The organism is Xanthomonas sp. NCPPB 2586 (assembly GCF_041475775.2).
GTDB classification, from domain to species: Bacteria; Pseudomonadota; Gammaproteobacteria; order Xanthomonadales; family Xanthomonadaceae; genus Xanthomonas; species Xanthomonas campestris.
Map to the genome: position 1 here is coordinate 4,248,702 of NZ_CM192981.1, position 112,444 is coordinate 4,361,145.

General features: G+C 65.8%; 106 protein-coding genes, 4 other RNA genes and 2 pseudogenes. 47 read left to right on the forward strand and 65 right to left on the reverse strand.

Translation table 11 applies throughout. From position 1 onward, the window contains the following. Positions 1-48: 48 nt before the first annotated feature. The 4 genes from ACCQ09_RS18615 to ACCQ09_RS18630 all read left to right on the forward strand — a co-directional run bounded on the left by ACCQ09_RS18615 (position 49) and on the right by ACCQ09_RS18630 (position 4,741). The gene (locus ACCQ09_RS18615) at positions 49-1,269 is read left to right on the forward strand and encodes an ABC transporter permease (RefSeq protein WP_116670399.1); all 1,221 of its coding nucleotides are present in this window, start codon (positions 49-51) and stop codon (positions 1,267-1,269) included. Positions 1,270-1,388: 119 nt separating this feature from the next. Then, entirely contained in the window at positions 1,389-1,859 is a 471-nt protein-coding gene (locus ACCQ09_RS18620; protein WP_012439309.1) for a PDZ domain-containing protein, read from the forward strand. Between the two features lie 181 nt (positions 1,860-2,040). After that, complete coding sequence (locus ACCQ09_RS18625; protein ID WP_050911727.1) at positions 2,041-3,384, forward strand: sigma-54-dependent transcriptional regulator; 1,344 nt, start codon at positions 2,041-2,043, stop codon at positions 3,382-3,384. 4 nt (positions 3,385-3,388) lie between these two features. Continuing rightward, positions 3,389-4,741, forward strand: coding sequence for a sensor histidine kinase (locus ACCQ09_RS18630; RefSeq protein WP_115003859.1), 1,353 nt, complete (start codon positions 3,389-3,391; stop codon positions 4,739-4,741). Positions 4,742-4,745: 4 nt separating this feature from the next. Here the strand turns inward: ACCQ09_RS18630 and ACCQ09_RS18635 are convergent. The 3 genes from ACCQ09_RS18635 to glmU all read right to left on the reverse strand — a co-directional run bounded on the left by ACCQ09_RS18635 (position 4,746) and on the right by glmU (position 7,428). Beyond that, positions 4,746-4,820: non-coding RNA, sX9 sRNA (locus tag ACCQ09_RS18635), on the reverse strand. 175 nt (positions 4,821-4,995) lie between these two features. Further along, positions 4,996-5,967 (reverse strand): right-handed parallel beta-helix repeat-containing protein, encoded by a 972-nt coding sequence (locus tag ACCQ09_RS18640; protein WP_228428428.1) that lies wholly within the window; start codon positions 5,965-5,967, stop codon positions 4,996-4,998. 96 nt (positions 5,968-6,063) lie between these two features. Beyond that, positions 6,064-7,428: a bifunctional UDP-N-acetylglucosamine diphosphorylase/glucosamine-1-phosphate N-acetyltransferase GlmU gene (gene glmU, locus ACCQ09_RS18645; protein ID WP_040941852.1), complete on the reverse strand. Its 1,365-nt coding sequence runs from the start codon at positions 7,426-7,428 to the stop codon at positions 6,064-6,066. 147 nt (positions 7,429-7,575) lie between these two features. On the opposite strand from glmU, the gene ACCQ09_RS18650 reads away from it, so the two are divergent. After that, positions 7,576-7,959 (forward strand): GtrA family protein, encoded by a 384-nt coding sequence (locus ACCQ09_RS18650; RefSeq protein WP_040941853.1) that lies wholly within the window; start codon positions 7,576-7,578, stop codon positions 7,957-7,959. Between the two features lie 459 nt (positions 7,960-8,418). On the opposite strand, the gene ACCQ09_RS18655 is transcribed toward ACCQ09_RS18650, so the two are convergent. The 10 genes from ACCQ09_RS18655 to ACCQ09_RS18700 form a co-directional block, all read right to left on the reverse strand. Beyond that, a complete protein-coding gene (locus tag ACCQ09_RS18655; RefSeq protein ID WP_040942392.1) occupies positions 8,419-8,988 on the reverse strand; it encodes a chorismate mutase in 570 nt (189 codons plus the stop codon). 184 nt (positions 8,989-9,172) lie between these two features. Next, entirely contained in the window at positions 9,173-9,595 is a 423-nt protein-coding gene (locus ACCQ09_RS18660) for a F0F1 ATP synthase subunit epsilon (protein ID WP_011035802.1), read from the reverse strand. Between the two features lie 166 nt (positions 9,596-9,761). After that, positions 9,762-11,168 (reverse strand): F0F1 ATP synthase subunit beta, encoded by a 1,407-nt coding sequence (gene atpD / locus ACCQ09_RS18665; RefSeq protein ID WP_012439316.1) that lies wholly within the window; start codon positions 11,166-11,168, stop codon positions 9,762-9,764. A 122-nt stretch (positions 11,169-11,290) separates the two neighbouring features. After that, positions 11,291-12,154 (reverse strand): F0F1 ATP synthase subunit gamma, encoded by an 864-nt coding sequence (gene atpG, locus ACCQ09_RS18670; RefSeq protein WP_011035800.1) that lies wholly within the window; start codon positions 12,152-12,154, stop codon positions 11,291-11,293. Positions 12,155-12,266: 112 nt separating this feature from the next. After that, positions 12,267-13,814: a F0F1 ATP synthase subunit alpha gene (atpA, locus tag ACCQ09_RS18675; protein ID WP_011035799.1), complete on the reverse strand. Its 1,548-nt coding sequence runs from the start codon at positions 13,812-13,814 to the stop codon at positions 12,267-12,269. A 47-nt stretch (positions 13,815-13,861) separates the two neighbouring features. Next, the gene (locus ACCQ09_RS18680) at positions 13,862-14,389 is read right to left on the reverse strand and encodes a F0F1 ATP synthase subunit delta (RefSeq protein ID WP_011035798.1); all 528 of its coding nucleotides are present in this window, start codon (positions 14,387-14,389) and stop codon (positions 13,862-13,864) included. Positions 14,390-14,392: 3 nt separating this feature from the next. Further along, on the reverse strand, positions 14,393-14,863 hold the full coding sequence (locus tag ACCQ09_RS18685; RefSeq protein WP_011035797.1) for a F0F1 ATP synthase subunit B: 471 nt from the start codon (positions 14,861-14,863) through the stop codon (positions 14,393-14,395). Between the two features lie 112 nt (positions 14,864-14,975). Then, positions 14,976-15,278, reverse strand: a complete 303-nt coding sequence (gene atpE / locus ACCQ09_RS18690; RefSeq protein ID WP_002814105.1) for a F0F1 ATP synthase subunit C — start codon at positions 15,276-15,278, stop codon at positions 14,976-14,978. Between the two features lie 73 nt (positions 15,279-15,351). Beyond that, on the reverse strand, positions 15,352-16,152 hold the full coding sequence (gene atpB, locus ACCQ09_RS18695) for a F0F1 ATP synthase subunit A (RefSeq protein WP_011035796.1): 801 nt from the start codon (positions 16,150-16,152) through the stop codon (positions 15,352-15,354). 25 nt (positions 16,153-16,177) lie between these two features. Next, entirely contained in the window at positions 16,178-16,543 is a 366-nt protein-coding gene (locus ACCQ09_RS18700; protein WP_011035795.1) for a hypothetical protein, read from the reverse strand. A 516-nt stretch (positions 16,544-17,059) separates the two neighbouring features. Between ACCQ09_RS18700 and ACCQ09_RS18705 the strand changes: the two genes are divergently transcribed. Then, positions 17,060-17,872 (forward strand): hypothetical protein, encoded by an 813-nt coding sequence (locus tag ACCQ09_RS18705; RefSeq protein WP_012439318.1) that lies wholly within the window; start codon positions 17,060-17,062, stop codon positions 17,870-17,872. Positions 17,873-18,266: 394 nt separating this feature from the next. On the opposite strand, the gene ACCQ09_RS18710 is transcribed toward ACCQ09_RS18705, so the two are convergent. From ACCQ09_RS18710 to ACCQ09_RS18735, 6 genes are all read right to left on the reverse strand, one after another. Then, complete coding sequence (locus tag ACCQ09_RS18710) at positions 18,267-19,529, reverse strand: Xaa-Pro dipeptidase (RefSeq protein WP_080640163.1); 1,263 nt, start codon at positions 19,527-19,529, stop codon at positions 18,267-18,269. 371 nt (positions 19,530-19,900) lie between these two features. Continuing rightward, positions 19,901-21,748, reverse strand: coding sequence for a dihydrolipoyl dehydrogenase (gene lpdA, locus ACCQ09_RS18715; RefSeq protein ID WP_040941855.1), 1,848 nt, complete (start codon positions 21,746-21,748; stop codon positions 19,901-19,903). A 16-nt stretch (positions 21,749-21,764) separates the two neighbouring features. Then, on the reverse strand, positions 21,765-22,412 hold the full coding sequence (locus ACCQ09_RS18720) for a hypothetical protein (RefSeq protein WP_014506509.1): 648 nt from the start codon (positions 22,410-22,412) through the stop codon (positions 21,765-21,767). Then, positions 22,409-24,175: a dihydrolipoyllysine-residue acetyltransferase gene (gene aceF / locus ACCQ09_RS18725; RefSeq protein ID WP_040941856.1), complete on the reverse strand. Its 1,767-nt coding sequence runs from the start codon at positions 24,173-24,175 to the stop codon at positions 22,409-22,411. Before aceF ends, ACCQ09_RS18720 begins: the two co-directional genes overlap by 4 nt. A gap of 126 nt (positions 24,176-24,301) precedes the next feature. Beyond that, positions 24,302-25,060 (reverse strand): YggN family protein, encoded by a 759-nt coding sequence (locus ACCQ09_RS18730; protein WP_040941857.1) that lies wholly within the window; start codon positions 25,058-25,060, stop codon positions 24,302-24,304. A 158-nt stretch (positions 25,061-25,218) separates the two neighbouring features. After that, positions 25,219-25,737: a DNA-deoxyinosine glycosylase gene (locus ACCQ09_RS18735; protein ID WP_044474938.1), complete on the reverse strand. Its 519-nt coding sequence runs from the start codon at positions 25,735-25,737 to the stop codon at positions 25,219-25,221. Positions 25,738-25,922: 185 nt separating this feature from the next. Between ACCQ09_RS18735 and ACCQ09_RS18740 the strand changes: the two genes are divergently transcribed. Further along, a complete protein-coding gene (locus tag ACCQ09_RS18740) occupies positions 25,923-26,600 on the forward strand; it encodes an OmpW/AlkL family protein (protein WP_011035787.1) in 678 nt (225 codons plus the stop codon). A gap of 106 nt (positions 26,601-26,706) precedes the next feature. On the opposite strand, the gene ACCQ09_RS18745 is transcribed toward ACCQ09_RS18740, so the two are convergent. The 5 genes from ACCQ09_RS18745 to ACCQ09_RS18765 form a co-directional block, all read right to left on the reverse strand. Beyond that, positions 26,707-27,264, reverse strand: a complete 558-nt coding sequence (locus tag ACCQ09_RS18745; protein ID WP_228428425.1) for a CcdC protein domain-containing protein — start codon at positions 27,262-27,264, stop codon at positions 26,707-26,709. Positions 27,265-27,783: 519 nt separating this feature from the next. Next, positions 27,784-28,584, reverse strand: coding sequence for a MetQ/NlpA family ABC transporter substrate-binding protein (locus tag ACCQ09_RS18750; protein WP_011038711.1), 801 nt, complete (start codon positions 28,582-28,584; stop codon positions 27,784-27,786). 201 nt (positions 28,585-28,785) lie between these two features. Then, entirely contained in the window at positions 28,786-29,478 is a 693-nt protein-coding gene (locus ACCQ09_RS18755) for a methionine ABC transporter permease (protein WP_029217164.1), read from the reverse strand. A gap of 2 nt (positions 29,479-29,480) precedes the next feature. Then, positions 29,481-30,488 (reverse strand): methionine ABC transporter ATP-binding protein, encoded by a 1,008-nt coding sequence (locus ACCQ09_RS18760; protein WP_070691693.1) that lies wholly within the window; start codon positions 30,486-30,488, stop codon positions 29,481-29,483. Positions 30,489-30,676: 188 nt separating this feature from the next. After that, entirely contained in the window at positions 30,677-31,585 is a 909-nt protein-coding gene (locus tag ACCQ09_RS18765) for a DMT family transporter (RefSeq protein WP_011038714.1), read from the reverse strand. Between the two features lie 260 nt (positions 31,586-31,845). Here ACCQ09_RS18765 and ACCQ09_RS18770 point away from each other — a divergent pair, with 260 nt between their 5' ends. Then, positions 31,846-32,331, forward strand: a complete 486-nt coding sequence (locus ACCQ09_RS18770; RefSeq protein WP_011038715.1) for a YajQ family cyclic di-GMP-binding protein — start codon at positions 31,846-31,848, stop codon at positions 32,329-32,331. A 169-nt stretch (positions 32,332-32,500) separates the two neighbouring features. Further along, on the forward strand, positions 32,501-33,061 hold the full coding sequence (locus ACCQ09_RS18775) for a DUF1415 domain-containing protein (protein ID WP_016945140.1): 561 nt from the start codon (positions 32,501-32,503) through the stop codon (positions 33,059-33,061). 126 nt (positions 33,062-33,187) lie between these two features. On the opposite strand, the gene ACCQ09_RS18780 is transcribed toward ACCQ09_RS18775, so the two are convergent. Next, entirely contained in the window at positions 33,188-34,621 is a 1,434-nt protein-coding gene (locus ACCQ09_RS18780; protein ID WP_040941861.1) for a CehA/McbA family metallohydrolase domain-containing protein, read from the reverse strand. Further along, positions 34,621-37,224, reverse strand: a complete 2,604-nt coding sequence (locus ACCQ09_RS18785) for a TonB-dependent receptor (protein ID WP_080640295.1) — start codon at positions 37,222-37,224, stop codon at positions 34,621-34,623. Before ACCQ09_RS18785 ends, ACCQ09_RS18780 begins: the two co-directional genes overlap by 1 nt. A 247-nt stretch (positions 37,225-37,471) precedes the next feature. Between ACCQ09_RS18785 and ACCQ09_RS18790 the strand changes: the two genes are divergently transcribed. Next, complete coding sequence (locus ACCQ09_RS18790; protein ID WP_040941863.1) at positions 37,472-38,278, forward strand: SDR family oxidoreductase; 807 nt, start codon at positions 37,472-37,474, stop codon at positions 38,276-38,278. Between the two features lie 204 nt (positions 38,279-38,482). On the opposite strand, the gene ACCQ09_RS18795 is transcribed toward ACCQ09_RS18790, so the two are convergent. From ACCQ09_RS18795 to ACCQ09_RS18805, 3 genes are read right to left on the reverse strand one after another with little or no spacing between them, the layout of a single operon-like run. Next, positions 38,483-39,160, reverse strand: coding sequence for an HAD family hydrolase (locus ACCQ09_RS18795; protein ID WP_040941864.1), 678 nt, complete (start codon positions 39,158-39,160; stop codon positions 38,483-38,485). After that, positions 39,157-39,870, reverse strand: a complete 714-nt coding sequence (locus tag ACCQ09_RS18800; protein WP_040941865.1) for a pseudouridine synthase — start codon at positions 39,868-39,870, stop codon at positions 39,157-39,159. Before ACCQ09_RS18800 ends, ACCQ09_RS18795 begins: the two co-directional genes overlap by 4 nt. Beyond that, positions 39,867-40,934 carry a class I SAM-dependent methyltransferase gene (locus tag ACCQ09_RS18805; RefSeq protein WP_011038722.1) on the reverse strand — a complete coding sequence of 356 codons (1,068 nt, stop codon included), beginning with the start codon at positions 40,932-40,934 and terminating at the stop codon, positions 39,867-39,869. Before ACCQ09_RS18805 ends, ACCQ09_RS18800 begins: the two co-directional genes overlap by 4 nt. Before the next feature lie 147 nt (positions 40,935-41,081). Between ACCQ09_RS18805 and ACCQ09_RS18810 the strand changes: the two genes are divergently transcribed. Further along, complete coding sequence (locus ACCQ09_RS18810) at positions 41,082-41,342, forward strand: hypothetical protein (protein ID WP_075286194.1); 261 nt, start codon at positions 41,082-41,084, stop codon at positions 41,340-41,342. Between the two features lie 62 nt (positions 41,343-41,404). Here the strand turns inward: ACCQ09_RS18810 and ACCQ09_RS18815 are convergent, their stop codons facing one another. The 5 genes from ACCQ09_RS18815 to ACCQ09_RS18835 all read right to left on the reverse strand — a co-directional run bounded on the left by ACCQ09_RS18815 (position 41,405) and on the right by ACCQ09_RS18835 (position 46,137). After that, on the reverse strand, positions 41,405-42,739 hold the full coding sequence (locus ACCQ09_RS18815; protein ID WP_040941867.1) for a PQQ-dependent sugar dehydrogenase: 1,335 nt from the start codon (positions 42,737-42,739) through the stop codon (positions 41,405-41,407). Positions 42,740-42,827: 88 nt separating this feature from the next. Continuing rightward, complete coding sequence (locus ACCQ09_RS18820) at positions 42,828-43,136, reverse strand: DUF3247 family protein (protein WP_012439331.1); 309 nt, start codon at positions 43,134-43,136, stop codon at positions 42,828-42,830. A 139-nt stretch (positions 43,137-43,275) separates the two neighbouring features. Continuing rightward, positions 43,276-45,309, reverse strand: a complete 2,034-nt coding sequence (locus ACCQ09_RS18825) for a PAS domain-containing hybrid sensor histidine kinase/response regulator (RefSeq protein ID WP_162808678.1) — start codon at positions 45,307-45,309, stop codon at positions 43,276-43,278. Between the two features lie 104 nt (positions 45,310-45,413). Further along, positions 45,414-45,704, reverse strand: a complete 291-nt coding sequence (locus ACCQ09_RS18830) for a hypothetical protein (protein WP_012439333.1) — start codon at positions 45,702-45,704, stop codon at positions 45,414-45,416. Then, positions 45,691-46,137, reverse strand: a complete 447-nt coding sequence (locus tag ACCQ09_RS18835; RefSeq protein WP_014506489.1) for a hypothetical protein — start codon at positions 46,135-46,137, stop codon at positions 45,691-45,693. Before ACCQ09_RS18835 ends, ACCQ09_RS18830 begins: the two co-directional genes overlap by 14 nt. A 245-nt stretch (positions 46,138-46,382) precedes the next feature. Between ACCQ09_RS18835 and ACCQ09_RS18840 the strand changes: the two genes are divergently transcribed. Then, positions 46,383-46,964, forward strand: coding sequence for a DUF3016 domain-containing protein (locus ACCQ09_RS18840; protein WP_040941868.1), 582 nt, complete (start codon positions 46,383-46,385; stop codon positions 46,962-46,964). Between the two features lie 152 nt (positions 46,965-47,116). On the opposite strand, the gene alr is transcribed toward ACCQ09_RS18840, so the two are convergent. Next, complete coding sequence (alr, locus tag ACCQ09_RS18845) at positions 47,117-48,199, reverse strand: alanine racemase (RefSeq protein ID WP_011038730.1); 1,083 nt, start codon at positions 48,197-48,199, stop codon at positions 47,117-47,119. After that, positions 48,199-49,488, reverse strand: a complete 1,290-nt coding sequence (locus tag ACCQ09_RS18850) for a D-amino acid dehydrogenase (RefSeq protein WP_012439337.1) — start codon at positions 49,486-49,488, stop codon at positions 48,199-48,201. Before ACCQ09_RS18850 ends, alr begins: the two co-directional genes overlap by 1 nt. Before the next feature lie 150 nt (positions 49,489-49,638). On the opposite strand from ACCQ09_RS18850, the gene ACCQ09_RS18855 reads away from it, so the two are divergent. Continuing rightward, entirely contained in the window at positions 49,639-50,118 is a 480-nt protein-coding gene (locus tag ACCQ09_RS18855) for an Lrp/AsnC ligand binding domain-containing protein (RefSeq protein ID WP_005992148.1), read from the forward strand. 397 nt (positions 50,119-50,515) lie between these two features. On the opposite strand, the gene ACCQ09_RS18860 is transcribed toward ACCQ09_RS18855, so the two are convergent. Then, entirely contained in the window at positions 50,516-50,944 is a 429-nt protein-coding gene (locus tag ACCQ09_RS18860) for a superantigen-like protein SSL4 (protein WP_029217169.1), read from the reverse strand. A gap of 302 nt (positions 50,945-51,246) precedes the next feature. Between ACCQ09_RS18860 and msrB the strand changes: the two genes are divergently transcribed. The 6 genes from msrB (at position 51,247) to ACCQ09_RS18890 (ending at position 55,442) form a co-directional block, all read left to right on the forward strand. After that, the gene (gene msrB / locus ACCQ09_RS18865; protein WP_040941869.1) at positions 51,247-51,711 is read left to right on the forward strand and encodes a peptide-methionine (R)-S-oxide reductase MsrB; all 465 of its coding nucleotides are present in this window, start codon (positions 51,247-51,249) and stop codon (positions 51,709-51,711) included. Between the two features lie 81 nt (positions 51,712-51,792). Further along, positions 51,793-52,236, forward strand: coding sequence for an MliC family protein (locus ACCQ09_RS18870; protein ID WP_040941870.1), 444 nt, complete (start codon positions 51,793-51,795; stop codon positions 52,234-52,236). A gap of 110 nt (positions 52,237-52,346) precedes the next feature. Next, positions 52,347-53,201 carry a flagellar motor stator protein MotA gene (gene motA, locus ACCQ09_RS18875; RefSeq protein WP_011038736.1) on the forward strand — a complete coding sequence of 285 codons (855 nt, stop codon included), beginning with the start codon at positions 52,347-52,349 and terminating at the stop codon, positions 53,199-53,201. Between the two features lie 9 nt (positions 53,202-53,210). Next, positions 53,211-54,392 carry a flagellar motor protein MotB gene (gene motB, locus ACCQ09_RS18880; protein ID WP_011038737.1) on the forward strand — a complete coding sequence of 394 codons (1,182 nt, stop codon included), beginning with the start codon at positions 53,211-53,213 and terminating at the stop codon, positions 54,390-54,392. Positions 54,393-54,413: 21 nt separating this feature from the next. After that, positions 54,414-55,148, forward strand: a complete 735-nt coding sequence (locus ACCQ09_RS18885) for a hypothetical protein (protein WP_080640165.1) — start codon at positions 54,414-54,416, stop codon at positions 55,146-55,148. A 9-nt stretch (positions 55,149-55,157) separates the two neighbouring features. Continuing rightward, the gene (locus ACCQ09_RS18890) at positions 55,158-55,442 is read left to right on the forward strand and encodes a DUF4031 domain-containing protein (protein ID WP_014506481.1); all 285 of its coding nucleotides are present in this window, start codon (positions 55,158-55,160) and stop codon (positions 55,440-55,442) included. A gap of 758 nt (positions 55,443-56,200) precedes the next feature. On the opposite strand, the gene ACCQ09_RS18895 is transcribed toward ACCQ09_RS18890, so the two are convergent. Continuing rightward, entirely contained in the window at positions 56,201-56,749 is a 549-nt protein-coding gene (locus ACCQ09_RS18895; RefSeq protein WP_040941872.1) for a DUF6630 family protein, read from the reverse strand. Positions 56,750-56,915: 166 nt separating this feature from the next. On the opposite strand from ACCQ09_RS18895, the gene ACCQ09_RS18900 reads away from it, so the two are divergent. Beyond that, a complete protein-coding gene (locus ACCQ09_RS18900) occupies positions 56,916-57,182 on the forward strand; it encodes a DUF3297 family protein (RefSeq protein ID WP_040941873.1) in 267 nt (88 codons plus the stop codon). Positions 57,183-57,832: 650 nt separating this feature from the next. Here ACCQ09_RS18900 and ACCQ09_RS18905 read toward each other — a convergent pair. From ACCQ09_RS18905 to ACCQ09_RS18915, 3 genes are all read right to left on the reverse strand, one after another. After that, the gene (locus ACCQ09_RS18905) at positions 57,833-58,594 is read right to left on the reverse strand and encodes an ABC transporter permease (protein WP_040941874.1); all 762 of its coding nucleotides are present in this window, start codon (positions 58,592-58,594) and stop codon (positions 57,833-57,835) included. Beyond that, positions 58,591-59,535, reverse strand: coding sequence for an ABC transporter ATP-binding protein (locus ACCQ09_RS18910; RefSeq protein WP_012439346.1), 945 nt, complete (start codon positions 59,533-59,535; stop codon positions 58,591-58,593). Before ACCQ09_RS18910 ends, ACCQ09_RS18905 begins: the two co-directional genes overlap by 4 nt. A 404-nt stretch (positions 59,536-59,939) precedes the next feature. After that, entirely contained in the window at positions 59,940-61,577 is a 1,638-nt protein-coding gene (locus ACCQ09_RS18915) for a Na+/H+ antiporter (RefSeq protein WP_011038744.1), read from the reverse strand. Positions 61,578-61,737: 160 nt separating this feature from the next. Here ACCQ09_RS18915 and ACCQ09_RS18920 point away from each other — a divergent pair, with 160 nt between their 5' ends. Beyond that, the gene (locus tag ACCQ09_RS18920) at positions 61,738-62,190 is read left to right on the forward strand and encodes a YciI family protein (protein WP_040941875.1); all 453 of its coding nucleotides are present in this window, start codon (positions 61,738-61,740) and stop codon (positions 62,188-62,190) included. An 80-nt stretch (positions 62,191-62,270) separates the two neighbouring features. Further along, positions 62,271-62,828: a fasciclin domain-containing protein gene (locus ACCQ09_RS18925; protein WP_040941876.1), complete on the forward strand. Its 558-nt coding sequence runs from the start codon at positions 62,271-62,273 to the stop codon at positions 62,826-62,828. 356 nt (positions 62,829-63,184) lie between these two features. Here the strand turns inward: ACCQ09_RS18925 and ACCQ09_RS18930 are convergent, their stop codons facing one another. From ACCQ09_RS18930 to ACCQ09_RS18940, 3 genes are all read right to left on the reverse strand, one after another. Beyond that, positions 63,185-64,603 carry a UdgX family uracil-DNA binding protein gene (locus tag ACCQ09_RS18930; RefSeq protein WP_040941877.1) on the reverse strand — a complete coding sequence of 473 codons (1,419 nt, stop codon included), beginning with the start codon at positions 64,601-64,603 and terminating at the stop codon, positions 63,185-63,187. Between the two features lie 529 nt (positions 64,604-65,132). Then, complete coding sequence (locus tag ACCQ09_RS18935) at positions 65,133-66,377, reverse strand: putative DNA modification/repair radical SAM protein (RefSeq protein ID WP_011038748.1); 1,245 nt, start codon at positions 66,375-66,377, stop codon at positions 65,133-65,135. Positions 66,378-66,618: 241 nt separating this feature from the next. Next, positions 66,619-67,437, reverse strand: a complete 819-nt coding sequence (locus ACCQ09_RS18940; RefSeq protein WP_011038749.1) for a DODA-type extradiol aromatic ring-opening family dioxygenase — start codon at positions 67,435-67,437, stop codon at positions 66,619-66,621. Between the two features lie 121 nt (positions 67,438-67,558). Here ACCQ09_RS18940 and ACCQ09_RS18945 point away from each other — a divergent pair, with 121 nt between their 5' ends. The 5 genes from ACCQ09_RS18945 (at position 67,559) to ACCQ09_RS18965 (ending at position 73,647) form a co-directional block, all read left to right on the forward strand. Continuing rightward, on the forward strand, positions 67,559-68,494 hold the full coding sequence (locus ACCQ09_RS18945) for a LysR family transcriptional regulator (protein WP_011038750.1): 936 nt from the start codon (positions 67,559-67,561) through the stop codon (positions 68,492-68,494). Positions 68,495-68,547: 53 nt separating this feature from the next. Next, positions 68,548-69,117: a flavodoxin family protein gene (locus tag ACCQ09_RS18950; protein WP_011270027.1), complete on the forward strand. Its 570-nt coding sequence runs from the start codon at positions 68,548-68,550 to the stop codon at positions 69,115-69,117. A gap of 517 nt (positions 69,118-69,634) precedes the next feature. Next, positions 69,635-70,630, forward strand: coding sequence for an aldo/keto reductase (locus ACCQ09_RS18955; RefSeq protein ID WP_011038752.1), 996 nt, complete (start codon positions 69,635-69,637; stop codon positions 70,628-70,630). A 104-nt stretch (positions 70,631-70,734) separates the two neighbouring features. Then, the gene (locus ACCQ09_RS18960) at positions 70,735-71,430 is read left to right on the forward strand and encodes a glycosyltransferase (RefSeq protein WP_011038753.1); all 696 of its coding nucleotides are present in this window, start codon (positions 70,735-70,737) and stop codon (positions 71,428-71,430) included. Positions 71,431-71,541: 111 nt separating this feature from the next. Further along, the gene (locus ACCQ09_RS18965) at positions 71,542-73,647 is read left to right on the forward strand and encodes a M13 family metallopeptidase (RefSeq protein ID WP_228428451.1); all 2,106 of its coding nucleotides are present in this window, start codon (positions 71,542-71,544) and stop codon (positions 73,645-73,647) included. 109 nt (positions 73,648-73,756) lie between these two features. Here ACCQ09_RS18965 and ACCQ09_RS18970 read toward each other — a convergent pair. Further along, positions 73,757-74,555, reverse strand: a protein-coding gene (locus ACCQ09_RS18970) for an IS5 family transposase (protein ID WP_100097398.1) whose coding sequence is annotated in 2 segments (ribosomal slippage) — positions 73,757-74,285 and positions 74,284-74,555 — 801 coding nt in all. Because the reading frame shifts where the segments join, the coding sequence is not laid out codon by codon here. Positions 74,556-75,391: 836 nt separating this feature from the next. Beyond that, entirely contained in the window at positions 75,392-76,330 is a 939-nt protein-coding gene (locus ACCQ09_RS18975; RefSeq protein ID WP_040941879.1) for an oxygenase MpaB family protein, read from the reverse strand. Between the two features lie 245 nt (positions 76,331-76,575). On the opposite strand from ACCQ09_RS18975, the gene ACCQ09_RS18980 reads away from it, so the two are divergent. Further along, positions 76,576-77,247, forward strand: coding sequence for a hypothetical protein (locus ACCQ09_RS18980; protein ID WP_011038756.1), 672 nt, complete (start codon positions 76,576-76,578; stop codon positions 77,245-77,247). A 176-nt stretch (positions 77,248-77,423) separates the two neighbouring features. Here ACCQ09_RS18980 and ACCQ09_RS18985 read toward each other — a convergent pair whose 3' ends face one another. The 4 genes from ACCQ09_RS18985 to ACCQ09_RS19000 form a co-directional block, all read right to left on the reverse strand. Then, positions 77,424-79,019, reverse strand: a complete 1,596-nt coding sequence (locus ACCQ09_RS18985) for an APC family permease (RefSeq protein ID WP_011038757.1) — start codon at positions 79,017-79,019, stop codon at positions 77,424-77,426. 189 nt (positions 79,020-79,208) lie between these two features. Continuing rightward, positions 79,209-79,577, reverse strand: coding sequence for a hypothetical protein (locus tag ACCQ09_RS18990; protein ID WP_014506464.1), 369 nt, complete (start codon positions 79,575-79,577; stop codon positions 79,209-79,211). Between the two features lie 51 nt (positions 79,578-79,628). Further along, positions 79,629-80,405 carry a LytR/AlgR family response regulator transcription factor gene (locus ACCQ09_RS18995; RefSeq protein WP_040941880.1) on the reverse strand — a complete coding sequence of 259 codons (777 nt, stop codon included), beginning with the start codon at positions 80,403-80,405 and terminating at the stop codon, positions 79,629-79,631. Continuing rightward, positions 80,402-81,742, reverse strand: a complete 1,341-nt coding sequence (locus tag ACCQ09_RS19000) for a sensor histidine kinase (RefSeq protein WP_228428368.1) — start codon at positions 81,740-81,742, stop codon at positions 80,402-80,404. Before ACCQ09_RS19000 ends, ACCQ09_RS18995 begins: the two co-directional genes overlap by 4 nt. A 191-nt stretch (positions 81,743-81,933) precedes the next feature. Here ACCQ09_RS19000 and ACCQ09_RS19005 point away from each other — a divergent pair, with 191 nt between their 5' ends. Further along, positions 81,934-83,151 carry an FAD-dependent oxidoreductase gene (locus ACCQ09_RS19005; RefSeq protein ID WP_040941882.1) on the forward strand — a complete coding sequence of 406 codons (1,218 nt, stop codon included), beginning with the start codon at positions 81,934-81,936 and terminating at the stop codon, positions 83,149-83,151. A 4-nt stretch (positions 83,152-83,155) separates the two neighbouring features. On the opposite strand, the gene ACCQ09_RS19010 is transcribed toward ACCQ09_RS19005, so the two are convergent. Continuing rightward, positions 83,156-83,230, reverse strand: a non-coding RNA gene (locus ACCQ09_RS19010) — sX9 sRNA. A gap of 61 nt (positions 83,231-83,291) precedes the next feature. Next, positions 83,292-83,483, reverse strand: a complete 192-nt coding sequence (locus ACCQ09_RS19015; protein WP_014506459.1) for a hypothetical protein — start codon at positions 83,481-83,483, stop codon at positions 83,292-83,294. Positions 83,484-83,763: 280 nt separating this feature from the next. On the opposite strand from ACCQ09_RS19015, the gene ACCQ09_RS19020 reads away from it, so the two are divergent. The 5 genes and pseudogenes from ACCQ09_RS19020 to ACCQ09_RS19040 all read left to right on the forward strand — a co-directional run bounded on the left by ACCQ09_RS19020 (position 83,764) and on the right by ACCQ09_RS19040 (position 86,994). Next, entirely contained in the window at positions 83,764-84,315 is a 552-nt protein-coding gene (locus tag ACCQ09_RS19020) for a cysteine hydrolase family protein (protein WP_011038763.1), read from the forward strand. Between the two features lie 137 nt (positions 84,316-84,452). Next, positions 84,453-84,984, forward strand: a pseudogene (locus tag ACCQ09_RS19025) (ferritin-like domain-containing protein). A gap of 40 nt (positions 84,985-85,024) precedes the next feature. Next, positions 85,025-85,531, forward strand: a complete 507-nt coding sequence (locus ACCQ09_RS19030) for a YciE/YciF ferroxidase family protein (protein ID WP_011038765.1) — start codon at positions 85,025-85,027, stop codon at positions 85,529-85,531. Positions 85,532-85,668: 137 nt separating this feature from the next. Then, positions 85,669-86,568, forward strand: a complete 900-nt coding sequence (locus ACCQ09_RS19035) for a manganese catalase family protein (RefSeq protein WP_012439362.1) — start codon at positions 85,669-85,671, stop codon at positions 86,566-86,568. An 81-nt stretch (positions 86,569-86,649) separates the two neighbouring features. Beyond that, a complete protein-coding gene (locus ACCQ09_RS19040) occupies positions 86,650-86,994 on the forward strand; it encodes a hypothetical protein (RefSeq protein WP_075286212.1) in 345 nt (114 codons plus the stop codon). A gap of 124 nt (positions 86,995-87,118) precedes the next feature. On the opposite strand, the gene ACCQ09_RS19045 is transcribed toward ACCQ09_RS19040, so the two are convergent. Then, positions 87,119-87,691 (reverse strand): hypothetical protein, encoded by a 573-nt coding sequence (locus ACCQ09_RS19045; RefSeq protein WP_040941885.1) that lies wholly within the window; start codon positions 87,689-87,691, stop codon positions 87,119-87,121. 798 nt (positions 87,692-88,489) lie between these two features. Continuing rightward, positions 88,490-92,023, reverse strand: a complete 3,534-nt coding sequence (locus ACCQ09_RS19050; RefSeq protein ID WP_228428367.1) for a CheR family methyltransferase — start codon at positions 92,021-92,023, stop codon at positions 88,490-88,492. A gap of 201 nt (positions 92,024-92,224) precedes the next feature. Here ACCQ09_RS19050 and ACCQ09_RS19055 point away from each other — a divergent pair, with 201 nt between their 5' ends. Next, positions 92,225-92,608, forward strand: a complete 384-nt coding sequence (locus ACCQ09_RS19055; protein ID WP_076039846.1) for a response regulator — start codon at positions 92,225-92,227, stop codon at positions 92,606-92,608. Here ACCQ09_RS19055 and ACCQ09_RS19060 read toward each other — a convergent pair. Both ACCQ09_RS19060 and ACCQ09_RS19065 read right to left on the reverse strand, forming a co-directional pair. Then, positions 92,602-92,796, reverse strand: coding sequence for a hypothetical protein (locus ACCQ09_RS19060; protein ID WP_267129996.1), 195 nt, complete (start codon positions 92,794-92,796; stop codon positions 92,602-92,604). The genes ACCQ09_RS19055 and ACCQ09_RS19060 overlap by 7 nt on opposite strands. A 32-nt stretch (positions 92,797-92,828) precedes the next feature. Further along, positions 92,829-94,112, reverse strand: a complete 1,284-nt coding sequence (locus ACCQ09_RS19065; RefSeq protein WP_014506450.1) for a sigma-54-dependent transcriptional regulator — start codon at positions 94,110-94,112, stop codon at positions 92,829-92,831. Positions 94,113-94,639: 527 nt separating this feature from the next. On the opposite strand from ACCQ09_RS19065, the gene ACCQ09_RS19070 reads away from it, so the two are divergent. The 3 genes from ACCQ09_RS19070 (at position 94,640) to cydB (ending at position 97,631) form a co-directional block, all read left to right on the forward strand. Further along, positions 94,640-94,936: a hypothetical protein gene (locus ACCQ09_RS19070; protein ID WP_016945154.1), complete on the forward strand. Its 297-nt coding sequence runs from the start codon at positions 94,640-94,642 to the stop codon at positions 94,934-94,936. Between the two features lie 275 nt (positions 94,937-95,211). After that, on the forward strand, positions 95,212-96,621 hold the full coding sequence (locus ACCQ09_RS19075) for a cytochrome ubiquinol oxidase subunit I (RefSeq protein ID WP_228428365.1): 1,410 nt from the start codon (positions 95,212-95,214) through the stop codon (positions 96,619-96,621). Next, positions 96,612-97,631 carry a cytochrome d ubiquinol oxidase subunit II gene (gene cydB, locus ACCQ09_RS19080; RefSeq protein ID WP_012439370.1) on the forward strand — a complete coding sequence of 340 codons (1,020 nt, stop codon included), beginning with the start codon at positions 96,612-96,614 and terminating at the stop codon, positions 97,629-97,631. The genes ACCQ09_RS19075 and cydB overlap by 10 nt, the downstream gene beginning before the upstream one ends. A gap of 84 nt (positions 97,632-97,715) precedes the next feature. Here cydB and ACCQ09_RS19085 read toward each other — a convergent pair whose 3' ends face one another. Together ACCQ09_RS19085 and ACCQ09_RS19090 are read right to left on the reverse strand one after the other, a co-directional pair. Continuing rightward, positions 97,716-97,901 (reverse strand): hypothetical protein, encoded by a 186-nt coding sequence (locus ACCQ09_RS19085; protein WP_228428364.1) that lies wholly within the window; start codon positions 97,899-97,901, stop codon positions 97,716-97,718. 101 nt (positions 97,902-98,002) lie between these two features. Next, entirely contained in the window at positions 98,003-98,644 is a 642-nt protein-coding gene (locus ACCQ09_RS19090; protein ID WP_012439372.1) for a DUF6766 family protein, read from the reverse strand. A 210-nt stretch (positions 98,645-98,854) separates the two neighbouring features. On the opposite strand from ACCQ09_RS19090, the gene ACCQ09_RS19095 reads away from it, so the two are divergent. The 6 genes from ACCQ09_RS19095 to ACCQ09_RS19120 all read left to right on the forward strand — a co-directional run bounded on the left by ACCQ09_RS19095 (position 98,855) and on the right by ACCQ09_RS19120 (position 106,678). After that, positions 98,855-99,721, forward strand: coding sequence for a glucose 1-dehydrogenase (locus tag ACCQ09_RS19095; RefSeq protein ID WP_040941893.1), 867 nt, complete (start codon positions 98,855-98,857; stop codon positions 99,719-99,721). 378 nt (positions 99,722-100,099) lie between these two features. After that, complete coding sequence (gene galE, locus ACCQ09_RS19100) at positions 100,100-101,251, forward strand: UDP-glucose 4-epimerase GalE (protein WP_040941894.1); 1,152 nt, start codon at positions 100,100-100,102, stop codon at positions 101,249-101,251. Positions 101,252-101,286: 35 nt separating this feature from the next. After that, positions 101,287-102,471: a glycosyltransferase family 1 protein gene (locus ACCQ09_RS19105; RefSeq protein ID WP_228428363.1), complete on the forward strand. Its 1,185-nt coding sequence runs from the start codon at positions 101,287-101,289 to the stop codon at positions 102,469-102,471. Continuing rightward, the gene (gene glf, locus ACCQ09_RS19110; RefSeq protein ID WP_227971940.1) at positions 102,459-103,655 is read left to right on the forward strand and encodes a UDP-galactopyranose mutase; all 1,197 of its coding nucleotides are present in this window, start codon (positions 102,459-102,461) and stop codon (positions 103,653-103,655) included. Before ACCQ09_RS19105 ends, glf begins: the two co-directional genes overlap by 13 nt. 93 nt (positions 103,656-103,748) lie before the next feature. After that, positions 103,749-104,900: a glycoside hydrolase family 1 protein gene (locus tag ACCQ09_RS19115; protein ID WP_075286217.1), complete on the forward strand. Its 1,152-nt coding sequence runs from the start codon at positions 103,749-103,751 to the stop codon at positions 104,898-104,900. Continuing rightward, positions 104,897-106,678 (forward strand): ABC transporter ATP-binding protein, encoded by a 1,782-nt coding sequence (locus ACCQ09_RS19120; protein WP_228428362.1) that lies wholly within the window; start codon positions 104,897-104,899, stop codon positions 106,676-106,678. Before ACCQ09_RS19115 ends, ACCQ09_RS19120 begins: the two co-directional genes overlap by 4 nt. A gap of 753 nt (positions 106,679-107,431) precedes the next feature. On the opposite strand, the gene ACCQ09_RS19125 is transcribed toward ACCQ09_RS19120, so the two are convergent. After that, positions 107,432-107,611, reverse strand: a complete 180-nt coding sequence (locus tag ACCQ09_RS19125) for a DUF3606 domain-containing protein (RefSeq protein WP_012439379.1) — start codon at positions 107,609-107,611, stop codon at positions 107,432-107,434. 47 nt (positions 107,612-107,658) lie between these two features. Further along, a pseudogene (locus ACCQ09_RS19130) lies at positions 107,659-108,293 on the reverse strand (DUF4142 domain-containing protein). 241 nt (positions 108,294-108,534) lie between these two features. On the opposite strand from ACCQ09_RS19130, the gene ACCQ09_RS19135 reads away from it, so the two are divergent. Beyond that, positions 108,535-109,698 carry a zinc-dependent alcohol dehydrogenase gene (locus ACCQ09_RS19135; RefSeq protein WP_040941899.1) on the forward strand — a complete coding sequence of 388 codons (1,164 nt, stop codon included), beginning with the start codon at positions 108,535-108,537 and terminating at the stop codon, positions 109,696-109,698. A 115-nt stretch (positions 109,699-109,813) separates the two neighbouring features. Here the strand turns inward: ACCQ09_RS19135 and ACCQ09_RS19140 are convergent. Both ACCQ09_RS19140 and ACCQ09_RS19145 read right to left on the reverse strand, forming a co-directional pair. After that, positions 109,814-109,887: non-coding RNA, sX9 sRNA (locus tag ACCQ09_RS19140), on the reverse strand. Positions 109,888-109,948: 61 nt separating this feature from the next. Beyond that, positions 109,949-110,116 carry a hypothetical protein gene (locus ACCQ09_RS19145; protein WP_011270031.1) on the reverse strand — a complete coding sequence of 56 codons (168 nt, stop codon included), beginning with the start codon at positions 110,114-110,116 and terminating at the stop codon, positions 109,949-109,951. 502 nt (positions 110,117-110,618) lie between these two features. Between ACCQ09_RS19145 and ACCQ09_RS19150 the strand changes: the two genes are divergently transcribed. Both ACCQ09_RS19150 and ACCQ09_RS19155 read left to right on the forward strand, forming a co-directional pair. Then, a complete protein-coding gene (locus ACCQ09_RS19150; protein WP_029217180.1) occupies positions 110,619-110,870 on the forward strand; it encodes a YkgJ family cysteine cluster protein in 252 nt (83 codons plus the stop codon). Positions 110,871-110,879: 9 nt separating this feature from the next. Beyond that, entirely contained in the window at positions 110,880-111,107 is a 228-nt protein-coding gene (locus ACCQ09_RS19155; RefSeq protein WP_012439383.1) for a hypothetical protein, read from the forward strand. Positions 111,108-111,479: 372 nt separating this feature from the next. Here the strand turns inward: ACCQ09_RS19155 and ACCQ09_RS19160 are convergent. The 3 genes from ACCQ09_RS19160 to ACCQ09_RS19170 form a co-directional block, all read right to left on the reverse strand. Beyond that, positions 111,480-111,554, reverse strand: a non-coding RNA gene (locus ACCQ09_RS19160) — sX9 sRNA. Positions 111,555-111,615: 61 nt separating this feature from the next. Then, positions 111,616-111,879: a hypothetical protein gene (locus tag ACCQ09_RS19165; RefSeq protein WP_228428361.1), complete on the reverse strand. Its 264-nt coding sequence runs from the start codon at positions 111,877-111,879 to the stop codon at positions 111,616-111,618. 276 nt (positions 111,880-112,155) lie between these two features. Next, positions 112,156-112,368, reverse strand: coding sequence for a hypothetical protein (locus ACCQ09_RS19170; RefSeq protein WP_011038791.1), 213 nt, complete (start codon positions 112,366-112,368; stop codon positions 112,156-112,158). Positions 112,369-112,444 lie beyond the last annotated feature (76 nt).

The following is a 112,444-nucleotide window of genomic DNA, read 5'->3' on the forward strand; positions in this document are numbered from 1 at the left end:
CGCCTGTCGCACGCGACGGGCACGGCATCTCATTGAAGGTTAACGTCCATGGACATCCGCCCCATCATTTCCACATTGCGCCGCCACAAGACCGCCTCGGCACTCATCGTGCTAGAGATTGCGCTGGCCTGCGCCATTATCTGCAATGCCCTGTTCCTGATCGGCAACCGCATTGAAAAATTAGACCGTCCCAGCGGTATTGCCGAATCGGAACTGATCAGCATCCATCTAGGTGGGATCGGCACACAGGTCAACGCCGAGGTGCGTACACGCGAGGACCTAGCGGCACTACGGGCGATCCCGGGGGTGCGCAGCGTCATCATGACCAATCAGATCCCATTCGTTAACTACTCCTGGAACAGCAGCCTGGCGCTGACGCCCGACCAAGAACGCTCAACGCTCAACGCGGCGCAATACATGGTCAGTGAAGGTGCTGTCAGCACGCTAGGACTCCAGCTCACCTCCGGACGCGACTTCACGTCAGACGAGTACATGCCCGAAGAAACCGCACAGGAAGTCGCAGGGACGAGAGGCATCGCGATGATTGCCACGCAAGACACAGCCGACAAACTTTTCCCCGATCACAGTGCGTTGGGAAAAACCGTCTATGCAGGTGAGACACCGCTCAGGATCGTCGGCATCGTGCAGACATTGGCACGCCCCAATCCCGCTAATGGGATGGATCAGATCGAGTACTCGATGCTGCTTCCACTGCGCATTCCTTACACCGACGGCCAGTACATCATCCGTGTAACCGATGCATCGAGGCGGCAGGAAATTCTGCAAGCTGCGGTGGCAGCGCTGATGAAGGTGGACAATAGTCGCTTGGTGCTGAAGCAGGAAACCTACTCGCAGATCCGCGACGATTACTTCCGGAATGACCGCGCAATGATCTGGCTGCTTGGAGCAGTCTGCATCGCGCTACTGATCGTCACCGCACTCGGCATCGTCGGCCTGGCCAGCTTCTGGGTGCAGCAACGGACCAAGCAGATCGGCATCCGCCGCGCACTGGGTGCGACGCGCAGCCAGATCCTGCGCTATTTCCAGGTCGAGAATTTCCTGCTCGCCTCGATCGGCATCGTGCTTGGCATGCTCATGGCGTACTCGATCAATCTGTGGCTGATGGCCCGCTACGAGCTGCCACGCCTGCCGTTGGTCTATTTGCCGATCGGGGCAGTGACCTTGTGGGCACTTGGCCAGATCGCGGTGTTCTGGCCGGCACGCCGCGCGGCTGCGGTACCTCCGGCCGTCGCCACGCGCAGCGCCTGAGGCATTGCATGGGCCGTTGCCTCAAGCAGATCCGCAGGTGTGGCCGGAACCCGTCGCTGCAGGCGTTCTAGCCACAGACCACGGCGACTGCATTACTCAATTCGATGGATAGGATCCCCATGCGCCCTCTCGCCTGTTCCGTTATCGCAGTCAGCGCGCTCGCAATAGGGACCGCGGCAGGTGCGCTGCATGCCGGCAGCGGCACGCCGATGCGGGCCGCCACGCAGACTGCTGGCGACCGATACGGTCATCAGGTGTTGCGCGTCGATAATCACCAACTGCGCTGGCAACACAACGCACAGACGCTGGTCCTGACCAGCGCCGCCGCTGGCCTGCTGGTCGCCGATGCCAGCAACACGCTGCCGCTGCAACTGCGCAAGGGCGACCGTCTGCGTTCGGCCAATGGCCAGGGCATCGCTAGCGTGGCGGATCTACTGCGCGCCTTGCGCGCCGCAGCAGGCACACCGGTGACCGTGGAGGTGGTACGTGCGCAGGCGCCGCTGACGCTGCACTGGGCCGCGTCACTGTATGCCCCGTTGCTGCCGCCCGCGCCACCGCCGCCCCCATCGCCACCACGACCCGTAAGGTAGTTCAGTCGCCCGTCTTGGTCGCACGCGAGACATTCCACCGATTCTCTGGCGGCGCACGCATCACGCAGGATGCTCTGCCCTGCGGCCAGCAGCCGACATGCCGCCAATGGCATGCGGCAAGGCCGGCTGGCGCCGTATGCTGCGATCATTGACGCGCGCCACTTACCTCCAAGAGACCGCGATGCCGCAGATCCTGATCATCGATGACAACAGCGCGGTCGCCATGGCGCTGGAGGTCCTGTTCTCGCTGCATGACATCGAGTCGCGGCATGCGCATGCCCCGCAGGCAGGGCTGGACTTGCTGGAAGAGCAGCAATTCGACCTGGTCATCCAGGACATGAACTTCACCGCCGATACCACCTCCGGTGAGGAGGGCGAAGCGCTGTTTGCACAGATCCGCCAGCGCCACCCCGACCTGCCGGTGATCCTGCTCACCGCCTGGACGCACCTGGGCAGTGCGGTCGGCCTGGTCAAGGCCGGCGCGGCCGACTACATCGCCAAGCCCTGGGACGACACCAAGCTGCTGACCACGGTCAACAACCTGCTGGAATTGTCCGAAACCCGCCGCGAGCTGGAGCGCCGTCGCAACCGGGAACGCCGTGGCCGCGAACAGCTGGCCGAGCGCTACGATCTGCGCGGCGCGGTGTTTGCCGACCCCGCCAGCGAACGCGCAATCGCGCTGGCCTGCCAGGTCGCGCGATCGGATTTGCCGGTGCTGATCACCGGGCCCAACGGCAGCGGCAAGGAAAAGATCGCCGAGATCATCCAGGCCAATTCAGCGGTGAAGCGCGGGCCATTCGTCGCGCTGAACTGCGGCGCGCTGCCGGGCGAGTTGATCGAAGCCGAACTGTTCGGCGCCGAGGCCGGTGCCTACACCGGTGCCAACAAGGCACGCGAGGGCAAGTTCGAAGCTGCCGACGGCGGCACGCTGTTCCTGGACGAAATCGGCAACCTGCCGCTGGCCGGGCAGATGAAGTTGCTACGCGTGCTGGAAACCGGCCGCTATGAGCGCCTGGGCTCCAATCGCGAGCGTCACGCCAAGGTGCGCGTCATCAGCGCAACCAACGCCGACCTGCCGGCGATGATCCGCGATGGCAGCTTTCGCGAAGACCTGTATTACCGCCTCAACACCGTCGAAATCGCCTTGCCCGCACTGGCCGAACGGCCGGGCGATATCGCACCGCTGGCCGAGCACTTCCTGGCGGGCGAGACCCTGCTTTCGCCGCAAGCGCGCGATGCACTGCAGCGCCACAGCTGGCCGGGCAACGTGCGCGAGTTGCGTAATGTGCTGCAACGCGCGACGTTGCTGGCGCAGGGCGTGCGCATCGAGGCCACCGATCTCAACCTGCCGCGCAGTGCCGCAACACGTCCAGCCCCGCTGCCCGGCGGCGAGCCGGATCGCGCACGCATCGAACAGGCCTTGGCCCGCGCACAAGGGGTGATCGCGCAGGCTGCGGCCGATCTGGGCCTGAGCCGGCAGGCGCTGTACCGGCGCATGGACCGTTACGGCATCAGCCAGGACTAGGCCGATGCTGTCGCGCTCCTTCACCTTCTCGCTGTTTCTGCGCCTGCTCCCGGTGCTGGTGCTGGCTGCGGCCTTGCCGTGGGCCATTGCCTACTGGCTGGACCGTGGCTGGCAAGTGGCCGCCGTGTCGGCCGTGGTGGTGCTGCTGACGATGTGGTGGAGCCTGCAGCGCGCCACCGCACCGATGCGCTCGCTGTTCCGCGCCCTGGCCGGCACCACCAGCAGTTACCGCGATGGCGAATACAACTTCGGTGTGTACTGGCGCGGCAACGACGAGCTGGCGCAGTTGGTACAGGCGCATGCCGAACTGGGCGAGGTCTTGCGTGCGCAGCGGCGCGATCTGGTGCAGCGCGAACTGATGCTGGACACCATGTTGCAGAACACGCCGGTGGCCATGTTGCTGGTGGTGCCCGGCGGCGATGGCCTGCGCCGCATCGGGTTTTCCAACAACGCGGCGCGCAAGCTGCTGCATGGCGGCCGCAAGCTCGAGGGGCAGCATCTGGACGACGTGCTGGAGCGCATGCCCAACGAACTACGCGACGCGCTGGCACGTGGTGGCGACTGTCTGTTCGCGGTACGCGAAGACGGCGACGATGAAGACGACGAGCAGATCTATCACCTGTCGCGCCGCGCCTTCCATTTGAACGGTCGCGGCCACGAACTGCTGCTGATCCGCACCCTCACCACCGAACTGCGGCGCCAGGAAGTGCAGACCTGGAAGAAGGTGATCCGGGTGATCAGCCACGAATTGAACAACTCGCTCGCGCCGATCGCCTCGCTGGCGCACTCCGGCGCCGAGCTGCTGCGCCGTGAGCGCACCGATCGGCTGGGCACGGTGTTCGAGACCATCGAAGAACGCGCGCGCCACCTGGAAGGCTTCATTCGCGGCTATGCGCGCTTTGCCAAACTGCCGCAGCCGCAGTTGCAGACCATCGAATGGGCGCCGTTTCTGGAGCGCCTGCGGCAGCAGATTCCGTTCCAGCTGGAGGGCACGCCTGTCGATGTCTCCAGCCGCATCGATGCCGCACAGATCGAACAGGCGCTGCTCAACCTGCTGAAGAACGCACACGAGGCCTGCAGTGAGGCGCAGCCGCCCAACAGCGAGGTGGCGGTGCGCGTCACCCGCTTGCCGCAGTGGCTACGCATCGAAGTGCTGGACCGCGGCAATGGCATGAACGAGGCGGTGTTGCACAACGCACTGATGCCGTTCTATTCGACCAAGCGCAACGGCACCGGCCTGGGCCTGGCGCTGACGCGCGAAATTGCCGAAGCGCATGGTGGCCGTATTTCACTGCACAACCGCGAGCACGGCGGCCTGTGCGTGACGTTGTTGTTGCCGCTGGAACCGGGCAGCTAAGAGCGGCTAACAAAACGTAGCGAGCAGTCGTCAGGTGGATGCGGACGGCGCGGAGGAACCGGAGTGTACCGGCGTACATGAGGATTCCGAGCACCGGCCGCGCCCGCCTGACGGCTGCGCAGTAGTTTTGATAGCTGCTCTAAGCGCCAAGGCCACTGCATGCCGTGTTGAGGGGTTGCGCGAGCAGCCGGCAGTTGCACGTGGTGCACTCGCGCACCGCTGGATCATCCCCTGCAATCAACGTCGCAGCGCGTTCAATCATCGCGCAGCGTTGCCCGCGCTTCGATGCGCGGCCGCTGCAACGGCCCGCAGGCATCATCGGCGCCAGTAGTGCGCGTTGGGGCAACCGGCCCCTGATATCCCTGCCCGACGGTATTGCCAATGAACTGCCCGCCCTGCGATGGGCATTCGCCATCGGTTTTGAACCAGTCGGAGAACGCCGCGTACTTGCCGGCCCTGATGAAGCGGTTGCCCTGCACCAGCGTGGCATCCGAGCGGTCGCGGGTGCGAATCGCATCTCCGCTGATGTCGGTAAAGCTGTTGCCCTCGATGCGATTGCCCGAAGACCTGCGCGCCAGATACAGCGCATGGACATAGCCTGCCGTCTGGGCAGCATTCTCCACGGCACTGAAGTGATTGTGCTCGATCCGGTTGTTGCGCGAGTTCTGCAGCCGGATCGCCGCAAACGCGTAGGCCGCTTCAGGACTGCTGCCGTACACGCCGCCAATCCGTTCGAAGCGCATATCGCGGATCACGTTGTCGCTGTTGCCATCGGCGCTGCGCTTGCTGCTGCCCAGATCCAGCGCCATCCAGTAATTGCGGATGGTCAGGCCGGCGAATGTCACACGGGTCGGCGCGTCCTTGCCGCCTCGCAAGGTGAACCAGGTCGCCGCACCGCGCCCGTCGAACACCGGTGACGTCGCGCTGTCGGGTGCGGCGATGAAGCGCAGCGGCGCGCCGGTGATGACGTGCCATTGCACCGACTGCCGCTCATAGGTTCCCGCAGCGATGATCACATCTACCGCCGTAGCCGGCCGCTGCGCGATCAATCGCTGTTGTACGGCAGCGAGACTGCGCAACGCGGTGGCGGCGCTGGTGCCGGCCGCCATGTCATCGCCGTTAGGGGCGAGATACAGCCGGTAGACCGGTGCGGCTGCTGCATGTGGCGCGACACCCGCAATTGCCAGCCACACCATCAACCACGCAATGGAGGGTCGCATGCGCATGCAGCAGCTCCTGAGCTTTTCGGCGTGATGTATCGCGTCCGCAGCACCTGTGTCGTGCCGCAAACGCACAGCCCACTTTCGCTGGAACACAGGCACTTATTTCTTCTTGGGCCGCTCCCAGCCTTCAATCACGGTCTGACGTGGCCGCGCCACACTGAGCTGGTGGGGTGGCGCATCGCGGGTGATCACCGAGCCGGCGCCAATCGTGGCCCCTGTGCCGATCTCGATCGGCGCCACCAACGCACTATTGGAACCGACAAAGGCGCCGTCGCCGATCGTGGTCTGCGACTTGTTCACCCCGTCGTAGTTGCAGGTGATGGTGCCGGCGCCGATGTTGACCTTGCTGCCGATCACCGCATCCCCCAGGTAGGTCAGATGATTGGCCTTGCTGCCGGCGCCCATTACCACCTTCTTGGTTTCGACGAAGTTGCCGATATGCACGCCATCGGCGAGCACGGTGCCCGGGCGCAACCTCGCAAACGGCCCGATCTGCACCGCGCCTTCGGTCACCACGCCCTCCAGGTCGCAGTGCGCACGCACCTGGGTGCCGGCGGCCAGCTGCACATCGCGCAGACGCACGAACGGGCCGATCACCACGCCATCGCCCAGGGTCACCTCGCCTTCGAGGATCACGTCGATATCAAGCTGCACATCGTGTCCCACCTGCACGCGGCCGCGCTGCTCCACGCGCGCCGGGTCGGCCATGCGCACGCCCTGCAGGCACAGCGCACGGGCGGCGCGTAGCTGCCAGGCCCGCTCCAGCTGGGCAAGCTGCCACGGGTCGTTTGCGCCCTCCACGTCCTGCGGGTCGGCTACCTGCACCATGTCGGCAGGCGTGTAGTCGGCCGCGGCGCTGGCGAACACGTCGGTGAGATAGAACTCGCCCTGCGCGTTGTCGTTGGACAGCCCACCCAACCAACGCCGCAAGGCGGTGGATTCGGCGGTGAGAATGCCGGTGTTGATGGTGCGGATGCGGCGCTGCTCGTCATCGGCGTCCTTCTGCTCGACGATTGCCGCAACCTTGCCTTCCGGGTTACGCACGATGCGCCCGTAGCCGGTGGGGTTGGCAAGGTCCGCCACCAGCACCGCGATGCGGCCCGGCGCGTGCAGCAGCTCACGCAGGCTCTCGCTGCGGATCAGCGGCACATCGCCGTACAGCACCAGCACGGTCGCTGCGTCCGGCACTGCATGCAGCGCCTGCTGCACCGCATGCCCGGTGCCCAGCTGCTGGCGCTGTTCGGCCCACTGCAGATCCGGCTGGCCGGCGAATGCAGCCTGCACCTGCGCACCACCATGTCCATGCACCACGTGGATGGCCGCCGGCTGCAATTCCCGCGCGGTGGCGATCACATGCGCCAGCATCGGCTGGCCGGCCAGCGGCTGCAGCACCTTGGGCAGCGCCGAGCGCATGCGCTTGCCCTCGCCAGCGGCCAGGATCACGACGTGCAGAGGCAGGGTCATTGCAGGGTTCCATCGCAAAAGATGGCTTGAATTCTAGTCGCTGGCTGCCGCGCGCGTCGTGACCATCGCGGCTGCAACAGGCACCGATGACAGATTTTTAAGCGCCGCTGCCGTTAGGATGGGCGCCCCTCTCGACCTCCCCAGCACATGAGCCTGTTCCGCCAAGGCGGCCAGTTCGCGATGATCGGCGCCCTGCAATTGGCCGTGGACTGCAGCATTTTCATTGCGTGCACGGCCGCCGGCATGCCGGCAGTGCCCGCCAATCTGCTCGGGCGCATCAGTGGCGCCACGCTGGGGTTCTGGCTCAACGGACGCTTCACCTTCGCCCAGCAGGGCGATGCACGGCTGGGCTGGCAGCGCTTCGCGCGCTTTGCGGTGATGTGGCTGGCGTTGACGGTGATCAGCACCTGGCTACTCTCGGCCACCGTGGATCTGGTCGGCCTGCGCCAGGCCTGGCTGGCCAAGCCGCTGGTGGAAGGCGGGCTTGCGATCGTGTCGTTCTTCGTTGGCCGGCACGTGGTGTATCGCTGATCGCTGCAGGCGCGGACTACGCGATCATGGTGCTACTCCGCGACGCCATGCAGAAGCGCCGGCACGGCTGGCATGCGAAACAGATCGACCGGCCTGACTGCGGCGTACGTCGCTTGATTGGAGCGTCCCCCTCTTAAGGGGACGGCGCCGTAGTGGCAGCTCACTTGAGGGAACGGCGCCTTAGTGACGTCTCGCTTGCACGCGGTTTGATGACCCGGCCGATTAAGAGCAGCCAACAACACGACTCTGCAGCTGCCATGCGGGCGCGGCCGGTACTCGAAATCTTCATGTACCCCGCACACGCCGGTTGCTCCGCGCCGTCCGCAACCACCTGACGATTAGCCATTGCGTTCAACCGCTCTCGTGCACTTTAAGCGACGCGCAGCAACGGCGCGTTCACCGCATCAGTCATGGGCGTGAGATCACACAAACAATCGCACACCACACCCATCAGCCAGATCAGCGGCAGAAATCGCCCAGACCGCGAACCAGCGCGGCGCGGTGTACCGCATCCAGTTGCCATTGCGCGGAATAGTGCGCCGCCGCCCGCGCCGTGCTGGCCGGGCAGTTGGGCGCGGCGCGTGCAGCGACGGCTTCGGCCAGGGCATCGAGCAGTTCGCCTTGCAACGCATCCAGCCGCACACGCAAGGTCGGCAGGTCTGGCCGCGCGGTGTCCGGCGCACGGCCGCGCTCATGCCATCGGTTCAGCAGCGCGTACTGCACCGATTTGTTGGCCTCGATCTGCGCGCCGAAGAACCGCGCTGCATCGTCGGGGTCCAGCCCATGCGCCGGCGCCTGGTCGCGCACGTTCTGCAGCACTGCCGCTTCGCGTGCCTGATCCAGCACTGGCTTGCCGCTATCCCATTTACTCAATGCCACTGCGTCGCCAAGCGCGTTGCGCTCGACGATCTTGTCCAGCAACGGTGCGAGCGGTGGCTGGCTGCGCGCAGGCAACGCACAGCCCAGCAACGCCACGGCAAGCGCGCCGGTCAGCGCGCAACCACGTAGGCCATCAGTCAGACGGGTCATGGGGGTTTCCTCGTTGAAGGTGAAGGGCATCGCGCTATCGCAGCATCTCCGGCAGCAGTGCGACCCGGGCCGGCAGTGTGCCGCCTGGTTGTGTCCAACGATGCCGACCACCGCAGGCACATCGCCAAAAACGAAAACGCCGGCACAAGGCCGGCGTTTGTCGTCTGACGCTGTGTCTCGCAACTCAATGCTTGAGCGTGCGACGCAGCCGCTCCAGTGCCTGCAACTGCACCGTGGCTTCGGCCAGCTGACGCTGCGCCTGTTCCACGTCCACCGTATCGCCACGGTTGGCGAGCAGACGCTCGGCTTCTTCCTTGGCCTTGCGCACAGCCGCTTCGTCGATGTCCTGCGCACGAATGGCAGTGTCGACCAGCACGGTCACCACCTGCGGCTGCACCTCGAGGATGCCGCCGGAGATCGCAAAGTCCAGCTGCTCGCCGCTGGCGGTAGTCACCACCACCTTGCCTGGCTTGAGACGGGTGATCAGCGGCGCGTGCTTGGGCGCGATGCCCAGCTCGCCCAGTTCCCCGGTCGCCACGACCAGGGTCGCCTCACCGCGGAAGATCTCCTGCTCGGCGCTGACGATGTCGCAACGGATAGTGCTCATGGTGCCTCACTGTGTGAGGCGGGAATCGGGAATCGGGAGTGGGGAATCGGAAGAGCGGCATGCTGCACGCTTTTCCATTCCTCTCAATTCCGATTCACCGATGCCCCGCCTTTACGATTCCCGATTCCCGATTCCCGATTCCAGCCGCGCAGCGGCTGGGATCGCATCAGGCCTTGGCGCTCATCTTGTTGGCCTTCTCGACCGCTTCTTCGATGCTGCCGACCATGTAGAACGCCTGTTCCGGCAGGTGGTCGTATTCGCCGTCGCAGATCGCCTTGAAGCCGCGGATCGTGTCCTTCAGCGAGACGTACTTGCCCGGCGAGCCGGTGAACACTTCGGCCACGTGGAACGGCTGGCTGAAGAAGCGTTCGATCTTGCGGGCGCGCGACACCGACTGCTTGTCTTCTTCGCTCAGCTCGTCCATGCCCAGGATCGCGATGATGTCCTTCAGTTCCTTGTACTTCTGCAAGGTCTGCTGGACGCGCTGGGCGGTGTCGTAATGCTCGTGGCCGATCACCAGCGGGTCCATCTGGCGGCTGGTGGAGTCCAGCGGATCCACGGCCGGGTAGATACCCAGCGAGGCGATGTTACGGCTCAGCGTGACGGTCGAGTCCAAGTGGGCGAAGGTGGTCGCCGGCGACGGGTCGGTCAGGTCGTCCGCGGGCACGTACACGGCCTGGATCGAGGTGATCGAACCGCTCTTGGTCGAGGTGATGCGCTCCTGCAGCACGCCCATTTCCTCGGCCAGGGTGGGCTGGTAACCCACGGCCGACGGCATGCGGCCGAGCAGCGCGGACACTTCGGTACCGGCCAGCGTGTAGCGGTAAATGTTGTCCACGAACAACAGCACGTCCTTGCCCTTGCCGCTGGCGTCCTTCTCATCGCGGAAGTACTCGGCCATGGTCAGGCCGGTCAATGCAACGCGCAGACGGTTGCCCGGCGGCTCGTTCATCTGGCCGTACACCATCGCCACCTTGTCCAGGACGTTGGAGTCCTTCATCTCATGGTAGAAGTCGTTGCCCTCACGGGTACGTTCACCCACGCCGGCGAACACGGACAGGCCCGAGTGCGCCTTGGCGATGTTGTTGATGAGTTCCATCATGTTGACGGTCTTGCCGACGCCGGCGCCGCCGAACAGGCCGACCTTGCCGCCCTTGGCGAACGGGCACATGAGGTCGATCACCTTGATGCCGGTTTCCAGCAGTTCGGTGCTGGACGACTGGTCTTCGTACGACGGCGCAGCGCGGTGGATTTCCCAATGGTCCGAGGCCTGCACGTCGCCGGCTTCGTCGATCGGACGACCCAGCACGTCCATGATGCGGCCCAGCGTCCCGGCGCCAACCGGCACCGAAATCGCACGCTCGGTGTTGGTGGCCAGCAGGTTGCGCTTCAATCCGTCGGTGGAGCCGAGCGCAATCGTGCGCACGACGCCGTCGCCGAGCTGCTGCTGCACTTCCAGGGTGATGGCGGTGCCTTCGACCTTCAGCGCGTGATAGACCTTCGGCACTTCATTGCGCTGGAATTCGACGTCGACGACCGCGCCGATGATCTGAACGATCTTGCCCTGACTCATTTGGATAACTCCACTAATGTCTGTTCGATTCTGGTGTCGGGAATGGGGAAACGGGATTCGGGATTGGGAAGATCAAGTGCCACTGCCTCGACCATTCCCGATTCACCATTCCCTATTCCCGGCTATACGGCGGCCGCGCCGCTGACGATTTCCGAAATTTCCTGGGTGATCGCCGCCTGACGCGCCTTGTTGTAGACCAGTTGCAAGGTGCCGATCATCTTGTTGGCGTTGTCGCTGGCCGCCTTCATCGCCACCATGCGCGCGGCGTGCTCGGAGGCCACGTTTTCCAGCACGGCCTGGTACACCAGCGACTCGATGTAACGCGTCATCACGTGCTCCAGCACGGTGGCAGCATCGGGTTCGTACAGGTAGTCCCAGTCGTGGTGTGCCACCTTGTGCTCGGCGGCCGGAAGCGGCAGCAACTGCTCGAAGCTGGCCTTCTGCGTCATGGTGTTCACGAAGCGGTTGTAGACCAGATACACGCGGTCCACCTTGCCCTCGGTGAAGGCATCCAGCATCACCTTGATCACGCCCACCAACTGCTCGATGTGCGGGCTGTCGCCCAGATGCGTGACGCTGCCGACCATGTTGACCTTGATCCGGCGGAAGAACGCCGAGGCCTTCTGACCGATGGTGACCACGTCGATCTCGGCACCCTTGTCCTGCCACGGGCGCACTTCGCCCAGCATCTTGCGGAACAGGTTGTTGTTCAGACCGCCGGCCAGGCCGCGGTCAGAAGAGATCACGATGTAGCCGACCCGCTTGACCTGCTCACGCTCCACCAGGAACGGATGCTGATAGTCGGTGCTGGCCTGCGCCAGATGCCCGATCACCTGCTTCATGGCCTGCGCGTAGGGACGCGAGGTCTTCATGCGTTCCTGCGCCTTGCGGATCTTGGAGGCCGAGACCATTTCGAGCGCGCGCGTCACCTTGCGGGTGTTCTGCACGCTCTTGATCTTGGTTTTGATTTCGCGTCCGCCTGCCATACTCGCTCGCTTCGCTCACTTAGTGGGAATGGGGAATCGTGAGTGGGGAATTGGCACAGCCAACCCGCTTTGACGATTCCCGATTCTCTATTCCCGATTCCCGCAGCTGGACTTACCAGCTGCCCGTGGTCTTGAACTCTTCGATGCCCTTCTTGAACGCGGCTTCGATGTCGTTGTCCCAACCGCCGGTGGTGTTGATCTTGGAGACCAGCTCACCCTGGGTGTTGGCGAAGTGCGCGTGCAGGCCTTCTTCGAACGCCAGCAGCTTGTTGACCGGCACTTCATCGAGGTAGCCCTCGTTGACGGCATAGATCGACAGCGCCTGGTTGGCGATGGACATCGGCGCGTACTGCTTCTGCTTCATCAGCTCGGTGACGCGCTGACCGCGCTCGAGCTGCTTGCGGGTGGCTTCGTCCAGGTCCGAGGCGAACTGCGCGAACGCAGCCAGCTCACGGTACTGCGCCAGCGAGATACGGATGCCGCCGGACAGCTTCTTGATGATCTTGGTCTGGGCCGCACCACCGACGCGCGACACCGAGATACCGGCGTTCACGGCCGGACGGATACCGGCGTTGAACAGGTCGGTTTCCAGGAAGATCTGGCCGTCGGTGATCGAAATCACGTTGGTCGGCACGAACGCGGAGACGTCGCCGGCCTGCGTTTCGATGATCGGCAGCGCCGTCAGCGAACCGGTCTTGCCGGTCACCGCACCGTTGGTGAACTTCTCCACGTACTCCTCGGACACGCGCGCAGCGCGCTCGAGCAGACGCGAGTGCAGATAGAACACGTCGCCCGGATAGGCTTCGCGGCCCGGCGGGCGCTTGAGCAGCAGCGAGATCTGGCGGTAGGCCACGGCCTGCTTGGACAGATCGTCGTACACGATCAGCGCGTCTTCGCCGCGGTCCATGAAGTATTCGCCCATGGTGCAGCCGGCGTAGGGGCTGATGTACTGCATCGCGGCCGATTCGGACGCGGTCGCAGCCACCACCACGGTGTGCGCCAGCGCGCCGTTTTCTTCGAGCTTGCGCACGATGTTGGCAACGGTCGAGGCCTTCTGGCCGATCGCCACGTACACGCACTTGATGCCGGTGCCCTTCTGGTTGATCACCGCATCGATCGCCAGCGCGGTCTTGCCGGTCTGGCGGTCGCCGATCACCAGCTCGCGCTGGCCACGGCCGATCGGGATCATCGCATCGACCGACTTGTAACCGGTCTGCACCGGCTGGTCGACCGACTTGCGCCAGATCACGCCCGGGGCCACACGCTCCACCGGTGCGGTCTGGGTGGCGCCCAGCGGGCCCTTGCCGTCGATCGGCTCGCCCAGTGCGTTGACCACGCGGCCCAGCAGCTCAGGGCCGACCGGCACTTCCAGGATGCGGCCGGTGGTCTTGGCCACGTCGCCTTCGCGCAGGTTCTCGTAATCGCCCAGCACCACCGCGCCGACCGAATCGCGCTCCAGGTTCAGCGCCAGGGCGAAGGTGTTGTTCGGCAGTTCGATCATTTCGCCCTGCATCACGTCGGCCAGGCCGAAGATGCGCACGATGCCGTCGGACACGCTGGTCACGGAGCCTTCGTTGCGCGACTCGGCGGACAGCTTGACCGCCTCGATGCGGGTCTTGATCAGGTCGCTGATTTCGGAGGGGTTGAGCGTGGTTGCCATCGTTCAGTCCTAGGTGCCGGCCGCGAGGGCCATGCGTTTATGTGAATTCAGTGGGCGAGCGAGTTCTGCAGGCGCGCAAGCTTGCCCTTCAGCGAGCCGTCGATGACCATCTCGCCGGTGTCGATCACCGCGCCGCCGATCAGCGAAGCGTCCACCGCGGTGGTGACATCCACCTCGCGCCCGAAGCGCTTCTTCAGCGCGGCAGTGATCGTGGCCAGCTCGGCCGGGCTCATGTCGGTGGCCGAGGTCACCGTCGCTTTCACGACGTGCTCGGCTTCGGCACGCAACTGCTCGTACAACCCTGCAATTTCCGGCAGCAGGGCCAGCCGTTGTGCATCGGCCAACAGGCCGAGAAAACGCTGATAGTCCGCTTCGGCAGCCGGCGGCGCCAGCAGCGTCACCGCCTGATCCTGGTGCAGCGCCGGATTCAGCAACAGCGCAGCCACGCGCGGATCGCCGGCGACCTGCGCCGAGAACGCAAGTGCATCGGACCAGGGCGCGAACTTGCCGCCCTCACGCGCAATCGCGAATGCGGCACGGGCGTAGGGACGGGCAAGTGTGAGGGCCTGGCTCATCGATCAGATCTCCGCTGCCAGTTCGTCGAGCAGTGCCTTGTGGGCAGTGGCATCGATTTCGCGCTTGAGCAGCTTTTCGGCACCGCTGACAGCCAGCGACGACACCTGACGGCGCAGTTCCTCGCGGGCACGGGTGGCCGATGCGTCGATTTCGGCCTGGGCCAGATCCTTCTGACGGTTGGCTTCGGCAATCGCTTCGAGCTTGGCCGCTTCGATGATCTGATTGGCGCGCGCGTGGGCCTGGTCGATGATCTCGTTGGCCTTGGTGCGTGCGTCCTTCAGCGCCTCGTTGACCTTCTCCTGCGCCTGCGCCAGATCCTTCTGGCTCCGGTCGGCCGCAGCCAGACCTTCAGCAATCTTTTGCTGACGCTCTTCGATCGCCTTCAACAGCGGCGGCCAGATTTTGGTCGCGACGATCCAGATCAGACCGGCGAAGGCCAGCGCCTGGGCAAAGATGGTAAGGGTGATGTCCATGGGTCGCTCAATCGCTCTTTAGGGGTGAAAGCGCCGCCGCACGGCGACGCTTTCCGACCTTCATCCGCGGACGCAACCACCATGGCTGCGTCCACATCCTGCTACCGCTGGATCAGCCGGCAGCCTGCGACAGACGCTCGATGAACACCTGGGCCAGCGGGTTGGCGAAGGCGAACAGCAGGCCGACAGCGACGCTGATGATGAATGCGGCGTCGATCAGGCCTGCGGTGATGAACATGCGGACCTGCAGCACCGGGATCAGTTCCGGCTGGCGAGCGGCAGATTCCAGGAACTTGCCAGCCATGATGGCCAGACCGAGGCCGGCACCCAGCGCGGCCAGGCCGATCATGATGCCGACGGCGAGGACGGTGGAGCTCTGGACTTGGGCGAGGTTGGTCAGGACGGCGAGGTACATGGTGATCTCCGAACGAAAGTTTCTAAGGGTGATGGATAAATCGGGATAAAGCGGATGAAGGGTGAAACGAAACTCAGTGACTGTCTTCCGCAAGGCTCAGGTACACGATCGACAGCATCATGAAAATGAAGGCCTGTAGCGGAATCACCAACAGGTGGAACAGCATCCAGCCGAGGCCGAATACGCCGCCGGCAACCATGCCGGCGATGCCCGCACCGCCCAGCACCCAGATCAGCAGGAAGACGATCTCGCCGCCGAACATGTTGCCGAACAGTCGCATCGCCAGCGAAATCGGCTTGCTCAGCCACTCGACGATGTTCAGGAGCAGGTTGAACGGCATCATCCACTTGCCGAACGGCGCCGTGAGGAATTCCTTGGTCATGCCGCCCACGCCCTTGGAGCGCAGCGAGAAGACGATCATCAGGAAGAACACGCTGATCGACATGCCCAAGGTGGCATTGACGTCGGCGGTGGGGACCGGCTTCCAGGCGTGGATGCCAGCCCACCCCAGCGGGATGGCGATGAAGTCGGCCGGGATCATCTTGATGAGATTCATCAACAGGATCCAGAAGAAGATCGTGATCGCGATCGGGGTCACCAGCTTGCTGGTGCCGTGATAGGTGTCCTTGGCCTGGCGATCGACAAATTCCAGGCAGATCTCGACAAACGCCTGCCACTTGCCCGGCACGCCGGCAGTGGCATTGCGCGTGGCCATCCAGAATGCGAAGACCATCACCAGGCCCATCAACACGGCCATGACCAGGGTGTCGACGTGGATGGTCCAGAACGTGCCGCCGCCATCCCGCACCGGATAAACCAGGTTCTGCAGGTGGTGCTGGATATAGGAGGTAGGTGTTGCTGCCTCGCCCGCCATGTGTCCGGAGCCCTTTAAGTTCGAATCAACGCCTGGCCAGAGCCAGAACTTGAAAAATCAGCCCGATGGCGATACCCGCCAACAAGGCCAGAGGAGGCAGCCGCCACAGGGCAAAGCCCAGCGCCAGCGCCACGAAAACCAACACCCACTTCAGCACCATCGCCAGAATCAGACGGACCATGGCAATGCCCGCCGCCTGGATGCCGCCCCCCAGCGCCGTCCGCGCCGCCACCCAGCCGCCCAACACCGTCGCAAACCCGGTCAATGCCAGACCGGCAGAGTAACGGGGCCCCATCAGCAGCAAGCCCAGACTGGTTATAGCTACAGCGGCAAGCGGATATACCGCAGCGCGCAGCATCAACCGCCGACCCGCGTCAACGGAGTTCAGCACTACGGGTACCTTGCGTGTGGATGGGTGGGAAGCGCAGATGCGCCTCGTCGAGCCGCGAAAGTATAGCAATTGGACAAATTGCGAGACAACCGGGAGAAGTCATGAACTTATTGCGACGCACCATGCCGGTGCCACGCAACGGGAGGAACTTTGCCACAAACCGGCTGTCAGAACCTGCGAGGCCTGCACATCCTCGTCGAAAGGTTCCACTGCAGGCTGCGTCTAGGAGCCCTGGGAGACCGGGGCTCCTGCTTTTATGACGCATTTTGTCGCACCCCCACTTTCCCACCTCCGGTCCAATCCGCCGACCTCCGCGGCGGTGTGACAGCGCTCAGACACCACAATGGTGCGTATTGACCCGGATGTCGCGGGACAGGCCAAGCGGACCGTTTTGTCCGATTGCTAGGAAGTTCTTCACTTCGGTACCACAACGCTTTCACTTTTGGTGGACGCGCTTTTACCGATAGTGCGCGCCACAGGCCCGATCGCCTGCCTACCAAGAATACGGAGCTCCCCATGAAACACCTGCTCGCACTGGCCATCCCGTGCGTTTTGGCCGCTGCCTATGCAGCGCCTGCCCACGCCGAAGATACCGATGATCGCTTCCAGATCCGTCTTGGCGCGATGAACATCGATAACGACAACACCCTGCGTGGCAACACCGTGGTGGCTGGCAACGAAATCTCCCTGGACCAGGATTTCGATTTCGGTGGCAAGGAGTGGGAGCCGCGCATCGATGGCGTGTTCCGCATGAGCACCCGCCAGCGCTTGATCTTTGACTACTTCAAGTACGACAAGGATCGCCGCGAGACCCTGGGCGAAGACGTCAGCGCCGGCGGCTTCACCGTGCCGAGCGGCAGCTTCATCAAGGGCGAGCTCAAGTACCAGGTGGCCAGCCTGGTGTACGACTACTCGGTCGTCGACAGTCCGGAATTCAGCCTGGGCCTGCAGATCGGTGCCGAATACGCCAAGGTCGAGGCCAACGCCTACGCCGACCTGGGTGACGTGTTCACCGGCGACGTGCTCGACGAGAGCGAAGACGGCGTGGCACCGGTGGTGGGTATCCGCTTCACCGCACGTCCGAGCGAGCATTGGCTGTTCAACGTGCAGGGCCAGTACCTCAACACCAGCTGGGGAGATTTTGGCGACTACTCAGGCGACCTGAGCCGTGCCAATGCGATGGCCGAATACCGCTTCACCAAGAACTTCGGCATCTTCGCCGGCTACGACTGGTTCAAGCTCGACGTCGACCAGCGCGGCAGCGATGGCCTGATCGGCCTGAAGCAGGAGTTCAAGGGCCCGGTTGCAGGCGTGACGTTCGCGTTCTGATCTGCGCTGCACCTGTGTGACGCAACGCCCCGCCTTGTGCGGGGCGTTGTGGTTTTGGTGTTTGCATCTGCGTCTGCGCGTTACGCAACGCGCTGCATTCAGCATGCGCAAGGCGCGACTGCTGCATAAACCTGGGATGCGCGTCTGCGCGCCTCACCGCATACACCCCTGCTTGCCTGCCGCGTGCTTGATGACGTGATCGCAGCGCCACCACTAGCGGCTACCTGGGTATCCAGGCTGATGAAAACCCGCACCACTGCACGTGTCACACACACTGCGCGTGCTGCGCGATAGATCGATGCTCGCGGGCAGAGCATCACGCGCTCATGCACTACACCGCACTGCCGCACTGCACTGCCCCGTAACACCGCAGCGCAGCATCAGTTGCAACGCTTCAATCGGCGACGCGTTCGCCGCCCTTGATCACGCTCTCCACCTGCATCAGCACGCTCACGTCCTGCAGCGGATCGCCGCTCACCGCGATCAGATCGGCATAGCGCCCCGGCGCGATGGCACCGACGTCGGCACTACGCCCCAACGCATCGGCGGCGTCTACGGTGGCGGCGCGAATCGCCTCCAGCGGGGTCATGCCCCACTCCACCATCTTGGCGAACTGGCGCGCGTTGTCGCCGTTGGGATACACGCCGGCATCGCTACCGAACACCAGCCGCACGCCAGCCGCATGTGCGGCGCGAAAGGTCTCGCGTTGCTTGCGCCCGATCTGGCGCTCCTTCTCCAGCGACTCGGCAAACAAACCGTTCTTTTCGCCCTCGGCCAGGATGTAGTCGTCGTTGTAGATGTCCATCGAAAACCAGGTGCCGCGCACCTTGGCCAGCTTGAAGGATTCGGCATCGGCCAGGCTGGCGTGCTCGATGGTGTCGGCGCCGGCACGGATCGCATCGTTGATGCCGGCGGTGCCATGCGCATGCACGGCGACCTTCAAGCCCAGGCGATGCGCCTCGTCCACCAGCGCGCGCATTTCCTCCAGGCTGTATTGCTGCCCGCCGACACTGTCGGTCTTGGACAGCACGCCGCCGGTGCCGCAGAACTTGATCACTTCGGCGCCGTATTTGCGCAGCGTGCGTACCGCGGCGCGGATCGCATCCGGGCCATCGGCCACACCGGGGCCGGTGACGCGCACCGATGGCGGGAACTCGGTGGCGTCGCAGTGCCCGCCGGTCGCGCCGATGCCGTAGGTCGCCGGCACGATACGCGGCCCTGGCACGGTGCCGCGCTCGATCGCCTGCTTGAGCGCGACATCGTCATAGTTGAGCGAGCCGACATTACGCACCGTGGTGAACCCTGCGCGGAGCGTCTTGGCGGCATTGGCCACGCCCACCACGGTCCAGAAATTGTCGGTGTATTCCAGGCCCTTGTAGCCGCCCAGCGTGGGATCCACGGTGAGATGCACATGCATGTCGATCAGCCCCGGCAACAGCGTGCGCTCGCCCAGGTCGATGCGCTGCGCCTGTGGTGGCAGCGGGTCGCCCTGGCGACCGACACGCGTGATACGGCCGGCGACGACGTCGATCTGCGGGCGTTCCACATAGCGTCCTGCCTGCACATCCAGCAGGCGGGCGGCGGTGATGACGGTGGTCTGGGCGTGCGCGCTCAGCGACGTGCACGCGCACCCTGCGGCGACCAGCAACGCTGACATCCTTACCTTGACCATCCGTTGTCTCCCCAGGCGCGAACCCGGTGTCCGCGGCTCGATGGTGCAAGCGCGCTGCCTGGCGTGCAAGCCGCGCTGCGGGGTCATGTTCGCGGTGCAGCGGCATCGCACGATGCTGCGGTGATGGAGCCGCGTTAGCGCACGCAGTGGCGCGAGCGCGTGGCAGCACGCGCCACTGCTCGCGCAGGATGGACAGGACGCGCCCAACGCTGCCCTTGCCGATACCGGCGCACATCACGCGTGCGCTGGCATCCGCCGTCGAGTCGACCTTCGAATCGGTTATGCGCAGGCATGCCCACGTAACGACAAACGCCCCGCAATGCGGGGCGCTGTCAGCACACAAGACGCGGTGCGGCTTACTTCTTCTTGGGGATATACAGATCGGTGATGGTGCCGTCGTACACCTCGGCCGCCATGCCGACCGACTCGCTCAGGGTCGGGTGCGCATGGATGGTGTGGCCGATGTCTTCGGCTTCGGCGCCCATCTCGATGGCCAGGCCGATTTCGGCCAGCAGATCACCGGCATGCACGCCGACGATCGCACCACCAATGATGCGGTGAGTCTCTTCGTCGAAGATCAGCTTGGTGAAGCCTTCGGTGCGGCCGATGCCGATCGCACGGCCGCTGGCGGCCCACGGGAACTTGGCCACGCCCACCTTCAAGCCCTTGGCCTTGGCCTCGGTTTCGGTGACGCCCACCCAGGCGATTTCCGGGTTGGTATAGGCAACCGACGGAATCACCCGCGCCACCCATTCCTTCTTCTCGCCGGCAGCCACTTCGGCGGCCAGCTTGCCCTCGTGGGTGGCCTTGTGCGCCAGCATCGGGTTACCGACGATGTCGCCGATGGCGAAGATGTGCGGCACGTTGGTGCGCATCTGCCGGTCCACCGGGATAAAGCCGCGTTCGGTGACGGTGACGCCGGCCTTGTCAGCGCCGATCTTCTTGCCGTTGGGCGAGCGACCCACCGCGACCAGCACGCGATCGAAGGCGGTCGCCTGCAGGCCAGGCTTTTCGCCTTCGGTGGCCGCTTCGAACGACACCGTGATGCCCTTGGCATCGGCGCTGACGTCGGTGGCCTTGGTCTTGAGATGGACCTCGACGCCCTGCTTCTTCAGGCGGTCGGCCAGCGGCTTGACCAGGTCCTTGTCGGCGCCCGGCATCAGCTGGTCCATGAACTCCACAACGGTGACCTTGCTGCCCAGCGCGCTGTACACCGTGGCCATTTCCAGGCCGATGATGCCGCCGCCGACCACCAGCAGGGTCTTGGGGATGTCGTGCAGTTCCAGCGCGTCGGTGGAGTCCATCACGCGCTTGTCGTCCCACGGGAAGTTCGGCAGCTTCACCGCCTGCGAACCGGCGGCGATGATGCAGTGCTCGAAGCGCAGCAGCTGGGTCTTGCCGTCGTCGCCGACGATCTCCAGCTCGTTGGGCGAGACGAAGCTGGCCACGCCGGTGACGGTGCGCACCTTGCGCTGCTTGGCCATGCTGGCCAGGCCGCCGGTGAGCTTGCCGACCACTTTTTCCTTGTACTCGCGCAGCTTGTCCAAGGTGATCTTGGGCTGGCCGAAGTCCACGCCGAAGTCGCCGGCGTGAGCCACTTCATCGATGACCGCAGCGGCGTGCAGCAGCGCCTTGGACGGGATGCAGCCGACGTTGAGGCAGACGCCGCCCAGGCTGGCGTAGCGCTCGATCAATACCGTGTCCAGGCCCAGGTCGGCAGCACGGAACGCGGCGGTATAGCCGCCAGGGCCGGCGCCGAGCACCACCATCTTGCATTCGATATCGGCGGCCTTGCCGCTGGCCAGCGCCGGCTTGGGCGCGGCCGGTTCGGCCGGGGCGCGGTGCGACGGGGTCACCGGCGGCTTGCTGCCGGGTGCGGTCGCCGCGGGGGCCGCAGCAGGCGCAGCGGCCTTGGTCTCGGCCTTGGTCTCGGCCTTCGGCGCGGCGGGTGCGGCAGCGGCCTCGCCTTCGGTCTCCAGCAGCAACACCACTGCCCCTTCGGACAGGTTGTCGCCAATCTTGACCTTGAGTTCCTTCACCACACCGGCGGCCGAGGACGGCACTTCCAGCGTGGCCTTGTCCGACTCCAGCGTCACCAGGCCCTGGTCCTTGACCACGCTGTCGCCCACGGCGACCAGCACTTCGATGACGGGGACATCGCTGTAATCGCCGATGTCCGGAACCTTGATTTCAATGACCGCCATTTGCTTCTCCTGTGGCTTAACCGGCGGTGCCGGCAAGCGTCTGCTGGAGTTCATCCAGCGACGATTCGATTTGGGTCCAGCGCTTGTCGCGCTTCTTTTCCTTGCCTTCGCTGGCTTCGATCAGCAGCGCGGCCTGCTGCAACAGCAGCTCGCCAACACCGCAGCTCGGGCGCGTGCCGCTGTAGCGCACGCCATCGACCAGGAACGACAGCACTTCGCCTTCGGTGACCGGCGCGGTCTGGCCGCTCGGTGCGAGCTGGGTCAGTGCCGTGGTCCAGCCGCCGACCAGGCGTTGCGCCAGCGCCGCCGGGATCGGGATCTCGACGGTTTCAGGGGTCTGTTCGGTGCGGAACTGCACCGCGCCGCGGTCGGTCTGGCTGACCCAGCTGTAGACCCGCTCGTCGGCACGGCTAAAGCGCACCGTCCAGTCGCCGCCGGACTTGCCCGGCACCAGCGCGATGCCGCTTTCGACACCACGCGTGGGCAGGGTCAGCAACGACAGCATCGGCTTGGCGCCGCCATCCAGCAGCGTGGTCACCGCGGTGCCGTAGTTGCCCACCGCCGGCGGCCAGCCGCGGCCCAGCGTGCTGGCGCACTCGCGTGCGGCCGCGGACGACCACGGCAGCACACCCAGCAACGCAAGGGTCAGCAGCGCTGCTCTCACAGCAGGACGCGTCGCATGTCGGCGAGCACCTGGCTGAGATAGGTGGTGAAGCGCGCGGCCAGCGCGCCGTCGATGACGCGGTGGTCGTAGCTCAACGACAACGGCAGCATCAGCTTCGGTGCGAAGTCCTTGCCGTTCCAGACCGGCTGCATCGCCGACTTGGACACGCCCAGGATCGCCACTTCCGGTGCATTGATGATCGGCGTGAACGCGGTGCCGCCAATGCCACCGAGCGAGCTGATCGAGAAGCAGCCGCCGCTCATGTCGGCCGGGCCCAGCTTGCCGTCGCGTGCCTTCTTGGCCAGCTCGCCACTTTCCTGCGCGATCTGCAGCACGCCCTTCTTGTCGACGTCGCGGATCACCGGCACGACCAAGCCGTTCGGGGTGTCAGCGGCAAAGCCGATGTTGATGTACTTCTTCAGCGTGAGGTTTTCGCCGGCCGCGTCGAGCGAGGCGTTGAACTCGGGGAACTTCTTCAGCGCCGCGGCACTGGCCTTGATGAGGAAGGCGAGCATGGTCAGCTTGATGCCGGCCTTTTCGTTTTCCTTGTTCAGCGCCACGCGCAGGGCTTCCAGGTCGGTGATGTCGGCCGATTCGAACTGGGTGACGTGCGGGATCATGGCCCAGTTGCGCGCCAGGTTCGCACCGGAAATCTTCTTGATGCGCGACAGCGGCTGGGTTTCGGTTTCGCCGAACTTGCTGAAGTCCACCTTCGGCCAGGCCAGCAGGTTCAGGCCGTTGCCACCACCGCCCGGTGCGGCACCGGCTGCGGCAGGCGCGCCGCCGCTGAGTGCGGCCTTGACGAAGCGCTGCACGTCTTCACGGGTGATCCGGCCGCCTTTCTCGCTGCCCTTGATCTGGTTCAGATCCACGCCCAGCTCGCGCGCGAACACGCGCACCACCGGGCTGGCATACGGCACCTTGGACGGCAGCACGCTGTCGGCATCGAAGGTCACCGGCGGGCTGCTCGGGGTGCCGGGCGCTGCCTGGGCCGGCTGCGATGCCGCGGTGGACCGTGCCGACTGCACCTGCGCGATCTCGCGCTGGGCCAGCTTGTCCGGCTCGGCCGGGACGGCCACCGGCTCGACCTTGCCGGCGGTTTCAGCGGTGTCGGTGGTGGGCTTGGCCGGGGACTGCGCCGCACCGGCGCCGCCATCGCTGGCAGCGATGATCGCCACCAGATCGCCCTGCGACAGGCTGTCGCCGACCTTGACCTTGAGCTCCTTGATCACGCCGGCCACAGACGAGGGCACTTCCATCGTGGCCTTGTCCGATTCCAGCGTGACCAGGCTCTGGTCCTTGGCGACGGTGTCGCCCACCGCCACCAGCACTTCGATCACCGGCACGCCGCTGTAGTCGCCGATGTCCGGCACACGGGCCTCGACCTGACCGCCGTCGGACGATGCGGCAGGCGCGGCCGGCTCGGCCTTGGCAGCCTGCGCAGGTGCGGCAGCAGGTGCAGCCTTGGCGGGCGCAGCGGCAGGCGCTGGCGCCGCAGCCGTCTCGGCACCGGCATCGGCATCGGCTACTTCGATCAGCGCGACCAGCGCGCCCTGCGACAGGCTGTCACCGACCTTGACCTTGATCTCCTTGACCACGCCGGCCACCGACGAGGGGACTTCCATCGTGGCCTTGTCCGATTCCAGCGTGACCAGGCTCTGGTCCTTGCTGACCGTATCGCCGACCGACACCAGCACTTCGATCACCGGGACATCGCTGTAGTCACCGATATCGGGGACAAGTGCTTCCTTGATTTCGGCCATACGGGAACTCCGGCAACAGAATGGGGAAACCCCTATTGTGGCCGGCCGGGAGCCGCAGCGCCAACCATTGCCGCGGAAAAAATCGCACGCGTGGCGGGATGCAGCGTCCGCGCAGGGGCTGCACGCTTACTTGGCAGGGCGTCGATCCACCTGCAACAGCTGCAACGGCGCGCCTGACGGCAGACGATACGCCAGCGCATTGTCCAATGCGTCCAGCGCCTCCATCCGCGTGCACAACTGCTGCGCACGCGGCCGCAGCGCGCGCGCCTGCGGCTCGACCAGCCGCTCGATGCGCTGCTCCAGGCCGTCGAGCGAGCGCAGCTGCGCGCCGTTGCCGGTCATCGCCGCCTGCACGGTGCTGGCCACTACATCGCCGATCAGTTGCGGCAGCATCTCCGCCACCAGCGTGCCGATTTCATCGTCGATATCCACCGGCGTCAGCTGGCTTTTGCCGAAGCTCTGCTTCAGGCGCAGGTCGACCTTGTCGCGCACGCTGGCCAGCTGCGTCCGGGTGGCCGACGGATCCCGGCTGAAGCCGGCCGCCACTTCGCCGAGCGCGGTAATGGCGATATCGGCCGCCTCGCGCCCGACCTCCTGCGCCAGCGGCACCACGGCGCGGGTCTGCTGTTCGAACTGGACCAGACGGTTGCGATCGTCGTCGCTCAACGTCACCCAGCGGTCGTCGACGAACAGCGCGCCCTTGCGCATGACCAGCCGCTGCGGCGTGCCGCTGTCGCGGATGAGGATCAGGCTGCGCGGATTGAGCGTGAGGTCGTAGTCCGTGTTGACCTCGCAGTGCAGCTCATCGGCACTGGCCACACCACTAGCCGCGGCCAGGCAGGCAGCCAGTGCAATGGCGAACGTGGTCCGGTACGTGATTGCCATCCAGCTTCTCCCTTATGTGCTGTGGCCGATGATGCGCAGCGCGCTACCGCCGCGCGTGTGCCTAAGGCAGGCATGACTTCTGGCGGCGGGATGGTGCTGCATGCGCGCGCCGCAACGCGCTGAGAACGTCCGCGCGCGCGATATGCCACGCCTTCCAGCTAGCGCAGCGCATCGCGCACGGGCTGCCACGCCGCGCACAAACGCGGCAGCGACCACGCAGCATTGGCCGGGCTGGTCGAGGGCACGGCCTGCACCGGTAGGCGCGTCAGCGGCGGCGACAACGCCGGTTGCACGTGGCGGCGCCACGCCTGCGCGGCGGCACTGCCGTTGCACACCACAAGGCGCAGCTGCGGCAGCGTGGCCAACCGCTCGGGCAGCGGATTCACCACGATGCTGCCCGGCACGATCGCCGCATCCAGGCTGCCGCGGCGTGCGCATTCGCCGATTACATCCCAGAGCCCGACGCCGCGCTCGGCCAGTTGCTGCAGGCGTGCGTCATACGGCGCGTCTGCATCGATGCCGAGCAATTGCTGCATCACCGGCCAGAAGCGATTGCGTGGATGTGCATAGTAGGCATGCGCATGCAATGAAGCGCTGCCGGGCATCGATCCCAGCACCAGTACACGGCAATCCGCCGCAATTTCTGCGGGCAATCCACGCAACAGCGGTGTTTGCATCGTCACGGCGAACGCATCTGCGTGAATGCACTTTCAGCATTGAATCCAGCAATCACGGTCTTCTCGGGAAAGTTCCTGAACAAACGAAATTTTAGCGAGCCGCAGGTGGGCGTGGATTCAGATTTTCAGGAATAGCTTTGGCGCGGCCCACTCCAAGGGCCTAACAATAAGACGAGGAGACCCTCATGCGTTCCATTTCCATCCTGAGCCTGGCTGCTGTATCCGCACTTGCGATTGCACCGTCCGCGTTCGCGCAGGAGGCCACCTACACCGGTGACACCTCTTCGACCGCCATGTCCAGCAGCAGCGACACCGCATCCGGCAAGCATTGGGCCGTGGTCGGCGGCGTTGCGCTGATCAAGCCGAAGAACGACCCGGCTCCTGGCCTGGACGTCGACGGTGGCCCGGCGCCGACCCTGAGCGCCAGCTACTACATCAATGACAACTGGGCCGTCGAACTGTGGGGCGCAGCCGACAAGTTCAACCACCGCGTCAACGCCGATGGCGTGGGCAAGGTGGGCACTGTCGAGCAGCAGCCGATCGCGATCAGCGGCCAGTACCACTTCGGCCAGGCCGACAACGTGTTCCGTCCGTTCGTGGGCGTGGGCTACTACGAGTCGAACTTCAGCAACGAGAAGATCGACGCAGCCTCCACCACCGGTCAGCACGTGGGCGTGGATACCGCCAAGGGCGTGATCGGCACCGTGGGCGTGGACATGAACATCAACTCCACCTGGTTCGCACGCGCCGACGCCCGTTACATGCGTTCGCGTCCCGAACTGCGTGTGGGTGGTGCCGGTACCGGCAGCGAGCTGGAACTGGATCCGTGGACCGTCGGCTTCGGCGTCGGCGCTCGTTTCTAAGCGCAACGTCCAGTCAACACGCGCAAGCAACACGCGTGCGTATGAAAAAACGGGCCTTCGGGCCCGTTTTTTTGCGTTCACGGATGCTGCGATCGCGCCATGCGATTCAGCGCCAATAGACGCTGCCACGCAGGCGGGCGCTGCGCCAGCGCCGCCACAGCAAGGTGGCATACGCCAACGCGTAACCCAGCAACACACCGGCCGCGCCCAGCAGGCTGGCGTGGCTGAGCCAGCCTTCCACCGGCCATGGCACGCCGTGCCAGGTACTGCGCCAGCCCTGCACCAGGCCGGCAACGATTCGCACCAGGACCAAGCCGGTCAGCGCGAGCACCAGCCACAGGTTGGGCCGGTAGAACAGGCCCTGCGTGGTGCGTTCGAAGCGGGTCAGGCGCAGCGCCACCACTCCCAACACCAGCCCGCAGGCCCAGCCAAACGCGGCATGGCTGATCGCCCCCGGCCAGAACGCCGCGGCAATCAGCGTGAACACCACGAACAGCACGCTGGAGACCGCCGCCGACACCAGGTTGATCAGCAACAGCCAGCCGCGTGCCTGCCGGCGAGCGGTGCCGACGCGGAAGCGCTGCAGCAACGACAGCGGGAACAGCACCGCGAACACCGCCAGGGCGATGATCACGGCTAAGGGAATGGCAAGCAGGAGGGGCATCAGGAGAGTATCGGTAGCGCAGTATGAGGAAGGGCGTCGGTTGGTTTGCGAACCGGCAGGTGCAATGAAAACCGATGTGGAGTGTGGTGCGTGTCGACATGCGCGTGCGGCAGCTCAGTCCCAGATGGCGCAGCCACTGCGGGGCTGCGCCGATCAGCGTGCCGATCGATGCATCCATTGCAGAAAGTTCTGGCAGTGGTTTTGCAGAGCATCTGGACAGTGACGCTGTTGCAGGGCTTGCCCGCCCACCACCGCAGCGCACGCCGCACGTACATCCCTGCAGGCTCCTTGACGGCATCCATGCCGCCAAAGGTGACGCAACGGTGGGGCAAGGCCAGTCGCAATGGTCGTGCGCACACCTTCAAGCAACGAACATGCTGCGTTTGGCGCTCAGCAACCGGTTGCCAGGCGATGGCTGCTATCTGCGGCGCTGCCGCGCAAGGCTGCGGACGCGATGCTGCCAATCGCCATCGCGCGCCCTGCCCGCACGTGCGGTTACGGCGCGCGCATCACCTGACTTCAGAACGCCGGCAGCACCGCGCCCTTGTACTTCTGCTCGATGAAAGCCTTCACTTCCGGGCTGGTCAGTGCCTTGGCGAGCTTCTGCACGCGCGGATCGTCCTTGTTGTCGGCGCGTGCGACCAGGAAGTTCACGTACGGCGAGTCCTTGCTTTCGATCGCCAGAGCATCGCGGGTGGGATTGAGCCCGGCGTCGAGCGCGTAATTGGTGTTGATCAGGGCCAGATCCACCTGGTCCAGCACGCGCGGCAGCATCGCCGAATCGAGCTCGCGGAATTTCAGCTGCTTGGGGTTGTCCACGATGTCGCGCTGCGACGACAACGCGTTGCTGGGATCCTTGAGTTTGATCACGCCGGCCTTGTCGAGCAGGATCAGCGCGCGGCTGTTGTTGCTCGGGTCGTTGGGAATGACCACGTCCGCGCCGCTGGGCAGGTCGGCCAGCGACTTGAAGCGCCGCGAGTACGCGCCGAACGGTTCGATATGCACGCCCACCACGGTCACCAGCTGGCTCTTGCGGTCGCGGTTGTAGGCGTCCAGGTAGGGCTCGGTCTGGAAGTAGTTGACGTCGATCTGCTTCTGCACGACCTGGTCATTGGGCTGCACATAGTCGTTGAACACGCGCACGTCCAGCTTCACGCCGTCCTTGGCCAGCAGCGGTTCGACCACTTCCAGGATTTCGGCATGCGGGACCGCCGTGGCGGCCACGGTGAGGGTGTCACCGCCGCTGCTGCCACCGCCGCCGCAGGACGCCAGCGCTAGCGTGGCGGCAGCCAGAAGGGAACGAAACGCAAATGTGCTCATGTAGGGATCCGTGGGAGGAGGAGGACCGCGGCGCCGCCGCAGACGACAAACCTAGCAGACCGCCCGCGCCGGGGCGATGCAGGCGCGGGCCTGCCGGACTGCGGCAGCGCACGCGCCCACTGGCTGCGGTGGCGCACCCTGCCCCGTGCGGGCCAGCGATGGCCGCCGACGGCATCGGCCGCCGCCCGCAGGCCACGTGCTTCAACGGCGGCTGTAACGCGCCACCAGGCGGTCGCCGAGCATCTGCAGCAACTGCACCAGCACCAGCAATGCGATGACGGTGATCAGCGCGACATCCGAATGCGAGCGCAGATAGCCTTCGCGGTAGGCCACATCACCCAGGCCGCCGGAGCCGATTGCACCGCCCATGGCGGTGAAGCCGATCAGCGCGATGGTGGTGACGGTGGCGCCAGCGATCAGGCCGGGCCGCGCTTCGGGCAGCAGCACGCGCCAGACAAGTTGCCGGGTGGTCGCGCCCATTGCCTGGCTGGCCTCGATGATGCCGCGGTCCACTTCGCGCAGGGCGGTTTCCACCAGCCGCGCATAGAACGGCGCGGCGCCCACCACCAACGGCAGGATCGCGCCGCGCACGCCCAACGAGGTGCCCATCAGCATCAGCGTGAGCGGGATCATCGCGATCATCAGGATGATGAAGGGCACCGAGCGCAGCAGGTTGATCACTGCGGCCAGCGCGCCGTACAGCACCGGCCGGCGGCGCAGTTGCGGCGCCCCGCACAGGAACAGCGCCACGCCCAGCGGCAGCCCGATCAGCAAGGTCAACGGCAGCGCGCCGGCCAGCATCAGCAAGGTGTCCAGCGTGGCCTGGCCGATGTCGCCCCACTTGGCGGCATCGAGATTCCGAAAAAAGCCGGGCGCGGCGGCGATGGGCAGCAGGTTCATACGCGCAGGTCCTCGACATGCACACCGGCGGCCACGAACCCGGCACGCGCCGCGTTCTGGTCACCACCGGTCAGGGCAACGGTGAGCTGCCCATAGGGAGTGTCCTTGATGCGGTCCACGCGCCCGGACAGGATGTTGTAGTCCACACCGGTCTCGCGGGCGATGCGGCCCAGGACCGGCTCGTAGGTGCCGTTGCCCAGGAAGGTCAGCCGCACGATGCGCCCGCCCACCGCTTCGAAATCGCGGTGCAGCTCGGCTTCGTCCACATGCTCGGCTTCGGACACGAAGCGGCGCGTGGTGGGGTGCTGCGGATGCAGGAACACCTCCGTCACCGGGCCGGTTTCGACCAGCTTGCCGGCGTCCAGCACCGCAACCCGGTCGCAGACGCGGCGGATCACCTCCATCTCGTGGGTGATCAGCACGATGGTCAGGCCCAGCTCGCGGTTGATCTGCGCCAGCAGCTGCAGCACCGAGGACGTGGTCTGCGGGTCCAGTGCGCTGGTGGCTTCGTCGCACAACAGGATCTGCGGGCGGGTGGCCAGCGCCCGCGCAATACCCACGCGCTGCTTCTGCCCACCCGACAGCTGCGCCGGGTACTTGGTGGCGTGCTGCTCCAGGCCGACCCGCGCCAGCAGTTCGGCCACGCGCGCATCGATCTCTGCGCGCGGCGTGCCGGCCAGCTCCAGCGGGAACGCCACGTTGCCGGCTACCGTGCGCGAAGACAGCAGGTTGAAGTGCTGGAAGATCATCCCGACCCGGCGCCGCAGCGCGCGCAGGCCGGTGCTGTCCAGCGCGGTGACGTCTTCGTCGCCAATCAACAGGCGCCCGCCGGTGGGCTCTTCCAGCCGGTTGATCAGCCGGATCAGCGTGGACTTGCCGGCGCCGGAATGGCCGATGATGCCGAACACCTCACCGGGGCCGATCCGCAGGTCGAGCGGATGCAGCGCCACGATCTGGCGACCGTCGACGGTGTAGGACTTGTGCAGGCGCTGGAACTGGATCACCGCGCGGGACCGATTGGGGGGTCGTGAAGCCTACCAGTCAATGTTTACGGGCGTCATTCCATTCGGTTCTAAGTTGGGAATTGGGAATTGGGAATTGGGAATTGGGAATTGGGAATTGGGAATTGGGAATTGGGAATCGCAAGAGCCAAGGGCAACTGCGCTGGCCTCTGCGATTCCCCATTCCCCATTTACGGCCTATCCAACGGCGGCGGCCTGTCGGCCTGCCGGATCCGCTCCCGGCGCAACAAATACAGGCCGCTGGCGACGATGATGCCGGCGCCGGTCCAGGTCCACGCGTCGGGCAGGGTCTGCCACAGCAGCCAGTCCCAGCCGATCACCCAGACCAGCCCGGTGTATTCGAGCGGGGCGATCATCGAGGCCTCGCCCCGCATGAAGGCCTGGGTCAGCGCCACCTGCCCCAACGCCCCGGCCAGGCCCATGCCGGCGATCAGCCAGGCGTGCTCGGCGCGCAACGGCACCCAATCCGGGACGGCCAGCAGGCCGGCGCCGATCGCCATGAACAGCAGGAACCACACCACCATCGCCTGCGGGGTGTCGGTACGGGTCAACAAGCTCACGGTGATCGCGGCGATGGCATAGGCGGTGGCCGCCAGCAGCACCATCAGGCCCGGCAAGGAGATCAGCCCGTTCACGCCCGGCCGCAGCACCACGATCACCCCCACCAGGCCGATGGCAATGGCCGTCCAGCGCCGCGGCCCGACGTGTTCGCCCAGCAGCGGCACCGATAGCGCGGCCACCAGCAACGGCGCGACGAAATACAGCGTGTAGGCGGTGGACAGCGGCATGCGCTTCAGCCCGTAGACGAAGCAGCCGATCATCACCATGCCCAGCACCCCGCGCAGCAGATGCAGGCCCCAGCGCACCGGGATGATGGCGCGCGGCCCGGCGGTGGCGAACACCCACACCAGCACGAACGGCAACGACGCCGCGCCACGCAACAAGGTCACCTGCAAGGGCGGGTAGCTGGCCGACAACAGCTTCATGCCGGCATCCATCAGCGAAAAACACGCCACTGCCGCCACCATCCAGGCGATGGCAGGCAACGGGGAACGGGGAGCGGGCGCGGTCAAAGACATGCGGCATTATCGCCGGGGCAGACGGTGGTTCGCGACCGCCGCGGTGCATGCAGCGCCTGCGCTGCCCGGCGTTGCGCAGCGGTCTGGGTGGGCGTAATCGCGTGCAGGCGCGCGCGGGCTGCATCGTCGATGTACGTCCTTGGCATTCGCACACACGCCCATCCCTGCCAGCCGCGACCGGCGCAGGCGCCAACGCTGCCCCTGTCATCGCATGCGGGTGGGTCTTAAACTGGCTGCCGATCTTTTGAAGAGGAATTGCCATGCCGTCCTTCGACGTGATTTCCGAAGTCGACAAGCACGAACTGACCAATGCGGTGGATCAGGCCAACCGCGAGCTGGACACCCGCTTCGACTTCAAGGGCGTGGAAGCCAAGTTCGAGCTCGAAGATGGCAAGGTGATCAACCAGTCCGCGCCCAGCGATTTCCAGGTCAAGCAGATGACTGACATCCTGCGCGCGCGCCTGCTGGCCCGTGGCATCGATGTGCGCTGCCTGGAGTTTGGCGATGTGGAGACCAACCTGGCCGGTGCGCGGCAGAAGGTCACCGTCAAGCAGGGCATCGAGCAGAAGCAGGCCAAGCAGCTGGTGGCCAAGTTGAAGGAAGCCAAGCTCAAGGTCGAAGCGCAGATCAACGGCGACAAGCTGCGCGTCACCGGCAAGAAGCGCGACGACCTGCAGGACGCGATCGCAGTGTTGAAGAAGGCCGACTTCGAGCTGCCGCTGCAGTTCGACAACTTCCGCGATTGATGCGGGGTTGAGTGCCTGACTGACGCATCGATGGTGAGTGGGCGGCTGGCGCGCCATGGCCGTCGCCCGCTCCGCTGGCAGCAGCAGAGCGAACCGTCATCCGCGCCCCCAGCGCGTGCCCAAAGCCCGATCGCATACACTGGCGCGCCATCACGCTGCTGCCGCCACGATGACCTCCACACCCGACCCCACCGATCCCCTGATCGCCACCCGCCAGTGGATCGAGCGCGCGGTGATCGGCCTGAACCTGTGCCCGTTCGCCAAGGCGGTCTACGTCAAGGAACAGGTGCGGCTGGTACTCAGCGATGCGAGCACGCCCGAAGCGCTGCTGGAACAGCTGGCCGAGGAACTGCTGCTGCTGCGCGACACGCCGGCCGAGCAGATCGACACCACGCTGATCGTGCACCCGGACGTGCTCACCGATTTCCTGGACTACAACGACTTCCTCGACAACGCCGACGCGGCGGTGGAGGCGCTGGATTTGCAGGGCGTGCTGCAGGTGGCCAGTTTTCATCCGGACTATCAGTTTGCCGGCGCCGCAGCCGATGACGTGGCCAACTTCACCAACCGCTCGCCCTTCCCCACCCTGCACCTGTTGCGCGAAGACAGCGTGGAACGCGCGGTGGCCGCCTTCCCGGACCCGGATGTGATCGTGGAGCGCAATATCGAAACGCTCGAACGCCTCGGCCGCGATGGCTGGGAGCGGGTGTTGCACGGCACCGCGCACTGAGGCACCGCGCATTGCCACGTCGCCTGCATGCGGGCGGCGTAGGCTTCACGTCCGCGTGCTGACACGCGCAAATCACGCCTGGTCACAGCTGCGCGCTCGCAGGGCCAGATCGCCACGCGCTGCAGCTCACCGCGCCGGCGTGACGAACACCGGGTTGGAATAGAACCACAGATCCTGCCAGGGATCTTCGCCGGCGCCATCCGGCTGCGGAACGGGTGCGTCCGTGTTGCTGCCGCGCACGCGCACGAAGCCACCACCGGCCAACTCCGGCAGGTCCACCTGCGCGCTCAGCCAACCGTCCTGCGACAGCAACGCCGCACGCGCAATGCGATGCACCTGCATGCGCACACCGCCGCCACGCTGCGCGCCACCGGTGATGACCTCCAGCTGCGCCACCTGCGGGCGCTGGCCGTGGCGGTTCGGCTGCTGCGGTTCGTGCATGCGCACGCGCACTTGCAGCGTCGCACCTGCTACAGCCTGCAGCGTGCCGCCCATCCCGGCGTGCGCGCGAACACCGCCATCGGCCGCAACCGACTCCACATGCAACTCCAGTGCATCGATCAGATCGCCGGTCACCGCAAAACTCTGCCCGGCCCGCAACGCGCGCAGGATGTCGGCCGGATCGCGGTGCGCCCACACATAGGTCTTGCTGTATTCGCCCGGGTCGAATTCCGCACCGCCATCACGCCAGTTGCGGTGCGAATCTGAGGTCGCGGTGATCCAGAAATGACGGCCTTCGGCCAGCAAGCTGTCCCACACGCCGCCCACCTGTGCGGTCATCTGGTCGAAGCCACCCAACGTCGGCGCGCCGGCATTGCGATACAGCCCACGATGCGCGGTGTCGGCCTGGTGCCCGGGTGCGCCTTCCATGCCGATCACCACCTGCGGCGCGGCGTCCTGCCATGCACGCAACTCCGCCGGAGTGACCTTGCCCCAGACCCCGGGCGCTGTTGCTGTGCGCGAAGGATGGTTGACGATCAGCAGCGGCTGCGGCTGCATCGCCTGCATGGCGTGCAGCGCTGCCAGCATCGCCGGCTCGGTATCGCGGAGGCTGCCGTCCAGCAGTTCGGCGCGGTTGTAGTCGCGCTCCAGCCGCTCCAGCTGCGCTTGCTCGTCGGCACCCGGTGCGATGATCAGCGACGCATGCTCGGCCGCCGGCACATCGAATTCCATCCCGTGGAACTGGATCAGCGCCGGCACCGCGCGCCTGGCCTGCTGCAGCGCTGGCCAGGCCTGGGTGCGGGTCACCCGCGAATGGCCAGGGCCGCCGTGATCGGTATGCACCATCCACGCAAGCCCGTTGGCGGCGGCCTGCTGCGCATTGCGGCTGCGCGTGTACGGTGAATCACCGCCGCGGATCGGCGTGGGCGGCGTCGTGGACCGGTCCCAGGTCACGCTCCACTCGCTATGCACATGATGGTCGCCGGCCAGCCACTGGCGTGGCGCGGCGTCCTGGTCGGTGGCAGCAGGCGGCGCGGTATCAACCTCTAACTGCGCCGCCGGCGCCGCGCTGCTCAGCAACAGGCACACGGCCGCTGCGAGGGTCTGCAGCGTGCGCATCAGAAGTTCGCCCGCAGGCCGAGCGAGTAGGTGCGCCCGTAGTCGGTATAGCCGGAGAACAGGTGGTCGCCGACATACATGTGCTGCACCTCACCGGTCAGGTTGATGGCATTGGCGAACACGGCCAGCGCCGGGGTGATCTGCCAGGAAATATTGCCGTCCAGCGTGCCGTAGGCGCGGGTGTTGTTGGTGGCGATATCGGCGGTGCCCACCGAGTTGACGATGTCGTCGCGCCAGCTGTAACTCAGCCGCACCGACAGCGGCCCCTTCTCGTAGAAACCGACCAGGTTGTAGCTGTTCTTGGCCACACCTTCCAACGCATCCTGGAAGGTGGTGTCTCCGTCCACGTAGTTGGCTTCGCTGTCGGTCCAGGTGTAGTTGGCCTGCATGCCCAGGCCATCGAACGGTGCCGGCAAGCCGGTGAAGACCTGCTGCCAGGCCAGCTCCACGCCCTGTACCTTGGCTTTGCCACCGTTGACCTTGGACGAGAGCAGATAGCGGCGGCCCTGGTAGTCCAGGTTGGAGAATTGGGTCTGCACGAACCGGCTGATGTCCTTGTAGAACACGCCGGCCACCAGCGCCGACGACGGCGAGGTGTACCACTCGAAGGTGAGGTCGTACTGCAGTGCCTCGAACGGCTCCAGGTTCGGGTTGCCGCCGCTGGCGGTGAGCACTTCGCCGCTGGAGTTGAAGGTGAGCTTGGAAGACAGATCGGTGAGATCCGGACGGGTGATCACCTTGGCCGCGGCGCCGCGCAGCACCATGGTCGGGCGCAGGTCGTAGGCCACGTTCAAGGATGGCAGCACATCGTTGTAGCTGCGCTCGAACACCACCGGTTGTGCGGCGCCGTCTAGATTGGCGTGGCCTTCGGTGCGTTGTTGGGTATGCACGCCGCGGACACCGACATTGCCGCGCACATCGCGCCCGCCCAGTGGCGTGGAGAATTCCAGCATCGCATACGCCGAGCTGATGTCTTCGAGCACGCGGTAGGAATTTTGCAAGTCTTCGCTGGTGGGGCTATTGGCCAGATCCGCCGCAGTCGGCCAGTCACCCCAGAACGGCGCTTCGCGCGGTGCCAGCCACTGCCGCGGCAGCTGCCCGTTGCCACCGTCCAGCATGTCGCTCACCGGCAATGAGGGGTAGAAATAGCTGGCATCAAAGCGCCGGCCGGCGATGCTGTTGTTGACCAGGTCGGTGCGGTCATAGCGGCGCTCGCGGGTGCGGTATTTGGCGCCCAGCTTGAGCGCACTGAACACGCCGCCTTCCAGCATGCGGTCGGCATCGAATTGCAATGCGCGCTCGTGGTCCACCGCGTCGATGATGCGCCACTCCAGCCGGCGGCCCGGCGTCTGCGCCGGATCGGTCGGGTCATAGCCATCGGTGAAGGACCACTGCGGCAGATTGTTGCCGGAGGCGGTGGGGAACACCACGCGCTGATCGACGGTGGTGCCGGTGCGCAGACGGGTGCGGCGGATCGGTGCATCGTTCCAGCTGTGCGCACGCGACACGAAGCCGGTGCCCTGCAGCTTCCATGCATCGCCCTGCCAGGCACCGCTGAAACGCACGCTGCGGTTTTCGTCGGTCATGCCGGAGGTTTCGCGCGAGAGCTGCACCTGGCCGTTCTGGTAATCGAACGCGGTGACCGCATTGCCGGCGATGCTGAGATTGCGCATGTTGCGCGGCTCCCAGCCGGTGCCGATCGCGAACTCGTCGTAGTCCACCTGCTGGCGCGCGTAGAACAGGTCAAGGTTGAATTCCAGGGACTCGCTGGGCGCGAACTGGATCGAGCTGGCCACGCCGATCCGCTTGCGCTGCTCCAGTTCCAGTGTCGGGCGGATGGCCGAGGGCGCGTAGATGGCGCCGGTATCGGCAATGCCATCGCCGTTGCCGTCGATGCCATCGGCGTAGTGCTCCCAGTAGGTCTCGTTGACGCGGTCCTGGCGCAGGCTGCGCTCGGCGTAGGCGGCGGCGAACAGCACACCCAGGGTCTTGTCGGCATTGACCCAGTTGTATAGGCCGGACACGCGCGGGTCGTTCTCGTCGGCCAGCTGCGGGTGGCTGAGTTCGGCCGACAGATGCGCCTCTGCATTACCCAATTGCAGCGGGCGAAAGGTCTTGACGTTGACCACGCCGCCGATGGCGCCTTCATCCAGCGCGGCGGTCGGGCTCTTGATCACTTCCAGGCCCGAGACCAGTTCGGCCGGCAAGGTGTCGAAGCGGAACTGGCGGCCGGTCTGCCCGGAATTGCGCACATTCTCGTTCACCGCCATGGTCTGCCCATTGAGCGTGGTGACCTGAAAATTCGGCCCCAGGCCGCGCACGCGCACATACACGCCTTCGCCGCGATCACGTTCGATCGTCACACCCGGCAGGCGTTGCAGTGCTTCGGCCACGTTCTGCGCAGGCAACTTGCCGATGTCTTCGGCTTCGATCGAATCGATCACGCTGGGCGCATAGCGTTTGTCATTGAGCGCGCGCTCCAGGCTGGACGCGTAGCTGCCCAGCACCTGCACGCGATCCAGCTCGGTGGTCTGCGTGGACGCAGCGCCGGCCTGTTGTGCCTGCACGGTGGCGGAGGTGAGCGCGGCAGTGACGGCGAGCATCAGCACGGCATGGCGAGGACGACGCGCAAGATGCACGGGAGCAAAGGTCATGAGGTTTTCCGATGGGGGAGGAGCCGGACCGCTCCCTGGCGGCCATGTCGGCGCGCGCCATGAAAAGAAATTCGTATGAAATGCTGATGACATGCGCGAGGTGTGCAAAGCGGCCACAAGCGCACCGCATCTTGCTGTGGCGCTGACATCGCAACGGTTACAGTGGAATTCCCGTTCGCTGACGCAATCGCACGCCATGGCTCTGGTTCCCGCTGTTTCCGCCTGGAATCCCGCTCCGTTGCAGGACCGCGTGGTGATCATCACCGGCGGTGCGCAAGGCATTGGCCGCGGCATTGCGCAGGCCGTGCTCGGTGCCGGCGGCAGCGTGGTGATTGGCGATCTGGATGCCGATGCGGGCAAGGCCTGCCTGCAGGACTGGGCACTGCCGCGCCGCAGCGCCTTCGTGCGTGCCGACGCCGCGCGCGAACCACATGCCGCGCGCCTGGTCGACACCGCGCTCGAACGTTTCGGGCGACTCGACGGCCTGGTCAATAATGCCGGCGTTCCCGACCCGCATATCGCCGCGCTGGCGCAACTGGAATGGCAGGAATGGCAGCGCCGGCTCTCGAGCCTACATGGCGCGTTCCTGTGCAGCAAGCATGCCCTGCCCGCGCTCGCAAAAGCGGCCGATGGCGGCGCCATCGTCAACATCGCCTCCACGCGCGCCTGGCAATCCGAACCCCATAGCGAAGCGTATGCCGCCGCCAAAGGTGGCCTGGTGGCGATGACGCATGCGCTGGCGCTGAGCGAAGGCCCGCAGGTGCGCGTCAACAGCATCAGCCCCGGCTGGATCACCACCGATGCCTGGCGTGCACCGGCGCGCCGACGCGCACCCAAGCTCTCGCGGCGCGATCATGCCCAGCATCCGGTTGGCCGCGTCGGCACGCCGGAGGACATCGCGCAATTGGCGGTATATCTGCTGGCCCCGCAGCTGTCGGGCTTTGTGACCGGGCAGGACTTCATTGTCGACGGCGGCATGTCGCGCAAGATGCAGTACGTCTGAGGCGGCATCGTCTGTGCGGCGAGTTTTATCTAGACACAGGTTGGTTGCGTATCCGCTGCAGCGCACGCAGCGGTGACTAGGCATTGCGAATCAACCAATCGCTGCGACATATCACCACCTGCACTAGAGCAAACATCGCGCGCGCAACTACGCAGCGATGACGAACGTTGAGGCCATGGCGCGATTGCCACCACCCGTACCATCTCAGGCCAGCCGCGCTTCCAGCAACGTTTGCGCATCCATCAACGAGGCAACGATGCGATGGCCGAGCGCACGCACCTCGGCATCGGGCGCGAGCAGGTCCGGCACCTGGATCGGGGCCATGCCCGCAGCGAGTGCAGCACGCACGCCGGTGGGTGAATCTTCCAGCACCAGGCACTGCGCAGGGTTCACGCCCAGCGTGCGCGCGGCCAGCAGGTAGATATCCGGCGCCGGCTTGGGGTGCGCGACATCGCTGGCGGTGCACACCGCATCGAAACGCCACAACAGATCGGAGGCAGCCAGCTTGCGCAACGCGAGCGGGCGCTGGGTGGAGGTGGCCACCGCACGCGGCATGCCGTGCGCGCCGAGGAACTCCAGCAGCGCAATGATGCCGGGTCGATGCGCAATGCCCGCGCTGACCGCGGCGTCGTACAAGCCTTGGCAGCGCGCCAGCACGTGCTCCATGGCCGTGGTGCCGATGCGCTCGCCAAGCAGGCGCCGGCACGCGGCATCACCGGTGCCGACCATGCGCAACCAGAATGCGGGCTCGATCTGCAGCCCATGCTCGTCGGCGGCCTGTGCCAGGCAGGCGGTAATGGCGCGCTCGCTGTCGAGCATCAGGCCATCCATGTCGAAGATCACCGCTTGCGGCCAGAACGGCAGCGGCGTGGTGGCGCTCATGCGGCGTCACCGCGCCCGAACAACACGTCCAGATCCTCCGGCCCCACCGTGCGCCATTGCCCGGCGTCCAGTCCGTCCAGCGACAGCCCGCCGATGCGGCTGCGGTGCAGCGCCACCACGTGGTTGCCGGCCGCGGCGAACATGCGGCGCACCTGGTGGTAGCGGCCTTCATGCAGGGTCAGCCGCGCCTGACGTGCGCCCAGCACCTCCAGCTCGGCCGGCAGCAGCGGCTTGGTTTCGCCTTCCAGCAGCAGCGTCCCGCTGGCGAACAAGGCTGCCTCATCGCCGCGCAGGTCCTCGGCCAAGGTAACGTCGTAGACCTTGTCCAACGCGGATTTGGGCGAAATGATCCGGTGCAGCAGCGCGCCGTCGTCGGTCATCAGCAACATGCCGCTTGTCTCGCGGTCCAGCCGCCCCACCGGCGCCAGCACCGGCGCACGCAGGCGAAAGCGCGGTGGCAGCAGCTCATAGATGAGCCGGCCGGTGTCCTTGGTCGAGCAGGTGTAGCCGCTGGGTTTGTGCAGCAGCACGCTGAAGCCGGGCGGCGGATCCAGTGGCTCGCCATCGATGCGGATCGCGGCGTGGTCCACCTGATCGTCGGCGTACAACACCTCGCCGGCCGCATCGGTGATGGCGCCCTGCCGGAACAGCTGCGTCACCTGCTTGCGGCTGCCATAGCCGAGATTGGCAATGTGCTTGACCAGCTTCATGCGCGCGCTCCTCGCCCGCGCACGGCGGCGATAAGCTTGAAGCCATCGCGCTCGGCCGCCACGCGGACCTGGCCGAAGCTGTCGTTGAGCACCTGCTCATAGGGCAGATGTCGGTTGGCCACCAGCAACAGTTGCCCGCCCGGGCGCAACGCCTGCGCGGCCACCGCGATGAAGCGTTGCCCGATGTCCGGCCGGTCGGCGCGCGAGGGCGTGTGGAACGGCGGGTTGCTGACAATGAAGTCGTATTGCGCGACCAGCCCGGCGGTGACATCGCGCCAGTGATAGTGCAGCTGCGCCGGATGCGCGCTGCCTTGCAGGTTGCGCCGCGCCAGGTTCAGCGCACGCGCTTCGGCTTCGTAGACATCCAGTGCGGTGACCTTGGGGCACCGCGCCAGCACTTCGGCGGAGAGATAGCCGAAGCCGGCACCCAGATCGGCGCCATGGCCGGCCAGGGTGGTTGGCAGATGCTCGACCAGCAACGCCGACGCCGGGTCGATGCGGTCCCAGGCGAACACGCCCGGGCGGCTGACGAAGCGCCCGTCCAGGATCTTGCGCGGCGCATCCAGTGCCGCCCAGCGCGCCTGCAAGGCCGCATCGGTACTGCCCGGCAGCGGGCCGCTCCAGTACGTGCGGCAGTGATGCTTGGTGAGGCTGCCGGCCAGGCCGGTGAGCTGGCGCAAATCGGCCTCGCCCGAGCGCGCACCCTCGTTGTTGGATTGGCAGGCCACCACGCAGCCGCCGCGGGCGGTCAGCGCCACCGCACGCGCAAACAGGGCGCGGGCCTCTTCGCGCTGGCGGGGCGGCAGCACCAGCACCATCGCATAGCGGGTGGTGTCGGCCTCGATCTCGGTTTCCTCGCGCACCTGCCAGCCGCTGCGCTCCAGCGCCTCGGCGAACGGGCGGAAGCTTTGTTCGCAGGTCAGCGCCTCGGCCACGGCATGCTCGCGCAGCGGCCAGCCATCGCGCGCGCGCAGGAACAGCACCGGGCCTTGTGGCCAGGACAGCACCCCTTGCGCGAACGGCAGGAACAGGGCTTGAAGCGGAGCATCGTGCGGGCCAGCCATCGGATCATCGGGTCAGGAACAGGCCCCCATTGTAAGGGACCGGTGCGGGCTGCCTGCCGCGCTCGTTGCGGCGCCTATACGGGGCATTGATGCGCACGCAACATCCACCGACCTAGGCTGCAGCTAAGCCCACACCGGAGATACGCAATGCGAGCCCTGTTCGTAGGTGGAGTTGTAGACAACAGCGAGATGGACCTGGACGACACCCCGCCACCGATGCATTACCCGGAAAACACCGGCGCCGGGCGGCCCCGCTACCGGCTGCATCAGGTCGGTGAACGCGACGACGGCAGCGTGGCCTACGCCGTGTATGGCGCGCCGGAAATGGCCGATGAGGAAGTCGCCCGGATCAGCGAAGAACGCGACTACGCTCGCCGCTTCAATGCCTCTCCGGAAGCACCGCGCTAGCGGCCCACCGCACGCGCATCAGAAAACCGGGCACTGCCCGGTTTTTTTGTGCCGCGCCAGCCTCAGCGCGTTTTTGGTGTCACCCGCCAGATCACGTTGCCCACATCATCCGCCACCAGCAGCGCGCCGCTATTGTCCGGCGTCACCCCGACCGGCCGGCCCTGGGCATTGCCTTCGGCATCCAGGAAGCCATCCAGCACCGTAATCGGGTTACCGGCGGGTTTGCCGTTGGCAAACGGCACGAAGATGACCTTGTAGCCGCTGGGCGGGTCGCGATTCCACGAGCCGTGCTGGCCGATGAAGGCGCCCTGGCGGAAACGCTGTGGCAACAAACTACCGCTGGCAAAACTCAGCCCCAGCGAGGCAGTGTGCGGGCCCAGCGCATAATCCGGCTTGATCGCCTTGGCCACCAGCTCGGCATTTTGCGGCAGCACGCGTTCGTCCACGTGCTGCCCGTAGTAGCTGTACGGCCAGCCGTAGAAGCCGCCATCGCGCACCGAGGTGAGGTAATCGGGCACCAGATCGCTGCCGATTTCATCGCGCTCGTTGACCACCACCCATAAGGATTGACTCTGCGGCTCCCAGGCGGTGCCGACCGGGTTGCGCAGGCCGCTGGCGAACACGCGGCTGCTGCCGGTGGCCGGGTCGATCTCCAGGATGGCGGCGCGATTGAGCTCGGCCTCCATGCCGTTCTCTGCCACGTTGCTGTTTGAACCCACGCCCACATACAGCTTGCTGCCATCGGCGCTGGCCAGCAGCGACTTGGTCCAGTGATGGTTGAGGCCGCCCGGCAGATTGGCCACGAAGGTCGGCTTGGCGGTGATGTGGGTGTCACCGGGCGCGTACGGAAAACTCACCAGCGCATCGGCATTGGCGACGTAGAAACGATCGCCCACCAGCGCCATGCCGAACGGCGAAAACAGGCCGCTGATGAACTGCGTGCGCACTTCTGCCACACCGTCGCCATCGGCATCGCGCAGCAAGGTGATGCGGTTGGCGCTGGGCACCACCGCGCCGGCTTTCTTCATCATCGCGCCCTGCACTTTCTTGCGCAGGCCACCGCCGCCGGCATCGTCGGGCTTGGGCGGTTCGGCGGTTTCGGCCACCAGCACGTCGCCATTGGGCAGCACATACACCCAGCGCGGGTGATCCAGATCACGCGCGAACGCATTGACCTGCAAATCATCGGCGGCAATCGGTTTGGCGTTGGCGGCCCAGCGCTTGACCGGCGCCACCTTGACGGTGGGGATCAGCCGTTTCACCGGTTCGGGCAATTGCGGATTCGGCCCGGTGCCCTGTGCGATCTCAAGCGTGGCGGTATCGCCGCAGGCGGCGAGTACGGCGGCGGTCAGCAGCGGCAGCGGCCAACGGGCGAGCTTCAAGACGGGAGCATTCATTGCGGGCGGAATCCTGAACAGTTGCGACAGTCGGGCATGATGCCGGTGACGCGCCTGCGAGAAGTAAACACCCTGTAAAGGCCGCCTGTCAGGGCATGACTTGCGGGTCGGCGCCCAGCGGCATCGGATGCACCGCCACGATGCGATCCATCCAGATCCATTGCGGCTCCTGCGAGGCATCCAGATGGTCGATGCGCAGCTGGCCATTGCTGCCTTCGCGTTCCTGTTCGTCGCGATAGGTCTGGATGGTGGGACGCACCGCCACGGTGCCGGCAATCATGCTGCCGTCGTCCAGCTCGATGCGCACGCGTTCCTGCCCGTCGAGCAGCTTCACCCAATGCTCCAGCGTGGCGATCTGCGCCTGTTCGGTATAGACATGGGGGGCGTATTTGGGCATCGCGCGATCTCCGAAAGGGGAGCCCGCACGCTAGGCCATCGGCCGTGAACGACGCAGCAAACACACCGAGTGGCCTGGTCGCCGAAATGCGATGCGATGCGGCAACCCCGCCGCATCGCATCGCATCACGCGCACTGCATCATTCGGCCGGTTCGCGCGCGGCGCGCACCGCGGTCACCAACTGCGCCACGCTATACGGCTTGGCCAGATGTTCCTGAAAGCCGGAGGCCAGCGCGCGCTGGCGATCGTCGTCGCGTGCCAACGCAGTGACCGCCACCGCCGGCAATGCGGTCGCATCCAGGCCCATGTTTTCGCGCACGGTGCGGATCAGCCCGTAGCCGTCCATGCCCGGCATGCCGATGTCGGTGAGCATCAGATCGAAGCGCGCATAGCCGCGGTGGTCGATCAGGGCCAACGCATCGGTGGCGCTGCCGGCGGTCACCACTTCGGCGCCCTGCTCTTCCAGCAGGCGGCGCAGATAGTCGAGCATGTCCGGCTGGTCTTCCACCGCCAGCAAGCGCAGGCCGTTGAGCGCACGCGCTTCCACGATCTGTTCGGACATCAGCCGCCGCCGCAGTTCACGCCGCGGCCGCTTGGCCTGGTCGGGCTGATGCTCGGGCAGGCGCACGGTGAAGGTGGCCCCCTTGCCGCGCCCGCCGCTGGTGGCACCGACCTGGCCGCCGTGCATTTCCACCAGCTGCTGCACGATGGCCAGGCCCAGGCCCAGGCCGCCGTGCTGGCGGGTGGTGGTGGCGTCGGCCTGGCGGAACCGGCCGAACAGATGCGGCAGGAATTCCGAAGCGATGCCGTCGCCGGAATCGCGCACCGAAACGATGAAGTGGCCGTCGTCGTGCTCCACGGTCACATCGATGCGGCCGTGCGCGGGCGTGAACTTGATCGCGTTGGACAACAGATTCCAGAACACCTGCTGCAGCCGCGTGGCATCGCCCAGCACCAGACACGGCGTGGGCGGCACATGCAGCTGCAGGACCTGATCCTTACCCTCGGCCACCGGCTCCTGCGCGCCCAGGGCTTCGCGCACCTGCTCGGCCAGATCCAGCGATTCCACTTCCAGCTGCACCTTGCCCAGCAGCATGCTGCTGAGGTCGAGCATGTCGGAGATCAGGCGCTTTTGCGCGCGGGCGCTGCTGGCGATGACCGACAGGCCCTTGTAGTTCGGGTGGCCCTCTTCGACCCGCTGCAACAGCAGCTCGCTCCAGCCCAGGATGGTGGTGAGCGGCGTGCGCAACTCGTGCGACAAGGTGGCCAGGAACTCGTCCTTGAGCCGCGCCATGCTTTCGGCCTCGTTGCGGGCACTGCGCTCGGATTCGAGCAGTTGCTCACGCGCCAGGGCGATTTCGCGCTGTTCGGTCACGTCCGGGCTGCTGCCCGCCAGGCCAATGAAACGGCCGTCAGCCGAATAACGCGGAGTGGCGGTCATCTCGATCCAACGCCACTGGCCGTCGTGCCGGCGCGCACGCACCAGCGCGTGCAGGCCACGCTGTTCTTCCAGCGAGGCCGCCAGTTCAAACTGGAACACCGGCACGTCTTCCGGATGCAGCAGTTCGCTCCAGGCCGACACGGTGCCGCTGGAAATATCCACGCCGAAAAATTCGCCATAGGCGCTATTGACGAAACGCACCACGCCTTGCGCATCGAGCACCCAGACCGGCATCGGCAGGCCGTCGGCCAGCGCGCTGAAGCGCGCCTCGCTCTCAGCCAACTCGCGCTCCACGCGCTTGCGCTCGGTGATGTCCATGAACAGCACGGCCACCCGCTTGAGCTCCGGCGGCCCCACCCGAAACGCGTCCACCGAGTACCAGCGGTTCAGCGCCTTGGCCTGCATTTCAAAGTGGATGCGGTTGCCGGTTAGCGCCACATGCCCGTAGCGGTCGAACCATTCCTGCTCATGATCGGCGCGCAGGCTGCGCATCGAGACATTGGCGACCTCGGACAGGCCGGTGTAGCGCTGGAATGCCTCGTTGGTGACACGGAAGATGTAATCGGTGGGCCGGTTGCCTTCAAACACCATGTCGATGATGCAGAAACCAGCGTCCACGTTGTCGAAGATTTCGCGGTACATGCCCGAATCCAGCGTCGGCTCTGCGACGGGCGCCGATGCGGCGACGATCGATTCGGGGCTGAGGGCTGAAGTGCTCAAATCAGGGTCCACGGGTGATGCCAGGGCGGATGACGAGCGGATGAAACCATGTCCGATGTCGTCGGCGGGTGCACACCGCGCTCGCACGCCGCAGGATCGCCCAGCCTGCCGCCCTGCTACCAGAGCAGTGCGGCCACCGCCACGATGCCTGCGCTCAGCAGCATGATGCCGGCCACCAACCCGCGAAATGCCCATTCACCTTCGCGCCGCAGTTGCTCGTCCACCCAGCGCTGCGCCTCTTCGCGCCACAGGCCCGAACGCGCGTAGTCGGCGTCCAGCAGCAGCAGGCGCACCCGCGACAGACCGAGCCGGGCGCATTCGTCGCGGCATTGCTGGCTGAAGCTGTCGTCCGCATCGGCGACATGCGCCCCTTGCGGCAGGATGAGTTCCAGATCAGGACTGGACATAACGCGGCCGCTCCTGGTCGAGTTCGCGCTCCAGCGCCATGCGTGCGAGCTGGGTGTAATTGGCGCGCGGGCCCTGGCCGCGGCCGGTCAGCATTCCCTGGTAGTCCAGGCCCTGCCAGACGCGCCCGGTCCACTCCACGCAATCCTCGGCGATGACCAGCATCAGCGAGTAGCGGTACTCCGCGCCGGTGGCCGAGGTGTAGGCGTACACGGGTGGAAACTGCACGGCCACATCAACCTGGCGCGCCAGCGCGGCCAGATGCTCGCGCAGTGCTTCGCGGGCGTCGGCACCCGGTTCCAACGGCATGCTGCGGGTGGCCATGTCCAGGTCGAGATCGCTCTGCAGGGCCACGAAGGCGGCAGCGCCGGTGGCCGGATTGTGGCCATGCTGCTTTGCCCAATCGATGAACTGCAGTCGCACGTCCGACGGCATGTGTGCCGGCGCCGAGGAGGCTGATTTTGTGCGGGGGTAGGTGTCCATGGCAGCGATCTTCCGGGCTGGGCCGTGAAGCGGAAGCGCAGGCGTGGTGAACCCCCCGTCAGCACCGCGGCCACCTGCATTAACCGGGCGGCAACGCGATGCGAGCCCCAGGCGCAGCGTGCGTTGCGGGGCGTGCAGGGCGGCCCCACACTGATCCTGTGCCCGGCGTTGCCGGCCATCTCTTCTGGAGGCTTTCCATGAAACGTTTGCTTGTGTCCAGCGCGAGCCTGCTGCTCGCCGGCCTGCTTGCCAGCACCGGGGCCACCGCCGGGGTGCGCAACGTGACCGATCCGGATGCCCCGCGCGCCCTGTCCAACGATGGCCCGGTGCAGGTGCGCTGGACCGACCCGGCGCAGTTCTCCGATATCCGCTACAGCGGCAACCGCTGGGAAGCGCAGCGTGGCGATTGGGTGACCCAGCTGGCCACCTATTTCCAGCGCAGCGCCGAGCGGCAGCTGCCGGACGGCCAACGCCTCAGCGTGACCATCACCGATATCCGCCGCGCCGGCCAGTACGAGCCATGGCATGGCCCACGCATGCAGGACGTGCGCGTGGTCAAGGACATCTACCCGCCGCGCATGAGCTTCGAATACACGTTGACCGATGCCAGTGGCGCGGTGATCGACCAGGGCGAACGCAAGCTGGTGGATTCGGCGTTCCTGATGAGCGGCCCGCGCGTGAACGACACCGACCCGCTGCGCTTTGAAAAAGCGATGATCGACGACTGGGTGCGCAAGCAGTTCCGCGGCGATCGTGATCGAAATACCGCGCAGCGCTGATGCAGCACGCGCAAAGCGCGACACGCACGCCATGCTGGAACAGACAACGGCGCCTCAGGGCGCCGTTGTTGCGTTCGTGTTGATCTGGGCATCCACTGCGCCACGCCCTACAGCTCAAGCCTGCGAAGCAGTGTTGTTAGCGCGCAGCGGCGTTACGCGTGTGCAGGGGTGCTGTAGTGACGCGGAACGCGCTTGAGTCCACACAGCAGCTGGTATGCACTGACATTGCACTGCGCGGCCAACGTGCTCACCTGCGGCGCGTCGCCCCACAGCTGCACGGGCGTTCCCACATCGGCGTGCGGATGCTCGGTGAGATCCACGGTGAGCATGTCCATCGACACACGGCCGATCAGCGGGCACACCTTGCCATCCACCAGCACCGGCGTGCCGTTGGGCGCGAACTGCGGGTAGCCGTCGGCATAGCCCATCGCCACCACGCCCACGCGCGTGGGCCGTTCGGCAACGAAGCGCGCGCCATAGCCAACCGGCTCGCCGGCCGGCAGGTCGCGCACGCTGATGATGCGCGAGCGCACCGTCATCACCGGGCGCAGTTGCGCGGTGAGCTCGCTCGGCTGCGGGAACGGGTTGGCGCCGTACAGCATCAGCCCCGGGCGTGACCAATCGTTGCGCAGCGCTGGCCAGCCGAGCAGGCCGGGCGAATTGCGCAGGCTGGTTTCCGCGCGCATGCCGCCGCAGGTCAGCGCGAACGCCACGGCCTGTTCGTCGGTGCGGCTGCACTCCAGCTCGTCGGCCTGTGCCAGATGCGTCATCAGCACCAGCGAGTCGATCTGCGGCAAGCCGCGCAAATGCAGCCATGCGGCGCGAAAATCTTCCGGCGACAGGCCGAGCCGATGCATGCCGCTGTCCAGCTTCAACCACACCCGCAAAGGGCGCGGGCTGCGGAACTCGGCCAGCGCGCGCACCTGCCAGGGCGTGGCGACCACCGTCCATAGATCGTGTTCGGCAATCAGCGCCAGCTCGTCATGCTCGAAAAAACCTTCCAGCAGCAGGATCGGCGCGCGCACGCCGGCCTGGCGCAGCTCCAGCGCTTCTTCGATGCAGGCCACCGCAAAGCCGTCGGCCTCCGGTTCCAGCGCCTGCGCACAGCGCACCGCGCCGTGGCCGTAGGCGTCGGCCTTGACCACTGCCAGTGCCTTGCCGCCACCCAGTTGCCGGGCCAGGCGGTAGTTGTGACGCAACGCGTCCAGGTCGATCAACGCTTGTGCAGGACGCACTACGCGGCCTCCCGGTGCGGGCGCGTGCTGCGCGTGGACAGATAACGGAACACGTCCAGGCCTTCGGTATCGATCTCGGGCGTGCGGCCCTGCATCAGGTCGGCCAGGTAGCGGCCGGAGCCGCAGGCCATGGTCCAGCCCAGCGTGCCGTGGCCGGTGTTGAGGAACAGGTTGGCGTACGGCGTGGCGCCCACCACCGGGGTGCCGTCCGGCGTGGCCGGGCGCAGGCCGGTCCAGAACTCGGCCTGGGCCAGATCGCCGGCACCGGGGAACAGGTCGTTGACCACCATTTCCAGAGTGGCGCGGCGGCGCGGATTCAACGACAGGTCGAAGCCGGCCACCTCGGCCATGCCCCCGACGCGGATGCGCTCATCGAAGCGGGTCAGCGCGATCTTGTAGCTCTCGTCCAGCACCGTGGAGGTCGGCGCGCGTTGCGCGTCCACGATCGGGATGGTCAGCGAATAGCCCTTGAGCGGGTACACCGGCAGATGCAGGCCCAGCGACAGCAGCAGATCGGCCGAGTAGCTGCCCAGTGCCAGCACATAGCGGTCAGCGGTGACCAGGCGGCCGTCGATCTGCACGCCGGTGATTTCGCCGCCGGCATGCTCCAGGCGCTCGATCTGCTGCCCATAGCGGAATTGCACGCCGGCCTGCGTGGCTAGGTCGGCCAGGCGCTGGGTGAACAGCCGGCAGTCGCCGGTCTGGTCTTCGGGCAGGTGCAGCGCGCCGGCCATCTGCGCGCCACCGCCGGCCAGGCCGGGCTCGTACTGGGCGATCTGCGCCGGGGATAGCAGCTCGTAGGGCACGCCGTACTGCGCCAGCACCTCGATGTCCTGCGCGGCCGCGTCCAGCTGTTGCTGGGTGCGGAACAGCTGCGTGGTGCCGAGCTGGCGGCCTTCGAATTCCAGCCCGGTGCTGGCACGCAGTTCATTGAGGCAGTCACGGCTGTAATCGGACAAACGCACCATGCGCGCCTTGTTCACCGCGTAGCGTTCGGCGGTGCAGTTGCGCAGCATCTGGCTGAGCCAGGCCAGCTGGCGCAGGTCGCGGGTGGGGCGGATCGACAGTGGGGCATGCTGTTCGAACAGCCACTTCACCGCCTTGCCCGGCACGCCGGGGGCGGCCCACGGCGAGGTGTAGCCGAAGGAGAGCTGGCCGGCGTTGGCGTAGCTGGTTTCCAGCCCGGAAGCCGGTTGCCGGTCCACCACGGTGACCTCGCAGCCGGACTGCGCCAGATACCAGGCGGTGGTGGTGCCGATGACGCCGCTACCGAGAATGAGCACCCGCATGTCGTTCTCCTCAAAGAGAGCATTCCCCCAGAACCAGGTGCCGAGGGAGACGTTTAGACGCAGTATATTGCGAGCCAGGCAGTGCTATTTCTGGAATCAGCACCGCTTCGCAGCGAAACTTCCTGTCAAATCCGCCTGGACACAGACCCCATGGCCACCCGCGCGCGTGAGCTGGACAAGATCGACCGCAAGATCCTGCGCATCCTGCAGCAGGAGGGCCGGATTTCCTTTACCGAACTGGGCGAACGGGTGGGTTTGTCCACTACGCCCTGCACCGAGCGCGTGCGCCGGCTGGAGCGCGACGGCGCCATCACCGGCTATTACGCGCGCTTGGATCCGCACTACCTCAAGGCCAGCCTGCTGGTGTTCGTGGAGATCAGCCTGGCCTACAAATCCGGCGACATCTTCGAAGAATTCCGCCGCGCCGCGCTCAAGCTGCCCAACGTGCTGGAGTGCCATCTGGTCTCGGGGGATTTCGATTATTTGCTCAAGGCCCGCATCAGCGAGATGGCCTCGTACCGCAAGTTGCTAGGCAGCACCTTGCTGACCCTGCCGCACGTGCGCGAATCCAAGAGCTATATCGTAATGGAAGAGGTGAAGGAGACGCTGGCGTTGCCGATTGAGGGGTAGGAATGGAAGTCGGGAATCGGGATTGGGGAATCGGGATTCGCGGTTGACCGTGACCGGTCCGGTTAGCGGGTTAGCGGGTTAGCGGGTTAGCGGGTTAGCGGCCGAGTTGCGCAGATGCCCCGCGGGGTCGCAATGCTTGACGGGATGGTGTGACTAAGGGCTTCTGGCCGACTGATGGCGAAGTGGAACTACCGGCGTAGTCGAAGCTGGCGGACGTTGGTCGGTTGCCGCAAACCTGCCGAGACTGCCTTCCACCTGCCGAATCGCCATTGAGTTTTGCGCAGCTTTGCGCAAGTTCGCCGCTAAACAAGTTCGCCGCTAAAAGCACTGCGAGCTGCGAACTGCATGGCCACACCGCCGCCGCGTGCTTCAGCACGCGGCGGCCCGCACAGCGCTCTCAGCGCACCACGCGCATGCCGTCGCCGGCTGGTAATGCGTCGTAGTAGCGGCCGGTCTTGGTGTCCAGCACGCGGTTGGGGCCGGCCGGCTGCATGCCTTGCAGCAAACGCCCGTTGCGGTCGTAGACCATCGGCGTGCTGGCCGGCACCTGGCTGCCGGCCGGGGCCACCGGCGTCTGTGCCGGTCCGCGGGTCGGGATGGTCGGGGCGTTGGGGCGCTGGCCCAACTGCGACGGCACCGGCGTCATCGTGGGGGTTGGCTGTACCGGGCGCGGCGGCGCGACCGTGGGCTGCACCGGCGTGGGCGTGGTGATGGGCTGCAGGGTGTTGGACGAGCGCGTGGTGGTGGCCGACTGCGCCAGTACCGTGCCGGCGGCAGCCAGCAGGCCACACAGCACCAGGCCGCGCGCTGAGGAAGAGATCGTCATGTCGGGCACCACGTTGCATGAGAGATAGGCAATCAATGGGGCCGCCGGCGCGCGGCGGCAATGCACGGACCCCGCCGGGCCCTGAACGCTTCGGCGACGTCGGCGCCATGCGAAAACGCAGCGCTCCTCCACGCAGGATCCCCGGGCATCGGTACCGACGCGGGCGCACAGCATTCATTGCGCTCCTCCAGTGACGACCATCGCGCCGGTCGGCTTCGCCCCAGCGGTTGAACCTAGCGCGCACTGCCCACATCACAGGGGCAGGCGCCGGCACCCCGCCAGCGAGCGCATGCGAGAGCCCCATGAGCCAGTTCGACCTCACCCCGCCCTCCCCCGCCCAGCGCGATGCCCTGATTGCCGGGCTCAGCGACGAGGAGCAGCGCGTGCTGTTGCACCACGGCACCGAGGCCCCGTTCTGCGGTGTGTTCCTGGACAACAAGCTCGACGGGGTCTACACCTGCCGCCTGTGCGGGCTGCCGCTGTTCCGTTCCAATGCCAAGTTCGATTCCGGCACCGGTTGGCCCAGCTTCTTTGCGCCCTACGACCCGGCGCATGTGCGCGAGATCCGCGATACCAGCTACGGCATGGTCCGCACCGAAATCGTCTGCGCGCGCTGCGACAGCCACCTGGGCCACGTGTTTCCCGACGGTCCGCCGCCCACCGGCGAGCGCCACTGCCTCAATTCGGTCTCCTTGGCGTTCACCAAAGACGGCCAGCCGCTGCCCAATCCGCTGCAGCGCGCAGGCGCCGAGACCCAACCGGCCTGATGCGCGCGGCGGCGCACCGGTCCTGACAGTCCTGCAGCGTCAACCGGCGCTGCGGCAGCCTGATTCGACAGGAGGCGTCACATGCACCCGGTTTCCCCGCTACGCCTGGCCAGCCTGCTCGCCCTGGCCCTGACAAGCTGCAACGGCAACGATCGCCCGCCTGCCGCAGCCGACTCACCAGCGGCCCGCAGCACGCCGGCCATCACCGACGCCAGCGTCGGCGGCCCGCCGCCCCGCCCGGCGGGCGTATCCCCAACCGCGCCAACTCTCGCTCCATCGGCCACTGCGCAGTGGCGCTGCGGCGAGCAGATGGTGGGTGTGCATACGGATGCGGCGACCCAGGCCGTGCAGCTGAACGTGAACGGCCGCACCCTACTGCTCACGCATGCCGACGCCCCGACTGGCGCCCGCTACGCGGACATCCACGGCAACGCCTTCTGGGCGCACGCGGGCGAGGCAACGCTAACGTTGGCGGGCGGCGAGGCCGTCAAATGCACGCAGGCGGACGCGAGTGGCGTGGGCTGATGCAGGGGCTGATGCGTTCAGTCGCAGCGCACATCTTCACGTCACGCGCTTCAAGAATCCGCCGCCCGGGCCGAAACAAACAGCAACCCTAGCTTGCTCCCGGCTGCGCCATGCTCATCATCATCGGCTTCATCGTCGTCATCGTCAGTGTCCTGGGCGGCTATGTGCTGTCGCACGGAAAGCTGGGCGCGTTGTGGCAACCGTACGAGCTGATGATCATCGGTGGCGCGGCACTGGGCGCGTTCCTGGTGAGCACGCCAGGCAAGATCGTCAAGGAAACGTTGACCGGCGTCATGGGCGTGTTCAAGGGCCCGCAGTACAAGTCCGACGACTACAAGGACACCCTGAGCCTGATCTACGAGTTGTTGAACAAGGCCCGCCGCGACGGCTTCATGGCCCTGGAAGACCATGTCGAAAAGCCGCAGGACAGCACCATCTTCGGCACCTATCCCAAGGTGCTGGCCGATCACCATCTGCTGGACTTCATCACCGACTGCCTGCGCCTGATGATCGGCAGCAACATCGAGCCGCACGAGCTGGAGCCGCTGCTCGAGCTGGAACTGGAAAAGCATCACCACGAAGCCCTGGCACCGGCGCATGCGCTGAGCAAGGTGTCCGATGGCCTGCCCGGCTTCGGCATCGTGGCGGCCGTGCTCGGCATCGTGATCACCATGGGCTCGATTGGCGGGCCGATCGAAGAGATCGGCCACCACGTCGGCGCCGCGCTGGTCGGCACCTTCCTTGGCATCCTGCTGGCGTATGGCTTCGTGTCGCCGTTGTCGGCGGCGATGGAAGCGCGTGCCGAGCAGGACGGGCGCATCTATGAAGCGGTCAAGACCGCGCTGCTGGCCTGCCTGCGTGGCTACAACCCGAAGATTGCGCTGGAATTCGCGCGCAAGACCCTGCCCTCCAACGTGCGCCCGAGCTTCGGTGATTTCGAAACGCACCTGAAGACGATCAAGTAGGACGCGGTCATGGCCGAGGGCAAATCCACCGTCATCATCCGACGGGTCAAGAAGGTCCAGGGCGGCGGCCACCATGGCGGCGCCTGGAAGGTGGCGTTCGCCGACTTTGTGACCGCGATGATGGCCTTCTTCCTGGTGCTGTGGCTGATGGCGGCCACCACCAAGGAACAGCGCGCGGCGATCTCCGAATATTTCCGCAATCCCAGCCCGCTGTCCGGCAAATCGCCGGCGCCCTCGCCCGGCATGAACGGGCCCGGCGGCGCCAGCACCTCGATGATCAAGCTCGGCGGCACCGCCGACATGGCCAAGGGGCAGAAGGACGAAATGGGCCGCAAGCGCGACAACGCCGCCGATACCGACGTGGATAGCCGCGCCAAGGACAAGAAGCGCCTGGAAGCGCTCATGCAGGACCTGAAGGAAGCCATCGACAAGAGCCAGGCGCTGGAGCCGTTCAAGGACCAGCTGCTGCTCGACCTCACGCCCGATGGCCTGCGTATCCAGATCGTGGACAAGCAGAACCGCCCGATGTTCGACATCGGCCGCGACCAGCTCAAGCCGTACACGGTGGACATCCTGCGCGAGCTCTCCAGCTTCATCAATCAGGTGCCCAACCACATCAGCATCACCGGCCACACCGACACCACCGCCTACAGCAGCGATGCCGGTTACACCAACTGGGAACTCAGCGCCGACCGCGCCAACGCCGCCCGCCGCGCGCTGGTGGGCGGTGGCATGGCCGATGCCAAGGTGACCCGCGTGGTGGGGCTGTCCTCGTCGGTGCTGTTCGACAAGACCAACCCGCAGAACCCGATCAACCGCCGCATCAGCATCGTGGTGATGACCCAGGACGCCGAGCAGGCGGCCCTGGCCGGCAGTGACCAGGGCGTGGCACTGGGCAAGCCCATTCCCGATGCCGACACCCATGTGCCGGACCTGAGCGGCGCTGCCGCCACCGGGACCGCCACGGTGGGCACACCTGCAGCGGCCGGAAGCAGCACAATGGCACCTGCACCGGCCGCTGCCGGCACCGCAACGCCGGTGCCTGCGCCTGCTGCGGCCGGCACCAAGCCAGCGCCGCCGCGGGTGTCGTCCAGCGCGCAGGTGGCCTCGGCGGCCGCGCTCGCCAAGGCAGCCGAAGCGGCCATCGCCGCGCCACGGGTGGCCACCAGCGAGTCGGCACAGCCGAACTGACGCGCCAGGCGTCGCTGGCGGGTGGGCTTTCGCACCGCCTGGCGCGCTGATCGGGAGCGTCCCCGCGCGGACCACAGGGCCCGTCCGAGCCGTGGCGCGCACAAGCGCCTAGAATGGCCGGCCATTTCCAGCGTCGAGAACACCATGTCCCGCAATTCCAAGGCCAAGCGCGACAAGCGCAAGAAGCAGCAACCCAAGCGCCCGATCGTCCGTCTGGGCCAGGCGCCCCAGGTCACCAACCACGCCGTGCTGCAGGATGCCGACGGCCGCGTCGTCGCCGCGATCGGTTTGCAGGGCGGCAGCGAGTGGATGCTGTCGATCGGCGGCCAGACCATGGGCAGCGCCGACAACCCGGTCCCGATGCTGGCCATGCTCAAGCACCTGGCCAACCTGCAGGAGAAGGAAGGCAAGACCATCTCGCTGGAATATTCGACCCAGCTGCAGCAGATGATCGACGACCTGGCCGCCGAAGAAGGCAAGACCGCCGAGGAATACCTGACCACGCTGGTGTCCGAGTTCGAAAACGCCGACGGCGATGACGCTGGCGAAGGCGAAGGCGAAGAAGGCGAAGAAGGCGAAGACGACAGCGACAGCGACAGCGATGCAGTGGCAGCCGATGCGGATGACGCCGCTGATGCGGCCGATGCGGACGCCGATGCCACGGACGCCGATGCTGACGACAGCGCGGCCGAAACCGCGCAGGACGACGCCGACGCCACCGACGGCGCTAAGAAAAAGAAGAGCAAGAAGGCCTGAGGCCAGCCGGTGGCCGTCTACGTCGACGATGCCGTGCACCTGTGGCGCGACCAGCGCTGGGCGCACCTGCTCGGCGATACCTTGGACGAGCTGCATGCAATGGCGGCGCGGCTGGGCATTCCCCGCCGCGCCTTCCAGAACAAACTCAGCGGCGCGCACTACGACGTGCCCGCCCCGCTACGCACCGAGGCGATCGCCCTCGGCGCCATCGCCATCTCCCGCCATACCGACCGCGCCCTGCTCAAGGCGCTGATCGCCAATGCGCGCGCGCAGGCCCGGGGGGAGGTGCCTTGAGGAGGCGGGGATTGGGGAGTTGGGAATCGGGAATCGTAAAAGCGGTGGCTGCGGCCTGATTGGTAACTGCGCCTGATCGGTGGGTGTCGCCAGTTGCATGCCCGAGTACCAGACCGCAATGACGTCACGCTTGTGTAGGAGCGCGCTTGCGCGCGATGAGGCGTTACCGGGAGAGCTTCATCGCGCGCAAGCGCGCTCCTACGCGGCAGGTCTTCCGGCCTGATGCCTTCGACTGCAAGGCTTGCCCACGCACGCACGCGCGTCGGAGCAGAACCATCCAGACCGCAATGACATCACGCTTGTGTAGGAGCGCGCTTGCGCGCGATGGGGCGTTACCGGGAGAGCTTCATCGCGCGCGAGCGCGCTCCTACGAAACAGGCCTTCCGGCCTGGATGCGTTCGACTGCAAGGCTTGCCCTCGCACGCACGCGCATCGGGGCAGCAACCATCCAGACCGCAGCGACATCACGCTTGTGTAGGAGCGCGCTTGCGCGCGATGAGGCGTTATCGGGAGAGCTTCATCGCGCGCGAGCGCGCTCCTACGCGGCGGTTGGTGGCGGTCTTCGTGGATGCTCGGCATGCTCGCCACATCACCCAACTAGCCCCCAAGGCTTAGCGCCGCTGCACAGCCTGCATGACCCAGTGCCAGGCCACGCTTCCACTCGCTGCCACAGCGCGTATTCCTAAGCGCCCCACACTGCAACAGCCCCCGGGGACCGCTCCTGCGAATCCCCATTCCCGATTCCCGAATCCCGGCCCTCAGAACGCCTCATTCCCCAGCCGCACTTCCACATCCATCAACGAGGTCAGTGCCAGCATCGCGTCGTCGTCACGGCTGAGTGCGATCCAGCCGGCGTAGGCGTCGCCGCCGGTGTTCCAGTTCCACAGCGAATACCCGTGCTCGCGCAGGCGGTCGAAGGCCACCGCCATCAGGTCGGGCACGCCCAGGCCGTTGGCGAAGTCTTCGTCATCCAGGTCGCCGCCCCAGTCGATGCGCAGGTTCCAGCGCGAACTAAGCTCGTCGATGGCAGCGATGAACGAATCGGTGTCCTTCCAGTCGACGTAAAACCCCGAGCGCCAATCGATGGCGTCCTTCAGCGCCCACAGCCAGGCATCGTCTTCGTCGTCCGCCTCGGCCTGCGCCTCACGCCAGGCGTCGAACTGGCCCAGCGCGGTTTCTTCGTCGCCGGGATTGATCAGCACCAGCAGGTTCCAGACCCGCCCAGGATGATCGTCGACGTCATCGGCCTCCTCCAGATCGGCGGGCAGGCCGTCGTCGTCTTCGTAATCGGCGCTGTTGTCGGGCATGGCGGGGGTCTCACAGAAAGATTCAGCGTGAAGTGTGCCGCCTGACGCGCGCCATGCAAACCGTTACGCCGCCCGCGGCCGCCTGCAGGGGGCTGGTCATCGCCGCGCAGGCCCGTATCCTGTGCGGCCGAAGACGGTCATCCCGGTCGTCATGACGCCCTTTCCCATGAGCGATACCCCTCCCGATCATCTGGCCATCGATGCACGCAGCCCGTTTCACGATTCCGACGCCCTGAGCCGCGGTGTTGGCGTGCGCTTCAACGGCATCGAGCGCGACAACGTCGAGGAGTATTCGATCAGCGAAGGCTGGATCAAGGTACAGGCCGGCAAGGCGCGCGATCGCCGCGGCAATCCGATGACCATGAAGGTCAAGGGCGAGGTGGTGGCCTATTACCTGGACACCAAGAGCGACGCCAAGCCTGCTGCCGAGTAAGCGCGGCTGACAACACCACGTCACGCCAGGCGACGACAGGCCAGCTGATCCGCGCACTAGGTGCAGGGGCTCACCCGCCCACCATCGCGGGACATGCTGTCCGTACGTCCATGTCAGCGCTACACGGCATCCATGCCGCGTCAGGTCCCGCGACGGTTAGCGGGCGAGGACCAGTCGAGTTGGTCGGTATGCATGGCTTTCAACGAAGCAACCAGCAGACGTTCTGGTGCGGTGCCCTCGCCGCTTGCGGGACCGTGTGGCGGCATGGATGCCGCCACCGAGCCCCCAGGACGGGTTCACGGCGTGTCCCGCGAGCGGTGAGGGCACCGCGCCCTCGACCCACTCAGCGTTTGATCTGCGCTTCCGACGCGTTTGACCTGAACTTCCGTCGGCATCCAATGGTCGGTGTGCATGGCTTTCAACGAAGCAACCAACAGACGTTGGTGCGGTGCCCTCGCCGCTTGCGGGACCGTGTGGCGGCATGGATGCCGCCACCGAGCCCCCAGGGACGGGTTCACGGCGTGTCCCGTAAGTGGCGAGGGCACCGCGCCCTCGACCCACTCAGCGTTTGATCCGGACTTGCGACGTTTGACCTGGACTTCCGACGGCATCCACCAAAATGCGGCCGACAAAACCACTGCACTCACGCCTCACACCTTGAGCCGATACCCACTGCGGAAGATCGCCGCCACCACGCCCAGGCACACCAGCAGGAACAGGAAGGTCATGCCGGTACTCACCGCGATGTGCACGTCTGCCTTGCCGTAGAAGCTCCAGCGGAACCCGCTGATCAGGTAGACCACCGGGTTGAACAAGGTGACCTTCTGCCAGATCGGCGGCAGCATGTTGATCGAGTAGAAGCTGCCGCCCAGGAAGGTCAGCGGCGTCACCACCATCAACGGGATCACCTGCAATTTTTCGAAGCCGTCGGCCCAGATGCCGATGATGAAACCGAACAGGCTGAAGGTCAGCGCGGTGAGCACCAGAAAGCCCAGCATCCACACCGGGTGCGCGATTTCGTAAGGCACGAACAGCCGCGCAGTCAGCAGGATCAGCAAGCCCAGCATCACCGACTTGGTCGCTGCCGCGCCCACATAGCCGATCACGATCTCCCACCATGCCACCGGTGCGGACAGCACCTCGTAGATGGTGCCGGCCCAGCGCGGCATGTAGATGCCGAACGAGGCGTTGGAGATGCTTTCGTTGAGCAGCGACAGCATCACCAGGCCGGGGATGATGAAGGCGCCGTAGCTGATGCCGTCGATAGCGTCCATGCGCGACCCGATCGCCGCGCCGAACACCACGAAGTACAACGAGGTCGACAACACCGGCGAGGCAATCGACTGGGTGAGCGTGCGGAACGCGCGCGCCATTTCGAAGCGGTAGATTGCGCCGATCGCATGCAGGTTCATGCGCGCACCTCCGCGTTGCGTGCGCCATGCACCAGGTTGACGAAGATCTCTTCCAGCGAACTCTCGCTGGAATGCAGGTCCTTGAAATCGATGCCTTGTTCGTTGAGCCGTCGCAGCAGCGCACCGATGCCGGTCTGCTCGGCCTGGGTGTCGAAGGTGTAGATCAGGCTGCTGCCATCGGCGGACAGCTCCAGCGGCAGGTCGGCCAGCGGCGCGGGAATCACCTGCAGCGGCGCCTGCAGGCTCAAGCTGAGCTGCTTCTTGCCGAGCTTGCGCATCAGCGTGTGCTTGTCTTCCACCAGCACCAGCTCGCCGCGGTTGATGACACCGACCCGGTCGGCCATGTCTTCGGCTTCTTCGATGTAATGGGTGGTCAGGATCACCGTGGTGCCCTGCTCGCGCAGCCGCCGCACCATCTGCCACATGTCGTGGCGCAGCTCCACATCCACGCCGGCGGTGGGTTCGTCCAGGAACAGGATGCGCGGCTCGTGCGCCAGCGCCTTGGCGATCAGCACGCGCCGCTTCATGCCGCCGGACAAGGTGGAGATCTTGCTGTTGCGCTTGTCCCACAACGACAGCTGGCGCAGCACCGATTCCAGATATTGCGGGTTGGCCGGCTTGCCGAACAGGCCGCGGCTGAAGCGCACCGTGGCCCACACCGTTTCGAACGCATCGGTGGCCAGCTCCTGCGGCACCAGCCCGATGCTGGCACGCGCGGCGCGGTAGTCGCGCACGATGTCATGGCCATCGGCCAGCACGGTGCCGGTGCTCGGATTGACCAGCCCGCAGATGATGCTGATCAAGGTGGTCTTGCCGGCGCCGTTGGGGCCGAGCAATGCAAAGATCTCACCGCGCTGGATGTCCAGATCCACACGTTTGAGCGCCTGGAATCCCCCGGCGTAGGTCTTGCTGAGTCCCTGGATGGAAACGATCGGAGTCATTGGGTTCTGCACTGGAACGATCAGCGTCACAGGGTAGGCCGTGCGCCATGAAGATGGGAGGCGTAAAGATGGGATGGTGTCTCCCGACCGTTGCCAGCGCGTGCCTGTGCATAGCGAACGGGGCCGTTGGAGTGCGTTTCGCGAATGGCCGATGTGAGATGCAGGCGCACATCTGTGCGGGAGAAGTTTCACCGGGACGGCTCCATCGCGCGCGAGCGCGCTCCTACGCAGCCAGAGCCGGACCGCCGCGCTGGGTTTTACGCTTACCGATTCTTGATTCTCGATTGACCGGCATCACCGGGAGAGCCCCATCGCGCGCGAGCGCGCTCCTACGCCGCCGGAGCCGCTTTGGCCCTTACGATTCCCCACTCCCGATTCCCAATTCCCGCGCACCGCAGGCGCGCTCACGCCCGCTTCCGCGACTCGATCAGATCCAGATTGCGCACCAGCCGGCGCGACAGGTCGTCGGAGATCTCGCGGCGGCGGGCGAGTTTGAACAGTTCGTTGCGCTCGGCCACCAGCGCGGCATGGCGGAACTGGCGTAGCGCCTGTTCGAAGGCGCCCGCCTCTTCCGGGTCGGTTTCGGCCATGTCCACTGCGCCCAGCTTGCGCTGGTAGCGCTGGCTGACCTGGTTGGCGGCGGCGTTGTAGCGCTCGGCATGCGCGCTGTCTTCCACCAACCGCTGGCGCAGTTTCTCCACCGCCTCTAGTGCCGCTTGCGAGGCGGCCTTCACCGCCAGGTCTTCCTTCAGCTGCTCGTCTTCTTCCTCGGGCAACTCCAGGCCACGCAGCAGGCGCGGCAACGCCACGCTGGCCACCAGCAGCGACACCAGGATCACCGAGGCGGCCAGGAAGATCGCCAGCTGCCGGGCCGGGAACGGTGAGCCGTCTTCCAGCACCAGCGGCAGCGTGAGCACGCCGGCCAGGGTGATCGCGCCGCGCACGCCGGCCAGCGACACCGCCACCACGATCCGCCACGGCGGGCTCACATGTGCCTCGCCGCGCCGCTGCGCCTTGAAGAGGTTCCAACGCAGCGACAGGAATACCCACACAAAGCGCAGCGCCATCAGGCTGGCGCTGATGGTGGCCACGTAGACCGCCAGCCACCATGGATTGAGGTGCCCGGCCTCCTGCACGCTGCGCACCGCACCGTCCAGGATGCCCGGCAGCTGCTCGCCCAGCAGCACGAAGATGATGCCGTTGAAGGTGAACTGCACCGTGTCCCACACCGCCGAGCGCTGCAGGCGCATGTTGCCCGGCGCGTTGCCGGCCATTTCCACGTAGCTCATGGTGATGCCGGCGGCTACGGCCGCCAGGATGCCCGAGGCGTGGAAGGCTTCGGCCAGCAGGTAGGCGGCGAACGGCGTCAGCAGGTTGACCAGGATCGCCGAACCGGGTTCTTCGCCGAAGTGGCGCCAGATCCAGGCCTGGATGCGGCTCAACCCGAAGGTGGTCGCCACGCCCAGACCCAGGCCGGCCAGTGCCACCCACAGGAAGGTCAGCGATGCGGTCGCCACCGAGAAGGTGCCGGTGAGCACGGCAGCCACCGCAAACTGGAAACAGACCAGGCCGGAGGCATCGTTGAGCAGCGACTCGCCTTCCAGGATGTGCATCAGCCGCTTGGGAATCTGCACCTTGGAGGCGATCGACGACACCGCCACCGGGTCGGTCGGCGAGATGATCGCCGCCAGCGCGAACGCCACCGCCAGCGGCATCGCCGGAATCAGCCAGTGGATCAGCAGGCCCGCTCCGACCACGGTGAACACCACCAGCCCCAGCGCCAGTTCCAGGATTGCCGCCTTGTCGCGGAACAGGCCTTGTTTGGGAATGCGCCAGCCATCCAGGAACAGCAGCGGCGGCAGGAACAGCAGGAAGAACAACTCTGGTTCCAGCTCGTGTCCGGCATCGAACACACCGGAGACCACCGCGCCGAGCGCAATCTGGACCAACGGCAAGGGCAACGAGAACGGCAGGATGCGGATCAGGTAACCGCTGGCCGCGACCGCCAGCAACATGGCGAGGACGACATCAATCGAATGCATGCAAAACCCAGAAAAAAATCGGCCGCGGCGCGGCAAGGCATGTGGCACCGCAACACGGCACCGATGACGGAACATACCGCGTTTGCGCGCGGGGGTGGAACCGCCGCAGCGCAAGGCCTGCCGGCTACACTCGGCACCAGCCGATTGCGAGGACGCGCCAATGCAGTTTCTGTTGCTGGTCTATCTGGATGCCACCTTGCTGGATACGCTGCCGGATGGAGAGGCCGACAGCATGATGCGGCACTGCTTCGCCAACGCCGACGTCATGCACCAGCAAGGCCAGCTGCTGCAGTCGCAACAACTGGAGCCGGCGACCACCGCGCGCAGCGTGCGTGTGCGCGACGGCGCGGTCCGCGTAAGCGATGGACCGTTTGCCGAAACCAAGGAAGTGCTGGGCGGCTTCAACCTGATCGAGGCCACCGACATGGACGAGGCGTTGCGCATCGCAGCCGCCTTCCCCTGGGCGGCCACCGGCTGTATCGAAGTGCGCCCGGTCCGCGACATGCATGCGGTGCGGCGACAGGTGGGCGCACCGGCCGGCGATCTCAGCGTGCAGCGGCATAACGTTTCTGTCACGAGTCCGAACGCCAGCGGAAATGTCGACGCGGCGTGATGCATCCGCGCCGGAGTGGCCGGCGTATTGAAGCGTACGGTTGCCATCCAGGCGATCGTCCACTCAAAGGATCGCTGTCCATGAAGACGTCTCTCCAGTCGCTTGCCATTGCCACCGCCATTGCACTGTCCAGCGCCGTTGCGCCGGTCTACGCCGCCTCCAACCCCATGGTGGGTGGCGCACCGATGCTGGTCACCAAGGACATTGTCGACAACGCCGTCAATTCCAAGGACCACACCACCCTGGTCGCCGCAGTGAAGGCAGCCGGCCTGGTCGACACGCTCAAGGGCCCGGGCCCGTTCACTGTGTTCGCGCCCACCAATGCCGCGTTTGCCGCACTGCCGGCTGGCACCGTGGACACGCTGCTCAAGCCCGAATCCAAGCCCACGCTGACCAAGGTGCTGACCTACCACGTGGTGGCCGGCAAGGTGGACGCCGCCTCGCTGATCGCCAAGATCAAGGCCGGCGGCGGTAGTGCCACGCTCACCACCGTGCAGGGCGAACCGCTCACTGCAAAGCTCAACGGCAAGAAGGTCACCCTGACCGATACCAAGGGCAACACCGCCACCGTCACAACGGCCGACGTCATGCAGAGCAATGGCGTGATCCACGTGATCGACAAAGTGCTGATGCCGTAATCGGCATGCCTGTGCGGCTGATCACCGCTGCTTGACTGCGGTGATCGATCACGCGCACAGGCGGTTTTTTTCAGAGCGCGTTGCACTGCTTTATGTAGGAGCGCCCCGGCGCGCGTGACGCGTCACTGGGATGCCTGATTGCGTGCTGGGGCGCTCCTACGCCAGTGCAGGCCTGTGACATGCGGCACCGTTGTGACGATCCAGTCGCTCCAGGTGCGGCTCTCGCGGGCTGCGACATCACCGCGAAGCGGCGGTGACGGAACGGCCGGTATTCACGCCGTTCCCTTGGTGTCGTTCGAACCGCGACACCGTGCGCGTGCGTTTGCACGCGCATTTTTTTGCACCGACACCGGCCATTACGCTGGCGGTGCCTGCAACAGCTGGCCCAGATCCGCGACAAATCCGCGGTAGCCGGCGTCGCGCGCCGACGGCGTGCCCTGACGCAAGACCCAGGATGGATGCACCGTGGCCAGCACCGGTGTGCCATCGTCCAGGCGCTGCCATTGCCCGCGTTCCTGCATCAAGCGAAAGCCCAGCCCCAATACCGCCTGCGCCGCCGTCGCGCCCAGGCACACAATCTGCGCGGGCCGCAGCTGCGCACGCTCGGCCTGCAACCAGCCATTGCACGCCTGCACATGGCTGCGTTCGGGATTGCGATGCAAGCGGCGCTTGCCGCGTTGCTCGAAACGGAAATGCTTCACCGCATTGGTGACATAGAAACGCTGCCGATCGATCCCCAGCTCGCCGAGCGCCTGATTGAACAAGCGCCCGGCCGGGCCCACAAATGGCCGCCCGCTCAGATCCTCTTCGTCGCCCGGCTGCTCGCCGATCACCATCACCGCCGCGTCGTCCGGCCCTTCGCCGAACACCGTCTGTGTTGCCGGCTGCCATAGGTCGCAGCGCCGGCAATCGCGCACGGCCACGCGTAGCTGCGCAAGACTCTGCGCAGCTACGGCTGGTAGCGCCGCAGGCGCTGCCGGCACCCGTCGCCGCACCGGCTCGGGCGCGCGTTCGGCCATCTCGCGCACACGCACGCCCGCCTCGCGGATCAGCTCCGGTAGCAGCGTGGCCTCGGGCAGGTTCTTCCAGTATTTCTGCGGCATTTCCTGCCGCATCATGGTGGGATTGAGCCGCGCCGGATTGAAGATGTGCGCGTAGTAGGTACGCCACAGCGTTTCCTGCGCATCGTCGGCAGGCACCTGGTTGCGCGCCGCGCCCTCGCCAAACGTCAACGCTTCGCCATCCCAGCGCACGCTGCGGTACGGCGTGAGAATCGCCCAGCGCATCCCGGCAAACCGCCGCGCAAAGAACGGCGCCACCCGGTCCAGGATCCAGTGTTCGGGCTCGAACCAGGCCACGAATTCTTCTTCCTCACCCGGTAAGCGCCGGAAGCGCACAAAGGCCTTCATCTTGTGCGAATCGCGCTGCACTGCCTTCTGCCACTGCATCACCCGATGCACGTCCACATCGGTGGCCCGCTCCAGCAACGCCCGCTCACCAGAGGCAATCCGCCACAACAACCGGTACAGCACCGCATGCCGCTGCACATCGCGATGGCACAACACCGCCGACGCCAGCTGCAGAAACTCCGCAGACACCCGCGGCCCCGCCACCACCGCCGGCAAATCCAGCACCCCCTGCCCCATCAACAACCCACCCTGCGCGCCCCCATTCCAATCCACCGCATCCGGCCCTACCTGCGCACACCACCCGGCCCGCGCCAACGCACGCCACGCATCAAGACTCCAACCTGGCTCAACTTCAGCGCTGAACATCGCTTGCACCTGACCTCAAGATTTCCGATCTCGCCAGCGCTCTACTGGCGGCACTCTCGTTGCGTTGTTGCGATTTTTTCGCGGGCTTTTGCGGTTATTGCTGCTACTGATACGGCTGGTTGCTTGTCGCTTGTCGCTTGTCGCTTGTTGCTTGTTGCTTGTTGCTTGTCGCTTGTTGCTTGTTGCTTGTTGCTTGTCGCAGTTGATTTTGCTTCACCAAGTCGCCTTGGAGCGAGCCGCGCACCGCAGCCATGCGTGGCCGAAGAGGCGCCCTGTCTGAGCGCAGCGAGTTTGGGCGCCGTGCCGCGTATGGCGAGGAGCACAGGGCACCGGTGCGGCTGTATCGCACCGGATCGCGTCAGGCGAAATGGTTGTGGTGACTTTTGCCGAAACAAAAGTGACTCGCGCCGACAGGCGCGAAAGCTCTGCACTTGATGAGTCGAACAAGACACAAGCATCCATGATCGCGCGCAACCGTACCCTCATCCGCCCTTCGGGCACCTTCTGCCGACGGGAGAAGGCACAGGCGTCAATCGAACAAGCTTGCCTGCCGCGGCGCAGGCGCCAACTGCGCCCGCAACCGCGCCGGATCATCCAACCGCTGCCGCGGATGATGATCCAGCACACTCACAAACGGCAGCAGCTTCTTCATCGGCACCCGCAACCGCGCCAGATCGCCCACCCGCAACCGCGCATGCCGCCGCGACAATAACAACCGCTCCACGTTGCGGGTCCCCAGGCCCGGCACCCGCAACAACATTTCGCGCGGCGCCTGATTCAGATCCACAGGAAACCGCTCCGGATTGCGCAGCGCCCAGGCCAGCTTCGGGTCCACGTCCAGATCCAGCATGCCGCTGGACTGCGACGGCGCGATCTCTTCCACGCTGAATTCGTAGAAACGCAGCAACCAATCGGCCTGATACAGCCGATGCTCGCGTTGCAGCGGCGGTGCCTGCAGCGGCAGCTTGGAGGAGGCATCCGGGATCGGGCTGAAGGCCGAGTAATACACCCGGCGCATCCGGTAATTGCCGTAAAGATTGTGGCTGGTGTCCAGGATGCTGCGATCGTTGGCACCGTCGGCGCCGACGATCATCTGCGTGCTCTGCCCGGCCGGCGCAAACCTGGGCGGCTTGGCGCGGCGCACCTTTTCGGCCTTGCGCTCCAACTGGTTTTCTTCGATGCGCCAGCGCAGCTCGCCCATCGCCGCGCGTATGCCGCCCACGCTCTTTTCAGGCGCCAGCTGGGTCAGCCCCTGCTCGGTCGGCAATTCGATGTTGATGCTCAGACGATCGGCGTAGCGGCCGGCGGCGGCCAGCAATTCCGGCGACGCATCGGGGATGGTCTTGAGGTGGATATAACCGGCGAAGTGATGCTCCTCGCGCAACTGCCGTGCCACTTCCACCAACTGCTCCATGGTGTAGTCGGAATTGCGGATGATGCCGCTGGACAGGAACAGGCCTTCGATGTAATTGCGCTTGTAGAAATCCAGCGTGAGCGTCACCACTTCTTCTGGCGTGAAGCGCGCGCGGCGCACGTTGCTGGACACCCGGTTGACGCAGTACGCGCAATCGAACACGCAGAAGTTGGTGAGCAGGATCTTCAGGAGCGACACGCAGCGGCCGTCGGGCGTGTACGAGTGGCAGATGCCCATGCCCTCGGTACTGCCGATGCCCCCGGTGCCGAGCGAATTGCGCTTGTTGGCGCCACTGGAGGCGCAGGACGCGTCGTACTTGGCGGCGTCGGCGAGGACAGCGAGCTTGTCGAGGAGTTTCACCCAGACAGCATGCCGGTTTGCGTCTCACTCCGTGAGACTGGCGCCCTGAGCCGGTGAACCCTTCAGGGCTGGCGCGCCATGCAGCGCGCCGCGCCTGTTCACCTCATGCGGCATCACCGTGATGCGGCCCTGCGTGAAGCCCGCCGCTCACGCATCGCGGCGCGGCACTTGGTAACGATGGCCATGCGGCAGCCATCCAACCACTGAGTCGATCTCATGAACAGCACCCCCGCACGCCCGATTACGCAGCCACCGGTTGGTCCACCGCCGGCGCACCATCGAAGCGGTAGATATCCATGCCGATCAGGCCCTGATCGATGCCGGCGTCGATGCGCTGCGCACCGAGCCGGTCGCCACCGGCCGCGCCCATCGCCACGTACAACGGCAACAGATGCTCGTCGGTGGGATGCGCACGCGCGGCGTGCGGTGCCTGGCGCCGGTAATCGAGCAACGCGGGTACGTCGTCGTCGGCCAGCCTGCGCTCGGTCCAATCGATGAACGGGCGCACATACGGCGCCTCGCGCTCGGCGCTATAGCCCTGATGCAGGTCGTGCAGGTTGTGGGTGATGCTGCCCGAGCCGATCACCAGCACGCCTTCCGCACGCAGCGGCGCCAGCGCGCGGCCCACCGCAAACTGGTGAGCCGGGCCCAGTTCCGGCTGGATCGACAGCGGCACCACCGGGATGTCGGCCTGCGGGTAGAGCATGCGCAGCGGCACCCAGATGCCATGGTCCAGGCCGCGCTGCGGGTCCTGATGCGGATGCAGGCCGGCCAGTTCCAGCAGGCGCGTCACCTGCTGCGCCAACGCCGGGGCACCCGGCGCCGGATACTCGATCTCGTACAACGGCGGCGGGAAACCGCCGAAATCGTGAATGGTGACGGGTTTGGAGGCAGCACCCACCAGCGGCCGCCGTGCCAACCAGTGCGCGCTGGCCACCACGATCGCGCGCGGGCGCGGCAGGCCCTGCGCCAGCGCGGCGAGTTGCGTCCCCAGCTCGCCCGGCCGCAGCGCGGTCATGGGCGAGCCATGCGAGATGTACAGCGAGGGCAGGACGGACATGGGCGAACTCCGGGGCGGCGCCGGTATGGCAGCCAAGGTGCACAGGGTATGCGGTGCAAAAATCGGATAAACCGCGCCAATTCGGATAATTTATTGCGACTACGGCAACAATCGACCGCCAATGGATACCCTGGATGCAATGCGCGTGTTCGTGGCGGTAGCCGAGCGCAGCGGTTTCAGCGCCGCCGCCGATGCACTGGACCGCTCCACTGCCAACATCACCCGGCAGGTGGCCGCGCTGGAACAACGGCTGGGCACCCGCCTGCTCAACCGCACCACCCGGCGGGTCAGCCTGACCAGCGCCGGCACCGCCTATTACCAGCGCTGCCTGCAGCTGCTGGCCGACCTGGACGACCTGGAAGCCACGGTGGGCGCGCAGGCGCTGGCGCCATCCGGGCTGCTGCGGGTCAACGCGCCGGTGAGTTTCGGCATCGTGCAGTTGGCCGCCTTGCTGCCCGGCTTCCGCGCGCGTTTCCCGCAGGTGGAACTGGACCTGTCGCTGTCCGACCGTCTGGTGGACATGGTCGAAGAAGGCTTCGATGTCGCGCTGCGCATCACCCGCCAGCCCGCGCCCACCCTGATTGCCCGGCAGCTGGGCACGGTGCGACTGGTGCCCTGCGCGGCCCCGGCCTATCTGGCACGCGCAGGCACCCCGCAGCATCCGGCCGACCTGGCCGGCCACGAATGCCTGCTGTATCACTACGCGCCCACCGGCGACGATGTGCGCTTTCACGGGCCCGACGGCGATATCGACGTGCGCCTGCGCGGTGGCCTGCGCGCCAACAACGGCCACGTGCTGAGCGCGGCCGCAGTGGCTGGCCAGGGGGTGGTGATCCAGCCGGATTTCCTCGCCGACGAGCACATCGCTGCCGGCCGCCTGGTGCGCATCCTGCCCGACTACCACCTGGCCGACATCGGCATCTATGCGGTGTACACCAGCCGCAGCCACCTGGCGCCGAAGGTGCGCAGCTTCATCGACTACCTGGTGGAACACATCGGAGACCCAGCCCCGGGCCTGGCGGCCTCGGCAACAGTTCGTCCCGCCCGCGGTCATTAATCTGCACGCTGGCGCGTGCTTCCATGGGCGCTTCCCTTAACCCAGGAGTGCACATGACCAAGATCGCCATCGTCTATTTCAGTGGCTACGGCCATACCGTCAAGCAGGCCGAGGCTGTGCACGCCGGTGCCGCCAGCGTTGGCGAGGCCACGCTGTACCGCATCGACCAGGACGGCAACCTGCCCGACGAGGCCTGGGAAGCGATCGGCGCGGCCGATGCCATCATCTACGGCAGCCCCACCTACATGGGCGGGCCGGCCTGGCAGTTCAAGAAGTTCGCCGATGTCAGTTCCAAGCCGTGGTTCACGCAGGCGTGGAAGGACAAGGTCGCCGCCGGCTTCACCAACTCGGCCTCGGTCAACGGCGACAAGTACGCCACCATCCAGTACTTCTGGACCCTGTCGCAGCAGCATGGCCAGGTCTGGGTCGGCACCGGCCTGCCGCCGTCCAACACCAAGGCGCACGGCCCGCAGGACATCAACTGGACCGCCGGCTGGGGTGGCGCACTGGCCATCTCGCCCTCGGACGCATCGCCGGAGGAAGCACCGCGCAGCGGCGATCTGGAAACCGCCAGGTTGCTCGGCAAGCGTGTGGCTGAAATCGCCGCCAAGCTCAAGGGTTGATCCAGTGCAGGGCCAGGCATGTGCTGTGTGCATGCCTGGCCCTGCGCGCAATACGTTGCGGCGTTGATTGCGGCGCTGCGCGCAGGTTGTGACGTTGTAGGTACGGATTGGTCGCGCGTCGCGCGGTAGCCGGCCTGCAGGCGGAGCGTTTGCAGTTGTTGTGCAAGGTGATGTGCTCCGCGGCATTCAACGGCTCGCAAACGAGAAATGCATGGTGTCGCTGTAGACCGACGGCGCTGCTGCGTCGTGGTCGTTGCGGACTTGACGCATTTCGATCGCGAAAGGTCGCCACCGCACACTGCCGTTCGACCTCTGCCGCATTGATCGCACCTCACGCCCCCACAACCGCAACACCAGGGGCGCAGCGCGCGCATGCCGCTCAGCGGTCACCACACGCACCTGATTGACACCCGCATCGCATGTCCACGTTGGGCACGCCCGATCAACGGGCCACGCCGCACTAACACGCCGCGCGCGATCCTGCCGCCCTCTCACCCTGCACGGAGTTTCCCCCACCATGCACACCCGCTCGCTTGGCCGTTCCGGCCCCACCGTTTCCGCCCTGGGCCTCGGCTGCATGGGCATGAGCGCCTTTTATGGAGATCGCAGCGACGAGGCCGGCTCGATCGCGGTGATCCACCGCGCACTCGATCGCGGCATCAGCCTGCTCGATACCGCCGACATGTACGGCCCGCACACCAACGAGGTGCTGGTCGGCAAGGCGATCGCCTCGCGCCGGCATGAAGTGTTCCTGGCCACCAAGTTCGGCATCAAGCTCGATCCCAACGACCCGTCCGTGCGCGGCATCGACGGCAGCCCGGCCTATGTGCAGAGCGCGTGCGAGGCCAGCCTGCGCCGCCTGGGCGTGGAGCACATCGATCTGTACTACCAGCATCGCGTGGACCCGAACGTGCCGATCGAAGACACCGTGGGCGCCATGGCGCGCCTGGTCGAGCAGGGCAAGGTGCGCTTCCTGGGCCTGTCCGAAGCCGCGGCCGACACCATCCGCCGCGCGCACGCGGTGCACCCGATCACCGCCGTGCAGACCGAATATTCGCTGTGGTCGCGCGAGCCCGAGGACAACGGCGTGTTCGCCACCGTGCGCGAGCTGGGGATCGGCTTCGTGCCGTATTCGCCGCTGGGGCGTGGCTTCCTGACCGGCGCGTTCGCCTCGCCGGACGACTTCGATGCCGACGACTATCGCCGCCATTCGCCGCGTTTCCAGGGCGAGAACTTCACCCGCAATCTGCAGCTGGTGGAACAGGTCAAGGCGATCGCGACCGACAAGGGCGTCACGCCCGGGCAGCTGGCATTGGCCTGGGTGCTGGCGCAGGGCCAGGACCTGGTGCCGATCCCGGGCACCAAGCGGTTGGCCTATCTGGAAGAAAACATCGCCGCACTGGACGTGGCGCTGATGCCGGACGAGCTCGCCCGCATCGATGCCATCTTTCCGCCCCAGGCAGCGGCAGGCACCCGCTATCCCGAAGCGATGATGGGCGCGGTCAACCGCTGAGCCACACCACGCGTCCGCAGGCGCTGCGGACGCGTCAGCTCACGCCATGGCCCGCGCATCCCCTGCACACTGCGCGGGTCCTTAGGCCACCGAGTGCAACTGCAATGCTCTCCTGCGTGATTCCCGCCCATGACGAGGCCGCGTTGATCGGGCAGACGCTGCAGTGCCTGCATGCCTGCGCGCAGGCCATGCAACTGGACTACGAAGCCATCGTGGTGGCCGATGCCTGCAGCGACGACACCGCGGCGATCGCGCGTGCCAACGGCGCTAGCGTGATCGAGGTGGAGTTGCGGCATATCGCCGCCACCCGCAATGCCGGCGCCCAGGCCGCCCAAGGTGATCGCCTGCTGTTTCTGGATGCCGATACCCAGGTGAATCCGCAGGTGATGGCCGCCGCGCTTGCGGCACTGGATGCCGGTGCGGTGGGCGGTGGCGCGCGCGTGCATCTGCATGGCAAGCGCGTGTGGGTGGAGCGCATGGCCCAGGCCGTGTTCGGCTGGATCTTCCGGCTCAGCGGCATTGCGCCAGGCTGCTTTTTGTTCTGTACCCGCGCGGCATTCGCCAGCGCCGGCGGCTTCGATACGCGCTACTACGCCGGCGAAGATGTCGCGCTCAGCCGCAGCCTGGCGCGCTGCGGGCGTTTTGTGATCCTGCGCCAGACCGTGCACACCTCCGATCGCAAGCTGCGCAGTTTTTCCAAGCGCGAGCATGTGGGCTTGCTGTTGCGGTTCCTGTGGCGCGGGCGGCGCATGTTGCAGACCCGCGACGCGCTGGGCTTCTGGTATCAACGGCGGCGCTGAACCAGGCGTGTCCGCAAGACCCGTCCTCACGCGAACCACCCGCCAGAGCCAGGACGCGACTGCGCCAGAGACCTACACTGCGAAGTCTGTTCCGGTTTCGAGTTGCACCGCATGGTCTCTTTGCACCGCCCTGTCCTGATCGCCGCCACCATGGCCACGCTGCTGGTCACTACCGCCTGCCACCACGATGGCGGCACCTCGGCGGCGAACAATGCCAGCAAGGCGGCGCCCAGCACTCCGCAACTGGGCGACTTCGGTTTCGATGTGGCCGGCATGGACCGCAGCGTGGCGCCGGGCGACGACTTCTTCGACTACGCCAACGGCACCTGGGTCAAGACCACGCAGATTCCGGAAGACCGCTCCAGCTTCAACAGCTTCACCAGCATCACCGTGAAGACCGAGCAGCACAGCCGCGACATCATCGAAGGCGACGCCGCCAACGACCGCGTCACCGGCGAAGACAAGCAGATTGGCGACTACTACGCCGCCTACATGGACGAGGCCGGCATCGAGGCCAAGGGCGTGAGCCCGGTGCAACCGGCCTTGGATGCCATCGCGCAACTCGAGGACAAGCAAGCCTTGGCGCGCACCCTTGGCGGTCAATTGCGCGCCGATGTGGACCTGCTCAATTCCACCGATTTCTACACCGACCGCCTGTTCGGCCTCTGGGTGTCGCAAGACCTGCATCATCCGCAGCGGTATGTGCCGTACCTGGTGCAAGGCGGCCTGGGCATGCCCGAGCGCAGCTTCTATCTGGATGGCGGGCGCATGGCGCAGATGCGCGAGGCGTACCGCGCCTACATCGTCAACGTGCTCGAACTTGCCGGCATTGCCGATGCCGCGCCCAAGGCCGAGCGCATCCTGGCGCTGGAAACCGCCATCGCACGCGTGCATGCCAGTGCCGAGCAAACCAACAACGTGCAGGACGGCGCCAATGCCTGGGCCCAGGCCGACTTCGCGCGCAAGGCACCCGGCCTGGACTGGGGCGCATTTTTCGAAGCCGCAGGCTTGAAGGCACAGCGCGACTTCATCGTCTGGCAGCCGCAGGCGGTGACCGGACTGTCGGGGCTGGTGCAGTCGCAGCCGCTGCAGACCTGGAAGGACTACCTGAGCTTCCGCGCGCTCGACCGCGCTGCGCCGTACCTGTCCAAGCCGTTTGCCGACGCGCGCTTCGGCTTCTATGGCACCACCCTGGAAGGCACCCCACAGCAGCGCCAGCGCTGGAAGCGTGGCATCGACGCCACCAATGCCGCGTTAGGCGAAGCGGTGGGCAAGCGCTACGTGCAGAAATACGTCAGTGCGCAGACCAAGACGCGCGCCGAAGCGATGGCCAAGAACATCATTGCCGCCTTCGGCAAGCGCATCGACGCGCTGGCGTGGATGAGCCCGCAGACCAAGCAGCACGCCAAGGCCAAGATCGCCGGGCTCACCGTGGCCGTGGGCTACCCGGACACCTGGCGCGACTACAGCGCGCTCGAGGTACGGCGCGATGATGCGGTGGGCAATGTCGAACGTGCCGAGCTGTTCGAGTACCGCCGCAACCTGGCCAAGCTGGGCAAGCCGGTGGATCACGGCGAGTGGTACATGCTGCCGCAGGAGGTCAACGCGCTGAATGTGCCGCTGGAAAACCGCCTGATCTTCCCGGCCGCGATCCTGCAGCCGCCGTTCTTCGACCCGGCCGCCGACGATGCGGTGAATTACGGCGCGATCGGCGCGGTGATCGGCCATGAAATCAGCCACAGCTTCGACAATATGGGCGCGCTGTTCGATGAACATGGCGAGCTGCACAACTGGTGGACGCCGCAGGACCTGAAGAAGTTCGAGACCGCCAGCGACGCGCTGGCCGCACAGTTCGGCAGCTACAAACCATTCGAGGATCTGTCGGTCAACGGCAAGCTCACCCTGGGCGAGAACATCGCCGACGTGGCCGGCCTGGCCACCGCCTACGACGCGTATCAGCTGTCGTTGCAGGGCAGGCAACCGCAGACACTGGACGGGTTCACACCAGACCAGCGCTTCTTCCTGGGCTTTGCACAGGCCTGGCGCGGCAAGTACCGCGACGAGGCACTGCGCAACGCAGTGCTCACCGACGTGCACGCACCCGGGCGCTTCCGCGCGCAGACCGTGCGCAACCTCGACGCCTGGTACCCGGCCTTCGAAGTGACCCAGGGCCAGCAGCTGTATCTGGCGCCGGAGCAGCGCGTCAGAATCTGGTAAGCGCGTTGCGCCCGCACGCAGCGCCAACCGACACACCCGTAGGAGCGCGCTCGCGCGCGATGGAGCCTTACCGAGAACGCGTCAGAACGCGTGGGCCGTTAGAACCTGTTCACGATCTTCTGAGTAATAGTGCCAAGAAGGCCAAATGGATGAACTGCAGGCTGGTGTTGAGTTTGCGCTCGCAGTTCTTCCATAGCCTTCGGTTCTTCTCCAGCCAAGCAAAACTACGCTCGACGATCCATCGCTTGGGCATGACCTTGAAGGTGTGCAGTTCGCTGCGCTTGGCAATCTGCACCGTGAGCTGCTCGCCTAAAATCTCTCGCACGCCGTCGGCAAACCGTACGCCGGTGTAACCGCTGTCGCACAGTAAGCTTTGTACATGCGTCAAATTTGACTGGCAGCGCTCCAACGCCTGCAGCGCACCTTTGCGGTCGGTCACCTCCGCCGTCGTCACCGCGATTGCATGGGGCAATCCCTGAGTATCAACAGCGATATGCCGCTTGATGCCCGACACCTTCTTGCCCGCGTCATATCCCTTTTGCCCTGCTGTGTCCGTGTTCTTTACGCTCTGCGCGTCCACGATCAAGAACCTGGTGCAAGCGTTGCGCTCCTGTCTGGCGCGGACCACGCCAACCTGATTTTTTAAGTGCCTGCTCCAGCAGGCTCACTCCCTCATCGTTGCACTCGCTCCACTTGGCAAAGTACGAGTGCACGGTCCGCCACTTTGGAAAGTCGCTGGGTAGCGCTCGCCATTGGCAACCGGTTCGCAGCAAGTACAACACTGCGCACCACACCTCATACACATCCACACGGCGTGGCTTGGTGCGCTTACGCGCTTGTTCCAGGATCGGCAGCACGTGTTCGAACTGCTCCCGGCTCATGTCACTTGGATAGGTCTTTTGGCGCATCCGCATAGTCTGCACTGATCAGGAAAGATCGTGAACAGGTTCTTAGACACAAGCGCAAACATCACACAGCGTCTGCGCGGCATGCTTACCGTGATGCCATGCGCGCCAACCCATCGTAGGCTCTCACCGCCAGACTTCACCAGCGCGCCCCACCCGTAGGAGCGCGCTCGCGCGCGATGGGCGTTACCGACAACGCGTAAGCAGTTGAGAACAAACTGCGCCGCAACTGCAAAGCCTGCTTACCGTCATTCACGCCGCCCTACCGCACGCTTTCACCGCCAGACGTCGCCAGCGCGCCTTACATGTAGGAGCGCGCTCGCGCGCGATGCGGCGTTATCGAGAACGCCTAAACCGTTGAGAACACCCGCGCAGCTACTACGCTGCAACTGCAAAGCCTGCTTACGCAGCGCCACCTCACGCTTTCACCGCCAGACGTCGCCAGCGCGCCTCACCCGTAGGAGCGCGCTCGCGCGCGATGGGCGTTACCGAGAACGCCTAAACCGTTGAGAACACCCGCGCAGCCACTCCGCTGCAACTGCAAAGCCTGCGTACCGTGATGCCGTGCAATAGCAGATTGTTCGCAATGCCGCTGCGATTGCGACGCACGGCGAAGTCAAGGGCTTGTAAGCTGACGTAGCAAGGCGTGCGTACGCCATCGCGGCAAGCAGCCTTGCAGGCCTGCGCAGTGCTTGCCCGGTGCCTGCACATGAGTGAACCGGCGGCGCTTGATCGGTAAGGCCCATCGCGCGCGCGCTCCTACGGGTAAGGCGCGTTCGTATGGATGCGCGCTGGCGCGAAAGTCCGTGACGATGAAACGTGATACGACGCGCCTGCGTCTATGCGACCGCCACAGCGTCATCGGGCCACTGCAACAACACCGCCGGCGGCAGCTGCATGCGGCGGCAGGCGCGCGCAGACAGGCCGTCGCGCAGCGCGGTCCGGAACAGCGGCGACAGCCGGCGCAATAGACGCGCCGAGGCGCCGGCCTGGCGGCGCTGTGTGCTGCTCAGCTGCAGCATGTCGCTGGCCCAGTCCGGCAGCAGGGCGTTGCCGGCGCCCAGGAATACCCCGCGCGACAAACGCGCGGCCGGCACCGGCAGCTGGATGCTGGTCAGCACCTCCAGCACCTCGCGCGAGCGCGCGTCCATGCGTAGCTCGCCGCGCACCTGGGCGAAGTACGCCGCCACCTGCGCTTCGCTGGCGGGTACATCGGTGGCGCCCAGGCCTTCGGCCACGCGGCGCGCTTCGTCGTAGTAGCGGTCGGCGATGTCCACTGGCACGTCGCGGCAATAGCGGCGGCAGCCCTGCAGGAACCCGTAGGCTTCGGTCACGTGCACCCAGGTCAGCAGCGCCGGATCGTCGGCGCGGTACGGCATGCCGTCGGCGGTGTGGCCCACGATGTGGCTGTGGATGGCGCGGACGCGCGCAATCAACCGCTCGGCCTCGGCCTGCGGGGCGTAGGTGGTGCCGGCAACGAAGTTGGTGGTGCGGCGCAGCCGGCCGACCAGATCCGCACGGAAGTTGGAATGGTCGTAGACCCCGGCCAGCGCGCGCGGGTGCAGCAGTTGCAGCATCAGCGCGCATAGCCCCCCGGCGAGCATGCCGGGGAATTCCGCATGGATGCGCCAGGTGACGCTGTCGGGGCCGAACAGCCCGGCGTCGCCCAGCGGCTGATCGTATTCGATGCTGCTCTGGCCACGCGGGAAGGCATCCAGCACCCAGCGACGGATCTGTGCAGCGGCGGGGGCGGTGAGCGTACGCAGGACGGCAGACATGCGGGCAATGATACGCAGGCTCCCTGCAAGACCGTGTCGCGATGGCTGCCGCTCACGCATCCTGTACTTCTGGCGCGGCAGAGTCGGAATCGGCCAGGCACTCCTGCGCAGTGTGCAGTGCAGCACGACTGCAGGCGCCACCGGTGCTGCGCCGCACTAAACCACCGTAAATCAGGCGTTTTGTGCGCGATGACGCAGGAAGGCCCGGCCGGTGCAGGGCTCAGCCATTGCCAAGCCGCGTGAAAGTGCTAGAACTAGGGCATCTGGCACCTGCCAGTCGCAAGTCGCTCGTACCAGCCATCCGTCAGGAGCTCGTCATGATCGCATTGTTCAAAGGTTTGGGCCTGCTGCTGCAGGACAACGCACTCCACCGACTCCCGTTCGACGAGCAGGTTGCGCACTGGCGTGACAAGACCGACGCGCAGCTCGACGAAGAGGTCGACCTGCTCAGCGTGGCAAAGAAACAATGGGTGATCGCCTCGATCATCGGCTGGCAGACGGTCTCGCTGATCCTGCTGGGCGTGATCACCCACCAGCTCTGGCAGAACGACTACCACCTCACCTTCAGCCGCATCGTCATCATCTTCACCTCGTGGGCGTCGATCCTGTTCGTGATGTGGTACATCGCCGACCTGTTCGACCACAGCGCAGGCTTCGAGCGTTGGCTGCGCGCCTTCAACTCCCGCGCGCGCGTCACCCCTGATGCCGACACCGTGGAATGCGTGGCCGATGCGCTGGACATGGCGCGCCGCTACCCGGAAGTGCTGCGCTACAAGCAGGAAGTGACCTCCAAGCGCGAGCTGCGCCACGAGGACATCGTCAACATGCGCGAAATGGGCCGCCTGCGCCGCTATACCGAGCTGTTGCGCGACCTGGACCGGTTCGATGGCGCGCCGCGGCTGGTGGTCAACGCCTGACGCGCGCTGCGCGAGAGCACCGCCCACCTGCGCTGCATGAAGACGCCGCGCCACACGCTCACGCAACACCCCCTTCAAAACAAAAGGCCAGTGCACATGCACTGGCCTTCTGCGTTTCATCATTCAGCGTTCAAGCGCGCGCGCGTCACCGCACGGGTCCAACGCGGCACAGACCCTCAGGCGCGCGCTACCGCCTGCTCCACTGACGGGGTGCGCCAGCCGCTGCGCACGCCCCAGATGTAGAACACCAGCCCCACCGCGGCGACGACTGCCAGGTCGGTGCCGTAGCTCAGGTAGCCATGGCCGCCGAAATCGGTGCTGCCGGCCCAGGACAGCAGCGCCACGATCGGCAGATAGCACACCATCCACGCCGCGCCCTTGAGGTTGCGGCGCAGGTCCGGCCAGCCCTGCTTGGCCTGGTAGTAGCAGTACACCGGCAGCGCCACCACCATCAGCAGGATGATCTCGCCGGTCAGCGGCCAGCGCGCCCAGTACAGCAGCTCGGTGGCCATCACGAACGCCACGCCGGCCAGGATCGGCAGGAAGGCGATGCGCAGCGGGCGGTGCATGTCCGGTGCGTGGCGGCGCAGCGCCATCGCGCTGATCGGCCCGGTGAGGTAGGAAATGATCGTCGCCACCGAAATCACCGCCGCCAGCGTGCCCCAGCCGCGGAAGAAGAACAGGAACAGGTAGGACACCGCCAGGTTGAAGAACATCGCCATGCGCGGCACGCCCCACACCGGGTGCAGCTTGCCCAGCGCGGCCGGCAAGGTGCCGTTCTTTTCCATGCCGTAGACCATGCGCGCGGTGGTGGCGGTGTAGGTGATGCCGGTGCCGCTGGGGCTCACGAACGCATCGATATACAGCAGCATGGCCAGCCAGTGCAGGTTGACGATGATGGCCAGCTCGGCGAACGGCGAACGGAAATCGATGCCGTGCCAGCCGGCCTTGGCCAGCAACTCCGGCGGCACCGCGCCGATGTAGGCCACCTGCAGGATCAGGTACACCACCGTGGCCAGCGCGATCGAGCCCAGCACCGCGAACGGAATGCTGCGCCCCGGGTTGCGCGCTTCGCCGGCCAGATTCACCGGGCTCTGGAAGCCGTTGAAGCTGAACACGATGCCGGCGGTGGCCACGGCGGTGAGCACGGCGGCCAGGTCGATTACATGCGCATCGCCGTGGATGCCCACGCTGAAGTTCTCGCTGTGGAACCCGCTGGCGATCAGCGCCACGCCGGTCGCTGCCGGCACCACCAGTTTGAACACCGTGATCAAGGTGTTGGAGCGCGCGAACAGCTTCACGCTCCAGAAATTGAGCAGGAAATACACCAGCACCAGCACCGCCGAAATCAGCAGCCCCGGCACCGACAACTCGCCCGCCCCGCCGGGCGCCTGCACGTAGAGGCTCTGTGCCCAGGGCCACGGCCAGGACGCCATGTACTGCACCGAGGCCTCGGCCTCGACCGGGATCACCGACACGATGGCGATCCAGTTCGCCCAGCCGGCGATGAAGCCCACCAGCGAGCCGTGCGAGTAGTGGCTGTAGCGCACCATGCCGCCGGACTCGGGGAACATGGCGCCGAGTTCGGCATACGACAGCGCGATGGTGGTGATGATCGCCGCGCCCAGGATCCAGGCCCAGATCGCGCCGGGGCCGGCCAGGCCGGCAGCGCGCCAAGCGCCGAACAACCAGCCGGAGCCGATGATCGAGCCGAGCCCGGTGAGCATGAGGGCGAAGGGGCCGACATCGCGGCGCAACGAGTGTTCGGACATGACAGGCCTGGCAGTAAGACGCCGTGCAACGGCAACAAGCCGGCAATTCTCGCAGATGCGGCCGCTTGCCGTCAGTGCGTATTCAGCAGGCGTGCGTAACGCGCTGCCGCATTGCTGCCGATGGTTTCGCAGTGGCAGGGCTGCTCAGGGCAACCGCTGCAGCGCGCGCGTGGCACATCGGCAGCACCATCAGCCGTGGCAATCCGCCCCGGGGGCGCTGATGTCCACGCAGGTATGCGCCTGCCCGCTCACGCCGCGTACGGCGCGCTCCTGGCCCGGTGCCAGGGTGAAGCGGTCAAGCGTCTGTCGGGCGCAGGCCGCAGCCTTGCCGGCGCCCGCCGCTGGGCCGGCGCACTGCTCCACGTACACCAGGTAATGGCACTGCCCGCTGCTGCTGGCCAGGCAATGCATGCTCAATTCGCTGGCGGTGGCCAGGGTCTTGCTGAAGAGCACATCGCGGCCCTCGCTGGTGGCGCGGGTAATGGACGTGGTGCCGTTACGTTCGTGGCAGCCGGCCAGGGCCAGCAGGCAATACACCAGGGAAGCGAGCAAGCGCATGGCGGCAATCCTTTCAGTCGATGCGGTATGGGGGAAGACGGGATGCGGGGCTCACATGCCGCGAAACAAGCTCATGAAGGGCTGGCTCACGGTGAGCGTTTCGCTGCGGCCGCGGAGCGCCAGTCGGCCCTTGCCGCTGTCGTCGCGCACCACCGAGGCCACGGCTTTCATGTTGACGATGGTGGAGCGGTGGATCTGCTTGAACACGTGCGGGTCCAGCACGTCGAGCAACTCGCGCAGCGGCGTGCGCAAGATCGCCTCGCCGGCGGCGGTCATCACCGTGGTGTATTTCTGGTCGGCCTGGAAATAGGCCACCTCATCCAGGGCGATCAGCCGCGTTTCGCGGCCGCTGCTGGCGGTGAGCCAGGCCAGTGGCGGCGCGGCGCTGGCCGCGGCCGGGCGTGCGGCCAGGCGCTGCAGCAGCGACTCCAGCATGGCGCCATCGGGCTGGCCGGCGGCGGCGCGTTGCTGCACGCGCTGCCAGGTGGCCTGCAGCCGCTCGCGGTTGATCGGTTTGAGCAGGTAGTCCACCGCGCCCTGCTCGAACGCGTCGATGGCGTACTGGTCGTAGGCGGTGACGAACACCACCTGGGTGCGCGGGCTGACCTCGCGCATCGCGCGTGCCACCTCGATGCCGGTCAGGCCGGGCATGCGGATGTCCAGAAACACCACATCCGGTTGCTGGGTGGCGATGGTGTCCAGCGCGCTGGCGCCGTCTTCGCATTCGCCCACCACCTGCAGCTGCGGGCAGACCTCGGCCAGCAGTGCGAGCAGGGACTGCCGCAGCAGCGCTTCGTCTTCGGCGATCACCGCACGCAGTGCGCTCATGCCTGCACCTGCGTGTGTGCGGCGGCAGTGCTGGGCAGCGGCGGTGGCGCGGCAGCGGCAGCGGCAGCGGCAGCGGCAGCGGCAGCGGCAGATGCTGCAACCGGCGATGACACCGCCGGCAGCGGCAAGCTGATGGTGGCAGCCACGCCACTGGGGAAGTTGGACACGATGGCAAAGCTCGCCTTGCCGCCGTAGATCAGCTGCAGGCGCTCGCGCAGATTCTTCAGGCCGATGCCGGTGCCGTGGCTGTGGTTGTTGAAGCCCTGGCCGTCGTCGGCCACGGTGAGGGTGACCTGGTTGTCCTGGCGGCGCGCCAGGATCCACACCGTGCCACCGCCGGGCTTGGCTTCCAGCCCGTGCTTGATCGCGTTTTCCACCAGCGTCTGCAGCATCATCGACGGCAGCTGCAACGTGCGTAGTTCGTAGGGCACTTCCACCTGCAGCGCCAGCCGCGTGCCCATGCGGATGCGCAGGATTTCCAGATAGGCTTGAGTGCGTTCGAGTTCCTCGCCCAGGGTGGCGATGGCACCGTCGGCGCTGGGCAGCGAGCTGCGCAGGTACTGGATCAAGTGGCCGATCATGATGTCGGCGCGCGGCGGATCGGTGCGCGCCAACACCTGCGCGCTGGCCAGCGTGTTGTAGAGAAAATGCGGCTCCACCTGCGCGTGCAGCAGGTTCAAGCGCGCCACCGCCAGCTCCTTTTCGATCACCGATTGTTCGGCTGCAGCCTGTTCGTCGCGACGCTGCTCGCCGACCCGGCGCACTACCGCGCGGTTGATCGCCTCGGCGTTTTCATAGTTGCTGCCCTCATCCACCGCGAACAGGTCCACCCAGGCGCCGGCATCGGGCTCGCACAACAGCGTGACGCTGCTGGTGCCCTGCCCCGGTGTCACCGTCACCAGTACCTGGTTGCGCTTGATCGCAAAGCGCGCAAACAGATTCCAGCGCGAGGGCTGGCGCCCTTCGTACGGGTCGATGCGGCGCACCTTGGCGCGGATCAGCAAGCTGCCCGGTGCAGGCTCCACCTCCTCCACGCGCGGCAGGGCGCGCACCGCATCTTCGACCACCGCAAAGGCAGCCTGCGCATCCAGCGGAATCTCGATCTGGCGGCGTTGCCGGCTCGACAAGGCGTCGTGGTCCAGCCGCCCGGCAATCAAGCGCACCCGCCGCACATGCGTGATCGAACTCATCAAGGCCATCACCATCAGCACGATGCTGACCAACCCGAAGAACGAGCCTGCCGAGCCGAACAGCTGCGCCCACATGATGCCGGCCACGATCAGCGCGGCGGCCCAGGCAAACACGATGCGGACAATCAGGAACACGCTGGCGGACACGGCAGATGGCTCGGTGGGTGGACGCGGCGAGCATAGCCGGCACGCGGCGCGCGCAATGGCCCAGGCGACGAATGGGCGCAAACGCGCCCTCAATTGCCGGTTCGGCGGAGCAAACCCGCAGGCGCCGCGCGCGGACAGCGGCAGCCTGCGCGGTATGCTCGCCGCCTGCCGTCCACTGCACCGGGAGCCACATGCATCGTCGTCATTTCCTGCAAGGTAGCGCCGCCGTGCTCGCGCTCGCGTCCAGCGGTGGTTGGGCGGCAACGCGTACCAGCCGCAACGCCCTGGTGATGCCATCGGCCCCTGGCGTGGCGCCAGCGCCTGCCGCGCAGCCGGTCGGGTTCGCTGCCACGCCGCCGCTGGCGCCGATCCGCGCATCGGTCGATCGCATCATTGCGGTGAATGGCTGCACCCGCCCGTTCCGCGCGCAGGGGCCGCGGATCGAGGCCGAGCGCATCGGCCGCAAGACGGTGGTGCACAACTACGGCCATGGTGGCAGCGGCTGGTCGTTGTCGTGGGGTGCGGCCGAGCACGCCTTGCGGTTGGTGCGCAGCGCCGATGCCGATGTGCGCGAACTGGCAGTGATCGGCTGCGGTGCGATTGGCCTGACCACCGCGCTGGTGGCACAACGCGCCGGCCTGCGCGTGCGCATCTACGCACGCGAGCAGTTGCCGGATGTGCGTTCGTTCTATGCCACCGGCGTTTGGTCGCCCGACTCGCGTGTGTGCACCAGCGCCGAGGCCACCGCGGCGTTTCGCACCCGCTGGGAGGAGATGGCGCGCATCTCGTTCCGGCGCTACCAGACCCTGCTCGGCCTGCCGGGCGAGCCGATCGAATGGCGCGATGGTTATGCCTTGTCGGACGTGCCGTTCGACCAACGCATCGCCTCGCCCGAAGCACACGAGCCGGACTATCCACCGCTGGAACGCGACCTGCTCGGCGACCTGGGGCCGCACTCCGAGCCGGTGGCCGCCGGCGCGCATCCGTTCCCGGTGCCGTTCGTGCGCCGTTACAGCCAGCTCACTTTCAACCTGAGCACCTACGCACGCTTGCTGATGGATGATTTTCTGCTTGCCGGCGGCGAGCTGCACACGCGCAGCTTCGACAGCCCGCGCCAGTTCGCCGACCTGCGCGAGAAGTGCGTGATCAATGCCACCGGCTACGGCGCGCGTGCGTTGCTGGGCGATGAAAGCGTCATTCCAATTCGTGGGCAGACCGCGCGGCTGATCCCGCAACCGGAGGTCACCTATGGGCTGGTGTGGCGCGGCCACAATCTCAACGTGGTGCCGCGTCGCGATGGCATCCTGGTGCAGTCGCAAGGTCCCAACGACTACAACAACGCCGATGGCGCGCCGGACCGCGCTGCATCGGAAGCGGCGGTACGCGAACTGGCGCGTCTGTATGCCTAAGAGCTGCTAACAAAACATAGCGAGCAGTCGTCAGGTGGGTGCGGACAGCGTGGCGTAACTGGAGTGTCCGGGGGTACATGCCGATCCCGCGCAGCGGCCGCGTCCGCTTGGCGGCTGTGTAGTCGTTTTGATCGCTGCTCTTAGCCCTGCAGCGACGCCTGCAGGGCACTGGCCAAGGCCGCATCGCCGCTGACCAGGTCTTCCCAGCGCAGCACCACGCCCTTGCGCTTGCCCTTCTCCACCAGCTTGAGCGTGTCTGGGTCGATGGTCAGCGTGTAGGTCTGCTCGCCGATGCGCAATTCACGGCGCAGAGGTTTATCCAGTGGCGTCATTGCGGTGGTCCGTTGTGCAGGGAACCCTGTTGTAACGCACCGGCGAGCAGGCCGGTGCAGACACCGCGTCGACGCTGCGTTCATTGCCACTGTACGCAGCGTGCTTAGCCTCGGTCGTGACCACTGACGAGGAGGCTTGCATGCCGACATTCTTCTCTGCCAGCGCACTGACCCGCAGTCGCCGTGCCCTATGGCCATTTCCAGCCTTGCAACCCGCGCGCATCTGCAGTGTGCGCATTCGCGCGCTCGGCGTGGCGCCGCTTGCCATGGGAGCACGCCCATGAGCACGCAGCGCTCTGCCCTGTTGATCGTGGACATGTTCAACCGCTTCGATTTCGATGGGGGCGAGCAACTCGCCCATCGCGCGCAGGGCGCCGCGCGCAGCATCGATGCGCTGGCCCAGCGTTACCGGCAGGCACAACGGCCGGTGCTCTACGCCAATGACAATTTCGCCGACTGGCATGCGGACCTTCCGGCGCTGATCGCATTGGCCTCGCAAGTGGATGCGCGTGGCTGCGAGATCGCGCGCCTGCTCACGCCGTATCCGCAGGACTACCAGTTGCTCAAGCCCAAGCACTCAGCGTTCTTGAACACGCCACTGTCGCCGCTGCTGAAGGACCTGCAGGTGGAGCACCTGGTCATCACCGGCGTGGCGCTGGATGTCTGCGTGCTGGCCACCGCCATCGATGCCGCTGCGCATGGGTTCGCTGTGAGCGTGCCGCGCGATTGCGCCACCGCCGAAACCGACGTGCGCGAAACCTGCGCGCGCACGATTCTGCAAGACGGTTTCCACGCGGCGTTGGCGCGCTCTGCGTCGATCGAACCGGCGTGATGCATCGATGCGCTCCATCGCATTGCGCGGACTGAACAGGCCGCCATCGCACCGGGTTCACCGCATGCACCAATCGTCCTAACACTCGGCTGATTAGCGTAGGCACCACGCAACGACATGACCGCAGAGATCCAACGATGACAACGATGCAATCCAGGGAACGCTTGGTGAAGTGGCTGCAGGATGCATACGCCATGGAGAAGGAAGCCGAAACCATGATGAAGGCGATGGCCGCGCGCATCGAGCACTACCCGGAGCTCAAGCATCGCATCGAGCAGCACGTGCAGGAAACCCAGCAACAGAGCGCAGGCGTGCAGCGTTGCCTGGAATTGCTCGACGGCAGCATCCCCACCGCCAAGGGCATGTTGAGCAGTGTGCTCGCCAGCATGCACGCAGCGGGTAACTCACGCAGCGGGTAACTCGATGATGACCGATGAGGTCACCAAGGGCGTGGGTATCAGCTACGCCTTCGAGCATCTGGAAATTGCGTCCTACCGCGCGCTGGTGGTTGCTGCGCGCAGCGCGGGAGAGCAAGAGGTCGCGCAGATCTGCGAAGACATCCTGCAGCAGGAAATCGAGATGGCCGAGTGGTTGATCGAACACCAGGAAGCCATCGTCGTCGCGTTTCTTGAACGCGAACAACTGGAAGGCGTCACCGCCAAGCGTTAGTCCGCCCCATCCCCTTCGTCCACCCAGAAAGGAGCCACTCATGGCGATCAAAACCGTTGAAGAATTGTTTGTCCACGAACTGTCCGACATCTACAGCGCCGAGAAGCAGCTGACCAAGGCATTGCCGCGCCTGGCCCGCGCCGCGACCGAGCCCAAGCTCAAGCAGGCCTTCGAAACGCATCTGGAAGAAACCCAGGGCCAGGTCGAACGTATCGACCAGGTGGTTGAACTGCTCAGCATCAAGCTCAAGCGCATCAAGTGTGCGGCGATGGAAGGCCTGGTCGAAGAGAGCCGTGAGGTTATCGACTCGATCGAAGCCGGCCCGGTGCGCGATGCGGCCCTGATTGGAGGCGCGCAGAAGGTGGAGCATTACGAGATTGCCTCGTACGGCACCATTGCCGCGCTCGCCAAGCAGCTCGGCTATGCCGATGCATTGAAGCTGCTGCTGGAAACGCTGGAAGAAGAAAAAGCCACCGACGAAAAGCTCACCCTGCTCGCCGAACAGGGCGGCAACCAGAAAGCATCCCAGGCCAGCAAGGCGGCCTGATGTTCCGCGCGGGGCGGCCCTGCCCGCCCCGCGTTTCCTGCTGACCCCCAGCAGGTCTCCCTCCGCAAGCCAGCCCCGCGTCCTGTCCGCTCTTGCAGTGGCAGTTGTTGCCTGGCGCCAGTCATGGAGCGAAACCCATGTTCATGCATAACAAGCGTTTGATGTACACCGTCCGCGTTGCCGAGCCGAATCCGGATCTGGCCACGCTGATGCTCGAGCAATTTGGCGGACCGCAAGGCGAGCTGGCTGCGGCCATGCGTTACTTCACCCAGGCGCTGGGCGAGGACGATCCGGGGCGCAAGGATCTGTTGTTCGATATCGCAACCGAAGAATTGAGCCACCTGGAAATCATCGGCTCGATCATTGCGATGCTCAACAAGGGCCCGAAGGCGGTGCTCTCCGAAGGCATGGAAGAAGCCATGGAGATGCGCAACATGACCCAGAACAGCACCAGCCATACGCAGCAGATTCTCTACGGTGGCGGTCCGGCGCTGGTGAATTCGGCCGGCGTGCCGTGGACGGCCGCGTATGTGGATTCCATCGGCTGCCCCACCGCCGACATGCGCTCGAACATCGCAGCCGAGGCACGCGCCAAGCTGGTCTACGAGCGCCTGATCAATGTGACCAACGATCCGGGCATTGTGGATGCACTGCGCTTTTTGATGACGCGTGAAGTGGCGCATCAGAAGTCGTTCGAGAAGGCGCTGTATTCGATCGAACCCAACTTCCCGCCGGGCAAGCTGCCGGGCGACCCGCGCTTCACCGACAAGTACTACAACATGTCGCAGGGCGAAGGCGACATGGTCGGCCCGTGGAATGCCGGCGAGCAGTGGGAAGTCATCGCCGACCGCGAGCAGCAGGCTGCAGTGGATGGCGGCGACGGCCTGGCCACGGTGGCGCTCGATGCCACCCAGACCAAGGCGCTCGATGCGATGTCGCTGCGCCTGCTCTCCAACCCGGAGCTGGACCGCGTCACTGGCGCAGACCTTGGCGCCGGCCCGGGCGCCGGTTCCACGACCGGTGATATCCAGCGCTGATCCCACCGCGCAACCGCGCATGACTGCCCGGGCCGTTCGCGGCCCGGGCGTTTTTGCTCACCGCACGACACAGGAGTTGCCATGAACGACAAGCCGAAACTGGAGACCCACGACGAACGCCAGTCGGCGTACCGCGGCGACGGCGGCGATGCGTCCGTCGACGGCCGTGGCCGGCAGGATCCTTCTGCCGCTGACACCGCTGATGCCGCGCCACCGCAGGACGGCCAGCCGCAAGCCTATTACCCGCGCGGGCATGGCCATGGCGGTGGGCTCGGCGAAGGCGAACCGGACGGCCATGCCGAGCGCGACGGCCAGACCCAGCCCAACTTTGGCCAGAGCGGCACGTATGGCAAGCAGGACCATCAGCAGGCCCAGCAACGTGCCCGCGCAGACAGCGATAGCGATAGCGAAGGCGACGACACCTGACCTCGGTCATGTCGGGACAACATCGCTGCCCACTCGGCATCGTTGTATCGGTTTCACTGAAACACCAAGGGGCGCAGCGCGCCCCTTCTTCATGTGCTCTGCTGCGCGCCCGGTGCGCAGGCGCTCAAGCACGTAACAGCGGCGCCGGGCGTCCTTCCGCTGCCCATTCGGGGCGCACGCCGGCCGCTGCAGCGCAACGCTCCAGGCGCCATGGGCTGAGATGGCGCATTGCCTCATGGCCGCTGAGCTGCAACCACTGCGCAACATCGCCATCGATACACAACGGCCGGTGCGTGGGCATGCTGGACGACGAGGCCACCAGCAACGAGAACCCCATCTGCAGGCGGCCGCCGATATCCATCACATTGCGCAGCCCGGCCGCGTACAGCGCGCGGTTGTCCGGGCTCAACCAGGTGGCCGCCGTGTTGCCATCCACCGAGGCGGTGCACACGAAACCGCATAACGGAATCGCGCAGCGCTGGGTCTCCCAGATGGCCAGATCCACACCGCCCAGCCAGCTTGGCTCCTGCATGTGCAGCGAACGTTGCTGACCCGGCGCGCGGCGGCCGAAGGTGGCACGCTCCTCGCGCTTACCGCCGCGGTCGGCGACCAGAATGTCGGCATCGGCACCCACGCCGACCTCGACCCATGCGTTGCTCGCCACCCTGGCGGACAACTGAAGAATGCGCGTAATCATGACTGCTCCACTGTGCGAATCGCGGTGACACACACAGCTACGCAAATTGCGCGCCAACTATTTGACGACGGCATGCCTGCGCAATGTAGTCATGCCAAGGCCGCCACGACGCCGTCTTCAAAAATTTCTCACATCACGCCGCAAGAACTGCATCGGCGCGCAAGATTTTCCATAACGCAGGCGTATGGAAACGCCTGTGGTGTAGCCAGCGAGCGCATCTGCATCAACGTTTGAAGCTGTGTTGCGAACGCATTTGTACGTGTGCAAGAGATGCGCAGCGCATGCACGCCAATGCGACGGGGCCGTAGTAAACGATCGAGCAGACTCAGGCGATGCATCGCACATTCACCCGCACTGGCTGTCGGCACACAGGCCGACAATCACGCTGATTGGTAGACCGACGCGCTGCATGCGTGCTGAAACAACGTGCACGTGACGCAGCGCAATGACACGCACTGCGCCGCGGCACTGTCCTCGCATTAGTTTTCTTGCTGCCAACGGCGGCCAGGCGCCGTGGAAGGGCAAGACTGCGGGAGCGGCGCACTGCGGCACGTCTGGGCGCAGCATTGGCAACCGCGCCGCACAGCTGCGCTTGCCCCTTTCACCGCCGGCAACGCGGAACAAGACTCGGAACCGCGCCTTCGCCACGCCTGCTGCATTGCTGCCAGCGACGGCCGGTGCAACGCACAGCGTAGGAGCGCGCTTGCGCGCGATGGGACTTACACGCAGCGCCGCCGCCCTGCAGGGACGCGACACCAAACCCGCGTCCCTCCGCCCCAACAACGTGGGGCACCGCCCTCAGTCGTCTACCGACGTCAGCGGCAGCTGGATCTCGCATTCCAATCGCGTGTCGCTGAGCTCGTAGCGGGTCTGCGCGCCGTGGCTGTACGGCAACGCCTTTTCGATCAGGCGCCTGCCGAAACCGCCCGCGTCGGCGCGGTCCGAGCGCAGCTGCAGGCTGGCACCCTCTTCCACCCACGACAACACCAGCCGTGCCGGCGCGTTCTCGCTGGTCTCCACCCGCCAACGGATGGTCAGCGTGCCGGTGTCCACCGCCAGCGCACCGTACTTGCGTGCGTTGGTGGCCAGTTCGTGCAGCGCCAATGCCAGGGTCTGCACGGTGGATTTGCGCAAGGCCACGTCCGGCCCGTCGAGGATGATGCGGCGCTGATCCGGCTCGGCACCGAGCGCATCCAGCTCCATGCGCAACAACGCGCCGATGGTGGCCGGCGCATTCTCTGCCTGCGAGAGCAGCCCCTGCACACGCGAGAGCGCGGCCAGCCGGTCTTCGAACTTGCCGGCGAACTCGTCCATGGTGCCGCTGCTCTGCATGGTCTGCGTCGCCACCGACTGCACCACGGTGATGAGGTTACGGGTGCGGTGCTGCAGCTCGGTCACCAGCACGCGCTGCTCTTCCTGCAGGCGGCGCAGGTTATCCGACTCGGTGGAGGTGCCCAGCCATTCCAGCACATGCCCATCGTCGTTGCGCACCGGCGCGCTGCGGGTATGGAACCAGCGGTAGCCGCGCTCGGCCGCGTTGTAGAGCCGGTGCTCCACATCCAGCCCGCCACTGGCCGGGCAGTCGCGCCAGGCATCCATGGTGAGTTCGCGATCGTCCGGGTGCACCGCTTCCAGCCAACCCAGCTCGCGGCTTTCCTGATCGGTCTGGCCGGTGTAGGCCGACCATTGCGGGCTGGACCAGGTCCAGCGGCCGCCATCGAGCGAGCGCCACACCAGCTGCGGAATACCCTCCATCAAGGTGCGCAGGCGCTGCTCGCTACCGCGCAGCGCATCTTCGGCACGGGTCAGCGGGGTGACATCCATGAAGGTGATCACCGCCCCGCCGATGAAGTTGTCCACCGTGCGGTACGGCAGCACACGCACCATGTAGCGTGCGCGCGTGGTGGGGTTTTCCACCTCGCGGTCGAGCACCGCCAGCGTGCGGATCACCCGGCGCACATCGTCCTGCAATTCCTCGTAGGCCACGCGCATCTTGATGTGGCTGATCGGGCGATGGATATCGCTTTCCACCAGCGGCACGATGTCGGTGACCGCCGGGGTGAAGTTGGTCACGCGCAGTTCGTTGTCCAGAAACACCGTGGCGATCTGGGTGCTTTCCAGCAGGTTCTTCAGATCGCTGTTGGCATGCGCCAGCTCCTGCACGCGATGCGCCAGCTCACCGTTGACGGTGGTGACTTCCTCGTTGACCGACTGCAGCTCTTCCTTGGAGGTCTCCAGCTCTTCGTTGGCGCTTTGCAGCTCTTCGTTGAGCGACTGGTACTCCTCGTTGGAGGACTTGAGCTCCTCGTTGGTGCTCTCCAGCTCCTCGATCATCGCCTGCAAGCGTTCGCGGGTGATACGCAGCTCGTTCTCCAGCACCTGCACGTGCTCGTTGTCGGAGGCAGGCGCGCGTGCGGCCGGTTCGGCCAGCTCGCGCGATTCCACTTCCTGGAACAGCACCACATAGCCACGCGGCACCTCCGAATCGGAGGTGGGCTCAACGAAGATGTCCACCGCCCAGGTGGCCCCGTCACCACGCATCTGGATGCCCTTGACCTGCACCGGCGCATTCTCCGACTCTGCCCGGCTCAACGCCCCGCGCAGTTCCAGGCGCAGGTCGCGGTGCACCAGGTTGAGCAGGTTGAGGCTGGGCGGGCCGCTGCCGGGGCGCACAAAGCGCCCGGCCTGCGAGGAGAAATGCATCACATCGAAGTGCTCGTCCAACACCGCGTACGCAGGCGCGTAGCGGTCGGCGATGCGCTCGCCCGCACGCACCAGCGCCTGGCTGGACGAGCGCAAGCGCTGCACCGGCGCCGGCACCTTGCCCGGGCGCGCCGGCGGCAATGACGGAAAGGTGGAATGCAGCCGCGTCTCGGCGTCGATCTTCTGGAACACGCGGAAGCTGCGCTCCACCGGTGCAAACAACTTGGCATGGCGCGAGACGTTTTCCGCATTGCCCAGGAACAGGTAGCCGCCCGGCTTCAATGCAAAATGGAACAGCGGGATCACCCGGTTCTGCAGTTCGGCATCCAGATAGATCAGCAAGTTGCGGCACGACACCAGATCCAGCCGCGAGAACGGCGGGTCCTTGACGATGCTGTGCTGGGAGAACACGCACAGCTCGCGCAACTCCTTGCTCACCGCGTAGGTGTCGCCTTCCTTGGTGAACCAGCGCTTGAGGCGCTCCGGCGCCACTTCGCCCACGATGCTGGACGAATAGCGCCCCACGCGTGCGGTGGCCAGCGCGCGGCCATCGATATCGCTGGCGAAGATCTGGATCTGCGGCACCGACTCCAGCGTCTCGGCATGTTCGCGCAGCAGCATCGCCAGCGAATACGCCTCTTCCCCGGTGGAACACCCCAGCACCCAGACGCGCAGGTTGTCGCCATTCTGCTTGCCCTGGAATAGCCGCGGAATCACCTGCTGCTCCAGGAACTCGAACTCGCGGCGGTCGCGGAAGAACTGGGTCACCCCGATGAGCAAATCGTTGAACAGCAGCAGCGGCTCGTCCTGGCGGCTGCGCAGTACATCCAGGTAGTGGTCCAGGGTATCGACCTGCACCACCTGCATGCGTCGCTGCACGCGGCGCAGGAAGGTGGCGCGCTTGTAGCCGTGGAAATCGTGCCCGGTGGTGTTGCGCAGGATACCGGCGACCTGACTGAGCTGATTGCTCTCCGCGCCGCTGCGCACGCCTTCCGGCACGGCATGCGCAACACCGTGATGCCGTTGCATGTGCGCGGAGATGCGTGCGGCCACGCGCGGCAGCGGCAGGATATCGTCGGACACCGCGGCCGGGCTGCTGGCGCTATGTAGATCCAGCCCGTGCAGGGACGCATCGTCCACCACCAGCGCCAGCCCACCGCATTCCTTGATCGCCGCCGTGCCCAACGTACCGTCACCATCCACGCGGCCCATGATCAGGCCGATGACGTTGCCATCCTGGTCGTGCGCCATCGAGACGAAGAAGCTGTCGATCAGGCCATGGTCGCTTTCGCCATCCAGCGGCCGCAGACGCAGGCGGCCTTCTTCCAGCGTGACCAGGGTATCGGCAGGCGGCAGATAGAAGCGGCCTGGCTGCAAGCGGTCGCCGTCACACGGCGCCACCAACTGCTGGGATTGGGGGCCAAGCAGGTCGCGCAGCCGCGCTTCATCCAGCAGCGCACGGTCGCGCAGCAGCAGCATCACCGCCAGGTTGGCCCCGTTGCCGATGGTCTCCAGCAGCTCGGCCAGCCGCGTGGCATCCAGCCCGGTGGCGCCCACGCCCAGAATAAAAAGGGAGGAATGCACAGCGGCGTCGCTGTGGACGTCGCTGCGGAGGGAGGTGTCGGTCATGAGAGTCGCATCAGCCAGCGACAACTGGCCGCCATAGAACGTAGATGATCGCGCAAACCGGCATCGCCTGCCATGACACCCCGCTTCCGGCCGCTGCATGTGCAGGTCTGACGCGCCCGCTTACGCATACCGTTAACCGACGTTGCGTACATCATGCGCTGCGCGACTCTCTACACCTTAGCGTCTTACCGGAGTCATCCCATGCACGACAGCCCCTTGCGCGGCCGCCGCATCCTGGTGGTCGAAGACGATTATTTGCTGGCCGAATCGCTCAACGATCTATTGGCCGAGGCCGGTGCCAAGGTGGTGGGGCCGGTGGGTAACGTGCCCGAAGCACTGTCATTGGTGACATCGGGGATCGGCATCGATGGCGCCCTGCTGGATGTCAACGTGCGCGGCCAGGCGGTGTTCCCGGTGGCCGATGCGTTGCTGGCGCGTGGCGTGCCGTTTTCGTTCTGCTCCGGCTACGACCGCTACACGCTGCCGCCGCGGTATGCGCATCTGTCGTACTGCATGAAGCCCTACAACCCGCGCACCATCACTACGTTACTCAGCCGCCAGCAGGCGCCCGTCGAACATCACTGATCGGCCGTATCCGGCGCGGTTTCTGGGGGCGGCTGCAGCGCGCGTTCTTCTTCGCCCAGCTGATTGAGCAGCTCCACCGCGGACTGGTGCGCGGTGCGCAGGGTGTCCAGCGGTTTGGAAGGGGTTTCGGCGCGCAGCGAATACAGCGCGAAGCCCATCACATTGAGCCGGTTACGCAACTGATGCATGAGCTCGCGGCGACGCAGGTGGGCCGCATCGCTCACGCGTTGTCCTTGTCGCTCAGGCGGTTGTGCAGGGTGCGCACGCTGATACCGAGTTCGCGCGCAGCCGCCTTCTTGTTGTAGCGGGTGCGTGCCAGCGCCGCTTCGATCATGGCGTCTTCGGCCTGGCGCATGGTCCAGCCGGCCGGAATCAGCAGCCCGTCTTCGTCGGCCTGCGGCACGGTCTGCTCCACCTCGGGTGCGACGAGCAGGTCGCCATCGGTGCGCAGGTACAGGTAACGGATGAACGAGCGCAGCTCGCGCACGTTACCCGGCCAGGTGTGGTGGGCCAGATAGCGCAACAGCGATTTGGTGGGCAACTTGCGCTTGCCGTATGTGGCGTTGAGCTCGTCGATCACGCGCAGGCCGAGCAGGCGCGCATCGCCACGGCGCTCGCGCAAGGGCGGCACCTGGATCGGGTATTCGTTGAGGCGATAGAACAGGTCCTCACGCAGCACCGCCTGGTCGCGCTGCACGCGCTGGTGGGTGGCGGCCACGACGCGTGCATTCAACGGGATCTCCTCGCTGCCGCCCACGCGCATGAAGGTGCGCGACTCGATCGCCCGCAGCAGGTACACCTGCAGGCGCATCGGCATCTCGCCGATTTCATCCAGGAACAGCGTGCCGTCGGCCGCCTGTTCCAAAAAGCCCGCATGGCGGCGGTCGGCACCGGTGAAGCTGCCGCGCTCGTGGCCGAACAGCTGGCTGGCCAGCAGTTCTTCCGGGATCGCGCCGCAGTTGACCGGCACAAAGCGCCCGCGGCGCCCGGACACGCGGTGGATGGCGCGCGCCACCAGGTCCTTGCCGGTGCCGGTTTCGCCGGTCACCAACACGTTCAGATCGGTCGGCGCCACGCGCACGATGTCCTTGCGCAACGCCACGATGCTGTCGCTGTTGCCGACGATGCCCAGGTTGCCCTGCTGCGCCTCACGCAGCCCGCCCAGCACCCGCTCCAGACGCTCGGGGGCGAATGGCTTGGTGAGGAACTCGCTGACACCGAACTGATGCGCACGGCCTTGGGTCTCGCGCGCGTAGTCGCCGGACACCACCACGATCTGCGGAGTGTGGTCCGGGTCGAGCCGCTCGATCAGGTCGAAGCCGCTGCCGTCGGGCAGGCCGACGTCGACCACCAGCAGATCGGGGAAGTTGCTGTCCAGCCAATGGCTGGCTTCGCCAAGCGAATGCATCCCCTTGGCGCGGAAGCCGCTATCGGTGGCCAACTCCACCACCTGATCGCAGAACTCCACGTCGTCGTCGATGATGGCGCAGGAAAGACGGTCCATAGGCGCTTCTGTCCGCAATGACTAGTACATGTTCGGTTGAAAATTGTGACGACGGCGCGAAGATCGCAGCCTGTCATCCCCCGGTCCTTCACCCGCTGACAGCGGAACCATCCCACGCTTGCCCCGGTTGCGGCTAGAGCTCGCCACACCGCCTTCGGACGTTCGCCGGCCACAGCGGGTTCTACCAGTGCCAAGCGTCATGGTCCGGCCCGGTCGGCGTGCCAATCCCGCACACGCGCCAAGTACTGCAAAGGGTTGGGCCTGCGCGACCGCGAGAAGCTGCGGCCGGTGGCACGGAGCCATGGATCAGCTCGGTTGATTCAGAACGAAGCGGCAAGGATGCCAGCGGAGTCAGCGGCAGCCAATGCATCGTGACGCATCGGACTGAACCCTTCATGGGCTCCCGCCCGGGCGACTGACTTACCCACAAATTACGCACCGCGTGTCAGCACCATGTGTAGAAACTGCTCACGTGCACCTGCGCGCAAGCTGCCAACACTGAGGCGACACAGGTGATGAGGTGTCCCATGAATGCACTCTCGGCGCAGCCACGCACTGCGCATCCGCGTGCAGATGTGCAGGCGGAACTGGCCCACTGGCGTGCCGAGCACCGCCGTGGCGAGCTTGGCTATTACCCGTTCGACGGCATCCCGGAGGCAACCATCCGCGCGGTCTGCGATGCCTGGAATGCGCATCCCCAGCTGACCGACCAGCAGGCCATTGCCGCCGTGCGCGACGCGTTGTGCCTGACGCCGGGCTCGATGAACGCGGTTCTGGCGGACTGGCTGGCCCCGCGCTGCCTGCGCCATCTGCGTCGTGGTTGAACCCGCGGCGCGACAGCGCCCGGCAGCGCGCGAACGCCGATCTGTGCAGCCGATCACGGTCGCGCCCGGCCAGGGCGCGGACCCTGTTCGTGTAGTGCCGCGTCAACGCGGCGTACCCGCGCACCGGGTGGGTGTGATGCCGGCTGCGGTGCCCGCTGCGCTCGGCCGGCATGCCTGCTCGCGGCGTGCGGCCTGTGCCGGCGTCGCAGACATCAGCGCCGCCGGTACGCCTGGCATGCGTACGCCTGCTCAGCCCGCCCTCTAGGGAGATGTCTGTGGACGCGTTGCTGCTCTCTCGCATCCAGTTTGCGTTCGTGATTTCGTTCCATGTGCTGTTCCCCGCCTTCACGATCGGGCTGGCCAGCCTGTTGGGGTTTCTGGAATGGCGCTGGTTGCGCAGCCACGACGACGTGTGGAAGCGCCTGTATTTCTTCTGGCTGCGGATCTTCGCGGTGGCGTTCGGCATGGGCGTGGTCAGCGGCATCGTGATGGCGTTCCAGTTCGGCGCCAACTGGCCGGAGCTGAGCCGCATCGCTGGCGGGGTGATCGGCCCGCTGCTCAGCTATGAAGTGCTCACCGCGTTCTTTCTGGAGGCCAGCTTCCTCGGCGTGATGTTGTTTGGCTGGGGGCGCGTGTCCGAGCGGCTGCACTTTTTCGCCACCTGCATGGTGGCCCTGGGCACGTTGGTGTCCACCTTCTGGATCCTCTCGTCCAACAGCTGGCTGCACACCCCGCGCGGCTTCAGCATGGTCAACGGCGTGGTGCATCCGGTGGACTGGCTGCAGATCATCTTCAACCCGTCGTTCCCGTACCGGCTCACCCATATGGCGCTGGGCTCGTTCATCACCACCTGCTTCGTGGTGGGCGGCGTGGGCGCGTACTACCTGCGCAAGCGCAAGCATGTGGACGCGGCGGCGCTGATGCTGCGGCTGGCGGTGGCGTTTGCCGCCATCGTATTGCCGATCCAGGTGTTGGTGGGCGACCAGCACGGGCTCAACACGCTGGAACACCAGCCGATGAAGGTGGCGGCGATGGAAGCGCACTGGCACAGCGATGGCGACGGCAATGGCGTGCCGCTGGTGGTGTTCGGCGTGCCCAATGCCGAGGCCGAGCGCAACGATTACGAAGTGGCGATCCCGCGGCTGGGCAGCCTGATCCTGACCCATTCGCTGGATGGCGAAATCGCCCCGCTCACTTCGGTGCCGCGCGAGGAGCGCCCGCCGGTGGCGCCGGTGTTCTTCGCATTCCGCATCATGGTGGGCCTGGGCATGGCCATGCTGCTGCTGGCCTGGATCTCGGCCATCGCGTGGTGGCGCGGGCGGCTGCACGCGCGCCCGCTGATCATTGCCTGGAACCTCATGTTACCGGCCGGCTTCATTGCGCTGGTGGCCGGGTGGTTCGTCACCGAGATCGGCCGCCAACCGTATGTGGTGTACGGGCTGCTACGCACGGCCGATGCGATGGGCCCGCAATCGACCGCGATGGTGGCGGTGTCACTGGCGGTCTACGTGGCCGGCTATGCCTTCGTCTTCGGCTGGGGTATCTGGTATTTGGCCAAGCTGATCCGCACCGGCCCGCAACCGCGCGGCGATGGCCCGGACGTGGCCAGCGGCGAACACACGCCTGCGCGGCCGTTGTCGGCGGCCGATGAATCCCTGGAACAGGAGCACGCGCCATGGACCTGAGTTACTGGCTGCCGGTGGTGTGGTTCGGCGTGATCGGCTTTGGCGTGCTGATGTACGTGGTGCTGGACGGCTTCGTGCTGGGGCTGGGCATGCTGGCACCGTTCGCCCGCGACGAGCAGGAAGTGGACCTGATGATGAACACCGCCGCGCCCATCTGGGACGGCAACGAGACCTGGCTGGTGCTTGGCGGGGCCGGCCTGTTTGCCGCGTTCCCTACCGCCTATGCAGTGATCCTCTCCGGGCTGTATCTACCGGTGCTGTTGATGGTGATGGCGCTGGTGTTTCGCGGCGTGGCGTTTGAATTCCGTTTCAAAGCACACCGCTCGCGGCGGCTGTGGACGCTGTCGTTCATTGGCGGCTCGATGCTCACTGCCTTTGCGCAAGGCATCATCCTGGGCGCACTGGTGGAAGGTATGGCGTTGGACAACGGCCGCTACGTCGGCGGTGTGTTCGGCTGGTTCAGCCCGTTCACCATTCTCACCGGTGCAGCGCTGGTGTTCGGTTACGCACTGCTCGGCAGCACCTGGTTGATCCTCAAGACCGATGGACGCACCCACGAGCTGGCGCGCCAGCTCACCCGCCCGCTGGTGGGCGTGGTGGTGGCCTTCATGGTGCTGGTGAGCGCGTGGCTGCCGTTCTTGAGTTCGCACGTGATGGCGCGCTGGTTCGAGCACGGCAACTTCTGGTGGCTGTCGCCGATCCCGGTGATCACCGCGGTGGTGGCGATGCTGCTGTGGCGCGCCGGCAACACCTCGCGCAACCATGCCTCGCCGTTCCTGTTGACCCTGGCCATCTTCGTGCTGGGCTTCATCGGCCTGGTGCTGGGCATGTGGCCGTACCTGGTGCCGCCGAGCTACACCATCTGGCAGGCGGCGGCGCCACCGTCATCGCAGATCTTCCCGATGGTGGGCTTGATCGTGCTGCTGCCGCTGGTGCTGGGCTATACCGCGTGGTCGTACCGGGTGTTCCGCGGCAAGATCGCTGCGGATGTGGGCTACCACCATCATTGATGCTGAAGTGCGCGTTGCGTTTCCCGCCACATGAAAAAACGCCCGCAAGATGCGGGCGTTGTTATCTGCACCGATGCGCGGCGGTCAACTCCGCTCGGAGCCGTCCGGACGTTCGTAGTCGTGCTCCGGGTCGGCCTTGTTGACGTCACGGTCTTCATCGGGCATGTCGTGCTCCTTCCATTTGACGTCCTCGTTGCGCCGCTCCTGTGGCGTGAACGGCTTCTTCTGGTCGTCTTCCGGACCCCACGGTTTTTTTGGTTCGGTCCCCATATGCACTCCGCTCTGGACACAGTTTTGTTGTGGTCAACGCTAGGCACGCGCGCATTGCCGAAGAGTGAAGGCGCAGCAGCGTTGCGTGAAGGCAGCGCCCCTCAGCCACCGGTCTGGGAATGCGGTGCGGCCACCGGCTTGGATTGCGGCGAGTCCTTCTGCCGCAACCAGATGGTCAGCACCACCAACGAGAACACCGCCAGGAATTCGCTCTGCCAGTTCTGCATCGACTCGAACCAGAACGCCGCATCGGTGAAGTGCTGCAGCAAACTGATCGGCGGCAGGCCCTGCTGCGTGCGCTCGGCCAGCTCCAGCCGCCAGCTTCCCAGCAGATGCAGCACAAAGCTCAGCAGGAACAGCACACCGAAGGCGATGGCCAGCGAGTGCTCGTACAGGCGCAACCACAGGCCACCTTTACGCACCGGCCACGGGGTGCGGCCCGGCGCAATCTCGCTCGTTTCTTCATCAGGATCGAGCGGCCGCGATTCGGCCGAGCCCACCTGGCGCAGCTTGACGGTGAGCAGCACATACATGCCCATCTGCAGAAATTCGCTTTCCCAGTTTTCAAACAACGCAGAGATGAAGTGCCCGCTGCGCAGATACTGGCCCAGCGTCAGGGTTGCCTGGCCCAACTGTGCCAGTTCCTCGTTATAGGCATGCAACCCCGCATACACCTGTGCGGCGATAAACAGCAGCGTCAGCCCAAGCAGACACAACGACAAACCATGACGACGAAAGATCATCTGCACGCTCCTCTGATGCCGAAAGTATTCGAGCAAGCACAGCAAAAACGCATGAATACTGCGTGGTGAGCCGACGCAATCAGCAGCGAGTGAGTGCCGCGCGGCGGTGTGCGTAGCCAACACACATCGCGGCGACATCGCCTATGCCCGATGTTTACTTCTGCGTGGCCACACTGACCGTCCAGCTTCCTTCCCCGTCAGGAGATCACCATGCCCGTGCCCAACTACCCGCGCCCGCCATTCAAGCCGCAGCAACAGGGGTTCCCCGGCAAGACTGACAAGATGGACCCGCGCCCGGATCACGGCGAAGACAGCTACGTGGGCCACGGGCAACTGAAAGGCAAGCGCGCGTTGATCACCGGTGGCGACAGCGGCATTGGCGCTGCCGTGGCCATCGCTTACGCACGCGAAGGCGCGGATGTGGCCATCGCCTTCCTGCCGGATGAGCAGGAAGACGCATCACGCATCGGTGCGTTGATCGAAAAAGCCGGCGTGCGCGCACTGCTGGTGGGCTGCGACATCAGCGACCCCAACCAGGCTGCGTCCTTGATCGACAAGGTCAACAGCGAGTTCGGCGGGCTGGACATCCTGGTCAACAACGCCGGCTACCAGAAGTACTTCGAAAACTTCGAAGAAATCACCCTGGACGAGTGGCGCAAGACCTTCGATACCAATGTGCACGCAGTGTTCAACCTGGTGCGCTTGTCGGTGCCGTTGATGAAGGACGGCGGTTCCATCATCAACACCGCTTCGGTGCAATCTAAAAAGCCCACGCCGAACATCCTTCCCTATGGCGCAACCAAGGGTGCGCTGGCCAATCTCACCATCGGGTTGGCCGGCGTGTTGGCCGAAAAGCAGATCCGCGTCAATGCGGTGCTGCCGGGCCCGATCTGGACACCGTTCATTCCCGCCGGCATGGACGAAGACTCGGTGGAAAGCTTCGGCTCGCAAACGCCGATGGGCCGCCCCGGCCAACCGGTGGAGCTTGCATCGGCCTACGTGATGCTGGCCTCCGATACCGCCAGCTACACCTCCGGCACCTTGCTCACCATCTCCGGTGGCGCGGTCACGCTCTGACCAACACAGCGTATCCGCGTTCTACAACGCCACTCACTCGAGTGGCGTTTTTGTTTGAGCATCACTGCAGATGCGCGCACATCAGACACTGCATCTGGCAGCCACGTCCGTGCGTGATTTTCCGGTCAAGGCCGCACTCGCGCTGCGCATACTTGCTGTTGCGTTTCTTCTAACGGCGCGATCCATACCGTAGACACCACTGGATCGTGATGCATGACCTCTTCCGCGTTTCCACTTCTTGCCGCAGGCACCACGCGGCGGTGAAGCAGTGCGCCTTGGGAATCAGGGCCATCACACATGCGCACCCGGACGTGCGATCCGGCGCAGCACGCGCCACTGGCTAGCTCGCGCGCCCGCGCCCCCACAAGGCCCACAGCAATGAGAATCCTGGTCACCGGCGGTACCGGCTACATCGGCTCCCACACTTGCGTTGAATTGGCGCGGCGTGGGCATGAGATCTGCATCGTCGACAATCTGAGTAATTCATCCGAGCGCGTGCTCGACCACCTGGCCCATCTGATTGGCGCGCGCCCGGCATTTCATTGCATGGACGTGCGTGCGCCCGAGCTCGCCGAGCTGATGCAGCGCGAGCGGATCGAGGCGGTGATCCACTTCGCCGCGCTCAAGGCGGTGGGTGAATCGGTGCGCGAGCCGCTGCGCTACTTCAACAACAATGTCACCGGCACGCTGGCGCTGCTGCGCGCGATGCGCACTGCGGGGGTGGCCAACCTGGTGTTCAGTTCGTCCGCCACCGTGTACGGCGACGAGAACACCAGCCCGATCGAGGAACACGCGCCGTTGAAGGCGATCAACCCGTACGGGCGCACCAAGCTGATGATGGAAGAAATGATCGGCGACCTGAGCGCGGCCTGGCCGCAATTCAACGCCGCGCTGCTGCGCTACTTCAACCCGGTGGGCGCGCATCCCAGCGGATATCTTGGCGAAGATCCGCGTGGCGTGCCGAACAATCTGATGCCGTACATCGCCCAGGTGGCAGTGGGCCGCCGCGATGCGCTGCAGGTGTTCGGCGACGACTACCCCACCCCTGACGGCACCGGCGTGCGCGACTATCTGCACGTGATGGATCTGGCGCGCGCGCATGTGGATGCCATCGAGTATCTGCACCACGAGCGCCAGGGGCTGGTGGTCAACCTGGGCACCGGCCGGGGCCACAGCGTGCTCGAAGTTGCCGCCGCATTCGAGCGGGCCAGCGGGCGGCGCATTCCGCTGCAGTTTGCCCCGCGCCGCGATGGCGACGTGGCGGTGTATTACGCCAGCACCGCGCTGGCCAATCGCCTGCTCGGCTGGAAGGCGCAGTACGACCTGGAGCGCATGTGTGCCGATACCTGGCGCTGGCAGTCGCTGCATCCGGAAGGCTATGCGCAATCGCGCCTGGTGCGCCCACGCGCCACCGCGCCGATGGGCGAACGCGTGGCGCCGCTGCGCAAGCTGCTGCCCGGCAGCGATGGCCGCCGCCGTCACGAGCCCGCACGTGCCTTGCTGCCCGCACACGGGCATTCCGGCGCCTGAGGCGCCATTCCCCTTCCCCCGATCGAGGACCTTGCATGAGTTGGGCTGGACACTTTCAATACGACATCGGCAAGAGCCGCCGTGCCGTGCCATCGGCGACCACACCGCAGTTCGATGCCACACGCCCGACCCTGCTGTGCCTGTCGCACCTGCGCTGGAGTTTTGTCTACCAGCGCCCGCAACATCTGATGTCGCGCTTTGCGCAAGACGCCAACCTGCTGTTCTGGGAAGAACCCATCGCCTGCGACGAGCCCGAGCCCTGGCTGCAGGTGCGTGGCGAAGAAGGCGGCGTGCAGGTACTGGTGCCGCGGCTGCCGACCGGCTGCGACGGCGACGCCGCCACGCAGGTGCAGCGCCAGTTGCTGGACGGCTACCTGGCCGAGCTGGGCGTGCGCGATCTGGTGCTGTGGTACTACACGCCGATGAGCCTGCGCTTCAGCGATCACCTGCAGGCACGCACGGTGGTCTACGACTGCATGGACGAGTTATCCGCCTTCCGTGGCGCGCCGCCGGAGCTGGTGCAGCGCGAACGCGAGCTGTTGCAGCGCGCCGATGTGGTGTTCACCGGCGGCTACAGCATCTGGGAAGCCAAGCGCGCCCTGCACGCCAATGCGCACCCGTTCCCGAGCAGCGTAGACGTGGCGCATTTCGCCGCTGCGCGCACTGCGCAGGACGACCCACCGGATCAGGCCGACATCCCGCACCCGCGCCTGGGCTTCTACGGCGTGATCGACGAGCGTTTCGATGTGGCGTTGCTGGGTGAGATCGCCGCGCGGCGCCCGCAGTGGCAGTTCGTGATGATCGGCCCGGTGGTCAAGATCGACCCGGCCGAGCTGCCGCGCGCCAACAACATCCACTACCTGGGCGGCAAGACCTACGACGAACTCCCCGGCTATCTCTCCGGCTGGGACGTGGCATTGATGCCGTTCGCCTTGAATGCCTCCACGCGCTACATCAGCCCGACCAAGACGCCCGAATACCTGGCGGGCGGCTGCCCGGTGGTGTCCACGCCCATCCACGATGTAGTGCGCACCTACGGCGATACCGATGTAGTGCACATCGCCGAGACCCCATCTGCATTCATCGCCGCCTGCGAGGCCGCGTTGCAGGACAGCGCCAACCGCGACCAGCTGCTGGAACGCGCCGACGCGGTGCTGGGAGATATGTCCTGGGATCACACCTACGATTTGATGAAGGAGAAGATCACATGGACACCCTGAAGGCTTCCGGCGGCGCACCGCTGGCCACCGAGCGCAGCGGCGGCAGCCGCCGGCGTGGTTTCGATTACCTGATTGTCGGCGCCGGCTTTGCCGGCAGCGTGCTGGCCGAACGCCTGGCCGCCGGCCTGGGCAAGCGCGTGCTGGTGGTCGACCGCCGCCCGCACATCGGCGGCAACGCCTACGACTTCCACGACGATGCGGGCGTGCTGATCCATCGCTATGGGCCGCACATCTTCCACACCAATGCGCAGCGCATCGTGGACTACCTGTCCAACTTCACCGAGTGGCGGCCGTACGAACACCGCGTGCTGGCGCAGGTGGGCGAGCAGCAGGTACCGATCCCGATCAACATGACCACCTTGAACGCACTCTACGGCCTGCAGCTGCGCACCGAAGAAGAAGCCGCCGCCTTCCTGGCCAGCCGCGCCGAACCGGTGGCCGAGATCCGTACCAGCGAAGACGTGGTGATCAACCAGGTGGGCCGCGAACTGTACGAGACCTTCTTCCGTGGCTATACGCGCAAGCAGTGGGGGCTGGATCCCTCGCAGCTGGACAAGTCGGTGACCTCGCGCGTGCCCACCCGCACCAACGACGACGACCGCTACTTCACCGACACCTTCCAGCAGATGCCACTGCACGGCTACACGCGCATGTTCGAACGCATGCTCGACCACCCCAACATCAAGGTCATGCTCAACACCGACTACCGCGAGATCCGCGACGAGCTCGACTACCACCAGCTGGTGTACTGCGGGCCCATCGACGAGTACTTCGACTATTGCTACGGCAAGCTGCCGTATCGCTCGTTGAAGTTCGAACACAGCACCGTGGATCAGGAGCAGTTTCAGGCAGTGGCCACGGTTAACTACCCCGCCGAGGAGGTCGCCTACACCCGCATCACCGAGTACAAGCACCTCACCGGCCAGCAGCACCCCAAGACCAGCATCACCCACGAGTATCCGTCTGCCGAGGGCGACCCGTACTACCCTATTCCGCGTGCGGAAAACGCCGAGCTGTACCGGCGTTACGAGCGGCTTGCCGCGGAAACGCCTAACGTCACCTTCCTTGGGCGGCTGGGCACCTACAAGTACTACAACATGGACCAGGTGGTGGGGCAGGCGCTGGCCTTGTACAAGCGCATCGAAGATGCCGAGCACAAGCGCCGCGCCGAACTCGCCGCATGAGGCATGACCGCGCTAGCCGGCAGCCATGTGCTGCCAGCCACTGGTTTGACGATGCGACGTGGCTCCGGCGCGCGTCGTGCAGCAGGATGTGAGATGCATACCCCCACAGTGTTCGACAGTTTTTTCATGGCCGGTTTCGAGTGCTCGACCCATCGCCGCCGCGATGGCCGCCGGCTCGATCTGATTGCCGGCACCCGGCACGACCGCTGGGCGGCCAACGACTACCGCGCGGTGGCCGCGCATGGCTTGCGCACCGTACGCGACGGGCTGCGCTGGCATCTGATCGAGCAGCGGCCCGGCCATTACGATTGGTCCAGTTTCCTGCCGATGCTGCATGCCGCGCAGGCCACCGGCACCCAGGTGATCTGGGACCTGTGCCATTACGGGTGGCCGGATGACGTGGATATCTGGCGCCCGCAATTCGTAGAGCGCTTTGCGCGTTTCAGCGCCGCGGTGGCGCAGTGCGTCAAGAACGAAACCGACGCGGTGCCGGTGTACGCACCGCTCAACGAGATTTCGTACTGGGCCTGGGCCGGTGGCGATCAGGGCCGCATGCATCCACTGGCGCGCGGGCGTGGCTTCGAGCTCAAGCACCAACTGGTGCGCGCGAGCATCGCCGCGATCGAGGCGGTGCGCAGCGTGGAGCCGCGCGCGCGCTTCGTGCAGGTGGACCCGGCGATCCATGTGGCCGCGTCCAACGACCGCCCCGGGCCACGGCGCGAAGCCGAACGTCTGCGGCAGGCGCAGTTCGAAGCCTGGGACATGCTGTGCGGCACGCAATGGCCGGGCCTGGGCGGCGCGCCGCAGTATCTGGACATGATTGGCGTGAACTACTACTCCAACAATCAGTGGTATCTGGGCGGGGCCACCATCGCGGCAGATTCGCCTGACTACCGCCCGTTCTCGGAGATGCTTGGCGAGATCTGGCAGCGCTATCAGCGCCCGATCGTGGTGGCAGAAACCGGCGCCGAAGGCGACCACCGCGCCCGCTGGCTCGATCACGTGGGCGGCGAAGTGGCGCTGGCGCTGCAGCGCGGTGTGGCGATGGAAGGGCTGTGCCTGTATCCGGTGCTCGACTACCCCGGTTGGGAGAACAACCGTCACTGCCCCACCGGCCTGCTCGGCTACGCCGATGCGGCCGGCGAGCGCGAGGTGCATGCCCAACTGGCCGCGCAGCTGCGCCACGAACAGGTGCGCTTCGGGTTCTCCGCACCACAGTTTGCCCTGGACGACATCGCCACATGAGTACCGCCGCTGCGCAATCGGAGTTGCTGCCGGCCAGGCCGGCACGTTTTCTGTGGCACTACATCTGCCAACGTCCGTGGCACTTCGGTGGGCTGCTGGTGTTGATCATTGGCGCCGCCGGCTGCGCGGTCGCGGTGCAGTACGGCATGAAGCTGCTGGTGGATGCCATGTCCACCGATCAGCGCATCCAGGCCGATGTGTGGACGCCGCTGGGCCTGTTCATCGGGTTGATTGCGGTGGAAAACCTGTTCTGGCGGCTGGGTGGCTGGCTGGGCTGCCGCACCGTGGTGGCCAGCGTAGTGGATATCCGGGTGGACCTATTCCGCCATCTCACCGGCCACCCGATGCGCTATTTCACCGAGCATTTTGCCGGTGCGCTGGGCAACCGCATCACCGCCTTGGGCACCGCGGCCGGGCAGATCTATGGCGGCCTGGCGTGGAAGATCCTGCCGCCCATCGTCGACTTCATCGGCGCCATCATGGTGTTGTTCACCGTGGACTGGCGCATGGCCGCCACCTTGATTGGGTTTGTGGCGGTGGTGGCCGCGATCATCACCGGCTTCGGCATCCGCGGCCGTGCCAAGCACCAGCGCTTTGCCGCGCAGGCCGCACGCGTGGGCGGCGAGCTGGTGGATGCGGTGTCCAACGTGTGGACGATCAAGGCCTTTGCTGCACGCGACCGCGAGAGCGCACGCCTGGCGCAGGAAATCGGCCACGAGGCGGTCGCGCACCGGCGCAGCTGGATGTATGTGGAAAAGGCCCGCGTCATCCACGACATCTGCCTGTCGATCATGGCGGGCGGCATGCTGATCTGGGCGATCAGCGCCTGGCGCGGCGGCGCGGTGAGTGCCGGCGATGTGGTGCTGGTCAGCGCCTTGACGTTCCGCATCCTGCACGGCTCGCGCGACCTGGCATTGACCCTGGTCGACACCACGCAGCAGCTGGGCGCCATCGCCGATACCTTGCAGATCATCCTGCAGCCGCACGCCCTGCCCGATGCCGATGCACCACTGGCGCTGGCCGAAGGCGACGTGCGTTTTGAAGGCGTGCGCTTTGCCTACCCGGACCGCCCTGCGGTGATCGAGGCACTGGACCTGCACATTCCTGCCGGGCAGAAGGTGGGCATCGTTGGCCCATCCGGCGCCGGCAAGTCCACGCTGATCGCCTTGATCCAGCGGCTGGACGATGTGGAATCGGGCCGCGTGTTGATCGACGGCCAGGACATCCGCAGCGTGAGCCAGAACAGTCTGCGCGACCGCATTGCCGTGGTGCCGCAGGAAACCGCGCTATTCAACCGCAGCATCGCCGACAACATCCGCTACGGCCGCCCGGAAGCCAGCGATGCCGAGGTCCACACCGCGGCACGGCACGCCTTCTGCGATGGCTTCATCCGCGACCTGCCGCAGGGCTACAACACGCTGGTTGGCGAGCGCGGCGTGATGCTGTCGGGCGGCCAGCGGCAACGCCTGGGCATTGCGCGTGCGTTCCTCAAGGATGCGCCGATCCTGATCCTGGACGAAGCCACCTCCGCGCTGGACACCGAATCCGAGGCAGAGATCCAGTCCGCACTGGACCACCTGATGCGCGGCCGCACGGTGCTGGCGGTGGCCCACCGCTTGTCCACGGTGATCGGCTTCGACCGCATCGTGGTGCTGCAGGACGGGCGCATCGTCGAAGACGGCAGCCCGGCCGAACTACGCGGACGCGGCGGCGTGTTCGACAGCCTATGGCAACGCCAGGCGGCGGGCTTCGAACAGCCGGTGGCGGAGGATGCGTGAGGGGCGGTATGGCTGCGCGCAGGATTGCGTTGCTGAGCTTTGCGGGGCTTGAAGTAGACCTGCGTTTTTGAGAAACGTGGCAGCAGCGCAAGCCTACTTCCGGGGCGTGGCGCTCGGTACACGCAGACACAGTTGGATCACTCAGCGAGACGAAGCGGCCTCAGTTAAGACGAGGCGGCACAGGCAGGATGCGAATGCGAAACGTTGCCCTGCCATCTCCGCCTTCGGGCAGCTACTCAAACATCAGCGAGTGCTGCTCGTAGCCCACCAGGGGACTGAGCGACGAGGGGGCCATGAAGAATTGATGCCGCGTCGGCTCGGACAGAGCTTCCGCGATTTAATGCGCGCAGCTGCCAGCTACGGGGCGCGCTGCCTGCGCTTTGGGTCGGTCCAGGTATCTGACGACACCACGCTAAGCCACCATCAGAATCACAACAGCGCAGCAAATCGTCACGCAGCCAAGCACAGGGCGAGTGCCGGTATGCGGCAATCTCTCATGACTTTGGTGGTCGAACGAACACGAGGATGTAAAAGGGGAAACAAGCACCTTCGTAGCTTGTGGTACCTACGCACGTGCAGTGATCTGGATGCAATCGATGCCCTCGAATGCGATCTGCCTACGCGAAAAGAACAAGGGCGACCGTGGCCGCCCTTGCTTCCCATCACTTCCACTACTGATCAACTCAGCAGGCACCCGGTCACACACACCTACAGTTCGGCTAGGCGCAGCCTGCGGTCAGGTATCAGGCTACCTCAATGCGGCGGCCGATAATCCCGCAGCTTGGTGGTGACGTTGCCGACCTCCTCAACCGCAGCCCGCAGATCGTCTTCAGACATCCCCAGTTCGCGGGCCCAATACTGCAGCTCCCATTCCTCGCTGATGCTCACGTGTTCCATGTCGGTGGGTTTGCGGTTTGCGTCTGCTGTGCTCATTGGCGTATTCCGTTGGCGTATGTCTGCCAGGTGCGCTGGTGGTCAGATCAATGCGTCTGCGTGCGCTTGGCCTTGAGCCCGCGCGCATGCTCCAGGTGTTCGGCAATCATGTCGCGCTCGCGCTTGAGCTCCTTGCCCAGGTCGCTGGAGCCCGGCTCGCTGCTGACCTGCGCGTCCAGCACGGCGAGCGCCTTTCATGACTGATCACCGATGCCTGCAGGTATTCGCGCTCGAACTCCTGTGCATGCAATCCGTCCAGACGCTTGCGACCGGTTTCGAACTGGGCAAGCGTGGACTTGGCCTGCGCACTGCTGCGATCCGGCCCGAAGCGGCTGAGGTCGGTGAGGGCGGCGCTGTGCGCCTGGTCCATCTTGCGGGCGAACTCCAGCACCTCGCCCACCACGCCCTTGGTGACGGCCAGCTGCGCCAGGGTGCGCTCCTGCTCGTGGAAGACCGACAACGCACCGAGCGCCTGCGCGCGACCGCCTGCCCCGTGTTGCGTATCGCGCTGGGCGTCATTCTGCAGGGCACCGCGCAACGGGTCGCCGTGCGGCGGCGTGCTGCCGTCCTGCTGCGTATCGCCCTGCTGCGTATCAGTCGCCAACCCCTGGCGGCGCTGCCAGGCCTTGTAGGCGATGACGCCCACAGCGCCGGCGGTCACGAGCTTCAAGATGCTTCCCATTGCGGTCTCCTGGAGAGTGTGGATTGTCGAAGATGGCCAGCGGCGCGAGCTGCTTACAGCCACCGTGCGAGTCGATCCAGCCTGCGAGCGGCGGGGTTAGCCACGCGTGACCTGCGCATCAACACCGCGTCGCTGCGCGTGCGCGTCCACATCACACGCACGCGCCGTGCTGAGGTTTTTAACGCCGCCCCATCAACACTGCGTGCTTCGCCGCTGACCGCCGGCGCTCACGGAGAACTGCATGCTCGCCCTCAACTATCACGGCTCGCGCGATGTGCGGGTTGAAACGGTACCCGACCCGTTGCTGGTGGAACGCGACGACCTGATCCTGCGGGTGACCGCCACCGCGATCTGCGGCTCGGACCTGCACCTGTATCACGGCAAGATTCCCGACCTGCGCCCTGGCGATATTCTCGGCCACGAGTTCATGGGTATCGTGGAAGAGGTGGGCCCGGATGTCACCGCAGTGCGTCCGGGCGACCGTGTGGTGATTCCGTTCGTGGTGGCGTGCGGCCAGTGCTTCCACTGCCTGCTGCAGGAATTTTCGGCCTGCGAAACTACCAACACCGGCAAGGGTGCGGCGCTCAACCACAAAGACATGCGCCCGCCTGCGGCATTGTTTGGCTTCAGCCATCTTTATGGCGGTTTGTCTGGTGGGCAGGCGGAATACGTGCGCGTACCCAAGGCCAACGTCGGCCCGCTGGTGGTGCCCGATGCCCTGCACGATGGGCAGGTGTTGTTCCTCTCCGACATCCTGCCCACCGGCTACCAGGCGGTGGTGGACGCAGGCGTCAAGCAGAGGTCCACCGTGGCCATCTTCGGCGCTGGCCCGGTCGGCCTGATGGCCGCGGCGTGCTGCCGCATGCTGGGCGCCGAACGGGTGTTCATGGTCGACCGCCACGCCTACCGGCTGGACTTCGCATCGCGCACCTACGGTGTCATCCCGATCAACTTCGACGAGATCGACGACCCGGCCGACATCATCGTCTCGCAGACCGATGGCCGCGGCGTGGATGCCAGCATCGAGGCAGTGGGGTTCGAAGCCGAAGGCAGTGCGCTGGAAACCGCGTTGACCACCTTGAAGCTGGAAGGCAGCAGCGGCGTGGCGTTGCGCCAGTGCATCGCCGCCACCCGCCGCTGCGGCACGGTGAGCGTGCCCGGCGTGTATGCCGGTTTCATCCATGCCTTCATGTTTGGCGATGCGTTCGACAAGGGGCTCACCTTCAAGATGGGCCAGACCCACGTGCAGAAGCACATGCCCTACCTGCTGGAGCGCATCGGCAATGGCGAGCTCAAGCCCAGCGCCATCATCTCGCACCGGTTGCCGCTGGCCGAGGCCGCGCGTGGCTACGAGGTGTTCGACAAGAAGCAGGACGATTGCCGCAAGGTGGTGTTGACGCCCTGATCGGCACACGCATCCTGCAGGAACGACAACGGCGCGGTCCCCGAGGGCCGCGCCGTTGTCGTTCCTGCACTTGATGCTGAGTGACGCGTACAGCGCGCGTGGACTGCTTTAGAGCTACCAACAAAACGTAGCGCGCAGTCTTCAGGTGGGTGCGAGGGCGCGGAGGAACCGGCGTGTACGGGGGTACCTGCCGATTCCGAGCACCGGCCGCGCCCGCCTGGCTGCTGCGCGGTCGTTTGGATAGCGGCGCTTAGTCCGGCGCCTTGGCCGGTACGAACGGCGAGACCGGATCGCTGGCCGGGAAAGTTTCTTCCACCGCTTCGTCCTGGCGTTCGTCCTGCTTTTTTTCCTCCTCGTGCGCCTGCTCGTGCTGCGTGTTGGCGGCGTGCGTGGACGGGGTCGAATGGGATGTACTCATGGGGTTCTCCTGCAGGGCGGGTAGACAGACCCGCGTACTCGCACACGCTACGGCCGTGCATCGCCGATGGCAGTGAAAACCGCCTTCGCATGTGCTGCACAAACACAACGCGTTGCCGATTGGCTGGAGCGTGGCGCTTGGCATCGCCGCACTCTCGGTACGAGGCGATGGACGCAGCTGGCCTTGCTCGCACGATGCAGATCGACATCGGGACCCTGGCCGGCGCACTGCATGCGGAGCATGCAGACACAGGACGCTGTTGAGTGCTGCATCTTTCGATCGGCACCCAAAGCGATCAGCCACAGTGCCATCTACATCCACGCCAATGCGCGGCCTAACGTGTCTGATACAGCTGCCGCCCGGGTACGGTTCACACCCGGATACGCCCAGGGTGTATGGTGCAAGGGCGGCCGGAGTCCGGTGTCGCCTCCTCATCTTTCTGGCCTTTTCCATCAAGAATCTCTGCGAACGCTGCGACGCCGTCTGTTGCCGGCTCACCGTCCTGGTCGATCCAACCGACCGCATCCCACACCATCTGACCAGCGTGACACCGGAAGGTTGGCACGTGATGGCGCGCGACGAGGAAGGCTGGTGCGTGGCCATTGATGCCGCGCGCATGTGTTGCTCCATCTACGAAACGCGCCCGGCGATCTGCCGTCGCTTCGTCATGTCCGGGCCGTATTGCCGCGACGTGCGTGCCACCTACGACGATCAACGCCGGCGGGGCATTCCCTTGACGCTCTACAACGCATGAGGATTTGCGATGAATAATTCCCGCCGCCAGTCGATGACCGTCAGCAACCAGCCGGGCAAGCCGCGTTTGTCCGAACAGCGCCTGGCCGCCGATCTGGAAGAATTCCAGAAGTCCGGCGGTGCGATCGAGCGCCTGGGCGACACGCCGCTGCGCCGTGAAAAGAAGCGTGGCGCGCCGGAGACCCCGGCTGCAGCAGCTGCGCCCGCCAAGGCCGCCGCGGACGCGGACACGGAATAAGCACGCCGCAAGACGACAGCCGGCCAGGCGCCGCTGTCGTGCCGTATGCGCTTTGCGGTTGAGGCGAGCAGTCGCTGTGCCTACCGATGCATCTGCTGCCTGCGCCGCACCACTGCCGCGCACGGCGCCTGTCACCAACATCAAACGTTGATCATCGCTGCAGGCTGTGCCGTTTCTGCTAGACGAGCCGGCCAGCGGGAAATCCGCTGCACTTGGCACGACCAGGGCAGGTAGAGCAGCTCAACGTCATCAAGCGCATTGCGGGCAAACAGTCGCGCAATGACCAAGCGAAACCTCAACGACAACGGCTGCAGCAATCGAACGCTTGCGCTGCGGAATGCCGGGTCGAACAGCGCCCTGCCCGCTTGGAGCGGCTAACAAAACGTAGCGAGCAGTCGTCAGGTGGGTGCGGACGGCGCGGAGGAACCGGAGTGTACGGGGGTACATGCCGATTCCGAGCACCGGCCGCGCCCGCCTGGCGGCTGCGCAGTCGTGTTGATAGCTGCTCTTAGTCCTCCTGCCGCCGCAGCACCAGATACCGCCGCCAGTGCACGCCCAGCGCGTCATGCACGTCGCCTTCGGGCATCGAATCATGTGGGCAGGCCAGATTGAGTTCGTGCCGCCAGTGGATGCCGAACTCGCCGCCGGGCCACGGTGAAATCTGATACCCCTCGGGGATCAACAATTCCGGCGCCGAATCGGCCTGCAGCGTCTGCCCATCCTGCGGGCCGCCCACCAGCTGCAGACGCACGCACCCTTCTTCTTCATTCACGACCGTACTCCTCAACATGGCGGGACTGGTCGCATCCAGCGGGTTGGGGCGGCGCGCTGCGCAAACGGACGCATGCAATGGCAACGGTGCACTGCACGGTTGCCAGACGACGCCCCGACTGGCAGTGCTCGTGTTTCCACCAGCGCGTGCCATCGATTGCATGGAGTCTAGAAGCAGGCGCCGCAGGCAGAGCGTGAACACTGCGGCAGCGTGGAGTGAGCCGTGTAGCGGCAGCGCGCATGGCGCTACGCCATAGCGCCATGCGCGCTCAGCGGATTACAACAGCTGCGCGCGGCCGACCGCGCCGAGACCTTGTGCCAGCGCAGCCATTTCGTTGGCCAGCGCGATGACGTCGCCACCGGCCTGTGCGGCGGTGGTCATGATGCGTTGATAAGCGTCCCAGAAGTCCGGTCCACTGCCATAGGCGTCGTGGAACCCTTGCAGCTCCAAGACCAGCAGATCGGACACTTGCATGTCAGAGCGGTCCATTGTGTTTACCTCGTTGGGGAATGTCCCCGGCCCGCAGCTTATACCCGTTCACCTTACAAAACCGGGTCCACCAGGC

Excerpts from the sequence above, each read along its gene's own strand:
- ACCQ09_RS18615 (WP_116670399.1), top strand. The coding sequence starts at position 49 with ATGGACATCCGCCCCATCATTTCCACATTGCGCCGCCACAAGACCGCC.
- ACCQ09_RS18620 (WP_012439309.1), top strand. The coding sequence starts at position 1,389 with ATGCGCCCTCTCGCCTGTTCCGTTATCGCAGTCAGCGCGCTCGCAATA.
- ACCQ09_RS18625 (WP_050911727.1), top strand. The coding sequence starts at position 2,041 with ATGCCGCAGATCCTGATCATCGATGACAACAGCGCGGTCGCCATGGCG.
- ACCQ09_RS18630 (WP_115003859.1), top strand. The coding sequence starts at position 3,389 with ATGCTGTCGCGCTCCTTCACCTTCTCGCTGTTTCTGCGCCTGCTCCCG.
- ACCQ09_RS18640 (WP_228428428.1), bottom strand. The coding sequence starts at position 5,967 with ATGCGCATGCGACCCTCCATTGCGTGGTTGATGGTGTGGCTGGCAATT.
- glmU (WP_040941852.1), bottom strand. The coding sequence starts at position 7,428 with ATGACCCTGCCTCTGCACGTCGTGATCCTGGCCGCTGGCGAGGGCAAG.
- ACCQ09_RS18650 (WP_040941853.1), top strand. The coding sequence starts at position 7,576 with ATGAGCCTGTTCCGCCAAGGCGGCCAGTTCGCGATGATCGGCGCCCTG.
- ACCQ09_RS18655 (WP_040942392.1), bottom strand. The coding sequence starts at position 8,988 with ATGACCCGTCTGACTGATGGCCTACGTGGTTGCGCGCTGACCGGCGCG.
- ACCQ09_RS18660 (WP_011035802.1), bottom strand. The coding sequence starts at position 9,595 with ATGAGCACTATCCGTTGCGACATCGTCAGCGCCGAGCAGGAGATCTTC.
- atpD (WP_012439316.1), bottom strand. The coding sequence starts at position 11,168 with ATGAGTCAGGGCAAGATCGTTCAGATCATCGGCGCGGTCGTCGACGTC.
- atpG (WP_011035800.1), bottom strand. The coding sequence starts at position 12,154 with ATGGCAGGCGGACGCGAAATCAAAACCAAGATCAAGAGCGTGCAGAAC.
- atpA (WP_011035799.1), bottom strand. The coding sequence starts at position 13,814 with ATGGCAACCACGCTCAACCCCTCCGAAATCAGCGACCTGATCAAGACC.
- ACCQ09_RS18680 (WP_011035798.1), bottom strand. The coding sequence starts at position 14,389 with ATGAGCCAGGCCCTCACACTTGCCCGTCCCTACGCCCGTGCCGCATTC.
- ACCQ09_RS18685 (WP_011035797.1), bottom strand. The coding sequence starts at position 14,863 with ATGGACATCACCCTTACCATCTTTGCCCAGGCGCTGGCCTTCGCCGGT.
- atpE (WP_002814105.1), bottom strand. The coding sequence starts at position 15,278 with ATGTACCTCGCCGTCCTGACCAACCTCGCCCAAGTCCAGAGCTCCACC.
- atpB (WP_011035796.1), bottom strand. The coding sequence starts at position 16,152 with ATGGCGGGCGAGGCAGCAACACCTACCTCCTATATCCAGCACCACCTG.
- ACCQ09_RS18705 (WP_012439318.1), top strand. The coding sequence starts at position 17,060 with ATGAAACACCTGCTCGCACTGGCCATCCCGTGCGTTTTGGCCGCTGCC.
- ACCQ09_RS18710 (WP_080640163.1), bottom strand. The coding sequence starts at position 19,529 with ATGTCAGCGTTGCTGGTCGCCGCAGGGTGCGCGTGCACGTCGCTGAGC.
- lpdA (WP_040941855.1), bottom strand. The coding sequence starts at position 21,748 with ATGGCGGTCATTGAAATCAAGGTTCCGGACATCGGCGATTACAGCGAT.
- aceF (WP_040941856.1), bottom strand. The coding sequence starts at position 24,175 with ATGGCCGAAATCAAGGAAGCACTTGTCCCCGATATCGGTGACTACAGC.
- ACCQ09_RS18730 (WP_040941857.1), bottom strand. The coding sequence starts at position 25,060 with ATGGCAATCACGTACCGGACCACGTTCGCCATTGCACTGGCTGCCTGC.
- ACCQ09_RS18735 (WP_044474938.1), bottom strand. The coding sequence starts at position 25,737 with ATGCAAACACCGCTGTTGCGTGGATTGCCCGCAGAAATTGCGGCGGAT.
- ACCQ09_RS18740 (WP_011035787.1), top strand. The coding sequence starts at position 25,923 with ATGCGTTCCATTTCCATCCTGAGCCTGGCTGCTGTATCCGCACTTGCG.
- ACCQ09_RS18745 (WP_228428425.1), bottom strand. The coding sequence starts at position 27,264 with ATGCCCCTCCTGCTTGCCATTCCCTTAGCCGTGATCATCGCCCTGGCG.
- ACCQ09_RS18750 (WP_011038711.1), bottom strand. The coding sequence starts at position 28,584 with ATGAGCACATTTGCGTTTCGTTCCCTTCTGGCTGCCGCCACGCTAGCG.
- ACCQ09_RS18765 (WP_011038714.1), bottom strand. The coding sequence starts at position 31,585 with ATGTCTTTGACCGCGCCCGCTCCCCGTTCCCCGTTGCCTGCCATCGCC.
- ACCQ09_RS18770 (WP_011038715.1), top strand. The coding sequence starts at position 31,846 with ATGCCGTCCTTCGACGTGATTTCCGAAGTCGACAAGCACGAACTGACC.
- ACCQ09_RS18775 (WP_016945140.1), top strand. The coding sequence starts at position 32,501 with ATGACCTCCACACCCGACCCCACCGATCCCCTGATCGCCACCCGCCAG.
- ACCQ09_RS18780 (WP_040941861.1), bottom strand. The coding sequence starts at position 34,621 with ATGCGCACGCTGCAGACCCTCGCAGCGGCCGTGTGCCTGTTGCTGAGC.
- ACCQ09_RS18785 (WP_080640295.1), bottom strand. The coding sequence starts at position 37,224 with ATGCTCGCCGTCACTGCCGCGCTCACCTCCGCCACCGTGCAGGCACAA.
- ACCQ09_RS18790 (WP_040941863.1), top strand. The coding sequence starts at position 37,472 with ATGGCTCTGGTTCCCGCTGTTTCCGCCTGGAATCCCGCTCCGTTGCAG.
- ACCQ09_RS18795 (WP_040941864.1), bottom strand. The coding sequence starts at position 39,160 with ATGAGCGCCACCACGCCGCTGCCGTTCTGGCCGCAAGCGGTGATCTTC.
- ACCQ09_RS18800 (WP_040941865.1), bottom strand. The coding sequence starts at position 39,870 with ATGAAGCTGGTCAAGCACATTGCCAATCTCGGCTATGGCAGCCGCAAG.
- ACCQ09_RS18805 (WP_011038722.1), bottom strand. The coding sequence starts at position 40,934 with ATGGCTGGCCCGCACGATGCTCCGCTTCAAGCCCTGTTCCTGCCGTTC.
- ACCQ09_RS18810 (WP_075286194.1), top strand. The coding sequence starts at position 41,082 with ATGCGAGCCCTGTTCGTAGGTGGAGTTGTAGACAACAGCGAGATGGAC.
- ACCQ09_RS18815 (WP_040941867.1), bottom strand. The coding sequence starts at position 42,739 with ATGAATGCTCCCGTCTTGAAGCTCGCCCGTTGGCCGCTGCCGCTGCTG.
- ACCQ09_RS18820 (WP_012439331.1), bottom strand. The coding sequence starts at position 43,136 with ATGCCCAAATACGCCCCCCATGTCTATACCGAACAGGCGCAGATCGCC.
- ACCQ09_RS18830 (WP_012439333.1), bottom strand. The coding sequence starts at position 45,704 with ATGTCCAGTCCTGATCTGGAACTCATCCTGCCGCAAGGGGCGCATGTC.
- ACCQ09_RS18835 (WP_014506489.1), bottom strand. The coding sequence starts at position 46,137 with ATGCCGTCGGACGTGCGACTGCAGTTCATCGATTGGGCAAAGCAGCAT.
- ACCQ09_RS18840 (WP_040941868.1), top strand. The coding sequence starts at position 46,383 with ATGAAACGTTTGCTTGTGTCCAGCGCGAGCCTGCTGCTCGCCGGCCTG.
- ACCQ09_RS18850 (WP_012439337.1), bottom strand. The coding sequence starts at position 49,488 with ATGCGGGTGCTCATTCTCGGTAGCGGCGTCATCGGCACCACCACCGCC.
- ACCQ09_RS18855 (WP_005992148.1), top strand. The coding sequence starts at position 49,639 with ATGGCCACCCGCGCGCGTGAGCTGGACAAGATCGACCGCAAGATCCTG.
- ACCQ09_RS18860 (WP_029217169.1), bottom strand. The coding sequence starts at position 50,944 with ATGACGATCTCTTCCTCAGCGCGCGGCCTGGTGCTGTGTGGCCTGCTG.
- msrB (WP_040941869.1), top strand. The coding sequence starts at position 51,247 with ATGAGCCAGTTCGACCTCACCCCGCCCTCCCCCGCCCAGCGCGATGCC.
- ACCQ09_RS18870 (WP_040941870.1), top strand. The coding sequence starts at position 51,793 with ATGCACCCGGTTTCCCCGCTACGCCTGGCCAGCCTGCTCGCCCTGGCC.
- motA (WP_011038736.1), top strand. The coding sequence starts at position 52,347 with ATGCTCATCATCATCGGCTTCATCGTCGTCATCGTCAGTGTCCTGGGC.
- motB (WP_011038737.1), top strand. The coding sequence starts at position 53,211 with ATGGCCGAGGGCAAATCCACCGTCATCATCCGACGGGTCAAGAAGGTC.
- ACCQ09_RS18895 (WP_040941872.1), bottom strand. The coding sequence starts at position 56,749 with ATGCCCGACAACAGCGCCGATTACGAAGACGACGACGGCCTGCCCGCC.
- ACCQ09_RS18900 (WP_040941873.1), top strand. The coding sequence starts at position 56,916 with ATGAGCGATACCCCTCCCGATCATCTGGCCATCGATGCACGCAGCCCG.
- ACCQ09_RS18905 (WP_040941874.1), bottom strand. The coding sequence starts at position 58,594 with ATGAACCTGCATGCGATCGGCGCAATCTACCGCTTCGAAATGGCGCGC.
- ACCQ09_RS18910 (WP_012439346.1), bottom strand. The coding sequence starts at position 59,535 with ATGACTCCGATCGTTTCCATCCAGGGACTCAGCAAGACCTACGCCGGG.
- ACCQ09_RS18915 (WP_011038744.1), bottom strand. The coding sequence starts at position 61,577 with ATGCATTCGATTGATGTCGTCCTCGCCATGTTGCTGGCGGTCGCGGCC.
- ACCQ09_RS18920 (WP_040941875.1), top strand. The coding sequence starts at position 61,738 with ATGCAGTTTCTGTTGCTGGTCTATCTGGATGCCACCTTGCTGGATACG.
- ACCQ09_RS18925 (WP_040941876.1), top strand. The coding sequence starts at position 62,271 with ATGAAGACGTCTCTCCAGTCGCTTGCCATTGCCACCGCCATTGCACTG.
- ACCQ09_RS18930 (WP_040941877.1), bottom strand. The coding sequence starts at position 64,603 with ATGTTCAGCGCTGAAGTTGAGCCAGGTTGGAGTCTTGATGCGTGGCGT.
- ACCQ09_RS18940 (WP_011038749.1), bottom strand. The coding sequence starts at position 67,437 with ATGTCCGTCCTGCCCTCGCTGTACATCTCGCATGGCTCGCCCATGACC.
- ACCQ09_RS18945 (WP_011038750.1), top strand. The coding sequence starts at position 67,559 with ATGGATACCCTGGATGCAATGCGCGTGTTCGTGGCGGTAGCCGAGCGC.
- ACCQ09_RS18950 (WP_011270027.1), top strand. The coding sequence starts at position 68,548 with ATGACCAAGATCGCCATCGTCTATTTCAGTGGCTACGGCCATACCGTC.
- ACCQ09_RS18955 (WP_011038752.1), top strand. The coding sequence starts at position 69,635 with ATGCACACCCGCTCGCTTGGCCGTTCCGGCCCCACCGTTTCCGCCCTG.
- ACCQ09_RS18960 (WP_011038753.1), top strand. The coding sequence starts at position 70,735 with ATGCTCTCCTGCGTGATTCCCGCCCATGACGAGGCCGCGTTGATCGGG.
- ACCQ09_RS18965 (WP_228428451.1), top strand. The coding sequence starts at position 71,542 with ATGGTCTCTTTGCACCGCCCTGTCCTGATCGCCGCCACCATGGCCACG.
- ACCQ09_RS18975 (WP_040941879.1), bottom strand. The coding sequence starts at position 76,330 with ATGTCTGCCGTCCTGCGTACGCTCACCGCCCCCGCCGCTGCACAGATC.
- ACCQ09_RS18985 (WP_011038757.1), bottom strand. The coding sequence starts at position 79,019 with ATGTCCGAACACTCGTTGCGCCGCGATGTCGGCCCCTTCGCCCTCATG.
- ACCQ09_RS18990 (WP_014506464.1), bottom strand. The coding sequence starts at position 79,577 with ATGCGCTTGCTCGCTTCCCTGGTGTATTGCCTGCTGGCCCTGGCCGGC.
- ACCQ09_RS18995 (WP_040941880.1), bottom strand. The coding sequence starts at position 80,405 with ATGAGCGCACTGCGTGCGGTGATCGCCGAAGACGAAGCGCTGCTGCGG.
- ACCQ09_RS19005 (WP_040941882.1), top strand. The coding sequence starts at position 81,934 with ATGCATCGTCGTCATTTCCTGCAAGGTAGCGCCGCCGTGCTCGCGCTC.
- ACCQ09_RS19015 (WP_014506459.1), bottom strand. The coding sequence starts at position 83,483 with ATGACGCCACTGGATAAACCTCTGCGCCGTGAATTGCGCATCGGCGAG.
- ACCQ09_RS19020 (WP_011038763.1), top strand. The coding sequence starts at position 83,764 with ATGAGCACGCAGCGCTCTGCCCTGTTGATCGTGGACATGTTCAACCGC.
- ACCQ09_RS19030 (WP_011038765.1), top strand. The coding sequence starts at position 85,025 with ATGGCGATCAAAACCGTTGAAGAATTGTTTGTCCACGAACTGTCCGAC.
- ACCQ09_RS19035 (WP_012439362.1), top strand. The coding sequence starts at position 85,669 with ATGTTCATGCATAACAAGCGTTTGATGTACACCGTCCGCGTTGCCGAG.
- ACCQ09_RS19040 (WP_075286212.1), top strand. The coding sequence starts at position 86,650 with ATGAACGACAAGCCGAAACTGGAGACCCACGACGAACGCCAGTCGGCG.
- ACCQ09_RS19045 (WP_040941885.1), bottom strand. The coding sequence starts at position 87,691 with ATGATTACGCGCATTCTTCAGTTGTCCGCCAGGGTGGCGAGCAACGCA.
- ACCQ09_RS19050 (WP_228428367.1), bottom strand. The coding sequence starts at position 92,023 with ATGACCGACACCTCCCTCCGCAGCGACGTCCACAGCGACGCCGCTGTG.
- ACCQ09_RS19055 (WP_076039846.1), top strand. The coding sequence starts at position 92,225 with ATGCACGACAGCCCCTTGCGCGGCCGCCGCATCCTGGTGGTCGAAGAC.
- ACCQ09_RS19060 (WP_267129996.1), bottom strand. The coding sequence starts at position 92,796 with ATGCATCAGTTGCGTAACCGGCTCAATGTGATGGGCTTCGCGCTGTAT.
- ACCQ09_RS19065 (WP_014506450.1), bottom strand. The coding sequence starts at position 94,112 with ATGGACCGTCTTTCCTGCGCCATCATCGACGACGACGTGGAGTTCTGC.
- ACCQ09_RS19070 (WP_016945154.1), top strand. The coding sequence starts at position 94,640 with ATGAATGCACTCTCGGCGCAGCCACGCACTGCGCATCCGCGTGCAGAT.
- cydB (WP_012439370.1), top strand. The coding sequence starts at position 96,612 with ATGGACCTGAGTTACTGGCTGCCGGTGGTGTGGTTCGGCGTGATCGGC.
- ACCQ09_RS19085 (WP_228428364.1), bottom strand. The coding sequence starts at position 97,901 with ATGGGGACCGAACCAAAAAAACCGTGGGGTCCGGAAGACGACCAGAAG.
- ACCQ09_RS19090 (WP_012439372.1), bottom strand. The coding sequence starts at position 98,644 with ATGATCTTTCGTCGTCATGGTTTGTCGTTGTGTCTGCTTGGGCTGACG.
- ACCQ09_RS19095 (WP_040941893.1), top strand. The coding sequence starts at position 98,855 with ATGCCCGTGCCCAACTACCCGCGCCCGCCATTCAAGCCGCAGCAACAG.
- galE (WP_040941894.1), top strand. The coding sequence starts at position 100,100 with ATGAGAATCCTGGTCACCGGCGGTACCGGCTACATCGGCTCCCACACT.
- ACCQ09_RS19105 (WP_228428363.1), top strand. The coding sequence starts at position 101,287 with ATGAGTTGGGCTGGACACTTTCAATACGACATCGGCAAGAGCCGCCGT.
- glf (WP_227971940.1), top strand. The coding sequence starts at position 102,459 with ATGGACACCCTGAAGGCTTCCGGCGGCGCACCGCTGGCCACCGAGCGC.
- ACCQ09_RS19115 (WP_075286217.1), top strand. The coding sequence starts at position 103,749 with ATGCATACCCCCACAGTGTTCGACAGTTTTTTCATGGCCGGTTTCGAG.
- ACCQ09_RS19120 (WP_228428362.1), top strand. The coding sequence starts at position 104,897 with ATGAGTACCGCCGCTGCGCAATCGGAGTTGCTGCCGGCCAGGCCGGCA.
- ACCQ09_RS19125 (WP_012439379.1), bottom strand. The coding sequence starts at position 107,611 with ATGAGCACAGCAGACGCAAACCGCAAACCCACCGACATGGAACACGTG.
- ACCQ09_RS19135 (WP_040941899.1), top strand. The coding sequence starts at position 108,535 with ATGCTCGCCCTCAACTATCACGGCTCGCGCGATGTGCGGGTTGAAACG.
- ACCQ09_RS19145 (WP_011270031.1), bottom strand. The coding sequence starts at position 110,116 with ATGAGTACATCCCATTCGACCCCGTCCACGCACGCCGCCAACACGCAG.
- ACCQ09_RS19155 (WP_012439383.1), top strand. The coding sequence starts at position 110,880 with ATGAATAATTCCCGCCGCCAGTCGATGACCGTCAGCAACCAGCCGGGC.
- ACCQ09_RS19170 (WP_011038791.1), bottom strand. The coding sequence starts at position 112,368 with ATGGACCGCTCTGACATGCAAGTGTCCGATCTGCTGGTCTTGGAGCTG.